At 57.7% G+C, this 110,971-nt stretch carries 114 protein-coding genes (2 of these 114 only partly in view); 61 read left to right on the top strand and 53 right to left on the bottom strand.

The window, feature by feature from the left end; genetic code table 11:
* Window positions 1–1,291, top strand: the 3' portion of a protein-coding gene (gene ettA, locus ACR0MJ_RS15840) for an energy-dependent translational throttle protein EttA (RefSeq protein WP_170514038.1). Its footprint begins 377 nt before the window's first position; the window shows 1,291 of its 1,668 coding nt (coding positions 378–1,668); its start codon lies beyond the left edge, outside the window; the stop codon is at window positions 1,289–1,291.
* A gap of 23 nt (window positions 1,292–1,314) precedes the next feature.
* Here ettA and ACR0MJ_RS15845 read toward each other — a convergent pair whose 3' ends face one another.
* Both ACR0MJ_RS15845 and ACR0MJ_RS15850 read right to left on the bottom strand, forming a co-directional pair.
* On the bottom strand, window positions 1,315–2,058 hold the full coding sequence (locus ACR0MJ_RS15845; RefSeq protein ID WP_480761708.1) for a hypothetical protein: 744 nt from the start codon (window positions 2,056–2,058) through the stop codon (window positions 1,315–1,317).
* Between the two features lie 163 nt (window positions 2,059–2,221).
* Window positions 2,222–2,749, bottom strand: a complete 528-nt coding sequence (locus ACR0MJ_RS15850) for an REP-associated tyrosine transposase (RefSeq protein WP_480761709.1) — start codon at window positions 2,747–2,749, stop codon at window positions 2,222–2,224.
* A 327-nt stretch (window positions 2,750–3,076) separates the two neighbouring features.
* Here ACR0MJ_RS15850 and ACR0MJ_RS15855 point away from each other — a divergent pair, with 327 nt between their 5' ends.
* Window positions 3,077–3,283: a cold-shock protein gene (locus ACR0MJ_RS15855; RefSeq protein ID WP_010442474.1), complete on the top strand. Its 207-nt coding sequence runs from the start codon at window positions 3,077–3,079 to the stop codon at window positions 3,281–3,283.
* 167 nt (window positions 3,284–3,450) lie between these two features.
* Window positions 3,451–4,005, top strand: coding sequence for a L,D-transpeptidase (locus tag ACR0MJ_RS15860; protein WP_170408281.1), 555 nt, complete (start codon window positions 3,451–3,453; stop codon window positions 4,003–4,005).
* Here the strand turns inward: ACR0MJ_RS15860 and ACR0MJ_RS15865 are convergent.
* Together ACR0MJ_RS15865 and ACR0MJ_RS15870 are read right to left on the bottom strand one after the other, a co-directional pair.
* Window positions 4,002–4,616 (bottom strand): SOS response-associated peptidase, encoded by a 615-nt coding sequence (locus ACR0MJ_RS15865; protein ID WP_480761711.1) that lies wholly within the window; start codon window positions 4,614–4,616, stop codon window positions 4,002–4,004. The genes ACR0MJ_RS15860 and ACR0MJ_RS15865 overlap by 4 nt on opposite strands.
* Before the next feature lie 9 nt (window positions 4,617–4,625).
* Window positions 4,626–5,246, bottom strand: coding sequence for an arylesterase (locus tag ACR0MJ_RS15870; protein WP_170408460.1), 621 nt, complete (start codon window positions 5,244–5,246; stop codon window positions 4,626–4,628).
* Between the two features lie 69 nt (window positions 5,247–5,315).
* On the opposite strand from ACR0MJ_RS15870, the gene ACR0MJ_RS15875 reads away from it, so the two are divergent.
* Together ACR0MJ_RS15875 and ACR0MJ_RS15880 are read left to right on the top strand one after the other, a co-directional pair.
* Window positions 5,316–6,011, top strand: a complete 696-nt coding sequence (locus ACR0MJ_RS15875) for an ATP-binding cassette domain-containing protein (RefSeq protein WP_170566394.1) — start codon at window positions 5,316–5,318, stop codon at window positions 6,009–6,011.
* Window positions 6,008–8,536 carry an ABC transporter permease gene (locus ACR0MJ_RS15880; protein WP_480761714.1) on the top strand — a complete coding sequence of 843 codons (2,529 nt, stop codon included), beginning with the start codon at window positions 6,008–6,010 and terminating at the stop codon, window positions 8,534–8,536. The genes ACR0MJ_RS15875 and ACR0MJ_RS15880 overlap by 4 nt, the downstream gene beginning before the upstream one ends.
* 2 nt (window positions 8,537–8,538) lie before the next feature.
* On the opposite strand, the gene ACR0MJ_RS15885 is transcribed toward ACR0MJ_RS15880, so the two are convergent.
* Window positions 8,539–8,985 (bottom strand): Rrf2 family transcriptional regulator, encoded by a 447-nt coding sequence (locus ACR0MJ_RS15885; protein WP_170423813.1) that lies wholly within the window; start codon window positions 8,983–8,985, stop codon window positions 8,539–8,541.
* Window positions 8,986–9,079: 94 nt separating this feature from the next.
* Here ACR0MJ_RS15885 and ACR0MJ_RS15890 point away from each other — a divergent pair, with 94 nt between their 5' ends.
* Window positions 9,080–9,691 (top strand): gamma-glutamylcyclotransferase family protein, encoded by a 612-nt coding sequence (locus ACR0MJ_RS15890; RefSeq protein ID WP_480761715.1) that lies wholly within the window; start codon window positions 9,080–9,082, stop codon window positions 9,689–9,691.
* A 15-nt stretch (window positions 9,692–9,706) separates the two neighbouring features.
* On the opposite strand, the gene gltX is transcribed toward ACR0MJ_RS15890, so the two are convergent.
* Together gltX and ACR0MJ_RS15900 are read right to left on the bottom strand one after the other, a co-directional pair.
* Window positions 9,707–11,032: a glutamate--tRNA ligase gene (gene gltX, locus ACR0MJ_RS15895; protein ID WP_480761716.1), complete on the bottom strand. Its 1,326-nt coding sequence runs from the start codon at window positions 11,030–11,032 to the stop codon at window positions 9,707–9,709.
* 60 nt (window positions 11,033–11,092) lie between these two features.
* A complete protein-coding gene (locus tag ACR0MJ_RS15900; RefSeq protein ID WP_480761717.1) occupies window positions 11,093–11,431 on the bottom strand; it encodes a DUF1801 domain-containing protein in 339 nt (112 codons plus the stop codon).
* Between the two features lie 212 nt (window positions 11,432–11,643).
* Here ACR0MJ_RS15900 and ACR0MJ_RS15905 point away from each other — a divergent pair, with 212 nt between their 5' ends.
* Window positions 11,644–12,576, top strand: coding sequence for an MBL fold metallo-hydrolase (locus ACR0MJ_RS15905; RefSeq protein WP_170395914.1), 933 nt, complete (start codon window positions 11,644–11,646; stop codon window positions 12,574–12,576).
* A 3-nt stretch (window positions 12,577–12,579) separates the two neighbouring features.
* Here the strand turns inward: ACR0MJ_RS15905 and ACR0MJ_RS15910 are convergent, their stop codons facing one another.
* The 3 genes from ACR0MJ_RS15910 to ACR0MJ_RS15920 form a co-directional block, all read right to left on the bottom strand.
* Window positions 12,580–13,911 (bottom strand): NAD(P)/FAD-dependent oxidoreductase, encoded by a 1,332-nt coding sequence (locus ACR0MJ_RS15910; RefSeq protein WP_480761718.1) that lies wholly within the window; start codon window positions 13,909–13,911, stop codon window positions 12,580–12,582.
* Window positions 13,912–14,060: 149 nt separating this feature from the next.
* Window positions 14,061–14,402 (bottom strand): hypothetical protein, encoded by a 342-nt coding sequence (locus ACR0MJ_RS15915; protein WP_170408289.1) that lies wholly within the window; start codon window positions 14,400–14,402, stop codon window positions 14,061–14,063.
* 218 nt (window positions 14,403–14,620) lie between these two features.
* The gene (locus ACR0MJ_RS15920; RefSeq protein ID WP_480761719.1) at window positions 14,621–16,279 is read right to left on the bottom strand and encodes an NAD+ synthase; all 1,659 of its coding nucleotides are present in this window, start codon (window positions 16,277–16,279) and stop codon (window positions 14,621–14,623) included.
* A 141-nt stretch (window positions 16,280–16,420) separates the two neighbouring features.
* Here ACR0MJ_RS15920 and ACR0MJ_RS15925 point away from each other — a divergent pair, with 141 nt between their 5' ends.
* Window positions 16,421–17,926: an MORN repeat-containing protein gene (locus tag ACR0MJ_RS15925; protein WP_480761721.1), complete on the top strand. Its 1,506-nt coding sequence runs from the start codon at window positions 16,421–16,423 to the stop codon at window positions 17,924–17,926.
* A gap of 7 nt (window positions 17,927–17,933) precedes the next feature.
* Here ACR0MJ_RS15925 and ACR0MJ_RS15930 read toward each other — a convergent pair whose 3' ends face one another.
* Window positions 17,934–18,599, bottom strand: coding sequence for an SDR family NAD(P)-dependent oxidoreductase (locus tag ACR0MJ_RS15930; protein WP_480761863.1), 666 nt, complete (start codon window positions 18,597–18,599; stop codon window positions 17,934–17,936).
* Window positions 18,600–18,875: 276 nt separating this feature from the next.
* Here ACR0MJ_RS15930 and ACR0MJ_RS15935 point away from each other — a divergent pair, with 276 nt between their 5' ends.
* Window positions 18,876–20,447, top strand: coding sequence for a 2-isopropylmalate synthase (locus ACR0MJ_RS15935; protein ID WP_170395900.1), 1,572 nt, complete (start codon window positions 18,876–18,878; stop codon window positions 20,445–20,447).
* 172 nt (window positions 20,448–20,619) lie between these two features.
* On the opposite strand, the gene ACR0MJ_RS15940 is transcribed toward ACR0MJ_RS15935, so the two are convergent.
* Window positions 20,620–21,405 (bottom strand): 23S rRNA (adenine(2030)-N(6))-methyltransferase RlmJ, encoded by a 786-nt coding sequence (locus tag ACR0MJ_RS15940; protein ID WP_480761723.1) that lies wholly within the window; start codon window positions 21,403–21,405, stop codon window positions 20,620–20,622.
* Window positions 21,406–21,559: 154 nt separating this feature from the next.
* Between ACR0MJ_RS15940 and ACR0MJ_RS15945 the strand changes: the two genes are divergently transcribed.
* Genes ACR0MJ_RS15945 through ACR0MJ_RS15970 form a run of 6 tightly spaced genes read left to right on the top strand, consistent with a single transcriptional unit; the run spans window position 21,560 to window position 28,119 of the window.
* Window positions 21,560–22,606, top strand: a complete 1,047-nt coding sequence (locus tag ACR0MJ_RS15945; RefSeq protein ID WP_039523195.1) for a rod shape-determining protein — start codon at window positions 21,560–21,562, stop codon at window positions 22,604–22,606.
* A gap of 56 nt (window positions 22,607–22,662) precedes the next feature.
* Window positions 22,663–23,565, top strand: a complete 903-nt coding sequence (mreC, locus tag ACR0MJ_RS15950) for a rod shape-determining protein MreC (RefSeq protein ID WP_480761724.1) — start codon at window positions 22,663–22,665, stop codon at window positions 23,563–23,565.
* Complete coding sequence (locus ACR0MJ_RS15955; protein WP_480761726.1) at window positions 23,555–24,094, top strand: rod shape-determining protein MreD; 540 nt, start codon at window positions 23,555–23,557, stop codon at window positions 24,092–24,094. Before mreC ends, ACR0MJ_RS15955 begins: the two co-directional genes overlap by 11 nt.
* A complete protein-coding gene (gene mrdA, locus ACR0MJ_RS15960; RefSeq protein WP_170512994.1) occupies window positions 24,091–26,040 on the top strand; it encodes a penicillin-binding protein 2 in 1,950 nt (649 codons plus the stop codon). The genes ACR0MJ_RS15955 and mrdA overlap by 4 nt, the downstream gene beginning before the upstream one ends.
* Window positions 26,037–27,176, top strand: a complete 1,140-nt coding sequence (gene rodA / locus ACR0MJ_RS15965) for a rod shape-determining protein RodA (RefSeq protein WP_170395892.1) — start codon at window positions 26,037–26,039, stop codon at window positions 27,174–27,176. The genes mrdA and rodA overlap by 4 nt, the downstream gene beginning before the upstream one ends.
* A 10-nt stretch (window positions 27,177–27,186) precedes the next feature.
* Complete coding sequence (locus ACR0MJ_RS15970; RefSeq protein WP_480736981.1) at window positions 27,187–28,119, top strand: 2-hydroxyacid dehydrogenase; 933 nt, start codon at window positions 27,187–27,189, stop codon at window positions 28,117–28,119.
* Here ACR0MJ_RS15970 and ACR0MJ_RS15975 read toward each other — a convergent pair.
* From ACR0MJ_RS15975 to ACR0MJ_RS16000, 6 genes are all read right to left on the bottom strand, one after another.
* Window positions 28,116–30,131, bottom strand: a complete 2,016-nt coding sequence (locus ACR0MJ_RS15975; RefSeq protein WP_480761728.1) for a M3 family metallopeptidase — start codon at window positions 30,129–30,131, stop codon at window positions 28,116–28,118. The genes ACR0MJ_RS15970 and ACR0MJ_RS15975 overlap by 4 nt on opposite strands.
* 75 nt (window positions 30,132–30,206) lie before the next feature.
* Window positions 30,207–31,253, bottom strand: a complete 1,047-nt coding sequence (locus tag ACR0MJ_RS15980; RefSeq protein ID WP_480761729.1) for a HesA/MoeB/ThiF family protein — start codon at window positions 31,251–31,253, stop codon at window positions 30,207–30,209.
* Window positions 31,253–31,708 (bottom strand): dUTP diphosphatase, encoded by a 456-nt coding sequence (gene dut / locus ACR0MJ_RS15985; RefSeq protein ID WP_480615444.1) that lies wholly within the window; start codon window positions 31,706–31,708, stop codon window positions 31,253–31,255. The genes ACR0MJ_RS15980 and dut overlap by 1 nt, the downstream gene beginning before the upstream one ends.
* 26 nt (window positions 31,709–31,734) lie before the next feature.
* Window positions 31,735–32,931, bottom strand: a complete 1,197-nt coding sequence (coaBC, locus tag ACR0MJ_RS15990; protein WP_480761731.1) for a bifunctional phosphopantothenoylcysteine decarboxylase/phosphopantothenate--cysteine ligase CoaBC — start codon at window positions 32,929–32,931, stop codon at window positions 31,735–31,737.
* Window positions 32,932–32,994: 63 nt separating this feature from the next.
* Window positions 32,995–33,816: a ChaN family lipoprotein gene (locus tag ACR0MJ_RS15995; RefSeq protein WP_170395880.1), complete on the bottom strand. Its 822-nt coding sequence runs from the start codon at window positions 33,814–33,816 to the stop codon at window positions 32,995–32,997.
* Window positions 33,813–34,691, bottom strand: a complete 879-nt coding sequence (locus ACR0MJ_RS16000; protein ID WP_170566354.1) for an RNA polymerase factor sigma-32 — start codon at window positions 34,689–34,691, stop codon at window positions 33,813–33,815. The genes ACR0MJ_RS15995 and ACR0MJ_RS16000 overlap by 4 nt, the downstream gene beginning before the upstream one ends.
* Before the next feature lie 103 nt (window positions 34,692–34,794).
* Between ACR0MJ_RS16000 and cobU the strand changes: the two genes are divergently transcribed.
* Genes cobU through ACR0MJ_RS16020 form a run of 4 tightly spaced genes read left to right on the top strand, consistent with a single transcriptional unit; the run spans window position 34,795 to window position 38,396 of the window.
* Complete coding sequence (gene cobU / locus ACR0MJ_RS16005; RefSeq protein WP_170408461.1) at window positions 34,795–35,316, top strand: bifunctional adenosylcobinamide kinase/adenosylcobinamide-phosphate guanylyltransferase; 522 nt, start codon at window positions 34,795–34,797, stop codon at window positions 35,314–35,316.
* On the top strand, window positions 35,313–35,891 hold the full coding sequence (locus ACR0MJ_RS16010) for a histidine phosphatase family protein (RefSeq protein WP_170408306.1): 579 nt from the start codon (window positions 35,313–35,315) through the stop codon (window positions 35,889–35,891). Before cobU ends, ACR0MJ_RS16010 begins: the two co-directional genes overlap by 4 nt.
* A gap of 58 nt (window positions 35,892–35,949) precedes the next feature.
* Window positions 35,950–36,834: a glutathione S-transferase gene (locus ACR0MJ_RS16015; RefSeq protein ID WP_170408307.1), complete on the top strand. Its 885-nt coding sequence runs from the start codon at window positions 35,950–35,952 to the stop codon at window positions 36,832–36,834.
* Between the two features lie 47 nt (window positions 36,835–36,881).
* Window positions 36,882–38,396, top strand: coding sequence for a YifB family Mg chelatase-like AAA ATPase (locus ACR0MJ_RS16020; protein ID WP_480761735.1), 1,515 nt, complete (start codon window positions 36,882–36,884; stop codon window positions 38,394–38,396).
* Here ACR0MJ_RS16020 and gshB read toward each other — a convergent pair.
* The 3 genes from gshB to rsmI form a co-directional block, all read right to left on the bottom strand.
* Window positions 38,393–39,325, bottom strand: coding sequence for a glutathione synthase (gene gshB, locus ACR0MJ_RS16025; protein ID WP_170513972.1), 933 nt, complete (start codon window positions 39,323–39,325; stop codon window positions 38,393–38,395). The genes ACR0MJ_RS16020 and gshB overlap by 4 nt on opposite strands.
* A 61-nt stretch (window positions 39,326–39,386) precedes the next feature.
* Window positions 39,387–39,758: a YraN family protein gene (locus tag ACR0MJ_RS16030; RefSeq protein ID WP_480761736.1), complete on the bottom strand. Its 372-nt coding sequence runs from the start codon at window positions 39,756–39,758 to the stop codon at window positions 39,387–39,389.
* A gap of 1 nt (window position 39,759) precedes the next feature.
* A complete protein-coding gene (gene rsmI, locus ACR0MJ_RS16035) occupies window positions 39,760–40,617 on the bottom strand; it encodes a 16S rRNA (cytidine(1402)-2'-O)-methyltransferase (RefSeq protein WP_480761738.1) in 858 nt (285 codons plus the stop codon).
* Between the two features lie 87 nt (window positions 40,618–40,704).
* Between rsmI and ACR0MJ_RS16040 the strand changes: the two genes are divergently transcribed.
* From ACR0MJ_RS16040 to murJ, 3 genes are read left to right on the top strand one after another with little or no spacing between them, the layout of a single operon-like run.
* Window positions 40,705–41,877, top strand: coding sequence for a penicillin-binding protein activator (locus ACR0MJ_RS16040; protein WP_170395865.1), 1,173 nt, complete (start codon window positions 40,705–40,707; stop codon window positions 41,875–41,877).
* A complete protein-coding gene (locus ACR0MJ_RS16045) occupies window positions 41,837–44,656 on the top strand; it encodes a [protein-PII] uridylyltransferase (protein WP_480761740.1) in 2,820 nt (939 codons plus the stop codon). The genes ACR0MJ_RS16040 and ACR0MJ_RS16045 overlap by 41 nt, the downstream gene beginning before the upstream one ends.
* Window positions 44,653–46,194: a murein biosynthesis integral membrane protein MurJ gene (murJ, locus tag ACR0MJ_RS16050; protein WP_480761742.1), complete on the top strand. Its 1,542-nt coding sequence runs from the start codon at window positions 44,653–44,655 to the stop codon at window positions 46,192–46,194. Before ACR0MJ_RS16045 ends, murJ begins: the two co-directional genes overlap by 4 nt.
* Before the next feature lie 6 nt (window positions 46,195–46,200).
* On the opposite strand, the gene ACR0MJ_RS16055 is transcribed toward murJ, so the two are convergent.
* The gene (locus ACR0MJ_RS16055) at window positions 46,201–46,887 is read right to left on the bottom strand and encodes a rhomboid family intramembrane serine protease (RefSeq protein ID WP_170395859.1); all 687 of its coding nucleotides are present in this window, start codon (window positions 46,885–46,887) and stop codon (window positions 46,201–46,203) included.
* Window positions 46,888–46,973: 86 nt separating this feature from the next.
* Here ACR0MJ_RS16055 and trpS point away from each other — a divergent pair, with 86 nt between their 5' ends.
* Window positions 46,974–48,002 carry a tryptophan--tRNA ligase gene (trpS, locus tag ACR0MJ_RS16060; protein WP_170626159.1) on the top strand — a complete coding sequence of 343 codons (1,029 nt, stop codon included), beginning with the start codon at window positions 46,974–46,976 and terminating at the stop codon, window positions 48,000–48,002.
* Between the two features lie 66 nt (window positions 48,003–48,068).
* Here the strand turns inward: trpS and ACR0MJ_RS16065 are convergent, their stop codons facing one another.
* On the bottom strand, window positions 48,069–49,118 hold the full coding sequence (locus ACR0MJ_RS16065; RefSeq protein ID WP_480761743.1) for a Glu/Leu/Phe/Val family dehydrogenase: 1,050 nt from the start codon (window positions 49,116–49,118) through the stop codon (window positions 48,069–48,071).
* Window positions 49,119–49,247: 129 nt separating this feature from the next.
* Here ACR0MJ_RS16065 and ACR0MJ_RS16070 point away from each other — a divergent pair, with 129 nt between their 5' ends.
* From ACR0MJ_RS16070 to ACR0MJ_RS16130, 13 genes are all read left to right on the top strand, one after another.
* Window positions 49,248–49,709: an Lrp/AsnC family transcriptional regulator gene (locus tag ACR0MJ_RS16070; protein WP_170423751.1), complete on the top strand. Its 462-nt coding sequence runs from the start codon at window positions 49,248–49,250 to the stop codon at window positions 49,707–49,709.
* 59 nt (window positions 49,710–49,768) lie between these two features.
* On the top strand, window positions 49,769–50,632 hold the full coding sequence (locus tag ACR0MJ_RS16075) for a branched-chain amino acid aminotransferase (protein ID WP_480761745.1): 864 nt from the start codon (window positions 49,769–49,771) through the stop codon (window positions 50,630–50,632).
* Between the two features lie 73 nt (window positions 50,633–50,705).
* Window positions 50,706–51,161: a universal stress protein gene (locus ACR0MJ_RS16080; RefSeq protein ID WP_074736907.1), complete on the top strand. Its 456-nt coding sequence runs from the start codon at window positions 50,706–50,708 to the stop codon at window positions 51,159–51,161.
* A gap of 9 nt (window positions 51,162–51,170) precedes the next feature.
* Complete coding sequence (locus tag ACR0MJ_RS16085) at window positions 51,171–51,764, top strand: 2-hydroxychromene-2-carboxylate isomerase (protein ID WP_170612905.1); 594 nt, start codon at window positions 51,171–51,173, stop codon at window positions 51,762–51,764.
* A 69-nt stretch (window positions 51,765–51,833) separates the two neighbouring features.
* A complete protein-coding gene (locus tag ACR0MJ_RS16090; protein ID WP_170733587.1) occupies window positions 51,834–52,397 on the top strand; it encodes a NifU family protein in 564 nt (187 codons plus the stop codon).
* Window positions 52,387–52,977 (top strand): tRNA (adenosine(37)-N6)-threonylcarbamoyltransferase complex dimerization subunit type 1 TsaB, encoded by a 591-nt coding sequence (gene tsaB, locus ACR0MJ_RS16095; RefSeq protein ID WP_480761748.1) that lies wholly within the window; start codon window positions 52,387–52,389, stop codon window positions 52,975–52,977. The genes ACR0MJ_RS16090 and tsaB overlap by 11 nt, the downstream gene beginning before the upstream one ends.
* Window positions 52,974–53,405 carry a GNAT family N-acetyltransferase gene (locus tag ACR0MJ_RS16100; protein WP_480761751.1) on the top strand — a complete coding sequence of 144 codons (432 nt, stop codon included), beginning with the start codon at window positions 52,974–52,976 and terminating at the stop codon, window positions 53,403–53,405. The genes tsaB and ACR0MJ_RS16100 overlap by 4 nt, the downstream gene beginning before the upstream one ends.
* Before the next feature lie 135 nt (window positions 53,406–53,540).
* Window positions 53,541–54,539: a BMP family lipoprotein gene (locus ACR0MJ_RS16105; protein ID WP_170395841.1), complete on the top strand. Its 999-nt coding sequence runs from the start codon at window positions 53,541–53,543 to the stop codon at window positions 54,537–54,539.
* Window positions 54,540–54,620: 81 nt separating this feature from the next.
* Window positions 54,621–56,150 carry an ABC transporter ATP-binding protein gene (locus ACR0MJ_RS16110; RefSeq protein WP_170395839.1) on the top strand — a complete coding sequence of 510 codons (1,530 nt, stop codon included), beginning with the start codon at window positions 54,621–54,623 and terminating at the stop codon, window positions 56,148–56,150.
* Window positions 56,151–56,153: 3 nt separating this feature from the next.
* Entirely contained in the window at window positions 56,154–57,248 is a 1,095-nt protein-coding gene (locus tag ACR0MJ_RS16115) for an ABC transporter permease (protein WP_170513031.1), read from the top strand.
* Entirely contained in the window at window positions 57,248–58,258 is a 1,011-nt protein-coding gene (locus ACR0MJ_RS16120; RefSeq protein ID WP_170408321.1) for an ABC transporter permease, read from the top strand. The genes ACR0MJ_RS16115 and ACR0MJ_RS16120 overlap by 1 nt, the downstream gene beginning before the upstream one ends.
* A 260-nt stretch (window positions 58,259–58,518) precedes the next feature.
* Window positions 58,519–59,439: a sulfite exporter TauE/SafE family protein gene (locus ACR0MJ_RS16125; protein ID WP_170395834.1), complete on the top strand. Its 921-nt coding sequence runs from the start codon at window positions 58,519–58,521 to the stop codon at window positions 59,437–59,439.
* A gap of 1 nt (window position 59,440) precedes the next feature.
* Window positions 59,441–60,205, top strand: coding sequence for a TIGR02186 family protein (locus ACR0MJ_RS16130; protein ID WP_170395832.1), 765 nt, complete (start codon window positions 59,441–59,443; stop codon window positions 60,203–60,205).
* A gap of 3 nt (window positions 60,206–60,208) precedes the next feature.
* Here the strand turns inward: ACR0MJ_RS16130 and ACR0MJ_RS16135 are convergent, their stop codons facing one another.
* The 6 genes from ACR0MJ_RS16135 to ACR0MJ_RS16160 form a co-directional block, all read right to left on the bottom strand.
* On the bottom strand, window positions 60,209–60,937 hold the full coding sequence (locus tag ACR0MJ_RS16135; protein WP_480761752.1) for an SDR family oxidoreductase: 729 nt from the start codon (window positions 60,935–60,937) through the stop codon (window positions 60,209–60,211).
* Complete coding sequence (locus tag ACR0MJ_RS16140; protein WP_480761753.1) at window positions 60,934–62,466, bottom strand: ATP-dependent DNA helicase; 1,533 nt, start codon at window positions 62,464–62,466, stop codon at window positions 60,934–60,936. Before ACR0MJ_RS16140 ends, ACR0MJ_RS16135 begins: the two co-directional genes overlap by 4 nt.
* Before the next feature lie 60 nt (window positions 62,467–62,526).
* Window positions 62,527–63,165: an acyl-homoserine-lactone synthase gene (locus ACR0MJ_RS16145; RefSeq protein ID WP_170513947.1), complete on the bottom strand. Its 639-nt coding sequence runs from the start codon at window positions 63,163–63,165 to the stop codon at window positions 62,527–62,529.
* A gap of 83 nt (window positions 63,166–63,248) precedes the next feature.
* Window positions 63,249–63,968, bottom strand: a complete 720-nt coding sequence (locus ACR0MJ_RS16150) for a helix-turn-helix transcriptional regulator (protein ID WP_170395826.1) — start codon at window positions 63,966–63,968, stop codon at window positions 63,249–63,251.
* A gap of 367 nt (window positions 63,969–64,335) precedes the next feature.
* Entirely contained in the window at window positions 64,336–65,622 is a 1,287-nt protein-coding gene (gene ccrA, locus ACR0MJ_RS16155) for a crotonyl-CoA carboxylase/reductase (RefSeq protein ID WP_480761755.1), read from the bottom strand.
* 111 nt (window positions 65,623–65,733) lie between these two features.
* The gene (locus ACR0MJ_RS16160; protein WP_480761756.1) at window positions 65,734–67,116 is read right to left on the bottom strand and encodes a 1-acyl-sn-glycerol-3-phosphate acyltransferase; all 1,383 of its coding nucleotides are present in this window, start codon (window positions 67,114–67,116) and stop codon (window positions 65,734–65,736) included.
* Between the two features lie 145 nt (window positions 67,117–67,261).
* Between ACR0MJ_RS16160 and ACR0MJ_RS16165 the strand changes: the two genes are divergently transcribed.
* From ACR0MJ_RS16165 to deoD, 3 genes are all read left to right on the top strand, one after another.
* Window positions 67,262–69,229, top strand: a complete 1,968-nt coding sequence (locus tag ACR0MJ_RS16165) for a protein meaA (protein WP_170626168.1) — start codon at window positions 67,262–67,264, stop codon at window positions 69,227–69,229.
* A gap of 115 nt (window positions 69,230–69,344) precedes the next feature.
* Window positions 69,345–69,656, top strand: coding sequence for an H-NS histone family protein (locus ACR0MJ_RS16170; protein WP_170736686.1), 312 nt, complete (start codon window positions 69,345–69,347; stop codon window positions 69,654–69,656).
* Window positions 69,657–69,674: 18 nt separating this feature from the next.
* Window positions 69,675–70,385 (top strand): purine-nucleoside phosphorylase, encoded by a 711-nt coding sequence (deoD, locus tag ACR0MJ_RS16175; protein WP_170395810.1) that lies wholly within the window; start codon window positions 69,675–69,677, stop codon window positions 70,383–70,385.
* A 12-nt stretch (window positions 70,386–70,397) separates the two neighbouring features.
* Here deoD and ACR0MJ_RS16180 read toward each other — a convergent pair whose 3' ends face one another.
* From ACR0MJ_RS16180 to ACR0MJ_RS16230, 11 genes are all read right to left on the bottom strand, one after another.
* The gene (locus ACR0MJ_RS16180; protein ID WP_480571522.1) at window positions 70,398–71,261 is read right to left on the bottom strand and encodes an urea carboxylase-associated family protein; all 864 of its coding nucleotides are present in this window, start codon (window positions 71,259–71,261) and stop codon (window positions 70,398–70,400) included.
* A gap of 286 nt (window positions 71,262–71,547) precedes the next feature.
* Window positions 71,548–71,688 carry a hypothetical protein gene (locus ACR0MJ_RS16185; protein ID WP_170395806.1) on the bottom strand — a complete coding sequence of 47 codons (141 nt, stop codon included), beginning with the start codon at window positions 71,686–71,688 and terminating at the stop codon, window positions 71,548–71,550.
* A gap of 137 nt (window positions 71,689–71,825) precedes the next feature.
* Window positions 71,826–72,605, bottom strand: a complete 780-nt coding sequence (locus ACR0MJ_RS16190; RefSeq protein WP_170408332.1) for a succinate dehydrogenase iron-sulfur subunit — start codon at window positions 72,603–72,605, stop codon at window positions 71,826–71,828.
* A 12-nt stretch (window positions 72,606–72,617) separates the two neighbouring features.
* The gene (gene sdhA, locus ACR0MJ_RS16195) at window positions 72,618–74,426 is read right to left on the bottom strand and encodes a succinate dehydrogenase flavoprotein subunit (RefSeq protein WP_170395802.1); all 1,809 of its coding nucleotides are present in this window, start codon (window positions 74,424–74,426) and stop codon (window positions 72,618–72,620) included.
* Between the two features lie 12 nt (window positions 74,427–74,438).
* Window positions 74,439–74,822 carry a succinate dehydrogenase, hydrophobic membrane anchor protein gene (locus ACR0MJ_RS16200; protein WP_170395800.1) on the bottom strand — a complete coding sequence of 128 codons (384 nt, stop codon included), beginning with the start codon at window positions 74,820–74,822 and terminating at the stop codon, window positions 74,439–74,441.
* 13 nt (window positions 74,823–74,835) lie between these two features.
* Window positions 74,836–75,219 (bottom strand): succinate dehydrogenase, cytochrome b556 subunit, encoded by a 384-nt coding sequence (gene sdhC, locus ACR0MJ_RS16205; protein WP_170395798.1) that lies wholly within the window; start codon window positions 75,217–75,219, stop codon window positions 74,836–74,838.
* 207 nt (window positions 75,220–75,426) lie between these two features.
* Window positions 75,427–76,098, bottom strand: coding sequence for a DUF1194 domain-containing protein (locus ACR0MJ_RS16210; protein ID WP_480454258.1), 672 nt, complete (start codon window positions 76,096–76,098; stop codon window positions 75,427–75,429).
* A 66-nt stretch (window positions 76,099–76,164) separates the two neighbouring features.
* Window positions 76,165–77,193: a MaoC family dehydratase gene (locus ACR0MJ_RS16215; protein WP_480761757.1), complete on the bottom strand. Its 1,029-nt coding sequence runs from the start codon at window positions 77,191–77,193 to the stop codon at window positions 76,165–76,167.
* Window positions 77,193–77,399: a DUF1737 domain-containing protein gene (locus ACR0MJ_RS16220; RefSeq protein WP_480587258.1), complete on the bottom strand. Its 207-nt coding sequence runs from the start codon at window positions 77,397–77,399 to the stop codon at window positions 77,193–77,195. Before ACR0MJ_RS16220 ends, ACR0MJ_RS16215 begins: the two co-directional genes overlap by 1 nt.
* A gap of 12 nt (window positions 77,400–77,411) precedes the next feature.
* Window positions 77,412–77,966, bottom strand: coding sequence for an NnrU family protein (locus ACR0MJ_RS16225; RefSeq protein ID WP_170395794.1), 555 nt, complete (start codon window positions 77,964–77,966; stop codon window positions 77,412–77,414).
* Between the two features lie 6 nt (window positions 77,967–77,972).
* Window positions 77,973–78,830, bottom strand: a complete 858-nt coding sequence (locus ACR0MJ_RS16230; protein ID WP_170408337.1) for an HpcH/HpaI aldolase/citrate lyase family protein — start codon at window positions 78,828–78,830, stop codon at window positions 77,973–77,975.
* Between the two features lie 175 nt (window positions 78,831–79,005).
* On the opposite strand from ACR0MJ_RS16230, the gene ACR0MJ_RS16235 reads away from it, so the two are divergent.
* Complete coding sequence (locus ACR0MJ_RS16235; protein WP_170408338.1) at window positions 79,006–79,305, top strand: hypothetical protein; 300 nt, start codon at window positions 79,006–79,008, stop codon at window positions 79,303–79,305.
* Here ACR0MJ_RS16235 and ACR0MJ_RS16240 read toward each other — a convergent pair.
* On the bottom strand, window positions 79,302–80,057 hold the full coding sequence (locus ACR0MJ_RS16240; protein ID WP_480707112.1) for a sulfite exporter TauE/SafE family protein: 756 nt from the start codon (window positions 80,055–80,057) through the stop codon (window positions 79,302–79,304). The genes ACR0MJ_RS16235 and ACR0MJ_RS16240 overlap by 4 nt on opposite strands.
* 161 nt (window positions 80,058–80,218) lie before the next feature.
* On the opposite strand from ACR0MJ_RS16240, the gene mdh reads away from it, so the two are divergent.
* From mdh to ACR0MJ_RS16285, 9 genes are all read left to right on the top strand, one after another.
* Entirely contained in the window at window positions 80,219–81,181 is a 963-nt protein-coding gene (gene mdh, locus ACR0MJ_RS16245) for a malate dehydrogenase (RefSeq protein WP_170353522.1), read from the top strand.
* A 309-nt stretch (window positions 81,182–81,490) separates the two neighbouring features.
* Complete coding sequence (sucC, locus tag ACR0MJ_RS16250) at window positions 81,491–82,684, top strand: ADP-forming succinate--CoA ligase subunit beta (RefSeq protein WP_170395786.1); 1,194 nt, start codon at window positions 81,491–81,493, stop codon at window positions 82,682–82,684.
* Between the two features lie 83 nt (window positions 82,685–82,767).
* Complete coding sequence (gene sucD, locus ACR0MJ_RS16255; RefSeq protein ID WP_010443702.1) at window positions 82,768–83,649, top strand: succinate--CoA ligase subunit alpha; 882 nt, start codon at window positions 82,768–82,770, stop codon at window positions 83,647–83,649.
* A 34-nt stretch (window positions 83,650–83,683) separates the two neighbouring features.
* Window positions 83,684–84,223 carry a DUF805 domain-containing protein gene (locus tag ACR0MJ_RS16260; protein ID WP_170408341.1) on the top strand — a complete coding sequence of 180 codons (540 nt, stop codon included), beginning with the start codon at window positions 83,684–83,686 and terminating at the stop codon, window positions 84,221–84,223.
* Entirely contained in the window at window positions 84,220–87,177 is a 2,958-nt protein-coding gene (locus ACR0MJ_RS16265; RefSeq protein WP_170513076.1) for a 2-oxoglutarate dehydrogenase E1 component, read from the top strand. Before ACR0MJ_RS16260 ends, ACR0MJ_RS16265 begins: the two co-directional genes overlap by 4 nt.
* Before the next feature lie 3 nt (window positions 87,178–87,180).
* Window positions 87,181–88,701 (top strand): 2-oxoglutarate dehydrogenase complex dihydrolipoyllysine-residue succinyltransferase, encoded by a 1,521-nt coding sequence (odhB, locus tag ACR0MJ_RS16270; RefSeq protein ID WP_170408343.1) that lies wholly within the window; start codon window positions 87,181–87,183, stop codon window positions 88,699–88,701.
* A gap of 1 nt (window position 88,702) precedes the next feature.
* Window positions 88,703–88,972 carry a hypothetical protein gene (locus ACR0MJ_RS16275; RefSeq protein WP_170395780.1) on the top strand — a complete coding sequence of 90 codons (270 nt, stop codon included), beginning with the start codon at window positions 88,703–88,705 and terminating at the stop codon, window positions 88,970–88,972.
* Window positions 88,973–89,043: 71 nt separating this feature from the next.
* The gene (gene lpdA, locus ACR0MJ_RS16280) at window positions 89,044–90,432 is read left to right on the top strand and encodes a dihydrolipoyl dehydrogenase (RefSeq protein ID WP_170626175.1); all 1,389 of its coding nucleotides are present in this window, start codon (window positions 89,044–89,046) and stop codon (window positions 90,430–90,432) included.
* A 121-nt stretch (window positions 90,433–90,553) separates the two neighbouring features.
* A complete protein-coding gene (locus ACR0MJ_RS16285; protein WP_170513910.1) occupies window positions 90,554–90,862 on the top strand; it encodes an EthD family reductase in 309 nt (102 codons plus the stop codon).
* A 17-nt stretch (window positions 90,863–90,879) separates the two neighbouring features.
* Here the strand turns inward: ACR0MJ_RS16285 and ACR0MJ_RS16290 are convergent, their stop codons facing one another.
* The 4 genes from ACR0MJ_RS16290 to ACR0MJ_RS16305 are packed head-to-tail and all read right to left on the bottom strand — an operon-like array spanning window position 90,880 to window position 93,785.
* Complete coding sequence (locus ACR0MJ_RS16290; protein ID WP_170612867.1) at window positions 90,880–91,485, bottom strand: pyridoxamine 5'-phosphate oxidase family protein; 606 nt, start codon at window positions 91,483–91,485, stop codon at window positions 90,880–90,882.
* Complete coding sequence (locus ACR0MJ_RS16295) at window positions 91,472–92,212, bottom strand: lysophospholipid acyltransferase family protein (protein WP_480571499.1); 741 nt, start codon at window positions 92,210–92,212, stop codon at window positions 91,472–91,474. The genes ACR0MJ_RS16290 and ACR0MJ_RS16295 overlap by 14 nt, the downstream gene beginning before the upstream one ends.
* Window positions 92,212–93,111, bottom strand: coding sequence for a cell division protein FtsX (locus ACR0MJ_RS16300; protein WP_480761758.1), 900 nt, complete (start codon window positions 93,109–93,111; stop codon window positions 92,212–92,214). Before ACR0MJ_RS16300 ends, ACR0MJ_RS16295 begins: the two co-directional genes overlap by 1 nt.
* Window positions 93,108–93,785: a cell division ATP-binding protein FtsE gene (locus ACR0MJ_RS16305; protein ID WP_170423929.1), complete on the bottom strand. Its 678-nt coding sequence runs from the start codon at window positions 93,783–93,785 to the stop codon at window positions 93,108–93,110. Before ACR0MJ_RS16305 ends, ACR0MJ_RS16300 begins: the two co-directional genes overlap by 4 nt.
* A 182-nt stretch (window positions 93,786–93,967) precedes the next feature.
* On the opposite strand from ACR0MJ_RS16305, the gene ACR0MJ_RS16310 reads away from it, so the two are divergent.
* A complete protein-coding gene (locus ACR0MJ_RS16310; RefSeq protein WP_480761759.1) occupies window positions 93,968–94,735 on the top strand; it encodes a zinc-ribbon domain-containing protein in 768 nt (255 codons plus the stop codon).
* Here the strand turns inward: ACR0MJ_RS16310 and ACR0MJ_RS16315 are convergent.
* From ACR0MJ_RS16315 to argH, 4 genes are all read right to left on the bottom strand, one after another.
* Window positions 94,732–97,278, bottom strand: a complete 2,547-nt coding sequence (locus tag ACR0MJ_RS16315; RefSeq protein WP_480761760.1) for a TIGR02302 family protein — start codon at window positions 97,276–97,278, stop codon at window positions 94,732–94,734. The genes ACR0MJ_RS16310 and ACR0MJ_RS16315 overlap by 4 nt on opposite strands.
* Window positions 97,279–97,314: 36 nt before the next feature.
* The gene (lysA, locus tag ACR0MJ_RS16320; protein ID WP_170408351.1) at window positions 97,315–98,580 is read right to left on the bottom strand and encodes a diaminopimelate decarboxylase; all 1,266 of its coding nucleotides are present in this window, start codon (window positions 98,578–98,580) and stop codon (window positions 97,315–97,317) included.
* A 294-nt stretch (window positions 98,581–98,874) separates the two neighbouring features.
* Window positions 98,875–99,057, bottom strand: a complete 183-nt coding sequence (locus ACR0MJ_RS16325; protein ID WP_480761762.1) for an argininosuccinate lyase — start codon at window positions 99,055–99,057, stop codon at window positions 98,875–98,877.
* Complete coding sequence (argH, locus tag ACR0MJ_RS16330) at window positions 99,057–100,445, bottom strand: argininosuccinate lyase (protein ID WP_170408352.1); 1,389 nt, start codon at window positions 100,443–100,445, stop codon at window positions 99,057–99,059. Before argH ends, ACR0MJ_RS16325 begins: the two co-directional genes overlap by 1 nt.
* Window positions 100,446–100,466: 21 nt before the next feature.
* Here argH and ACR0MJ_RS16335 point away from each other — a divergent pair, with 21 nt between their 5' ends.
* From ACR0MJ_RS16335 to yddG, 10 genes are all read left to right on the top strand, one after another.
* Window positions 100,467–101,033, top strand: coding sequence for a TlpA disulfide reductase family protein (locus ACR0MJ_RS16335; RefSeq protein ID WP_480761764.1), 567 nt, complete (start codon window positions 100,467–100,469; stop codon window positions 101,031–101,033).
* Between the two features lie 93 nt (window positions 101,034–101,126).
* On the top strand, window positions 101,127–101,456 hold the full coding sequence (locus ACR0MJ_RS16340; RefSeq protein WP_170395756.1) for a hypothetical protein: 330 nt from the start codon (window positions 101,127–101,129) through the stop codon (window positions 101,454–101,456).
* A 59-nt stretch (window positions 101,457–101,515) separates the two neighbouring features.
* Complete coding sequence (locus ACR0MJ_RS16345; RefSeq protein ID WP_170395754.1) at window positions 101,516–101,902, top strand: hypothetical protein; 387 nt, start codon at window positions 101,516–101,518, stop codon at window positions 101,900–101,902.
* Window positions 101,899–102,870 carry a sterol desaturase family protein gene (locus ACR0MJ_RS16350; RefSeq protein WP_170395752.1) on the top strand — a complete coding sequence of 324 codons (972 nt, stop codon included), beginning with the start codon at window positions 101,899–101,901 and terminating at the stop codon, window positions 102,868–102,870. Before ACR0MJ_RS16345 ends, ACR0MJ_RS16350 begins: the two co-directional genes overlap by 4 nt.
* A 90-nt stretch (window positions 102,871–102,960) precedes the next feature.
* Entirely contained in the window at window positions 102,961–103,149 is a 189-nt protein-coding gene (locus ACR0MJ_RS16355) for a hypothetical protein (RefSeq protein WP_480761765.1), read from the top strand.
* A 110-nt stretch (window positions 103,150–103,259) separates the two neighbouring features.
* Window positions 103,260–104,093, top strand: coding sequence for an EAL domain-containing protein (locus tag ACR0MJ_RS16360; RefSeq protein WP_480761766.1), 834 nt, complete (start codon window positions 103,260–103,262; stop codon window positions 104,091–104,093).
* 194 nt (window positions 104,094–104,287) lie between these two features.
* Entirely contained in the window at window positions 104,288–105,463 is a 1,176-nt protein-coding gene (locus ACR0MJ_RS16365; RefSeq protein WP_170395746.1) for an acetyl-CoA C-acetyltransferase, read from the top strand.
* Window positions 105,464–105,650: 187 nt separating this feature from the next.
* Window positions 105,651–106,373, top strand: a complete 723-nt coding sequence (gene phbB / locus ACR0MJ_RS16370) for an acetoacetyl-CoA reductase (RefSeq protein ID WP_170395744.1) — start codon at window positions 105,651–105,653, stop codon at window positions 106,371–106,373.
* 303 nt (window positions 106,374–106,676) lie between these two features.
* Window positions 106,677–107,624 (top strand): transcriptional regulator GcvA, encoded by a 948-nt coding sequence (locus ACR0MJ_RS16375; RefSeq protein ID WP_170408356.1) that lies wholly within the window; start codon window positions 106,677–106,679, stop codon window positions 107,622–107,624.
* Window positions 107,621–108,487, top strand: a complete 867-nt coding sequence (gene yddG / locus ACR0MJ_RS16380; RefSeq protein ID WP_480587280.1) for an aromatic amino acid exporter YddG — start codon at window positions 107,621–107,623, stop codon at window positions 108,485–108,487. The genes ACR0MJ_RS16375 and yddG overlap by 4 nt, the downstream gene beginning before the upstream one ends.
* A 4-nt stretch (window positions 108,488–108,491) precedes the next feature.
* Here yddG and ACR0MJ_RS16385 read toward each other — a convergent pair whose 3' ends face one another.
* The 3 genes from ACR0MJ_RS16385 to ACR0MJ_RS16395 all read right to left on the bottom strand — a co-directional run bounded on the left by ACR0MJ_RS16385 (window position 108,492) and on the right by ACR0MJ_RS16395 (window position 109,760).
* Window positions 108,492–108,656, bottom strand: a complete 165-nt coding sequence (locus ACR0MJ_RS16385) for a YdcH family protein (RefSeq protein ID WP_170395738.1) — start codon at window positions 108,654–108,656, stop codon at window positions 108,492–108,494.
* Window positions 108,657–108,780: 124 nt separating this feature from the next.
* Window positions 108,781–109,548: a methyltransferase gene (locus ACR0MJ_RS16390; protein ID WP_170395736.1), complete on the bottom strand. Its 768-nt coding sequence runs from the start codon at window positions 109,546–109,548 to the stop codon at window positions 108,781–108,783.
* Window positions 109,545–109,760, bottom strand: a complete 216-nt coding sequence (locus tag ACR0MJ_RS16395) for a putative signal transducing protein (RefSeq protein WP_008755664.1) — start codon at window positions 109,758–109,760, stop codon at window positions 109,545–109,547. The genes ACR0MJ_RS16390 and ACR0MJ_RS16395 overlap by 4 nt, the downstream gene beginning before the upstream one ends.
* 56 nt (window positions 109,761–109,816) lie before the next feature.
* Between ACR0MJ_RS16395 and ACR0MJ_RS16400 the strand changes: the two genes are divergently transcribed.
* Entirely contained in the window at window positions 109,817–110,815 is a 999-nt protein-coding gene (locus ACR0MJ_RS16400) for a polyprenyl synthetase family protein (RefSeq protein ID WP_480707102.1), read from the top strand.
* Here the strand turns inward: ACR0MJ_RS16400 and ACR0MJ_RS16405 are convergent.
* Window positions 110,808–110,971, bottom strand: partial view of a 4-(cytidine 5'-diphospho)-2-C-methyl-D-erythritol kinase gene (locus tag ACR0MJ_RS16405; RefSeq protein ID WP_480761768.1) — the 3' portion only. Its footprint extends 655 nt past the window's final position; 164 of the gene's 819 nt are visible here — the last part of the coding sequence; its start codon lies off the right edge, out of view; it ends in the stop codon at window positions 110,808–110,810. The two genes, ACR0MJ_RS16400 and ACR0MJ_RS16405, sit on opposite strands and share 8 nt — an antisense overlap.

Genomic DNA, 110,971 nt, shown 5'->3' on the forward strand with positions numbered 1-110,971 from the left:
CACCCTGCAGGACGCGATCGACGCGGAAAACCTGTGGGACCTCGACAGTCAGATCGATGTCTCGATGGAAGCGCTGCGCTGCCCGCCGGACGATGCCAACATCGCAAACCTATCGGGTGGTGAGAAACGCCGCGTGGCGCTCTGCAAGCTGCTGCTCGAAGCGCCCGATATGCTTCTGCTCGACGAACCAACCAACCACCTCGACGCCGAGACCATCGCCTGGTTGCAACAGCACCTGATCGACTACAAGGGCACCATCCTCATCGTCACCCACGACCGGTATTTCCTGGACGACATCACCGGCTGGATCCTCGAACTCGACCGCGGTCGCGGCATTCCGTACGAGGGGAACTATTCCGCATGGCTGGAACAAAAAGCCAAACGGCTGGAGCAGGAAGCCCGCGAAGACAAGTCCAAGCAGAAGACCCTGCAACGCGAGCTGGAATGGATGCGTCAGGGCCAAAAGGCCCGTCAGGCCAAATCCAAGGCCCGGATCAACGCCTATAACGAGCTGGCCGACCAGTCCGAACGCGAAAAGCTGACCCGCGCCCAGATCGTCATTCCCAACGGCCAGCGCCTTGGTGGCAAAGTGATCGAGGTTGAGGGCCTGTCGAAACACATGGGCGACAAGCAACTGATCGAAGGGTTGGACTTCGCCCTGCCCCCCGGCGGCATCGTTGGCGTCATCGGCCCCAACGGTGCAGGTAAATCAACCCTGTTTAAGATGCTCACCGGGCAGGAACAGCCCGACAGCGGCACCATCACGCTGGGCGACACGGTCGAGCTGTCCTATGTCGACCAATCCCGCGATGACCTCAAAGACAACGACACCGTGTGGGAGGCGATCACCGGCGGCGCCGAGATCATCCAACTGGGCGACGCGCAGGTCAATTCCCGCGCCTATTGCTCGTCCTTCAACTTCAAGGGCGGCGACCAGCAGAAAAAGGTCTCGTTGCTGTCAGGGGGTGAACGCAACCGCGTCCACATGGCCCGCCTGCTGAAAGAGGGCGGCAACGTCCTGCTGCTCGACGAACCGACCAACGATTTGGACGTGGAAACCCTCCGCGCGCTGGAAGACGCGCTGGTCGATTTCGCCGGCTGCGCCGTCGTCATCTCCCACGACCGCTTCTTCCTCGACCGGATTTGCACGCATATTCTGGCGTTCGAGGGCGATGCCCATGTGGAGTGGTTCGAGGGCAACTTCGAGGACTACGAAGAGGACAAAAAACGCCGTCTGGGACCGGACGCGCTGGAGCCCAAGCGGTTGAAGCATAAGAAGTTTGCGCGGTGAACTAGTGTTGAGTCTGATTACCCTCAACGCAAGTTTCGATATGTAATTTGTGTTGAGGGGCGTGAAAATACCACCGTAGCATCATAAGATCCACCAACATTACTTTCAAACTCAAATAGAAAACTAAACGATTCGAGCCCCCCTCCAACAACCCTCCTGCAATCCGGTCCAATACCTACTTCAGTTTTTTTACCTTCTTCTGAAATAGCGTACGCGTGAGGTGTGGATTGACAAACATCTAAAGTTTTGTCGGTCCTGTTGCGCAGTGTCAGACTCAAATCTGCAAACGCACCTCTAATTCTTGAACTATCAACACAAACCTCAAAATTCTGTGTTGATTTACAATCAAATAGCCCGGACGAATTCCCGTAATCTGAAGTAAGCTGAGCTTTTTCCGCTACATCAGTCTGGTCACTCGAATTAACGCCGGAAACAATATCGCTCCAAATTTTCAGACGGCAAGCTCTGTTATTCAGTATTTCTTCACCAAGTTCTTCCCTTAGTACCCCTACATATTCCTCGGCTGAAAAGTCACCATCGCCTTCCAGACCAAGATCTGCCAATATTCGAGCCAGATTTTTCAATTCGACTCCCGCAGCGCCACTTGCGTTTATTTCACTCGAAGAACCGCCTTGCGCGAATTCGCCACAAACGACTACAACTGCCTCTCTGACTCTCCTTAGATCTTCGTCTTCAAGCGATTGTGCCTGCATAGAGCTGGCAAGCAACAACACTATTCCGATAATCAATTTCAAAAGAACATCCATCAAACAAATTCCAAACTTTTTCGGACAACTATCAACCAAGTTTATTCAACAGGCTAACGACTGGAAACGTTTTTTTTAGCAAGTGTAGAATGTGTGCTCTCACCCATCACTCCTCAATTCTCCAATATCCCACCACATAAATTGATGGGTGAAATCACCCATCCTACGCTTCCCCAAACGCTCCTTCGGTGACAACGCCACTCCATACCGGATCAACCCGGCCTGCGCGGATATCACGATAAATCGACGAATACGGCCAATCGGTTGGATGCTCCACCAACCCATGTTTGACCGGATTGCCCCAACAATAAACCACATGATTGCGGTAATCTCGTTCGTCCCGAATGGTGTGCTCCCAAAACCGGCGTTGCCAAATCCCGCGTTCCTGTTTGACAACCTTGGACTCGCTTCGCGGACCGAATTCTCCGACGGCACGCACAAATCGGCTTTTGATTAACCGCCACCGCGTCGAATAATCCGCATCCCCCGGCGGCAAGGTCCAAACCGCGTGCAGGTGATCCGGCAATACAACAAACGCATCGCACCAGAACGGCCGCTCTATCTGCGTTGCTGCAAAGGCCGCCCGCAGATGCGCTACCTCACGCACCAGCAAATCCGACGACCGGTCGGCCAAAGACACGGTGAAAAAATACTTGGCTCCGGGAACGCGGACGTGTCGATAATCGCTCATGCTGTAACTTGATCATGACGAGGGTTAACGGATTCTGAATGCCACTCCGACGCGCCAGACAAATAACCGGGCCTTATCATTGGCACGCAAACCAATAACCAAAACCATCGGCGGATTCTTGTACAAGTCGGACGATTGCCCCTCAAACCCCTGTACAAACCGTACAATCCGCCCTTGCCACACCGCCTGACCGATGCCATATCCATGAGGCTTACGTTTTTCTATTTCGACCTGCAGTCTCCTTCTACGGCGCTCAGTCTATCGATACAGACAACGACGCCGGGCTGCCGCATCCACGTGGGCAGCACTAAACAGGAGACAACGGATATGCCCGCAGGCACCGTAAAATGGTTCAACACCACCAAAGGCTATGGCTTTATCGCACCCGAAGATGGCGGCAAAGACATCTTCGTACACATCTCGGCAGTCGAGCGTTCGGGCCTCACCGGTCTGGCCGACAACCAGAAAGTCACGTACGAGCTGCGCGCTGGTCGTGACGGCCGCGAAAGCGCCGACAATATCGAACTGGCCTAAGCCGTTCAAAGGGCGGGATTTTTCCCGCCCACTCCGCTATGCCCTTGTTGATTGTGTGGCATAGGGAATACATCACAATCGGGTTATTCCTCCCCGGTGATTGACCAAATCCGCTATCATTTCAAAACTAGCGTTATGATTTCTTTGGTCATTTGAGGGATGTCACCATGTTCACACGCCGCGTATTTCTGGCCGGTACTGCCGTCAGCCTGCTTCCGGGCGTTGTCAGCGCCAAGAAAGCGGTCGAATATGATCCCACGCCACAATTCGTGCGGGTCAAAAAGCAATTCCTACCCGGTCAGCTGCTGGTCGTTCCCCGTTCCTTCTACCTTTACTATATAACCGAACCCCGCAAAGCGATCCGTTATGGCTGCGGCGTCGGCAAGGCCGGACTGGAGTTCACAGGAACCGCAACTATCGACGTCAAGAAGGAATGGCCCACCTGGCGACCGACCGATGAGATGATCGAACGCGACCCGGTGGCCTATGGTCGGTTCAAGGACAACGACTATGTCCAACCCGGAGGGAGCGATAATCCACTGGGCGCGCGCGCTTTGTATCTGTTCCAAAACGGAGTCGACACCTATTTCCGCATCCATGGCACCACACAACCGCAAACCATCGGTCGCGCGGCCTCGAACGGCTGCATACGGATGCTGAATCAGCATGTAATCGATCTGTACAACCGGGTGCCGATTGGAACCGTGGTGACCGTGGTCTAAGCCGCCGACCAATCCACATCGTCGGCTTGTTCAATCCTCAGGCGACCTTCTGGCCATGGGCGCATCAGCTTCTGCGCCTCTTCTTCGGATCCATGTAACCAGCAATCCACATCCTGCGACCCCAGCAACACACCCATACGGTGGTGGATCGGCTTTACATCGGCATTTGGCTCGCAGGTGACTGCGGCGACCTGATCCACACGCTGCCCACCAGGGGCCTCCCAACTATCCGTAATTGCAGCAAATAACAGCGGTATGCCATCCTTCGCTGCGATACGCCATGCAGTTTTGCGCCGTTTCTCTCCGGTCCACTCGTACCAGCCATCAACTGGTATAACTGCGCGCCCAACACCTTCGAATGCGCTTTTGTCAAAAACCGTTTCAGAGCGAGCGTTGATAATGGTCTCCATCACCGGACGTCCGCGCGCATTGACCCTGCCGACCGGGATCACCCCCCAACGCATCATCTTCAAGCCTTCACCGGTCAATACCGTCACCTCCTGACCCGGTTGAATGTTCTTGCGCGGGGGTTGAGGCCCTACGTTATCTTTCACGTTCAGGAACTTAGCAATCTCGCCAATTGGTCGTGTGAGAAAAAACCGGCCTGGCATAGGACCCTCCTAATCGGCAGCGCGCTCCGCTAAAGCCAGTACAATAGGTCCTAGCGCGTCAACGATCAGCGCAACGCCTTGGGCATTTGGATGGATGCCATCAGATTGCATGAACTGGCGCGCGACTGCAGGATCGCCCTCGGTCGTGAGCCCGTCAAAGAAGCTTTCCGCATAGATCGCGCCATACTGCTGCGCCAGTTCCGGATACATGGCATCGAAACTTTGCTTGTAATCCGTCCCATAGTTCCCGGGGGCTTGCATGCCGATCAGCAGAACTTCGACATTCGCAGCTTCAGCGGTGTTCAGGATTGCCTCAAGATTGGCGCGCGACACATCCGGATCGATACCGCGTAACAGATCATTGCCGCCGAGGGCTACAATCATGCCATCGACCTCTGGCGTCAGAGTCCAATCAACGCGGGAGGCTCCTCCTGCGGTCGTATCCCCGGAAACACCGGCGTTGATAAGCTGAATATCCGCCCCCTCCTCCTGCAACCAGCGTTGCAGTTGCGGCACAAACCCGTCTTGTTGCGGAAGTCCATATCCTTGTGTCAGGGAATCTCCGAGCGCCGCAATCACCACCGGCTCAGCCGTCGCGGCAAATCCGCAACAGATGAACACGCCTGACATCAAACCCTTGCGCAGCTTCTGTATCGCGCCATATCCCAATGGACTGTACCCCTCTTGATGGCCTGATCGATGACGACACCCGTTCTCACCCTCCAAGATGCCGCATTATCGCTGGATAGCAATGCCGGAAGAGTGGATATCCTGCACGACATCACTTTGACTGTGAGCAAGGGTGAAACTCTGGGGCTGATCGGTCCCTCTGGTTCCGGAAAGTCTTCGCTACTGATGCTAATGGGCGGCTTAGAACAGGCAACTGGTGGACGCGTTACCGCATTGGGCCAAGATTTGACGAAAATGAGCGAGGATGCGCTGGCACGGTTCAGAAGAGATGCCATGGGCGTAGTGTTTCAGAATTTCCACTTGATTCCGACGATGACCGCGCTTGAGAACGTGGCGACCCCGTTAGAACTCGCGGGACACAAAGATGCATTCCAGCGCGCCGCGGCCGAGTTGGAGGCCGTTGGCCTTTCACATCGTATCGATCACTACCCGGCGCAGTTGTCAGGCGGCGAGCAACAGCGTGTGGCGCTGGCCCGCGCTTCGGCCCCGCGCCCGCATATATTACTGGCAGATGAACCAACGGGAAATCTGGATGAAACCAACGGTTCAGCAATCATTGATCTGTTATTCGGACTGCGGGACCGTCACGGGGCAACTCTGGTACTGGTCACGCACAGCCATACGCTGGCTCAGAAATGCGACCGCGTTGTGCGCTTGCGCGATGGGCGTATCGCCGAGGAATCCCAGCGTGAGGCCGCCGAATGAGCCTGCGTCTGGCCGGTCGCCTGGCCCGGCGCGAACTGCGCGGTGGGTTGCGCGGGTTTCGGGTGTTTCTGGCCTGCCTGGCTTTGGGTGTTGCAGCAATTGCTGCGGTTGGCATGGTGCGCCAAGCCATTCAGACCGGATTGCAACAAGAGGGCGCGTCGCTCTTAGGCGGCGATGCCCAGCTGGAGTTCACCTATCGCTTTGCAAACGATGAGGAACGTGACTGGATGGCGGACACCGCGCAAGCAGTGTCGGAGGTCGTCGATTTCAGGTCCATGGCCGTCACGGGTGATGGCGCAGGCGCGCAACGGGCGTTAACTCAGGTGAAGGCCGTGGACGGGGCCTATCCGCTGTTGGGATCGGTGGCTTTGGAACCCGCAGTTTCTTTGCCCGAGGCCTTGGCGGGCGCCGATGGGCTGCCCGGCGCCGTGATGGCTCCGTCACTGATTGACCGCCTGAACCTTGCGATTGGGGACCAATTTGATCTCGGCACGCAGAGGTTCGTTTTGATGGCCTCGCTGGAACACGAACCGGATGGTGCGGCAGATGGGTTCTCGCTAGGACCGCGCACGTTGGTTCGAACCGAGGATTTGCAATCATCGGGCCTGCTGGCTCCGGGTACTTTGTTTTCCACCAAATACAGGATGAACTTGCCGCAAACCGCCGAGTTGGAGGCGCTGTCGCAGCAAGCCAGGCAGGCCTTCGAGGGAACCGGCATGCGCTGGACTGATGCCCGCAATGGTGCACCGGGGATATCCGAGTTTGTAGGGCGCCTCAGCGCGTTTCTGGTGCTGGTTGGTCTATCCGGATTGGCGGTTGGGGGGATCGGCGTATCGGCTGCCGTGCGCGCCTATCTGTCCCAGAAAACGGAAACCATTGCGACATTGCGGACTTTGGGCGCTGATCGGGCCACAATCTTTCAGACATACATGATCCAGATCGCCGTTCTTTCAGGCGTTGGTATCGTCATGGGTTTGACCCTGGGCGCGGCGCTTCCAATGCTGCTGGCACCGGTTATCGAGACCCAATTGCCGATCCCTGCTGTATTCTCGCTATATCCGCAGCCCCTGTTCGAGGCCGCACTTTATGGTGTGCTAACCGCGTTCCTGTTTACGCTTTGGCCTCTGGCCAGAACCGAGGAGGTGCGTGCGGCAACATTGTTCCGGGATGCGCTGACTTCGGCAAGCAGCTTCCCGCGCCTGATCTATGTAATTGCGACTGCAATTGGCCTGGCCGTACTGATCGGAGCCGCCGCTTGGTTCAGCGGTTCAACCCGGTTGACCCTCTGGACAAGCGCAGGTCTGGCGGGGGCGCTCACTTTGCTGACCCTTTCTGCCATTGCCATTCGCAAATTGGCCCGCGTGGGCGCTCCTTGGGCCAGAGGGCGTCCAGCCCTGCGGTGGGCGTTGTCCGCCATCTCTGACCCACGCGAAGGCGCAGCATCGGTGGTCCTGTCCCTTGGGCTCGGCCTTTCGGTCCTTGCGGCGGTGGGGCAGATCGACGGCACGCTACGCAATGCGATTTCGGGCAACTTGCCGGAGGTCGCACCCTCGTATTTCTTCGTCGATATCCAGAAGGATCAGATGCCCGGGTTCAGCGAACGTCTCGACACCGACCCTGCCGTCAGTCGGGTAGAAAGCGCTCCGATGCTGCGTGGGATCATTACCAAAATCAATGGGCGACCCGCGCGCGAGATTGCAGGCGATCACTGGGTTCTGGACGGCGACCGGGGCGTAACCTACTCTGCCCGCCCCCCACGGAATGCCCGCGTGACTGACGGGGTTTGGTGGCCAGAGGACTACAGCGGCCCACCGCAAGTCAGCTTTGCCGCAGAAGAGGCCGACGAGATGGGCCTGAAACTGGGCGATGAGCTGACCGTTAATATCCTGGGCCGCGATATCACAGCTGAACTCACATCGCTGCGCGAAGTTGATTTCTCCACTGCAGGAATGGGTTTTGTCATGTCGATGAACCCCTCTGCCTTGGCTGGTGCCCCGCATAGCTTCATCGCTACCGTCTATGCCGAAGAACAGGCCGAGGCCGCCATTCTGCGTGATTTGGCCGGTCAATTCCCCAACATCACGGCAGTCCGGGTCAGAGACGCCATCGACCGGGTATCAGGCCTGCTGGCAGGGCTTGCGGCAGCCACGTCATATGGCGCAGGGGTTTCTCTGTTGACCGGGTTTTTAGTGTTGATCGGTGCGGCGGCAGCGGGCGAACCGGCGCGTAGGTACGAGGCAGCGATCCTCAAGACTCTGGGTGCCAACCGTGGGCGCATATTGCGCAGCTTTGCCCTGCGGGCAATCCTTTTGGGAGCAGCCGCAGGTTGCGTTGCTTTGCTGACCGGAATTCTGGGCGGTTGGGCCGTGGCTACTTATATATTCGACACAGAGTTCGCGGTCATCTGGCCATCCGCGCTTGGGATCGTCATCGCCGGGGTTGGCGTTACCTTAGGCGCGGGGATGGTCTTTGCCCTGCGCCCGCTTTCAGTACGCCCTGCGCGCATACTGCGCGCCAGCGACTGAGTTCAGCGCATACAAGCGACAGGCTGCAATATTTTCAGCAATTGGTCATTGTCGCACACCAACGCATCGAGCGTGATTTCGTCCAGCGACGCATAAAACACCTCAGCCGCATCCCGCAGCGCCAACCGGAGGCGGCAGGCATCGGTCAGTGGGCAGGTGTTGTCAGCATCCGCAAAACACTCGGCAATCGGCAATCCGCCTTCGACATGGCGAAACACGGACCCGACCCGGATCTGATCCGCCGGGCGCGCCAGCGTCATGCCGCCATTGCGGCCGCGTTGTGTGCTGAGATAGTCTAGCTGGCTCAGTTGGTTGATCACCTGTGCCAGATGGTTTTCTGAAATATTACAGACATCGGCGATCTCGGCCTTCGTGACCAGCCGTTCCTGATGTGCGGCGCAATACATCAAAACACGCACCGCGATATTCGTCCGTTTGGTAATCCGCATTAGGGCCTCCCGAATCTCAAGGTGAAGCTTTATTGCATGTCTCGTAAAAAGACTGTTTGACATACATCAATCGTCAAAGAAGGACGCGACCCGCATGGCAGACCCTTATTTCTTCGGCTATGGCAGCCTCGTGAACCTGTCGACGCATGATTTCCCCGACCCGCGCCCAGCGCGACTGAAAGGTTGGCGACGCGCATGGCGGCACACTGATCTGCGACCGGTGGCGTTTTTGACCGCTGTGCCGGATGCTGATTCCGAGATCGATGGTATGATCGCCCATGTTCCTAAAAACGACTGGGCCGCGTTGGACCAAAGAGAATGGGCCTATGACCGCGTTCCAGCCACACGGTCGATCACGCACACTCTGACGCAAGAGGTGGAAATCGCTGTCTACGCAGTCCCGCATGATCGACACACCGCGCCCAGCAATCACCATCCCCTATTGCTCAGCTATATTGATGTTGTCGTGCAAGGGTATCTGCGGGCTTTTGGACCAGAGGGCGCCGATCGCTTCTTTGCAACAACCGATGGTTGGGATGCTCCGATTTTGAACGACCGCGCCGAGCCCCGTTATCCCCGTCACCAACAATTGAAGCAGGCCGAGACCGAATTCGTGGATGATCGCCTGCAACGCGTTTCGGCGCAAGTTTTGCGACCCGGAGAACAAAGAAAGGCAGGTGATTTACCTGCCTCCTTCGTATTCTAAGTACTGACCCTGAAATCAGCCGCGAGCGCGGATCACCTGCAATAGCGGCAGCAAGGTCGCCATTTCGGGCCCGCGCTCCATCCCCGTCAGCGCTTTGCGCAGTGGCATGAACAGGCCTTTGCCCTTGCGACCAGTTGCTTCTTTAACTGCCTTGGTCCATGTGCCCCAAGTTTCCCCATCGAATGGGCCTTCGGGCAGCAACGAGACAGCCTGAGCGATGAACTCACGGTCCTCGTCAGCGATCAGGGGTTCGGCCCCATCACGACACAATTCCCACCATCCCTCGAGATCGCTCAGCGTGGTGATGTTTTCGCGCGCCATGGTCCAGAAAGGCTCAGCCAGTTCAGCAGGTACACCTGCTTCAGCAACGGCATCGGCCACATCGGTCAGCGGCAGCGATTGTAGATGCTTCGCAGTCAGCGGGAACAGGTCCTGCACGTCGAACTTGGTTGGGGCCGCACCGAAGCGTGTAACATCAAAGCCGTCGATCAACTCTGCCATATCCGAGCGCAGCTCAACCGGATCTGACGACCCCAGACGCGCCATCAGGCTCAGTAAGGCCATTGGCTGCACACCTTGCTCTCGCAGATCACGCAAGGCCAGTGTGCCCAAACGCTTAGACAGAGCCTCACCCTGCGGGCCAGTCAGCAACGAGTGGTGCGCAAAACGCGGACAGGTGCCGCCCAACGCCTCGATGATCTGAATCTGCGTTGCGGTGTTGGTGACATGGTCCGAGCCGCGCACGACATCGGTTACACCCATCTCGGTGTCATCGACCACAGAAGCAATCGTATAGAGAACCTGACCATCGCCCCGGATCAGCACCGGGTCGGATACTGAAGCTGCATCGATCGAGATGTCGCCCAAAATGCCATCGTTCCATTCGATACGCTCGTGGTTCAGTTTGAACCGCCAGACGCCATTGCCACGCTCAGCGCGCAGGGCTTTTTTCTCGGCATCGCTGAGGTTCAGCGCTGCACGGTCATAGACTGGCGGCTTGCCCATGTTCAGTTGCTTCTTGCGCTTGAGGTCCAGCTCGGTGGGCGTCTCGAACGCCTCGTAGAACCGGCCCATCTCGCGCAGCTTGTCGGCGGCCTCGGCGTAGCGGTCCAGACGATCCGACTGACGCTCAACCTTGTCCCAGTGCAGGCCCAACCACTCCATGTCTTGCTTGATCGCGTCGACATATTCTTCTTTCGACCGCTCAGGATCGGTGTCGTCGATACGCAGAATGAACGTGCCGCCAGCCTTGCGGGCGATCAAATAGTTCATCAGGGCGGTGCGCAGGTTGCCCACATGGATGTAACCGGTGGGTGATGGGGCAAAACGGGTGGTGGTCATAGGTGTCTCCTGTTGGCGCGGCTCATCTCACATGGGCGCGTTTTTGTCCAGCAGGGGCTTTCAGGTCGGTTCAACCGGCCAAATGCCATCTAAGCGTTCGAGCCCGGCTTTGATGAGTTCACGAAGCACGTCGAGATCGATATCCGGTAGCTTATTCATATAGAGGCAGGATTTACCCAGCTTGTGCTTGCCCAGTCTTGATAAGATATCTCCGAAGTCAGCATACCCGGGCATGATATAGATGGAATGCGCCGCCTTGCGCGGAGAGAACCCAGTTGCGAGAAAGTCGCCCTCGCGCCCTGACGCATAGCGATAGTGATATCGACCATAGCCAATGATCGACGGCCCCCACATTACTGGCGCATAACCTGTGGTTTCACGAAACAGCCTGTCCAGCACGTGCGCCTCCTCCGCCTTGCGGGTCGGCTGAATACTCGCCAGAAAATCAGCAACGTTTTGCTCGGTGGGTACGGTTTTATTCGCAGATCGCGGCATGAACAAAAATTAACACGTAATGTTCAACCACGCAGCCCATATAACAGTGCCATAGTATGGCCACAGGCCCAGACTGACCTAATTCAGTCAAACATGCTCTGACAGGGAGAACGACCATGACCATCAGATTGACTCGCCGGGCGGCGCTTGGAACGGTTGCGGCTCTGCCGCTTGCGGCAGCTACTTCGCCTGTTCTGGCCGCAGGTACCGAGACCAAAGCCAACTCTACAATAGCAAAATCGTTTCAACTGGGCGATTTCACCGTCACCACCTTGTTGGATGGCAGCCTGCCTCGTGATGGTGCGCAGGACATTTTCGGCGGCGGCGCCTCGGATGAAGATTTCGCCCGTGTATCGGCTGACAACTTCATCTCGCCAGATGTTGCGCAGTTCTTCTTCACACCAACGCTGGTTAATACGGGGTCCGAGATGATCTTGTTTGATACTGGGCTTGGCCAAGGTGGAATTCAGGCCGCGTTGGCCGACGCCGGCGTAACGCCTGATCAGATCGATGTAGTGGTCATTACCCACATGCATCCCGATCATATCGGTGGTATGACAACCAATGATGCCGCGACTTTTGCCAATGCGCGTTATGTAACAGCAGCACCCGAATACGACTTTTGGTCAGCGCAAGACGCGGGCAACCGAGTGGGTGATATGGTTGCAGCCAAAGTCACCCCGATGGCAGAGAAGATGACCTTTATCGGGGATGGTGGTGAAGTCGCATCCGGCGTCACCGGTATGGCAGCGTTTGGTCATACTCCGGGCCATATGGTCTATCACCTAGAAAGTAACGGTCAGCGTCTGGTCCTGACGGCGGATCTTGCAAATCACTATGTCTGGTCATTTGCACACCCTGAATGGGAAGTGCGATTCGACATGGACAAAGCCGCTGCAACGGAATCGCGCAGGAATGTGCTGGGCATGCTGGCTGCGGACAAAGTGCCTATGATCGGCTATCACATGCCTTTCCCGGCCGCTGGGTATGTCGAATCCCGTGGCGACGGGTTCCGGTTCGTGCCGGTCAGCTATCAAATGATGGGTTAGAGGCTAAAAACCAGCATCCGGCCGCACTTTTGCCCCATCGGTGAAACGGGACAGGCGAAAGGCGGTCGGATCAACGCAAGGCGTGCTTTCCGTAACAAGGTCCGCCACTAATCGACCGGCGGCAGGACCGATGCCAAAACCGTGGCCAGAGAAACCGGTCGCAATATGCAGGCCCTGCACCGCGTCCACTTTCGAGATGACCGGGATCGCATCCGGGGTCACATCGATCAGGCCGGCCCAGCTTTGCACGATCTCCGCACTATCAAGCGCAGGCAACGCCTTGCGGGCGTTGGCCCACGCCCTTCGCAACACTTTCTGGGAAGGTTCCGGGTCGAGCACTCGGCAATGTTCAAACGGTGTCACATCGGTCGGCAGCCAGCTTCGATCCTCATTCGCCTCGACCATCCAGCGTCTCGAAAAGCGAAACCTTAAGGACCGCCACTCTTGCCGGAATGCGGGTAGAAACTGCAACCCGAGTCGGAAACTGTCAGGAACGATATCCACCGTATTCTCGTGACCCGAAGCTATGGTGTATCCCCCGTCCGAGCGCTTTCGAATGGCAAAATCATCACTCCAAAGCGACACCTCTGGCCCTGCTGCAACCGGAGAGGTCCGCATGACCGTATTGAGCACTTTGAGCTGTGGCAGAGTGATTCCAGCGTTCCCCGCAAACAGCCGAGACCAGGCTCCGCCTGCAAGTACGACTTGACTACACCTTACGCGGCCGCGTTCGGTGAAAACACCTGCGATCCGGCCCGCAGCAACATCGACACTTCGCACCGCGCATTGCGTCATGATCGCGGCCCCACGGTCGCGCGCCGCCTCGGCGATTGCGGGGGCCGCCCATTGCGGCTCGGCCCGCCCGTCCTGCGGCATGTAAAGCGCTGAGCGCAGTTTCATACTGTTATCCGACAGCAACCCGTCCAGTTTAGGGCCGGATACCATGCGAGCACCTGTTTGCAGCCCTTCAACATGGTCCAGCCATCGCGTCAGGTTTTCATCGTCTCGTGCGCCAGACGCGCCAAACACGATTCCTGATTGAACATAGCCTGTGGCGCGTCCCAATCGCGCATCCAGCCCTTGCCAGATTCTAAGCGCCTCTTGCATCAGGGGGATCTCGCGCGGATCACGTGTCCCAAGGCGCACCCAGCCCCAATTGCGCGAGCTTTGCTCGCCCGCAATCCGGCCTTTCTCGCACAACAGAACGGAAACACCTCGCTCAGCAAGCTCGAAGGCAGCCGAAGCCCCGATGATTCCACCACCTATGACGACAACATCTACGTGTTTGGGAAGTGTGAGATCAGATTCGACGGGTGTCGGTGTGGGGCCTGGCATTAACCGCTCGGTGCTCGTTCATCGGAGCGTCATCCAGCCTGAAGGCGATTTCACTGGCAATGTAGAAAACGGTTGGTCCCGGGCAATTGCCGGAACCTGTGGCCAATTGGCCAATGCGCGGCGAATTACGCCGCGCAGATGCGTTCAGATTACGCCGCCCCGGAAAGTTGCGCCCATTTCTGGCGCAGTACCGTGCTGAGCTTGGGATCGGACTTTGATGCAAGCGATTCCTGTGGCTGCAACACCGGAAATTCCGATCGCAACGGAACCGGGCCTGCCACCGCGTCGGGCGTCGGCTCTTCCTGGCTCATAATGTCTGCAATCGCAGCATCCAGCGCCTGTTCATCCAACTTGCGCGGCGCTGATTCCATAGGCTTCAACTGCAACGGAGAATGAAGCGGCTTATCGTATCCATTCGTCATTTGACCACCAATACCTTTACTGACATCCCAAACACGGATGCCTTTTCCCAGTTCCACAATCCCGGTCATCGGCTCTGAAAATGGCAGGACAACCTACCGGATTGCGTCACATCCGCCCCATATGAGGCAGACCCCTGTCGTAAATGTGGCAAAAAAAGGACGCGCGTACAAGCGAAACATAGTCTTTTCACCGCACAACTGGCTGAAATGGATAAACAAACTGCCGCAGAAACCCGCATTACCATGCACTTTCGAAACAATGGTAAATTCTTCAACCAGAGCGGTGCTTACGTTCTATCCCGCCAGCGATTTACAATCGGATAGCGACGATCCAGCCAGAAGGCCCGTGGCGTCAACCGTGTGCCAGGCGCGGACTGGAAGCGCTTGTATTCACTAATGTAAATTAGGTGTTCGACCCGCCGGGCCTCGGCCTCGTCAAATCCGGCTGCAACGCAGTCGGCGATTGAGCCATCCTGATCTACCAAGATATCAAGAATCGCATCGAGAACAGGGTAGTCCGGCAGGCTGTCGCTATCTTTCTGATCTTCACGCAATTCAGCACTTGGCGGCTTGTCGATCACCGAAGGGCGTATGACTTCGTCTTCGGGTCCCATCATCCAGTCGCGATGATTGGCGTTGCGCCAGCGGCAGGTCTCGAACACGCGAGTTTTGTACAGATCCTTGATCGGGTTATAGCCGCCGTTCATGTCTCCATAAATGGTGGCATATCCCACTGCGACCTCGGACTTGTTGCCGGTGGTCAGCAGCATCTCGCCAAACTTGTTCGAAATCGCCATTAGCAGAAGACCGCGCAGGCGAGACTGGACGTTTTCTTCGGTCAGGTCCTCATTCCGCCCTGCAAAAAGCGGAGCCAAAGTGTTGGTTACCGCTGCGCGTCCCTCAGAGATCGGCACAAAGTCGTAGTGCACTCCCAGCGCCTTGGCGACGGCTTCGGCATCATCCAAAGAACTTTGGCTTGTATATTCCGAAGGCAGCATTACGCAGCGTACATTTTCCGCACCGATCGCATCCACGGCTATTGCGGCCACCAGCGCCGAGTCGACGCCGCCCGACAACCCCAGCACAGCTTTGCCAAACCCCGTCTTGCCCATGTAATCGCGCAGAGATTGCACCATCGCGCGATAATCCTGCTCCCATTCGTCGGGTTGCGGCACGACTTCACCAGCCACAATACGCCATCCGTCATCTTGGCGCGACAGATCGATATGGCTGACGGCCTCATCGAAGACGGGCATGCGGAACGCAAGCTCTCCACCCGGGTTCAATCCAAACGTAGCACCGTCGAAAACCTGATCATCCTGCCCGCCGACCATGTTCAGGTAGATTACCGGCAGGCCCGTTTCGACCGTGCGAGCCACCATGTGGTTCAACCGGATATCGTATTTGTTTCGAAAATAGGGCGAGCCGTTGGGGATCAGCAGAAACTCGGCCCCGGTTTCTTCCAGTGTCTCAGCGACATCCTCGTGCCAGCCATCCTCGCAAATCGGGCTACCGATACGAACATTTCCAACCGCATAAGGGCCGCCCATAGGACCCGCATCATAAAGGCGTACTTCATCAAAGACGGTCTCATTGGGCAAATGATGTTTAAGAACTTTGCTGACAATCCGCCCACCTTTGAGGATCAGGTAGGCGTTATAAAGCTTCCCATCTTCAACCCAAGGACCGCCGATGGCCAACGCCGGGCCGTCGGCACAGTCTTCAGCCAACGCCTGCACCGCATTCATCGCGGCCCGATGAAACGCGGGCTTCATCACCAGATCCTGGGTATTGTAGCCGGTTATGAACATCTCGGGCAGCGCCACAAGATCAGCCTGCGCCGCGCGCCCTTGCTGCCAGGCTGCAGCAGCCTTGGCGGCATTACCGTCGATATCCCCAACCGTTGGGTTCAATTGCGCCAGAGTGATGCGGAAACGATCGGCCATTTTTGCCCTCTTGCCCTCATGTCTTTCAGGGATTTAGCAGATCACACCGCGAGTGAAAGGCAAATGCGCCAAAAGCCGTTGCTCTGCCCTCGGCGGTATCTTAGTTTTGCGCCAACACAAACACCGCAGGCAGGTACAAAAATGAAAGCGATCCGCACATCCCTTACCGCTGCAACGCTTACAATGCTGGCGTCTTTTGCTATCGCCCAACAGGACGGTCAGATTGTCATCGCTGATGATGATGTCGGAGGTGTCTACGAGGGCACGTTCGAAAACGGGCTGCGCCATGGCACCGGCACTTACCGCCTGCCGAACGGTTTTGAATATTCCGGTCAATGGGTCGAGGGCGAGATTCAAGGACAAGGCACCGCGCGCTACGCCAATGGCTCTGTCTATGAAGGGACATTCACCAAGGGCCAACCAGAAGGGCGCGGCAAAATCGTCTATTCTGATGGCCAGTCCTATGAGGGCGAGTGGGCCAACGGCACGATAAACGGTACCGGTATCGCGACATATTCCAACGGCTCGCGATACGAGGGCGGCTTCAAGGACGCCAGATATCACGGTCACGGCGTGCTGACCGGCCCGGATGGCTCGGTTTATGAGGGCGACTGGGTAAACGGCCAGAAAACCGGCAGCGCCAAGATCACCTACGCCGATGGAAGTACCTATGAGGGCGACTTGAATGGCGGGCAACGGCATGGTCAGGGTAGTCAGGTCTGGGTCGACGGCATGACTTATGCTGGGTCCTGGGCCAACGACCAGATGGCCGGAACAGGCCGTTTGGTTCAACCAAACGGAGATGTCTACGAAGGCGAAATGGTCGAAAATCGCCGACAGGGCAAAGGCAAATCCATCTATGCCAACGGTGCGACCTATGAAGGCGACTATGCTGATGACCAGCGCCATGGTCAGGGCACCTATAGTGGTAGCGACGGATTTGCGTACACAGGCGCCTGGCAAAAGGGCCAGATTGAGGGCCTGGGTGAGATGCTCTATCCCGATGGTTCGGTCTATATCGGCGACTTTCTAGATGACCTGCCTCATGGCAAGGGGCAAACGACATACCCCGACGGATCAGTTTACGACGGCAACTGGATCGCCGGGATTTTTGAGGGCACCGGCACGGCAACCTATCCCAACGGAACGGCTTATACGGGCCAGTTCAAAAACGCCCGCTTCGACGGCAAAGGTATTCTGACCTTTGCAAATGGCTATCGCTATGATGGCGATTGGGTAGACGGCGTCCGACAGGGGAAGGGCAAGGCTACGTTTCCGGACGGGATCATTTACGAAGGCGATTTTCTGAATGGCAAGCGTCACGGCAAGGGAACACTGACCCGACCGGGCGGATATAGCTACACAGGCGACTGGGCCGACGGCAAGATCACTGGATTTGGAACCGCCACCTATGAGACCGGTGATGTCTATGAGGGCAATTTTCTGGAAAATAAACGCCACGGTGACGGCACGATGCGTTTCGCGGGCGGCGAGGTTGAGACCGGCGTCTGGGAAAATGACACGCTGGCGACCGAAACAGAGACTGCCCCCGAAACCCCCGCTGCGGGTGCTGAAACCACTGAGCCATACTCTACCCCCGACGCGCCCGCCCCTGACGCGACAGACCCGGATATAAACGACGGCTAAATCAGCCCTACCAAGGCACGCGCTTGCCAGCCCAATCGTAAAAACTGCCCGAGTCAGCGGGGGTGAGTCCATTGATGACGGACAGCAGATTGGCTGCGGCCTCATTGGGTTCAACAGCCGGGTGGCGGGCAAGGTACTTTTCGGTAAAGGCCGTTTTGACTGTTCCGGGGTGCAAAGCGACACAAACGGCTTGTTTGTGAGTGCGCGCCAATTCGATGGCAGCCGTATGCACTATCTGATTCACAGCCGCCTTGGCCGCACGATAACTGACCCACCCACCCAGCCGGTTGTCCCCGATTGAACCAACTCGGGCCGACAGCACGGCGATCACCGATCTGCGGTCGCGTGGCAGCAGGCGGTGCACGTGCTTCAACACCAAGGCCGGGCCAACTGCGTTCAGTGCGAACTGGTCCATCATCGCCTGCGCGGACAAGGTGCGCATAGATTTTTCCGGACCCATACCGTTAATCTCAAGCGCCCCTGAGGTCACCATGATCAGATCAAACGGATCAGAAAGGGACGCCAGCATACGCTCTGCGCCATCCGGGTCGGTCAGGTCAAACCCATCCGTTGATCTGGCCAGTCGGGTGACTTTGACACCATCCGTTGTCAGGTGGTCATTCAAAGCGCGCCCGATACCGCCAGAAGCTCCGATGATTAATGCAGTTTTCATGCACAAGAAGTTAGCCGAAAGCTTCATCGCTTCAACTCCACCGTCAATTTTGTTCCCCCGTAAATTTCCCGCTTTTCATTCGCCGCGCGCCCTGTATAAGCTGATCCCCATGATCAACCGCGCAGATATCGCTTTTGCAAACGCCGCACTCAGCGGCGCGTTGCTGCGTGGTCTACTGATCCTAATCCGCCTCTGAGCGTGCCATCCGGCGCGCCCGCTCAGAGGAGGACGCCCGCGCGCCAAGAGGCTTTAGGACAGAAGAAGAAAGAGAACCCCATGACAAACGTGACCGACCAAGACCGCGTCGTGATCTTCGACACCACCTTACGCGACGGCGAGCAGAGCCCCGGCGCGACCATGACCCACAACGAAAAGCTCGAAATTGCCGAGCTTCTGGATGAGATGGGCGTCGACATCATCGAAGCCGGATTCCCCATTGCATCGGAAGGCGACTTCAAAGCGGTGTCCGAGATTGCCGAGCGGTCGAAGAACAGCCGCATCTGTGGTCTGGCCCGCGCCAATTTCGCCGATATCGATCGGTGTTGGGAGGCGGTGAAACACGCCGAGAAGAACCGGATCCACACCTTTATCGGAACCTCTCCGCTGCACCGGGCGATACCAAATCTGACGCAAGACGAGATGGCCGACAAGATCCACGAAACGGTCAGCCACGCGCGCAACCTTTGCGAAAACGTGCAGTGGTCGCCGATGGATGCGACCCGGACCGAATGGGATTATCTGTGCCGCGTGATCGAGATTGCAATCAAGGCTGGCGCCACCACGATCAATATCCCCGATACTGTCGGTTATACTGCCCCGGTCGAGTCTGCAGATCTGATCAAGCGCCTGATTGAGACGGTTCCAGGCGCGGATGAGGTAATCTTTGCCACCCACTGCCACAACGACCTTGGCATGGCGACAGCGAACTCTCTGGCAGCTGTCGCAGGTGGTGCGCGTCAGATCGAATGCACCATAAACGGGTTGGGTGAACGCGCAGGCAACACCGCGCTGGAAGAAGTTGTGATGGCGTTGCGCACACGCAACGACATCATGCCGTGGCATACTGGCATCGACACCACCAAGATCATGCATATTTCGCGCCGGGTCGCGACCGTGGCCGGATTTCCGGTGCAGTTCAACAAGGCCATTGTCGGCAAGAACGCTTTTGCCCATGAAAGCGGCATCCATCAGGATGGCATGCTGAAGAACCGCGAAAACTTCGAGATCATGCGCCCTGAAGACATTGGGCTCTCTGGCACCTCTTTGCCGCTGGGCAAGCATTCGGGCCGCGCTGCACTGCGCGATAAGCTCGAAACGCTAGGGTATGAGGTTGGTGACAACCAGCTCAAAGACATTTTTGTGCGCTTCAAGGATCTGGCCGACCGCAAGAAAGAAGTCTTTGACGATGACCTCATCGCGTTAATGAGCGTCGACGACGAAGCGGACGATCATCTGCAACTGGTGTCGATGAAAGTGACCTGCGGTACCGGAGGTCAGGCCGAAGCGACGGTCGAACTGGAAGTAGAGGGTGCAGACAGGATCGCCACGGAAAACGGTGACGGCCCAGTCGACGCAACCTTCCGGGCGATCCGGGCGATCTATCCCAACACTGCGCGGCTGCAACTGTATCAGGTGCATGCGGTAACCGAAGGTACGGACGCGCAAGCCACGGTTTCGGTCCGTCTGGAAGAGGATGGTATGATCGCCACCGGTCAGTCTGCAAATACAGATACGGTGGTTGCGTCGGCCAAAGCCTATATCCACGCGCTGAACCGCCTGATCATGCGTCGTGAAAAGGCTGGTCCGGGGGCAGATACACGCGAGATCAGCTACAAAGACCTGACCTGATCGAAGGGTAAGGCGAATGGCTCCCGCACCCGCGGCGGCCCGGCTTCGCCGACCCTTCTTGGGTTTTGGGCCCGGCAGCGCGCCACTGGCGCGCTGCCGGGCCCAACGCGTTTGACGGCATCTTTGATGCAGGCAAACGGAGCGGGAGCTTTCCCTGTTTAATTCTTGCTTTTCAAAGCTGAGCGAACAGCTCCGACAAGCGGCGCGTTTCGTCTTCGATCCCGAAGGGCGCATTCAACATGAACATACCTGATCCGACCATGCGATGACCTTCCCGCGCCGGAGGGAACGTCACCTCATGGCAAATCGTTTTGGGATATCCAGCGGATTTCAGAGACGAAATCATAGCCTTGTGACGTGCATCCGTAAGGATTGGATACCAAAGTGCGATCACACCCACATTCCATTTGCGGTGCAGCTTCGCGATCACCCCAGGCAAACGGTCATACTCGGCTTTCACTTCATAACTGGGATCGATCAGCATCATGCCCCGCCTCGGGGTCGGAGGCAGCAACGATTGGGCCAACTCAAACCCATCCTGCCGATAGACCTTCGCCCCGAAAGGAGACAGCGCCAGTGAAAGTGCCGTATGTTCCTGCGGATGCAGCTCGGCGAAATGCAGGCTATCCTGTTTTCGCAGCAGGTTGGCCGCAATCACGGGTGAACCGGGATACGCTTGCACGCCGTGACTGGCCTGTATGGTATCCAGCACCCGTGCCATTGGATGATCGGAATCAAACCAACCTTCGCGCCTGACGCGCCCGATCCCGGCGACAGCTTCACCCGTTCGAACCGCCTCAGCCGCGTCAAGGTGATATAGTCCACGCCCGGAGTGCGTTTCGATATAGCTGAGGGGTTTGTCCTTTTGGGTCAAATAACGCAGCGTCCACGCCAATAAAGCGTGCTTTTGTACATCAGCCAGATTTCCTGCGTGGTAAATGTGTTGATATGAGAGCATCTTGCCTTCTAAAGTCCCCATCAATAAGGCGGAAAGGTGCTGACTGTCGCGGAATCAGCCCTTTAACCGGGCGAGTTGGCACCCTATAAGGCATCCGTCCCGGAACCGTCGAGTCGCGGGCAGTGGAAATTCTGACAAACGGGATCAGGGAAATATGGGCATCTTTGGCAATCTGGGCGGCCTGTTCACAGCGGACATGGCTATCGACCTTGGAACAGCGAACACGCTGGTTTATGTCAAAGGGCGCGGAGTGATCCTGTCTGAGCCCTCGGTCGTTGCCTACCACGTCAAGGATGGGGTCAAGAAAGTCCTTGCTGTTGGCGAGGACGCCAAGCTGATGTTGGGCCGGACCCCGGGCTCCATTGAAGCCATCCGTCCGATGCGCGAGGGTGTCATCGCGGACTTCGACACCGCCGAAGAGATGATCAAGCATTTTATCCGCAAGGTGCATAAACGCTCGACATTCTCGAAACCCAAGATTATCGTTTGCGTCCCTCATGGCGCAACCCCGGTTGAAAAACGCGCAATCCGCCAGTCGGTTCTGTCCGCAGGCGCGCGCCGCGCGGGCCTGATTGCCGAACCAATTGCGGCTGCGATTGGCGCGGGGATGCCGATAACCGATCCGACCGGCAACATGGTTGTCGATATCGGCGGCGGGACCACCGAGGTTGCGGTTCTGTCGCTGGGCGATATCGTCTATGCCCGCTCGGTCCGCGTTGGTGGCGACCGGATGGATGAAGCGATCATATCGTATCTGCGGCGTCAACAGAACCTGCTGGTGGGTGAATCAACTGCGGAACGGATCAAGACCACCATCGGTACCGCACGGATGCCGGACGATGGCCGTGGCCAGTCGATGCATATCCGGGGTCGCGACCTGCTGAACGGTGTGCCCAAGGAAATCGAGATCAGCCAGGCTCAGGTGGCCGAAGCGCTGTCTGAACCCGTGCAGCAGATTTGCGAGGCGGTGATGACCGCGCTGGAAACCACGCCGCCCGATCTGGCGGCGGACATCGTGGACCGGGGCGTGATGCTGACCGGTGGCGGTGCGCTGCTGGGTGATCTGGATCTGGCGCTGCGCGAGCAAACCGGTTTGGCAGTTTCTATTGCTGATGAAAGCCTGAATTGTGTGGCTTTGGGCACGGGCAAAGCACTCGAATACGAAAAACAACTGCGCCACGCGATTGACTACGAAAGCTAAGGCGCGCACCCTTATGGGGTGAAAACTCGGGCACGAGCAGCACGGGAAGGTAACCTGTGGCAAAGGACCGATCACAGCGCGATGAATACACGACACCTCTGCGTCGACTGTTGCTGGGGATTGTTGTACTGTGCCTGCTTGGTATCTTTCTGGTCTGGCGCATCGACAGCCCGCGCGTCGAAAGGTTCCGCGCACAGGTGGTGGACAAGGTTGTCCCCTCGATGGAGTGGGCAATGGTCCCGGTCACTGCGCTGGTGAACCTGTCTCGTGATTTCCAAAGCTATCAGCGGCTCAGCGAGCAGAACCAGGAATTGCGCAGCGAGCTGCGCCTGATGCGCGCCTGGAAAGAGGCCGCGCTGCAGCTGGAACAGGAAAACGCCCGCCTGCTGGATCTCAACAACGTACGGCTCGATCCGCGCCTGACCTATGTCACAGGAGTTGTGATGGCCGATAGCGGCTCACCCTTCAGGCAATCTGTGCTGTTGAACGTAGGCGAGCGTGACGGGATCGTGGATGGTTGGGCAACGATGGACGGGATCGGAGTGGTCGGGCGCATCTCGGGCGTGGGCCCGGATACCGCGCGCGTGATCCTGATGACCGATGCCTCAAGCGCGATCCCGGCGACGATCCAGCCTTCGGGGCAGACGGCGCTGATCGCAGGTGACAATACTTCGGCCCCTGCAGTGGAGTTTCTGGAAAACCGGGAACTCGTGCGACCGGGCGACCGGGTCGTTACATCAGGCGATGGTGGCGTGTTCCCCGGTGGCTTGCTGATCGGTCAAATCACGGTTGATCCCGGTGGCAGGTTGCGCGTGCGGCTGTCGGCAGATTTCGAGCGGCTCGAGTTTCTGCGCGTACTACGCTATCAGTCGGCCCCACCAATCACGGAATCCGGTGATATCGTCGGCCCCCGTCAACCCGAAGCATCCTTGACCCCATCCGATGTCAATGATGGATAGGTCGGTCTCAGATCTGTGGGCCAAGCGCGGTCTCTATGTCGCTCTGGCGGTATTTGTGGTGTTCCTGCACCTGTTGCCCCTGGATACAAAACCTGATCGCCTGCCCTTTCCTGACATACTGATCGCTCTTACTTACGCTTGGGTTTTGCGGCGGCCGGAATATATTCCGATCCTGATCATTGCCATCGTCATGTTCATGGCCGATCTGCTTTTGCAACGCCCACCCGGGTTGCTTGCTGCGTTGGTGGTTCTGGGTGCAGCCTATCTTCATTCCGCTGCGGCTGGCATGAAAGACAGTGGGTTTGTGGGCGAATGGGCAACCGTCGGGGCAGTGATCACGGTTGTGTTTGTGCTCAATCGACTCATTCTTGCTATCCTCTCGGTGCAACAGGCAACTCTGGGACCGGTAGTGGTGCAAGTTATTCTGACAATCGCAATCTATCCTGTGATGGTTTTGTTGAGCCAAACTGTGTTTGGCGTAAGGCGCAAATCTGTTGCCGACAGCACGATGCCACGGGTGCGGCCATGAAGCAGCGCAAACCAAAGCCCAAGGGCCTTGCTTACAAACGTTTGCCGCGCCGCGCCTTGATCCTCGGTGGGCTACAAGCGGCCTTTATCGGGGGGCTGGCAGCCCGGATGCGGTTCATGCAGGTGGATCAAGCGGATGAATACCGTCTGCTGGCCGAAGAAAACCGGATCAACATCCGTCTGATCCCACCAACCCGGGGCCGGATATATGACCGGAACGGGCAGATCATAGGATTAAACTCTCAGTCCTATCGCATCGTCATCGTGCGCGAGGATGCAGGCGATATCGACAAGGTCATCGCCAAGCTTTCGGAACTGATCCCGTTGACCGGGGATGAGATCGAGCGTGCCAAAACCGAAATGCGCCGATCGGCCCCGTTTCTGCCGGTCACGCTGGCCGATCAAGTAACGTGGGAGGATATCTCGAAAGTCGCGGTCAATGCCCCCGCACTGCCTGGTGTCACGCCCGAGGTCGGCATGACACGCCAGTATCCGCGCTATGAAGATTTCGCCCATGTAGTCGGCTATGTCGGCCCGGTCAGCGACTATGATCTGAGCCAGATTGAAGACCCCGAGCCGGTACTGCGCATCCCACGGTTCCAGATCGGCAAGGTCGGGCTGGAAGCCAAGCAAGAGATCACATTGCGCGGTAAGGCGGGCGCCAAGCGGGTTGAGGTCAACGCCACAGGCCGGGTGATGCGCGAGCTGGACCGCCAGGTCGGTGAAGCCGGGGCAGATTTGCAATTGTCAGTCGACGCCAATCTGCAGCAATACGCGCAGGCGCGATTGGCTGGGGAAAGCGCCGCTGCGGTCGTGATCGATTGCGAAACCGGCGACATTCGCGCCATCAGCTCGGCCCCCAGCTTCGATCCGAACCTGTTCGTGCGTGGGATCTCGGTGGCGGACTATCAGATGCTAACGCAGGACAAGTATCGCCCGCTTGCCAATAAAACGGTGCAGGGCACCTACCCTCCTGGATCGACTTTCAAAATGATTACCGCCATGGCTGCGCTCGAAGCCGGGGTGATCAGCCCTTCCAGCACGGTGTACTGTCCGGGTCACATGAAAGTGGGCAGCCGCCGCTTTCACTGCTGGAAACGCGGCGGGCACGGGACGGTTGACCTTGAAACTTCGCTGAAGCGCAGTTGCGACGTCTACTATTACGACGTGGCGATACGCGTCGGGATCGACAGGATTTCCGAGATGGCGCGCACCTTCGGACTGGGTATCAAACATGACATTCCGATGTCTGCCGTTGCTGCCGGGCTTGCCCCCAATCAGGAATGGAAGCAGCGGGTTCACGGACAGGACTGGCTGGTGGGTGACACTGCAAACGCTTCGATCGGTCAGGGGTTCATGCTTGCCTCACCGCTTCAATTGGCCGTGATGACGGCGCGTTTGGCGACAGGTCGCGCCGTGCAACCACGCCTTGTTCGATCAATCAATGGGGTTGAACAGCCCTCGGGCGCGGGTGAACCGCTGCAGGTGAACCGCAACAACCTTGAGCAAGTGCGCAAAGCCATGTTCACAGTCTCGAATAACAGGCGTGGCACCGCGTATCGCAGTCGCATCATCGCCGATGAGTTCCGCATGGCAGGCAAAACCGGCACCAGTCAGGTGCGCAATATTACCAAGGCAGAACGCGCCGCAGGTGTGATCCGAAACGAAGACCTGCCATGGGAGCGTCGAGACCATGCCCTGTTCGTCAGCTTCGCCCCCTATGACAATCCGAAATACGCTGTGGCTGTGGTGGTGGAACACGGCGGCGGCGGCTCCAAAGCCGCGGCGCCAGTGGCGCGCGATATCATGCTGCAGGCACTCTACGATGGCACGCCACCGCTCGAGGCGTATCCGGCCGGAGACCGAGAGCGCATCAAAGAACAACAGAAACGGCTGGAGGGTGACCGTCGCCCCAAAGCGCGTCCTGACGAGAAGGACCGCGCATGAGCTATCTTGAATATGCCGTCAAATCCACGCCGTCGGGGTTTCGCAAGTTCCTTTATATGAACTGGCCGCTCACCCTGTTGCTGATCAGCGTGGCAAGCGCGGGGTTCCTGATGCTCTACTCGGTCGCGGGTGGATCCTGGATGCCGTGGGCGGAACCACAAATGGAACGGTTCGGTCTGGGCTTGGCAGCCATGTTTATCATTGCGCTAGTGCCTATCTGGTTCTGGCGGAACATGTCGGTTGTGGCCTATCTGGGCGCGATCGGTCTACTGATCGTGGTCGAACTGTTTGGAACGATCGGCATGGGGGCGCAGCGCTGGATTGATCTGGGCTTCATGCGGCTGCAACCCTCAGAAGTAATGAAAGTGGCGTTGGTGATGGTGCTGGCCGCCTATTACGACTGGCTGCCGGCGCACAAAACCTCGCGCCCGCTCTGGGTGATTATCCCGGTCATTCTGATCCTGATCCCGACATTCATGGTGCTGCGCCAGCCCGACCTAGGCACATCGATCCTGTTATTGGCTGCTGGTGGTGGTCTGATGTTCCTTGCCGGGGTGCATTGGGCCTATTTCGCTGCCGTGATTGCAGCGGGGGTTGGCCTAATTGCTGCGGTGTTCAACAGCCGAGGGACTGAATGGCAGTTGCTCAAAGATTACCAGTTCCGACGCATCGATACGTTTCTGGATCCTTCAACCGATCCGTTGGGAGCGGGATATCACATCACGCAATCGAAGATCGCTCTGGGTTCGGGGGGCTGGAATGGGCGCGGTTTCATGCAGGGAACGCAATCACGTCTTAACTTCCTGCCCGAAAAACACACCGATTTCATCTTCACCACCTTGGCCGAAGAGTTCGGCTTTGTCGGCGGCATCACACTGTTGATCCTTTACGGTCTGATCCTGATCTTCTGCATGGTCACGGCGCTGTCGACCAAGGATCGTTTCTCGTCTCTGGTGACACTTGGGATCGCGCTGAATTTCTTCCTGTTCTTTGCCGTCAATATGTCGATGGTGATGGGGCTGGCCCCTGTGGTCGGAGTACCGCTGCCGATGGTCAGTTATGGCGGCTCGGCCATGCTGGTCCTGATGGCCGCCTTTGGCATCGTTCAAAGCGCCCATATACATCGTCCCCGCTGAAAGGTTTCCCATGCCCGTGAATGTCCTGTTTTCCGCGCGCCCTGAGTTGTGGCCTGAGTATGAAGCTCTGATGCATCAATACTTGTCGGACGCAGGGCTAGATTTTCATCTGGCCACGGACATCCCTGCCGATCAGGTCGACTACATCGTTTACGCCCCGAACGGAGGGGTACAGGATTTCACGCCCTTCACACGGCTCAAGGCGGTGCTGAGCCTCTGGGCGGGGGTTGAGAAAATCTCGGGTAATGAAACCTTGACCGTTCCGCTGGCGCGTATGGTTGACGGGGGGTTAACGCAAGGCATGACGGAATGGGTGGTGGGCCATGTGCTGCGCTATCACCTTGGGATGGACCAACACATTACGCTACAGGATGGGGTCTGGACACCTGATGCGCCACCACTGGCCCAGCAACGCACCGTCTGCATCTTGGGTTTGGGCGCATTGGGTGAAGCATCGGCCCACGCGTTGGCAGCGTTGAATTTCCATGTCATCGGTTGGAGCCGTACCGCCAAGACTATTCCCGGCGTGACCTGTCTGCATGGTAAGAACGGGCTGCGCGATGCACTGTCCCAGGCCGAGATAGTGGTTTTGCTGCTGCCAGATACTCCGGCGACCGAAAACACGCTCAACGCCGAGACACTGGCGCTGTTGCCGGAAGGGGCCAAGATCATCAATCCGGGTCGCGGGCCGCTTATCGATGATGAGGCCCTGCTGGCCGCGCTGAATTCAGGGCAGGTCGGGCACGCCACGCTGGATGTCTTCCGCACCGAACCTCTGCCGACCGAGCATCCCTATTGGGCACATCCCAATGTGACGGTGACGCCACATATAGCCTCGGAAACCAGACCTGTTACCGCAGCTCAGGTGATCTGCGAGAACATTCGCCGAGGTGAAGCGGGTGAACCCTTTCTCCACCTCGTTGACCGAAAGCTTGGGTACTAGGCCGCGATCAGCCCGCGGCCTTTCAGCAAGGCTTCGACGCCAGGCAGACGTCCACGGAAGGCCAGATACAGCTCTTCCGCCTCGCGGGATCCGCCAGTTGACAGGATGTGTTCCTCCAGTGCCTTGGCGCGTTCGGGATCAAACGCACCGCCCGCTTCTTCAAAGGCGGCAAAGGCGTCGGCATCCATGACTTCGGACCACATATAACTGTAATAGCCCGAGCTATAACCGTCGCCCGCAAAGACATGGGCGAAATGCGGGGTGGCGTGGCGCATTCCAATGGCCCGAGGCATGCCGATTTCGGCCAGCACCTCGGCCTGTTTCTCCATCGGATCAGCGGGGGCAGCCCCCTCATGAAACGCCAGATCGACCAGGGCCGAGGCAACATATTCCACCGTCTGGAACCCCTGATCGAAATTGGCGGCCTGTAGCACCTTCTGCAACATCTCCTGCGGCATCGATGCGCCCGTTTCGGCATGAGTGGCGAACTCAGCCAATATCTCGGGCACTTCCAGCCAATGTTCGTAAAGCTGGCTGGGCAGTTCAACGAAATCACGCGCCACCGAGGTGCCCGAGATACTCTCATAGATCACATTGGACAGCATCTGGTGCAGGGCATGGCCGAACTCGTGAAACAACGTTCGGGCGTCATCATAGGACAAAAGCGCTGGTTCACCTTTGGCAAAGTTACAGACGTTGATCACGACCGGAGCCTGTTCTTTCGGGTATTTCGCCTGCCCGCGCATTGCGCTGCACCATGCACCCGACCGTTTCGATCCGCGTGCAAAGTAGTCACCGATGAACACCGCAATATGCTGCCCGTCACGGGTCACCTCCCATGCACGGCAATCGGGATGATAGAGCGGCACATCAAGCGGCGCGAACTCCAGCCCGAACAGCCGTGTGGCGCAGGCGAAAGACGCCTCGATCATCCGGTCCAGTTGCAGGTACGGCTTCAGCGCCGCTTCATTGAGATCATGTTCGGCCTTGCGGCGTTTCTCGGCATAGTAGCGCCAATCCCACGCTTCCAGCGGGTCATTTACGCCCTCCTCTTGCATCATTGCCGTCAGCACCTCGGCATCTGCGTCGGCGCGGGATTTGGCGGGCTCCCACACATCCAGCAGCAACTCTCGCACGCGATCTGGTGTGCGGGCCATCTCGGTCTCAAGCTTGTAGGCGGCGAAGCTGGCATACCCCAGCAGCTTGGCGCGTTCTTCGCGCAGGCGCAGGATGTCCGCCGCAATCTCGCGGTTGTCGGTCTCACCTCCATTTGCCCCCCGTGCAGTCCACGCGCGATAAGCCTTTGCACGCAAATCCCGGCGGGGCGAGAATTGCAGAAAGGGCACGATAATCGACCGAGAGAGGGTCACCACCGGGCCATCCGCCCCCTTTTCCTGACCCGCTGCGCGCGCTGCATCGATAACAAAATCCGGCAAGCCTTGCAGGTCTTCTTCGGTCAAGTCCATGAACCAGTCGCGTTCATCCGCCAGCAAGTTCTGCGTGAAGGACGTGCCCAGAGACGCCAAACGGGCCTTGATCTCTTGCATTCTTGCATCGTCAGCGCCGGTCAACGCCGCCCCCGCCCGCACGAACCCGCGATGAGACAGCATCAAAACGCGCGCCTGTTCATCGGTCAGGTCCAGATTATCGCGCCGGTCCCATAAATCCGCCACGCGCTTAAACAGTGCTTTGTTTGATGAGATGCGCGAGTAGTGTGCCGCCAGCTTGGGCGAAAATTCGCGTTGCAGTTCCTCACGCTTGGGGTTGCTGTCCGCACCTGCAACGGTGAAAAAGACCGATAGAACCTTATCCATCTGCTCGCCTGCAGCCTCCAGCGCTTCGATCGTATTGGCGAATGTGGGCGTGTCCGGACTCGCTGCTATCGCCTCAATCTCGGCATCATGTGCGTGCATCGCCTGTTTCAGCGCGGGGGAAAAATCATCATCCGAGATTGTGTCAAACGGTGCGATTTCGAAGGGCGTGTTCCAGTCAGAAAGGATCGGGTTGGTCATTGAGGTCTCCTTTGACCTCATAGCTAAGACCGCCCGTCGAAATGATCCAGAGCTACCCGAAAATTTGAGCCCGCCTTAATGAGATGCCCCGCAGATCGGGCAATCGGTGCGACGCGCCAGGGTGATCTTGCGGCTTTCGCCGTATAGCGCATCGTAGATCAACATCTCACCTCGCAATGCCTGCCCGGCGCCGGTGATCACCTTGATCGCCTCAACCGCCATCATCGAGCCGACCACACCCGGCAGTGGGCCGATTACTCCAGCCTCGGCGCAAGAAGGCGCAAGGCCGGCGGCAGGCGCTTCGGGGAAAATGCACTGATAGCACGAGCCGGTTGTGGCGGGATCGAACACACTCAGCTGCCCTTCCCATTGCGAAAGCGCCCCCGAGATCAGCGGTTTGCCCAATGCAACGGCCGTTCGGTTGGCCAGGTAGCGGGTATCGAAATTGTCAGTGCCATCAAGGATCAAATCGAAATCAGCGAACAGATCTGTTGCAATCTCTTCGGTCAGACGGCGATGATAAGGCAAGACAATCACATTGGGATTCTGCGCCAACATAGACTGCTGGGCTGAAAACACCTTGGGCATACCGATATCAGCATCGCGGTGAATAACCTGCCGCTGCAGGTTCGCGTTCTCGACCTCGTCATCGTCGATTACGCCGATTGTTCCCACTCCGGCGGCAGCCAAATATTGCAGGGCGGGCGCGCCGAGCCCCCCCGCACCGATCACCAGCACGCGCGCCTGTTTCATTCGCTTTTGGCCGGGACCGCCCAGTTCACGCAGAACGATGTGGCGAGCATAGCGTTCAAGCTCGGTCTCGCTGAACTGTTCGGATGGCTTGGCGGGCTCCGACGTCTGGCCGGACGCGGCGCGATTTCGCAACGCCTTCAAACCCCGCCCATAAAGCAGCACCAGCACAGCCGCTCCAGCGAGGATCAGCCACATCGCTGCCGACCCACCGGTCGCCTGACGCAACGGGTTTCCCTCAGGCAGGAGAAGTTGAGCAATAATCACGCCTATCAGGAGCGCGCCAATGGAAACCAGACGCGCGCTGCGCGACACCCCGGCGATATAGCCGACACCCCAAAGCCCGGTGGCAAGGATCAGAACCAGCAGCATCAGCCGCGCCCGGTCGAGCCGAAGCCACCCGCGCCGCGATCAGTCTCGGTCAGAGCCTCAACGTCCTGGAACATGGCCTGCACCACCGGTGCGACGATCAGTTGCGCGATACGTTCGCCATGCGTAATCTCGAAGGGGTCCTGACCCGCATTCATCACGATCACGCCCAACGGCCCGCGATAGTCGCTGTCGATTGTACCCGGAGTGTTGGGCAAGGTGATCCCGTGTTTCAAGGCTAGGCCCGATCGTGGACGCACCTGAACCTCGAACCCCTGCGGAATTTCGATCCTAAGGCCTGTCGGTATCAGCGCACGACGGCCCGGTTCCAGAATAATAGACGTACCATCCGGCAGATTGGCGCGCACATCCGCCCCGGCAGCACCCGCGGTTTCGTAGGAAGGCAATGGCACCAACGGGTCAGCCCCTTCCTCTCGGATCACGCGAATTGCCACCATACCTGTACCTCTTGTCTTTATGGCTGCTATCTGGTCAACGCGCCGGCGATCTTGGCTGCTAACCGCTTTGCCACATCATCCTTGTCCATACGCGGCCATTCTTCGGCACCTTGCTCTGAGATCAGGATCACCGCATTCTCAGAACCGCCCATGATACCTGTCGCGGGGCTGACATCATTCGCAACGATCCAGTCACAGCCCTTGCGGGCACGTTTGGCCGTAGCATGTTCGATCACGTTGTCTGTTTCGGCGGCAAAACCCACCACCAAAACGGGCCTGCCACTTCCCATTCGCGCGATGCGCTTCAAAATGTCGGGATTCTCGGCAAACTCTAGCGCGGGCACCCCGTCGCGGCTTTTCTTCAGCTTCTGGTCCGAGGCACTGGATACCCGCCAATCGGCCACTGCAGCTGCAAATACCCCTGCATCCACCGGAAGCGCTGCGTCGACCGCATCCGACATTTGCAGCGCGGTCTCTACACGCACGACCTTCACGCCGTCTGGAGGAGGCACGTCAGCCGGACCCGTGATAAATGTAACATCGGCCCCCAGCGCAGATAGCGCGCGTGCGACAGCTGTCCCCTGCGCGCCCGACGATCGGTTGGCGATGTAACGTACCGGATCAATTGGTTCATGTGTCGGGCCCGAGGTCACCAGAATACGTTTGCCAGCCAAAGGCCCATCCCCGAACTGCGCCTCGATGGCAGCTACAATTTCAAGTGGCTCCGACATGCGGCCCGGACCGTATTCACCGCAAGCCATATCGCCTTCGTTGGGGCCGACAAAACGCACGCCGTCTGCTTCCAGTTGCGCATGGTTACGCCGGGTTGCGGGATGCTCCCACATGCGGACATTCATCGCAGGCGCACACAGAACCGGCGTATCGGTCGCCATCAAAAGGGTCGAGGCCAGATCATTAGCTAACCCGCCTGCCATCTTACCCATCAGATCGGCCGTTGCCGGAGCAACCACGATCAGATCAGCCGAACGGGAAAGCTGAATATGACCCATCTCAGCTTCATCGGTCAGATCAAAGATATCTCGATAGACCTTTTCACCGGCGAGGGCAGACACGGATAACGGAGTTACGAATTCTTCGGCAGCACGCGTCAAAACCGGCGTGACCGCCGCACCACGTTCCCGCAACCGCCGGATCAGGTCCAGCGACTTGTAGGCCGCAATCCCACCGCCGATAATCAGCAGAATACGTTTCGATGACAGCATGGCTCGCCCTTCCCGTCCCGGTCGGCCCTGACATTAGGCAACGCTGGCGGGCAGTTCCAGCAGTTAATTCTGCACCTCAAAGGCTTTGCAGGGGTCTTCTCGCTCGACTGTGGGGCTATCGATAACAGCATCAAAATCCCCGCTCACGACCCCATCTTCGGATTGTCCAAGTACAAAGACCTTCAAACCGGGGCGCAGTCGCGACAGAAAAGTCGGAATTCCGCGATCCTTACGGGCATGGCCATTGCCAGTGATGACCGCGACAGGCCCACCAGTTTCGTCGGTGGCGCGCAGAATGGCTCGGGTCAACACAGCGTCCCTCAGACGTTGAATGGCTACCATCTGCGGTAGAACTTCAGCGGGCAATGCGTCGCAATGTGCCGCCAGTTGATCAGCCTCGCGTGCGGCTTGATCTTCATCCGACAGGGGTACAGTCAATCCATATCTGGCCGCATCAGCCCCCAACGCTGTGGCCGCCCCGCGTTCCATAGCAGCGCGGGCCGCTTCACGCGGAACCATCGCGCCATACACCGGCACATCCGCGGCCTGAAAAATGGGGTAGTACATTCTGAGAGGCGGCCAGCCGGATTCTGCCCAGCGCAGAATTCGGGACAGCTCCTCGGGATTGGTTGCCGCTTTTTGAGCCAACCGCTGAGCACCTTCTTCGGTCACCATTTCCCAGACAACCGCCGTGGGCGTGATTGCCTCAACTGCTTCGGCTTGGACCAGATGATGCTGAGGGTTGTCATGTATCTCGCCCAGAATGACGACATCCGCGGCCCGCATGTCGGCCAACACGTCCTGAGGGATAAATTCAGCAGCTCGAACCGTTTGAGGCAAAGTGGCGAGCAACACAAAAGCTGTAAGAATCGCAAGAGGTTTCATGCGAAGAAGTGTTGCACCTCGCGCGATTGCGCTTCAAGGTTCTTGCGCATCTTTGTGAACGCTGCCGCCTCGAGCTGGCGCACACGCTCTTTCGACAGGCCAAGCTCTTTCCCAAGACTTTCCAGCGTCCGGGCAGGCTCACGCAGTTTTCTTTCGCGAACGATAAACCGCTCGCGATCGTTCAAAGCTTGCATCGCCGCCACCAGCCATTCGCGCAGTTGCTGGTTGTCGTGGCTGTTCTCTACTACCTCGGCGGCTTGTTCGCTGTCATCTTCCAGCGCATCAATCCACTCGCGCCCGTCCTCATCTGCAGACTGCACCGCATTCAGCGAGAAATCGGACCCTGCCAGACGGCCTTCCATCATCTCGACATCACGCAGCGGGACTCCGATTTCGGCGGCAATCTTCTGATGCAACTGATGGCGATCCAGCTCCAGCCCCTCAGTCGCGGCTTCGCGCTCCAGACGCGCCTGTACCCGACGCATGTTGAAGAACAGCGATTTCTGGGAAGAGGTCGAACCAGTGCGCACCATCGACCAATTGCGCATCACGTAATCCTGAATGCTGGCCTTGATCCACCACACTGCATACGTTGAAAACCGCACACCCCGATCCGGATCGAACTTGTCGGCGGCTTTCATCAAGCCCAGTCCCGCCTCCTGAATCAGATCATTCATCGGCGCGCCGTAGCGTTTGAATTTCGCCGCCATTGATATCGCCAGCCGCATGTAAGCCGTAATGAGGCGATGCAGCGCCTGTTCATCGCGTTCATCGCGCCAGGCATAGGCCAGTTTCAGTTCTGTCTCGGCATCCAGCAACTCGGCCTTCATTGCCTTACGGGACATCGAAAAATCATGTGCGTTGTCGAGTGCCATGCAATTCTCCCCTTTTATCACAGGCGATGGGCCGGGCTTGCCTTGCCGACTTGTGGTCGATACGCAGGACAAAACCGGGTGGATCACCAGAAAGGTAATAAAAGTGCATGCCGATTTAACCTTTATCCTAGGCGGCGCTGCATCCGGAAAATCTGCTTTTGCGGAGCAACTTGCTGTTTCAACTGGGAAAAGTCGCGTTTACCTTGCGACATCACAAGTGTTTGATGACGAGATGCGCCTAAAAATCAGGCAACATATTGCACAACGCGGCAGCGGGTGGACGACGATCGAAGCGCCATTTGATCTATCGCCGGAACTCGCCAAGCTGACAAATGATCAGATTTGCCTGATCGATTGTGCAACCATGTGGCTGACAAATCACCTGCTGGCAGAGAATAACCTAGAGGAAGCACAGGCCGGGCTGCTTGAGGCGATGAAGACCTGTGCCGCCCAGATCGTCGTGGTATCAAACGAAGTCGGCCACGGGATCGTCCCCGACAACGCCTTATCCCGTCGATTCCGCGAGGCGCAGGGACGGCTGAACATCGCTTTGGCTGCGCAGGCAGATCGGGTGGTGCAGGTTACGGCCGGGCTGCCGCTGGTTCTCAAAGGGCAACCCCTATGACGCGCCTGCATTTGGTACGGCACGGCCCCACCCATGCTAAAACTATGGTAGGCTGGTCCGACCTTCCTGCCGACTTGAGTGATAAGGCCGCGATTGCACGGCTTGATGCGCATCTGCCTTCCAATGCCGTCGTAATCTCATCAGACTTGTCACGCGCCAGCGATACGGCCAGCGCCATTCAAGGCACGCGACTCCGCCTTCCGCACCACCGCGATCTGCGCGAAATTAATTTCGGCAACTGGGAGATGCGCCCCTTCGCCGAGATCGAGGCGGAAGACCCCGAGCTTTGCTTTGCCTACTGGGATAATCCGGGCGAGGTCAGGCCTCCAAACGGGGAAAGCTGGAATGAGGTCCGCGCGCGTGTCGATAGGGTCGTCGACACCCTGATCGCGGCCCATACCGGATGTGACCTAGTCCTGGTCGCCCATTTCGGAGTGATCCTGACTCAGGTCCAACGCGCTCTGGACGTGGACGCCCAACACGCGTTTGGTCACCGCATCGACAACCTGTCCGTCACCGAGATCACGCGCCATAACGATGGTTGGACTGTAGGTCGGATTAATCACCGACCGTGATAAGGTTGCGCACAAATCTCTGATTTACCGACGCGTCTCTGTCCGACATCGTTGCCGCATGACATATGATCTCTTTATCGGTGACCGGTTGTTCTCGAGCTGGTCCATGCGCGGATGGCTGATGCTTGAGAAATTCGGCCTGCCATACCGCACCCACATGATTGGCCTTTATTCCGGCACAATGGCGGCGGATATGGAACCACTGGCCCCGGCGCGCCTTGTTCCTGCGCTGCGTCTACCAGATGGAACCGTGGTCGGCGAAAGCCTCGCGATGGCAGAGACATTGGCCGAACGCCACCCCGAAGCAGGGCTTTGGCCGTCAGACCCCGCCGCGCGCGCCACAGCCCGGTGGCTTTGTGCTGAAATGGTTGCCGGTTTCACAGCGCTGCGGGGGCAATGCCCCATGCAGTTGAAACGTTGCTGGGAAGGGTTCAAACCTTCACCTGAAACGATGACTGATTTGCAGCGGATCGAAACCCTCTGGGCCCATGCACGGAAGGTCTCTGGCGCCGCGTCGGGCCCGCTGTTTGGTGCCTATTCTCTGGCTGATATTTTCTACACGCCGGTCGCTGCGCGGATTGTCGGCTATGGCCTGCCCGTGTCCGAGGTCAATCGTGCATACTGCATGCACCTGCTCTCTGATATCGCAGTTCGGCAATGGCGCGCCATGGGCATGACGGTCGCGTATGAGCCCTTCCCGTATCCGCAAGACCTTCCCGCACACAGTTGGCCAATTGGCGGGGGTTCAGGGGCATTGGCAGTCAGCACAGGCCCCTCGGTCAACACAGCCTGCCCCTATTCCGGCAAGCCTGTACAAGACTATCTGGAACTCGATGGCAAGATTTGGGGCTTTTGTAATCCGTTTTGCCGAGACAAGACCATTGCCGACCCTGAGGCGTGGCCGAAATTTACGGCGATGGTTGCTGACGTTAACGATTCTTAAACTGCAGCCATGGCAGCAACGTCCTGTTAACCAAGAACAGGATTGCCATGGTCGCCCGCGCCCACACCGTTGCCTTTCAAGGGGTCGATGCCCGCCCGGTCGAGGTGCAATGCGCCGTCTCACCGGGCCTTCCGGCCTTTTCCATCGTGGGATTGCCGGACAAGGCAGTCTCCGAAGCACGGGACCGTGTTCGTAGTGCGCTAAGTTCGATGGCGATCGCGCTGCCGTCGAAACGGATCACGATTAACCTTTCGCCTGCAGATCTGCCCAAAGAGGGCAGCCATTTCGACCTGCCTATCGCCGTCGCTTTGTTGACTGCGTTGGAAATCATTCCAGCGGATGCTGCCGAGGGCGCTGTCGCGTTGGGCGAGTTGTCTTTGGATGGTTCTCTGGTACCCGTCGTCGGCGCGCTGCCCGCAGCCATGACAGCAGCCGCCGATGATCGCAGCTTGCTTTGTCCCAGCGCCTCTAGCGCCGAAGCCGCGTGGGTTGACGCCACTCAGGTGATCGGAGCGGGCTCGTTGGGGGATGTGGTGCGGCACTTTACCGGTCAGTCTGCGCTGCCCGCTGCGACACCGGGCGAAGTGAAACTATCACCCAACGCACGGGACCTGCGGGACGTGAAGGGGCAAGAGCGCGCCAAACGCGCCTTGGAAATCGCCGCAGCCGGGCGGCATCATTTGATCATGATCGGGACACCGGGTTCCGGCAAATCCATGCTGGCGGCGCGTCTGCCGGGTATTTTGCCGCCTCTGAGCCCGGTCGAAGCTTTAGAGACATCGATGATCCAGTCGCTTTGCGGCTTACTGGACGAAGGGGGCATCAGCCGCGCCAGACCGTTTCGCGAGCCGCACCATACCGCTTCGATGGCGGCGATCGTGGGCGGTGGCAAAGGTGCGAAACCCGGTGAGATATCACTGGCGCATAACGGCGTTCTGTTCATGGACGAGTTTCCCGAATTTCCGCGCACCGTGCAGGAAACCCTGCGACAGCCGATTGAAACCGGCGAAGTCATGGTCGCCCGCGCCAACGCCCATGTGAAATACCCATGCCGCTTTATGCTGGTAGCCGCCGCGAACCCGTGCAAATGCGGATACCTGACGGACCCGTCCCGCGCCTGTTCACGCGCACCGGTCTGTGGCGAGGATTACTTGGGGCGTATCTCAGGGCCGTTGATGGACCGGTTCGATTTGCGCATCGAAGTCCCTCCGGTCGGATTTACCGATCTCGACCTGCCGCCTACCGGCGACAGCTCTGCGGCCGTCGCAGAGCGGGTTGAAGCGGCGCGCGCCATACAAGCAGATCGCTTTCGCGACACGCCAAATATCCGTCAAAACGCAGATGTCGAAGGCAATGTGCTGGAAGAAATCGCCGCCCCTGATGCTCAGGGCAAAGAACTATTGCTAAAAGCCGCGGAACGCTTTGGCCTGTCGGCCCGCGCCTTTCACCGCATCCTACGCGTGGCCCGCACCATTGCCGACCTCGAAGGTGAGCCGGATGTGCGCCGCCCCCATGTCGCCGAGGCGCTGAGCTTTCGCATCAGCGCCAAAGCAGGAGCTTAAAGTTTCGCCTCAATCGCTTGCCAGATTTTCTCGGCGATGTTCACGCCATTGAACCGCTCAAGCTCCTGAATACCAGTGGGTGAGGTCACGTTGATCTCGGTCAGGTAGTCGCCAATTACATCGATCCCCACAAAGATCTGACCACGTTCCTTCAATAACGGTCCGATCGCAGCGCAGATTTCCATATCTCGCTCGGACAGGCCGATTTTCTCGGGGCGCCCGCCCACATGCATGTTCGAGCGGGTCTCGCCCTCAGCCGGAACCCGGTTGATGGCGCCCACTGGCTCTCCATCGACAAGTATGACCCGCTTGTCGCCATTGCGAACATCGGGCAGGAATTTCTGCGCGATCAGAGGCTCACGAGAAAAGCCGGTGAACAGCTCATGCAGCGACGTCAAGTTGCGGTCATTCGCATCAAGACGGAATACGCCAGCACCTCCGTTGCCGTAAAGCGGCTTGAGGATGATATCGCCATGCTTTTCCTTGAACGCCTTGATGGTTCGCAAATCCCGCGCAATCGTGGTGGGCGGAGTCAGTTCAGGGAAATCCAGAACCAGCAGCTTTTCGGGATAGTTTCGCACCCAAAACGGATCGTTAACCACCAGGGCCTGCCCCTTTAGCCGGTCAAGCAAATGGGTCGAGGTGATGTAGTGCATGTCAAACGGGGGGTCTTGCCGCAGCCAGACGACATCAAATTCAGCAAGGTCCACTTCACGCTCAGGGCCCAACACTGCCGGGTTGCCAGCGACTCGTTGCACCGTCATGTCATGGCCGCGCGCCGTGATCTTGCCTTCCTGGTAAGCCAGTTGATCCGGGCCATAAAAAAACAGCTGGTGGCCGCGCACCTGAGCCTCTTCTGCCAGACGGAAAGAGCTGTCGGCGTTGATATCCACGGCCCCGATTGGGTCCATCTGAAAGGCGATCTTCATGGTGTATCCCTCAATTCCACGCTCGATACATGGCGCAGAGGCTTGACGGGTTCAATGGGGGTCAGTCCAAACCAAAGGCGTTTTCGATGATTTGAACAGTTCCAGTGTCATCAACCAGTGCCGCATCAAACCGAGTATTCGTCAGCTGACCAGCAGGCTCCTGTTCAAGAAACTGGGCAGCGGATGCGCAAATTCGATCCATCTGTCGGCGACTAATCCGAGCGGCTGCACGGTCAAAACTATGGCTTTTCTTAACCTCAATGAAGACCAACCCATCTGCGTTGCGCGCGATCAGATCTATTTCACCGCCAGCACCGCGCCACCTGCGTCTTGCGATTGAATAACCCCGGCGCACGTATTCGGCGGCCACGCAAAGTTCGGCGGATTGTCCAGCGTGATAAGATACAGAACCCCGAACGGATCTCTGTGCCATATCATCCCTTTCCCAGCTTCAGAGCCATCTGATAGATCGGGCGGCGCGGCAGGCTGAACATCTCTGACACCAAATCTGCCGCATCACGCACCGAATGCGTTTGCAAAGCTTTTATCAATGCCTCTTCTACGTCAGAGTCCTTAACAGATTGCGAATGGGCGCGATCCACAAGCAGAACCACCTCGCCCTTTACCGATGCGCCCTCGTACTCTGTTGCCAGATCAGCGAGCGTCCCTCGGCGAGTTTCTTCAAACTTCTTCGTGAGTTCACGGCACAGGGCCGCCTGTCGGTCTCCACCCAAAATATCCGCGAGATCAGAGAGGCAGGTAGCCACGCGCTTCGGCGATTCATAGAAGACAAGCGTTCCGGGGACGCTGCGCAGGGATTCGATTCGTGAACGCCGTGCGCCAGAGGCATTGGGCAAGAACCCGGCAAAGAAAAATGCATCCGTGGGAAGCCCCGCCAACGTCAGCGCCGTCAAAACAGCAGACGGTCCCGGTGCACATGTCACGTTGTGCCCAGCCTCAGCCGCCTGGCGGCCTAAATCATAGCCGGGATCGGCGATCAGCGGCATTCCCGCCTCGGACGCGTAAGCCACCGATTGCCCTTGTTCCAGCGCCTCAAGTATTTTGCCCCGCGCGCCCGCGCCGCTGTGATCGTGGTAGGCCAATATGCGGCGCCCTTCGAGCGGCACGCCGTGGATTTCCATCAAACGTCGCAAGCTGCGCGTATCTTCGGCAGCAATCATGTCTGCCGAGGCCAAAACATCGAGCGCCCTGAGCGTAATATCGCGTGCCGTCCCGATTGGGGTGGCAATAAAGTACAGCCCAGTGGCCAATCTGATCTTTTGGAAATTCAAAGCTGGACCCTCACAGCGTGACGTTTATTATCGCGGTTCAATAGACCAAGGTGCCCTCAGACGCCGGATCAGGGAGTTTTCTTTTAGATGTTTACCGTTTGCAAGCCCGCACGCAAACTGGCGAAATCCGCCATTGTACTGGCCACGGCCGCTTTTCTGGCCGCCTGTGAAGTCGGCGGCATCAGCGGAGGCCCCTCGATCGACACCTCTGACCCGGTTCCGGTGGCCCTGTTGGTCCCAAGCGGATCACCTCAGTCTGGCGATGCGGCCCTTGCCCGTAGCCTTGAGAACGCAGCGCGGCTGGCTATAGCGGATTTGCCGAACGTCAAGATTGATCTGCGCGTCTACGACACGGCCGGCAATGCCGGAACGGCCTCGGCGGTTGCACAGCAAGCTGTAGCGGACGGGGCCAAGATCATTCTTGGGCCAGTGTACGCACAAGCCGCAAACGCGGCAGGACTTGCGGTGCTAAACAACAATGTGAACGTGCTGTCCTTCTCGAACAACACCAGTATTGCGGGCGGCAATGTCTATGTGCTTGGCCCCACTTTCCAGAACACGGCCAACAGGCTGGTGAACTACGCCGGACAGCAGGGTAAAAACAGTACTGTCATTGTGCACAGCAATGACTCAGCGGGCCAGCTAGGCCAGTCTGCCATCGCTGCCGCGCTCAGCAACAGCCGCGTCAACAATGCGGGCACAGTTGGATATGACCGGTCACAGCAGGGCGTGATCGATTCGGTTTCGGCGATCAAAGCAACGGTCGATTCGACCGGCGCGGATTCAATTTTCCTGACCGCGACAACCGCAGGCGCGCTGCCGCTTTACAGCCAGTTGTTGCCCGAGGCTGGTGTGTCGCCTGCGACAACTCAGTATATCGGCCTGACACGTTGGGACATTCCGGCCCAAACGCTGGAATTGCCTGGCGTACAAGGTGGCTGGTTCGCACTTCCCGATCCGGCAAAGGCACAGGCGTATCGCCAGCGTTACAACAACACCTACGGTGAGGCACCACACCCGATCAGCGGGCTTGCCTATGACGGAATCGCTGCGATCGGAGCCTTGGTAAGCCAGGGCAAATCGAACGCGTTGACAGGTGCAGCATTAACCCAGAACGCCGGTTTTCAGGGTGTCGGCGGTATTTTCCGCCTGCGACCGAACGGTACGAACGAACGCGGTCTGGCTGTTGCCACGATCCAGAACAAACAGGTGGTTGTGATTGACCCTGCCCCACAAAGCTTCTCTGGCGCCGGATTCTAATCGACCGGCGCAGGGCTCTGCGCCCGATGTCAATCTGATCTGCGCGGCTGACGAGATTTTTAACAACGCCGAGGTCAATGCCAACCTGTCCGCCGCTGTTGAAAACAGTTCGGATAACGCAGCCTTGCGCGCCGAGACGGTGCGCATTCTGCGAGAGGCGCAAAAGACAGGCCGCAAGGCGATTGCGGACGCCTTTGCCGAGCGCCCATTTGATGCACTGCCGCTGACGCATTCCTATACCTATCTGACGGACCAGATGGTCGGCACAGCAATGCGCATCGCCAGCGAGCATCTGCATCCGCTGGCAAATCCCACGCAAGGCGAGAAAATCGCCGTGCTGGCAGTGGGAGGTTATGGCCGGGGTGAGATGGCACCGTCATCCGATGTAGATCTGCTTTTTCTGACGCCGTACAAAATCACCGCCTGGGCCGAGAGCGTGATCGAATCCATGCTCTATATTCTCTGGGATCTGCGGCTGAAGGTCGGTCACTCTTCACGCACGATCAAAGATTGCCTGCGTCTGGGGGCCGATGACTTCACCATCCGTACCGCCATGCTGGAACAACGGTATCTCGTCGGGGATCAGCCCCTTGCGCAAGAACTTGAAGCGCGCCTGAAGACCGATCTTTTCAAAGGCACCGAGCGGGAATTTATCGAAGCCAAGCTGAAAGAGCGCGATGAGCGGCACCTGAAGCAGGGTGAACGCTATATGGTCGAACCCAATGTCAAAGAGGGCAAGGGCGGCTTGCGCGACCTGCAATCGCTCTACTGGATCGCAAAATATATCTATGGCGTAACGGATGTGGCCGAACTGGTCCCTATGGGCCTCTTTACGCCCGAAGAGTTTGACGAGTTCGCGCAAGCCGAAGAATTCCTTTGGGCCGTCAGGTCTCATTTGCATCTGGTGACAGGCCGCGCGACGGAACAACTGACCTTCGATCTGCAGGTCGAGGTGGCCGATCGTATGGGATATCAAGACCGCGCCGGTCGGCGCGCCGTCGAGGTGTTCATGCAACGCTATTTCCGCGAAGCCACCCGTGTGGGCGAATTGACACGGATTTTCCTGACCAAACTGGAAGCCTCGCACATGAAGGGCGCGGCCTTGCTGGAACGTATTTTCCGCCGTCGCCCCCGCGTCAAGGCCGGTTACCGCGTGGTCCATGGCCGTCTGGATATCGCGGACCCTGACACGTTCCTGTCAGACAAGGTCAACCTGTTACGGTTGTTCGAAGAGGGTTTGCGCACGGGTATGCTGATCCATCCCGACGCAATGCGGTTGGTGACGGCCAACCTGAACCTGATCGACGATGAGATGCGCAACGACAAAGAGGCGCGGCGCATCTTTCTTGATCTGATGCTGAAACACGGCAACCCCGAACGTGCCCTGCGACGAATGAACGAGTTGGGGGTTCTGTCAGCCTTTTTGCCCGAGTTTGAGCACATCGTGGCGATGATGCAGTTCAATATGTATCACAGCTATACGGTGGACGAGCATACGATCCAGTGCATCGTCAATTTGGCGCAGATCGAGCGAGGAGAGTTAATCGAGGAACTGCCCTTGGCGTCATCCATCCTGGAGGGTGGTGTTAGCCGAAAGGTTCTATACGTGGCTCTGTTGCTGCACGACATCGGCAAAGGACGCCCCGAAGATCATTCGATTCTGGGTGCGCAAATCGCGCGCAAAGTGGCACCACGATTAGGGCTGAGCAAGGCGGATTCGGAAACCGTCGAATGGCTTGTACGCTATCACTTGCTGATGTCCGATATGGCGCAAAAACGCGACATCTCAGACCCGCGCACAATCCGCGATTTCGCGAAAGCTGTTGCAACCGTCAAACGGCTGGACTTGCTGACGGTGCTGACAGTCTGTGACATCCGCGGTGTCGGACCAACGACCTGGAACAACTGGAAGGCTACATTGCTGCGCGCTTTGCATGCTGACACCAAACACGCACTGGAATCCGGGATGGAGGCGCTTAACCGAGCCAATCGTGGAGATGGTGCGAAAAAGCAGTTGCGGGCCGAATTGGAAAACTGGTCCAAATCTGACCTGAAAACCGAAACCGGGCGGCATTATGATCCATATTGGCAGGGATTGAACCTTTCGACACATGTCGAATTCGCGGAAATGTTGAAATCGCTGGAGGACAGCGGCGATCCTGGTGACGTAGAAATCCGTCTGCATCCGGATGAGGATCGCGACGCCACCCGCGCGTGTTTTGCCATGGGTGATCATCCGGGTATTTTTTCTCGCATTGCGGGGGCACTTGCCCTTGTCGGAGCCAATGTGGTTGATGCCCGCAGCTATACGACGAAAGACGGGTATGTAACTGATGCGTTCTGGGTTCAGGACGCCGAGGGCCATCCCTTCGAGGCCACGCGCCTGCCTCGGCTGACCCAGATGATTCACAAGACACTCAGGGGTGAGGTGGTCGCACGGGACGCATTGAAATCCCGCGACAAGATCAAGAAGCGCGAACGCGCCTTCAACGTCCCGACCCATATCACCTTCGACAACGAAGGTTCAGAGATTTACACGATCATCGAAGTCGACACCCGCGACCGGCCCGGACTGCTATATGATTTGACGCGCACGATGGCAGCCGCCAATGTCTATATCGCGAACGCAGTGATCGCCACCTATGGCGAACAGGTGGTCGACACGTTCTATGTCAAGGATATGTTCGGCCTGAAATACCACTCTGAGGCCAAGCAACGCGGGTTGGAAGCCAAGCTGCGCGCGGCCATCACCGAAGGTGCCGAGCGGGCCGCATCATGAAGCCGATCCGCCTGATTTCGGGCTTTTTCACCGTTGGGTTCTGGACCTTGGCAAGCCGCATTCTGGGCTTCTTGCGGGAAATCCTGCTGACCGCTTATATCGGGCCCGGACCGGTGATGGACGCTTTCGTCGCAGCCTTCCGACTACCCAATATGTTCCGCCGCTTCTTTGCCGAGGGCGCATTCAACGCAGCCTTTGTTCCAATGTTTTCAAAACGCCTTGAAGGCGGTGAAGACGCCGAAGGTTTCGCACAGGATGCGTTTAACCTGTTGGCAGTGGCGGTGCTCGCGCTAGTCGGTCTGGCGATGGTCTTCATGCCCGCGTTGGTTTGGATAACCGCCGAAGGATTCTATGGTGATGAACGCTTCGATCTGGCGGTGGATTATGGTTACGTCGTGTTCCCCTACATCCTGTTTATGTCCCTCGCTGCGCTGTTTTCCGGAGTATTGAACGCTACCGGGCGCTTCGCCGCTGCAGCCGCCGCTCCTGTGCTGCTGAACATATTCGCCTGCTCCGCGTTAATCTTTGGCGCGATATCTGGTGGAGAAATCATACGCTTGCTCATCGCGGTCATCCCAGTCGCAGGCATCGCGCAATTAGCGCTTGTCTGGATTGCGACTGAACGCGCGGGAATTCGCATTCGGCCCGGTTGGCCAAAGCTCAGCCCGGAAATGCGCCGCATGGTGCGGATCGCGGTTCCTGCGGCGTTGGCCATGGGCGTAACGCAAGTCAATCTTGTGGTCGGACAGCTTGTGGCATCAAAAACCGAAAAGGCAGTCAGTTGGCTGTTTGCCGCAGATCGTTTGTATCAACTGCCGCTCGGAGTGGTTGGCATCGCCGTCGGCATCGTGCTGTTACCCGACCTGTCACGCCGCCTGCGTGCAGACGACAAAGATGGAGCACGCAATGCCTTTTCACGGGCCGGAGAGTTTACTCTGCTGCTGACCTTGCCTTCAACGGTTGCCTTTATGATCATCCCCGGCCCGTTGGTCTCGGTCCTGTTCCAACGTGGCCAGTTCAGCGCCGAAGATACAGCGGCGACCGCCTTGGCCGTGGCCATCTATGGTATCGGGCTGCCCGCATTCATGCTGCAGAAGCTACTGCAACCTTTGTTCTTCGCCCGCGAAGATACCAAATCACCGTTTCGATACGCAGTGGTTGCGATGGTGGTGAATGCCGGACTTGCCTTTGGGCTTTATCCCATTGTCGGGTGGATTGCGCCCGCAATCGCAGCGTCGACTGCTGGCTGGGCCATGGTTGTGCTGCTTGCAATCGGCGCGCGCAGAATGGGCGACGAAGCCCGATTTGATGACCGGTTCAAACAGCGGATCTGGCGGGTCGTGGCGGCATCGGCTGGCATGGGGGTGGTGTTGTTTGCGGCCATTAACCTCTTCGGCTGGACGTTCGAAGTACCAGGCTGGCGTTACCTTGCGCTGCTCGTGCTCATTGTAACTGCGGCGGTGGCCTACTTCCTGTTGGGGCACATCTTTGGCGCCTTCCGGATTTCGGAGTTCCGCACAGCGCTGCGCCGAAGCTAATGCGCATCAATCGCGTCGCGTTTTGCTGAGGATGCGTGCCCAGCCACCCGGAGCCAGAAAGAAAGACAAACCAAAACCGGTGGCAAAACCGCCCAGATCGGCGACCCAATCCGAGGTCCCACCGAAGATCAGACCGAACAGCAACTGAATGCCCATAAGAACCGCGATCAGGCTGAATGCGCGCGATTGGTTTTCACCCACCAGAGAAAGCTTGCGCCACAGCAGCCAAGTGAACGCGCCGATCAGCCCGTAAACCGGAGGAAACCCGCCAACCAGAGGATAAGGCGGGTTCAGCAGCACCGCGTAGGCCAGCGCTCCGCCTACGCCAGACAGCACGAAAATGATCAGCATGGCGACACTGCCAAAGACCTCGGCAACCATCTTACCCATCGCCAGCACAAACACGCAGACAAACACTGCTTGCGTGAAATTGGCCTGAACAAAGGGATAGGTGACAAAGCGGATCGCATGTTCGAACGGCCAGCGCCCGTTCTGAACCATCCAATCGAAGATATCGGGCGAAAACGTATATTGCTGCAGCGCATCCAGCCGCCAACCAACGGCGGTTGGCCCACCGACCAAGCCCCTGCTGCCAAGCAAGAAGATCAGTTCAATCCCGATGATGAACAGAACCAGCGCCACCACGACCGGCGGCAGAGGGTTCACGGGCGGTGTATAATGCTCACTGCTCATTGGGCTGGCCTTTCGCGGCTGTTGACGTCCCTTGGCCTCATGGGTAAGCGACGGGGGCTGATTTTTCCAGACAGGAGTTTCCTTCGATGACCGAGACCCAATTCACGCCGCGCGTGTTTTCCGGCATCCAGCCTTCAGGAAACCTGCACTTGGGTAATTACCTGGGTGCACTTAAACGTTTCGTGGATATGCAGGGGCCGGAATACGAGACCGTCTACTGCATGGTCGACCTCCACGCGATTACTGTCTGGCAAGATCCGGATCGTCTGCGTGAAAAGACCCGCGAAGTTTGCGCGGGGTTCATTGCCGCTGGTCTGGATCCCGAGAAATCCATCCTGTTCAATCAAAGCCAGGTGCCCGAGCATACTCAGCTGGCATGGATCTTCAACTGCATCGCCCGTATCGGCTGGATGCAGCGAATGACACAGTTCAAGGACAAGGCCGGTAAGAATGCGCAGAACGCCTCTTTGGGTCTGTTCGCCTATCCTGCCCTGATGGCGGCAGACATTCTGGTCTATCACGCGACCCATGTGCCTGTTGGTGAAGACCAGAAGCAACATCTGGAACTGACGCGCGACATCGCAATCAAGTTCAACCATGACTATGGCGTCGATTTCTTTCCGGTGACCGAACCGGTCATCGGTGGGCCTGCGCCCCGTGTGATGAACCTGCGTGACGGGTCCCGGAAGATGTCGTCGTCAGACCCGTCTGATATGACGCGGATCAACATGACCGATGATGCCGATGCCATCGCCAAGAAGATCCGTAAAGCCAAGACCGATCCGGACGCTTTGCCGTCGGAGATCGATGGCCTTGAAGACCGTCCCGAGGCGCGCAATCTGGTGAATATCTATGCCGCGCTTAGCGACCAGACGGCCGCACAAGTGCTGGCTGAGGTTGGCGGGAAGCAATTCGGTGAGTTCAAGCCAATGTTGGCAGAGCTTGCGGTCTCGAAACTCTCGCCCATTTCAACCGAAATGGCGCGCCTGATGGGCGAAGAGGCCGAGATTGATCAGATTCTCGCCCGAGGTGCTGAACGGGCACGTGCAATCGCGGCCCCGATTCTGCAGCAGACCTACGAGATTGTAGGGATGGTCGGCGCGGGCAAGTCCTGACCACGCGATCGCAATCCAAAAAGAACGCCGCCCTATCTCGGGCGGCGTTTTTAGTTCCGTCGGCTCTTATGCCGCCTGCAGGCTCAGCATCTCGTGCACGATGGATTCCGCAACTTCGTGCGGGCTGACCGCTTCGGCTTTGGCCCGTGTCAGGATGCGATCCATCGTCTGCTCCAGCGCCTGCAACCTACCGGCGACCCAAGCTTCACGCTCTGCGACACGGAGGATTTCCGTCGCCACATTCACGATACCACCGCCATTGGCGACGAAGTCAGGGGCGTAAAGAATGCCACGCTCGTGGAGCAACTGCGCGTCCCGATCGCTGGACAACTGATTATTTGCCCCTCCGGCCACAGCGCCGACTTTCAGTAATGGAATACTCGTTTCGTTCAGGATGCCGCCGATCGCACAAGGCGCAAAGATATCCGCTTCAACGCCGTAGATCGCATCGGGTGCAACGACCCGTGCCGCAAACCGTTCGGCCACGCGGGCCGCTTGCCGGGTGTCGATGTCAGTTACGATTAACTGCGCACCAGAATCGTGCAACAACTGGCACAAATGCTCGCCTACATGGCCAAGACCCTGAACCGATACCGTCAGGCCTTTAAGGCCAGAAAGCCTGAACCGGTGCTGCGCTGTCACCCGGATAGCATTGAATATCCCGCGCGCCGTTATCGGAGACGGATCACCGCTGGCGAACTCACCTTCCGCCAGCCCAGCCACAAATTCGGTTTCAGACCCGATATGCGCCATATCTGCAGGCGTCATACCCATATCTTCTGCCGTCCAGTACAGACCGTTCAAACCTTGAATCACGCGCCCAAAGGCCTGCAAAAGTTCAGGTGATTTATCCTCATGAGGATCCCCGATAATGACAGCCTTGCCTCCCCCGAGCGGCAGATCAGCCGCGGCGTTCTTGAACGTCATGCCCCTTGCCAGTCGCAAAGCATCGTCCAGGGCCTCGGCTGGGTGGCCGTAAGGGCGCATACGCACACCGCCCGCAGCGGGGCCACATTGCGTTGAGTGGATCGCGATGTAGCCCAATAGACCAAGTGAGTTATCTTTGAATTCGACCACGCGCTCGTGCTCTGGCGCGTCTACGATGGTGATGTCCATTCTTCTCCTCCGGAGTGCTTCCGAGAGTTTGCCACCTATCGTCGAGTGATTTTCACCCTTTTGTCACTATATCAGGGAAATTTTTGGTGCTAACATCTAAAATTGAAAACTTTTGTGGAGTTTTTCGCCATGGATGATATCGATTCCAAGATAATCCGCGCCCTTCAAAACGATGGCCGTATGACTGTCATCGATTTGGCGGAGCATGTCGGGCTGTCCCCGACACCCTGCGCACGGCGTTTGGATCGACTACAGCGGGACGGGATTATCACCGGCTACGCCGCACAAGTCGACCCCGAGCGGCTTGGATTCGGCGTCACAATCTTTGTGTCTGTCGAGTTGGAGAAACAGGATCGCAACGCCATCGATTCCTTCGAAAAGGCCATTCGTCGCTGCGACGAGGTGATGGAATGCTACCTCATGACCGGATCACGCGACATTCTGCTGCGCGTGGTTGCCAAAGACCTCAATGCGTTTGATGCATTTCTGGAAAACCGGCTTATGAAAATTTCGGGCATTCGAAACCTACGATCAAACTTCGCTTTGCGCACCATGGTCAAACGCGAAGCGCTGCCTCAGCACCACGGATAATCTGCTGGACCTTGCGTCAGCCCCAACCTAGGTTTCCCCGAAGCTTGAGGGAGGGCGCAATGGCAGTCGGCAAAAACATCCGCACCTATTTCAACGGCCAATGGCATGACGGGGACGCACCGATCATGCGCGCTGCTGACCATGGCGCATGGCTGGGCTCATCGGTGTTTGACGGTGCCCGGTACTTTGATGGAATGACCCCGGATCTGGATGCCCATTGTGCCCGCGTGAACCGTTCAGCCGAGGCGCTGATGCTGACACCTTCTGTAACAACCGAACAGATGGTCGATCTGGTTCACGAAGGGTTACAGAGTTACGCACCTGACACCGCCGTTTACATTCGCCCCATGTATTGGGGCATCGACGGGGATCACACCGCCATCGTCCCTCAGGAAAACAGCACTGGCTTTGCCATCTGTCTTGAAGAAATCCCAATGGCACCCAAAACCGCCTCGGCGACGCTGACAACCACTCGGTTCCGCCGCCCTGTTCTGGAATCCGCTGTGGTCAACGCAAAGGCAGGGTGCCTGTATCCGAACAATGCCCGGATGTTGCAGGAGGCACGCAGCAAAGGCTTTTCAAACGCCCTTGTGGCCGACGCGATGGGGCATGTGGCCGAGACTGCGACCGCAAATATCTTCATGGCGCGCGATGGTGAGGTTTTTACTCCAATCCCCAATGGGACATTCTTGGCCGGGATTACACGCGCGCGGCATATTAAAAACCTGCGCGCCGACGGGGTAACCGTGCATGAAACCGTGCTGGGTTTCGATGACTTTCACGACGCGGACGAAGTGTTCATGAGCGGTAACATGAGCAAAGTGACGCCAATCACCGCGCTGGATGACACCCAGTATCAGGTGGGCCCAATCGCCCGTCGCACACGCGAGATGTACTGGGATTGGGCTGCAAGCAATTGCTGATCTGCTCCTTTTCTGTTTCAGTTGCCACTGCTTACCCTGTGAGGCATGATCCCGAAAACAAACGAGGACAAACATGCGCAAGTTCCTAGTCGTTCTGGACGACAGCCGTGAATGCCTGAACGCCATGCGCTTTGCCGCTATGCGTGCGGCACATACTGGCGGCGGGGTTACGGTTCTTTCGGTAATTCCACCGGACGAATTCAACCACTGGATCGGTGTTGCCGAGGTGATGCGCGAAGAAGCGCGTGAACGTATTCACGCCCATTTCGAGGTGTTCGCCAAATGGATGCGCGACAAACAGGGTGTCGAGCCCGAATTGGCAATCCGTGAAGGCGATCCGGTGGCCGAAATCATTGAACATGTCCAATCCGATCCCGAGATCGGCGTATTGGTTCTGGGTGCAGGTACTGACAAAAAAGGCCCCGGACCGTTGGTGACACAACTGACCCGGAACTCTGGAAGTTTGCCCATTCCTATTACTATCGTGCCCGGCGATCTGAGCAAAGAGAAGCTGGAAGCCATCACCTGAGGTGAATTTATGTCCGCGAAGCTGCAGTTCTGGTTCGACTTCGCATCGACCTATTCTTATCTCAGCGCGATGCGTATCCAGCAGGCGGCTTCGGAATATGGAGTTGCCGTAGAATGGCACCCATTCCTTCTGGGGCCGATCTTTGCTGAACAGGGATGGAAAAACTCGCCGTTCAACCTCTACCCTGCAAAAGGTCGGTACATGTGGCGGGACATGGAACGGCTTTGCGCCGCGCGCGATTTACCTTTTCGGCGGCCCGAGCCATTTCCGCAAAACAGCCTGAAAGCAGCAAGGCTAGCGCTGGCGATCGAACCAGCTGATCAACGGGCAGCCTTTGTACGCATTGTCTATTCTGCACAGTTTGGTTCCAGTCGTGATATATCGAATCCGGCGGTTCTGGCTGAGTGCCTTACCAAATCTGGCGTTTCGACTGATCTGATGGATCGGATAAGCGACCCCGCGATCAAGGCTGCCTTGTTCGAGCAAGTTACTCAGGCCAAGGCTAAACACATCTTTGGTGCGCCGAGTTTCGTTATTGGGGACGAGCTGTTCTGGGGTGATGATCGTCTGGATGATGCGATTTCTTACGCCGCCGCAATTTAGAACGGTTCCAAATCTTGACTTCCCCCGCACGGACGCGCATATCAGGTGCATCTTAGACGGAGCCGCGCCATGTTCATTCAAACCGAATCCACACCCAACCCGGCCACACTAAAATTCCTACCCGGCCAGACGGTTCTGGAAGCAGGCACCGCTGATTTTCCAAGCGTCGACGCTGCAGAAAAATCACCGCTCGCCAAACGCATATTCGGTGTAAACGGCGTAACAGGCGTGTTCTTCGGCAACGATTTTGTCACGGTAACCAAATCTGATGACGTGCAGTGGGATCACATCAAGCCCGCAATTCTCGGCGCTGTGATGGAGCATTACCAGTCCGGCCAACCGGTTATGGGCGCAGGCGCAGAGACCGCCTCGGGCCACGCTGAACACACCGGCGAAGATGCAGAGATTGTCAACCAGATCAAAGATCTGCTGGATAGCCGCGTGCGTCCTGCTGTGGCTCAGGACGGCGGTGACATCACCTTCCACGGCTTCGACCGCGGCGTTGTTTATCTGCACATGCAGGGAGCCTGCGCGGGCTGTCCGTCCTCGACCCTAACGCTGAAAATGGGGATCGAGAACCTGTTGCGTCACTACATCCCCGAAGTGACCGAGGTTCGCCCTGTTGCCGTCTGATCCGACGATTTTGGCATTCGATACATCGGCCGCGCATTGCGCGGCCGCTTTGCTGCGAGGGGGCAAGATTATCGCATCGCACGCCGAGGCGATGACTCGTGGGCAGGCGGAACGGTTGATGCCCTTGCTTGAAGAAATCCTGACCCGGAACAATTGCACATGGCGGCACCTTGACGCGATCGGCGTCGGAATCGGCCCCGGGAATTTCACCGGCATCCGAATCTCGGTATCCGCAGCGCGCGGGTTGGCGCTTGGGCTTGGTGTGCCGGCGGTTGGGGTGTCGGGGTTTGATGCAGTTGCGAAAATTGCGCCCGACGGGCATCTCCCGGCGATAGCTGCACCGCGCGATCAGGTTTATGTGCAGCCTAAGGGGCGCGCGCCTTACCTAACCTTACGTCATGCCGCTGACGATATTGGTCCCTTGTATTTCTGCGAGGACCCAGAACAGCAGGCCCGTGCGATCGCCCAGGTGGCTGCTGGTCGTTGGACGACAGTTCAAGCGCCACCTGCTCCGCTTTATGTCCGCTCTGCAGATGCGGCCCCTTCCAGCGATGTACCACCGGTGCTTTTGGACGAATGACACCACAGGACATGGCAGAAACCCACGCCGCAGCCTTCACACAGTCACGTCCGTGGAGCGCTGAAGAATTCAGCAATCTGATCGCCAATCGCTTTACCCATGTTGTTGGCGACAAACGGTCTTTCGCCCTCATTCAAGTGATCGGCGAAGAGGCCGAGCTGCTGACCATCGCGACACACCCAAACTATCAAAGACGCGGGCTGGCGCGGCGCATCATGGCAGACTGGCACGCCAAGGCACGAGAACTCGGTGCAATCCGTGCATTTCTGGACGTTGCCTCAGATAACCATTCGGCGATCTCTCTGTACCAAACCTGCGGATACACGCCATGCGGCAATCGCGCAGCCTATTATCATCGCAAAAGTGGCCCAAACGCCGATGCGATCGTCATGGAACGCCCCCTGAGCGAAAAATATTCGCTTTTTTAGACCATATGGTCAAAAATGTGTTGACCGAAGCTGTTGCAAACAGCTTCAATTCCCGCCATCACAACAGGTATGCTCGCTCTGAGTGGGTACCGGGGGATTAAGCCCCGGACCGATAACAGCCAACGGGAGTAACAAATGACATTTATGAAATCCTTGATGGGCGCAGCCGCTGCGGTTGCACTAACAGCAGGTGCTGCTATGGCAGAACCGGCCCTTATCTTTGATCTGGGTGGCAAGTTCGACAAATCGTTCAACGAAGCCGCGCATAATGGCGCTCAGCGTTGGGCGGAACAGACCGGCAAAAGCTATCGCGAGATCGAGCTTCAGTCGGAAGCGCAGCGCGAACAAGCGCTTCGCCGCTTTGCCGAAGCGGGCGCAAACCCGATTATCACAATGGGCTTCGCCATGGCCGATCCATTGGCTGCAGTGGCAGGTGACTATCCGGATACCAAATTCGTTGCGGTCGACGTGACCTGGCTGGAAGCCCCGAACATTCGCCAGATAGGATTTGCCGAACATGAAGGATCATACCTGGTCGGCATGATGGCGGCGATGGCGTCCCAATCCGGCACAGTGGGCTTTATCGGTGGTATGGATATCCCTCTGATCCGTCACTTTGGTTGTGGTTATGCACAAGGCGCGAAGTCCGTGAACCCGGACATCAACGTTGTTGCTAATATGACAGGCACCACCCCTGCAGCATGGAACGACCCGGTGAAGGGCTCGGAGTTGACCAAAGCACAGATCAGCCAGGGTGCTGACGTGATTTACGCCGCTGCGGGCGGTACCGGTGTTGGCGTTCTGCAAACCGCAGCCGACGAAGGCATCCTGTCAATCGGTGTCGATAGCAACCAGAACCACCTGCACCCGGGCAAGGTCCTGACCTCGATGCTCAAGCGTGTGGACGTTGCTGTATATGACGCCATGAAAGCTGGCGAAGACGTCCAGACCGGTGTTTACACTATGGGTCTTGCACAAGATGGCGTTGGCGTTGCGATGGATGAAAACAACGCGGAACTGGTGAGCGAAGAAATGAGCTCGGCCATTGAAAGTGCCCGTCGCGACATCATCGATGGCAACGTAAGCGTTGTCAGCTACTACGAGAACGACAGCTGCCCTGCACTGCAGTTCTGATGTAACTGGGGGCGGGGGCCATGGCCTCCGCCCTGCACCACTCTGCCGCATGCGGCCCTTTCGGCAACCCAAGGACAAGATATGACCGTCCCCGCCATTGAACTCAAAGGGATTTCCAAAGCCTTTGGGCCGGTTCAGGCTAATAAAGATATTTCCATCAGCGTCGCCCGCGGAGCGATCCACGGGATCATCGGTGAAAACGGAGCGGGCAAATCCACGCTGATGAGCATCCTCTACGGATTTTACAAAGCCGACAAAGGCGAAATCTGGATCAACGGCACCAAGACCGACATCCCTGACAGCCAGGCGGCGATCGCCTCGGGCATCGGGATGGTGTTTCAGCATTTCAAACTGGTCGAGAATTTCACCGTTCTGGAAAACATCGTTCTGGGTGCGGAAGACGGTGGGCTGTTGGCTCCGTCGCTGGCGAAAGCCCGGAAAGAGCTGAAAGATCTAGAGGAAGAATACGAACTGTTCGTCGACCCTGACAAACGCATCGATGAGATCGGTGTGGGCATGCAGCAGCGGGTTGAGATTCTCAAGGCGCTCTACCGCAAGGCCGAAATTCTGATTCTGGACGAACCCACGGGCGTTCTTACCCCTGCCGAGGCGGACCAGCTGTTTCGCATTCTCGACCGGCTGCGGTCCGAGGGTAAAACAATCATCGTGATCACGCACAAGCTGCGCGAAATCATGGAGAACACCGATACGGTTTCGGTTATGCGCCGTGGTGAGATGACCGCCACCGTAAAAACAGCTGACACCAATCCGCAGGCCCTGGCCGAATTGATGGTTGGTCGCAAGGTCTTGCTACAGGTTGATAAGGTGCCTGCACAGCCGGGCAAACCGGTTCTGGAAATCGAAAACCTCAGTGTCACCGATTCGGCCGGTGTCGAGCGTGTCAAAGGCATCGACCTAACCGTTCGCGCAGGTGAGATCGTTGGCATCGCGGGCGTTGCTGGCAACGGGCAGTCCGAGCTGCTTGAAGTTTTGGGTGGTATGCGACCCGGGGTAGGCTCGATCAAACTGAACGGCGAACCTCTGGCGTTGCACGGCCCCGGATCGGACGGGCAAGCGCGGCGCGCCCGACATATCGCTCATGTCCCCGAGGATCGGCAGCGCGAAGGTCTGATCATGGATTTTCACGCGTGGGAGAACGTGGCGTTCGGCTACCACCGCGACCCTGCTTACAAACGCGGGCTGTTCATGGACAACGCTGCCCTGCGTGCCGACACCGAAGCCAAGATCGAGAAGTTCGATGTGCGCCCGCCCAATGGCTGGCTGACGGCAAAAAGCTTCTCGGGCGGCAATCAACAGAAAATCGTCGTTGCACGAGAAATCGAACGCAATCCCGATCTGCTGCTGGTGGGTCAGCCCACACGCGGCGTGGATATCGGTGCCATCGAGTTCATTCACAAACAGATCGTCGCCTTGAGGGATCAGGGCAAAGCAATCTTGCTGGTCTCGGTCGAGCTGGAAGAGATCTTCTCACTCTCGGACCGGATCGCGGTCATGTTTGACGGACATATCATGGGCGAGCGTCTGCCCGCCGAGACGGATGAAAAAGAACTAGGCCTGCTGATGGCCGGTGTTGCAGGAGAGGCCGCCTGAACCATGGAAAAAATGCCCAAATGGGCCGATGTGGTACTGATCCCGCTAATCAGTCTGCTTCTAGCCACAATCCTTTCGGCAATCGTGATCCTGGCCATCGGGGAAGATCCGCTTGAGGCGGTAAATCTGATGGTCACTGGGGCCCTAGGGTCAACCTACGGCTGGGGCTATACACTTTATTACGCAACGAACTTCATCTTCACCGGGCTCGCGGTTGCAGTTGCCTTTCACGCGCGCTTGTTCAACATCGGCGGCGAGGGTCAGGCCATGCTGGGCGGACTGGGCGTTGCCATCGTCTGCCTATCGGTTCCTTGGCCGCATTGGACAATAGCTTTGCTGGCCGCCTGTGCTGCTTCGATGATCTTCGGTGCAGCCTGGGCCGCGATCCCGGCCTATCTGCAGGCGAAGCGGGGCAGCCATATCGTGATCACCACGATCATGTTCAATTTCATCGCTGCCGCTTTCCTGAATTACATGCTGGTCAACGTCATGCGCCCGCAAGGGTCGCAAGACCCAGCAACGGCTCGTTTCCCCGAGGCAGTGCATCTCCCGACTTTCCAGTCGATGTTCTCGAGCGCCGAAAACATCGTTTTCCGAGGTGCGCCTGCCAACATCTCGTTCTTCGTCGCAATCCTTGCGTGTTTTGTTGTCTGGGCGCTGATCTGGCGAACTCGGTTGGGCTATGAAATCCGCGCCTACGGCCATTCGGAAACCGGTGCCGTCTACGCCGGTATCTCGCCTGTACGCATCACGATTATTGCCATGCTGATCTCGGGCGCTCTGGCGGGCCTGATGGCAGTCAACAACGTGATGGGCGAAGCCGAGCGGTTGGTGCTGAACGCAACCGAAGGCGCGGGTTTCATTGGAATTGCCGTGGCACTGATGGGTCGGTCGCATCCATTCGGGGTATTTCTAGCCGCTATTCTGTTTGGGTTTCTGTATCAGGGCGGGGCCGAACTGGCGCTTTGGACATCGATTCCGCGCGAACTGATCGTGGTCATCCAAGCGCTGGTCATTCTGTTTACCGGAGCACTGGACAACATGGTGCGCATGCCGCTTGAAAAGCTGTTCATGGCGCTTCGGAAGGGGTCGGCCTGATGGATTTCTTCCTGACACTCATCCAGGTTCTGGATTCGACCATCCGACTGGCTACGCCTCTGCTGCTTGCCTGTCTGGCCGGATTGTACTCTGAGCGCGCGGGCATCTTCGACATCGGCCTTGAAGGCAAGATGCTGATGTCAGCATTCTTCTCGGCTGCCGTCGCCGCCGTAACCGGTTCGGTGTGGCTGGGATTGCTGGCCGGGATCGCGGCATCTCTGGTCCTTTCGGCGCTACACGGGTTTGCGTCGATCACGTTTCGGGGCAATCAGCTGATCTCGGGGGTTGCGATCAACTTTCTCGCCTCAGGTATGACCGTTCTTGTCGCCCAAAGCTGGTTCAAGCAGGGTGGTCGTACGCCATCATTGTTCGGTGAAGGGCGGTTTGAATCTGCAGAATTCCCTTATGCGATCGGACCAGCTGACGCCGAACTGACAGGCCGTCCGGTTTCCGAGCTGATGTCTGAAACCAATCCCCTGCATATGGCCTATTCCGAGCTTCTGTCTGGCCATTCCATTCTGGTCTATGTGGCTTTCCTTATGGTGCCACTGACCTGGTGGATTCTGTTCCGCACCCGGTTCGGGCTGCGTCTGCGCGCGGTCGGAGAGAATCCTGCGGCGGTGGATACTGCTGGAGTTTCGGTTGTAGGTCTCCGCTACGCAGCGGTTGCGATTTGCGGCGTACTTTGCGGCATCGCAGGTGCTTACCTGGCCACCGCGCTGCAAGCAGGCTTTGTGAAAGAGATGACCGCTGGGCGCGGATTTATCGCACTGGCTGCTTTGATCTTTGCAAAATGGCGTCCGTGGCACGCGATGTGGGCATGCCTCTTGTTCGGGCTGTTGCAGGCCATTGCCTTGCGGTTCCAGAACATCGATTTGGGCGGGGTCGTGATCCCGGTGCAGGTCATGGACGCCCTGCCCTATATCCTGACCGTGGTGATTCTTGCCGGGTTCGTCGGCAAGGCCATACCGCCACGTGCAGGCGGCGAACCATATGTAAAGGAACGCTGATAGAGCCAGTTCAGGACTGCCCCTCAGTCCTGTTTGCTGCAAAGCGGCATACAGAGTTGATTTTGTATGCCGCAACCGCTCTAAGGGGGTATGGACGTGTCCCGCATCAGTTCCGCAGCCATGCTATCGACTATTTTCAGGTTGAGCCACGGAAACAACTAGATGGCCCCACCTGGCACGCGCGCTTCGTCTGTTGAGATTTATGTTACCAATGGCTTTGCCACACCGCGTGGTACGGCCTCTCCTGTCTAGAAGAAGCCATGCAGATTTACCTCCCGATTGCCGAAGTATCCGTAAACGCGTTTCTACTGTTTGGACTGGGTGGAATGGTGGGCATTCTGTCTGGAATGTTTGGCGTTGGCGGTGGGTTTTTGATGACTCCACTGCTGTTCTTCATCGGCATTCCGCCTGCGGTTGCGGTCGCAACCGAGGCAAACCAGATTGTTGCTTCATCATTTTCTGGGGTACTGGCGCATTTCAGGCGCCGAACCGTGGACCTTAAAATGGGCACAGTCCTTTTGGTCGGAGGGCTGACAGGCGCTGCGTTGGGTGTTGTTGTCTTCAACTATCTCAAGAGCCTCGGACAGGTCGATCTGCTGGTCAAACTTTGCTATGTCGTATTTCTGGGCATCATCGGCAGTCTGATGTTTGTCGAAAGCCTGAACGCGATTAGAAAAACGCGGAAAGGCGGCACGCCGCCTCCGAAACGACGCCAGCGCGGTTGGGTGCACGCCATGCCGTTCAAGATGCGGTTTCGGACGTCGGGCCTGTACATCTCGGTCATTCCACCGCTTGTCGTAGGCCTGTTTGTCGGTGTCCTGTCTGCTATCATGGGTGTCGGCGGCGGTTTTATCATGGTGCCCGCGATGATCTACCTATTGGGCATGCCGACCAAGGTTGTTGTCGGAACTTCGCTGTTTCAGATCATCTTTGTAACCGCCTTTACCACTATGCTGCACGCCACCACCAACTATACAGTTGATGTCGTGTTGGCGGTTCTTCTACTCGTCGGTGGCGTAGTTGGTGCCCAAATCGGAACAGTCATCGGTGCCCGAATGCCGGCTGAACAACTGCGCGTTTTGTTGGCGGCTCTGGTGCTTGTCGTCTGCGGCAAGCTGGCGCTTGATCTTCTGCTTCAACCCGCCGAGTTGTATTCGCTTGGCGATGCGGGAGGGCACTAAGATGCTGCGTCTGATTGCTCTTCTTTGTCTGATCTGTCTGCCAGCCTACGCAGCCGAAGAACAGGTTGTTCTGGGCCTAAGTCAGGATCGGGTGTCGATTACCGCCAATTTTGACGGGTCCGAAATACTGGTTTTCGGCGCGGTAAAGCGCGAAGCTCCAATCCCGGACGGTCCACCGCTTGAGGTCATCGTATCGGTGGTCGGCCCATCCGAACCTGTCACCGTACGCCGCAAAGAGAAACGGTTCGGGATCTGGGTGAATACCGACAGCCTTGTTGTTGATCTGGCTCCAAGCTTTTACGCCGTTGCCACCAGCGCCCCGTTTTCCGAGGTTCTGACCCAGACCGAAGACCTACGCTATAAGGTTTCGATCGAGCGTGCCATCCGGTCGGTCGGTGCGGACATGAGCATTCAGGGCGCACAGGATTTTTCCGAGGCGGTCATCCGCATCCGCGAAGATGAAGGGCTGTATTCGATCCGGGAAAACACAGTGGCTGTGGACGAACAGACGTTGTTCCGCACATCAATCGATATGCCATCGGACCTGACCGAAGGCGACTACAGCGCCCGAATCTTCCTGACGCGAGACGGAAAGGTGGTCTCAACCTTTGAAACCTCGATCGGAGTACGCAAAGTCGGGCTTGAGCGTTTCTTGTACGCGATGTCGCGTGAACAACCCATTTGGTACGGGCTTATGTCACTGGCCATCGCGATTGCCGCCGGTTGGGGCGCTTCGACAGCCTTCCGCCTACTGCGCGAGAACTGATCGTCACCCGCGACCGATATAGGGCATGGTCGTGGCCATAACGGTCATGAACTGCACATTCGCCTCAAGCGGCAGTTCGGCCATATGCAGTACCGAGCGGGCGGCATCCCCGACATCCATGGTGGGATCAGGGTCGCGGCCTTCGGCAAGCGCCTCATCGACCAACCCTTGCACCATCGGGGTGCGCGCATTTCCGATGTCGATCTGACCACAGGCAATTCCAAAACTCCGCCCGTCCAGAGACAGGCTGCGCGTCAGACCGGTAATCGCGTGTTTCGTCGCAGAATAATGCACCGAGTTCGGGCGCGGCACATGAGCAGCGATTGAACCGTTGTTTATGATACGCCCCCCTTGCGGCGCCTGAGCCCGCATCGCAGCAAATGCAGCCCGTGCACACAGGAACATGCCGTTCAGGTTCACATTGACCGAGCTGTACCAATCCTCAAGCGCGATCTGGTCGATGGTGCCACCAGGGGCAAAAATCCCGGCATTGTTGAACAGCACGTCCAATCGCCCGGTCTGTCGGGTGAATGCAGTGAAGGCGTTTGCAACGGCATCCGGGTCAGTCACATCGGCAACCAGCGGGATCGCCGAGGCGTTATGCTGTGCCATAGCATGAAGTTTGTCAGCGCTGCGGGCCAGAAGCCCGACAGTCCATCCTTCTGACAGAAACAGCTCGGCGGTGGCGCGGCCTATGCCCGAGCTTGCACCGGTCACTATGATCGTCTTCATGTCTCTTCCGCCTCCAATGTCAGGGATGGTGCCGCAACCGCACGCAGGTCATCCACACGCAATGGGTGGGTCGGTTTCGACAAGCGGTTCCGCACTACCCAGATTAGCCTCTCCTGTGCGCGGGTTATGGCGACATAAGCTAAGCGCTTCCACAACGGTTGCCCGGCCTCAGTACGGCCCATGCGGGCGGCTGCGTAGATGTCTGGCGCAAAGACCTGAACCGTGTCCCATTGCGACCCTTGCGCCTTATGGATCGTCACAGCGGCACCATGCAGGAACGTTGCCCCCATACGGGCAGCATAGGGAATGAACGGCTCCTCCTCATCGGGCTTTTCAATCTGCACGATCGACGCCGCCGAGACCTGAGGGTCTTCGGCCCCCATCACATGCAACCGCGAAAAACCCGGCTTGCGACCAGGGCCAAGATAGATGACCTGTGCGCCTTTGATCAGCCCGCGCGCCTCAAGGTCCAGCCGCTTTTTGCGGTGCTTCAACGGCAGCTCAATGCCGTCACAAATCAACGGTTCCCCTTCCAGTAGTTCAGTTTCCGGCGCGCCATGTACGGTGCGGAACGCCTGAATCAGCCGGATTCGGGTCGCATTGCGCCAGACAAGAACCGGGCTGCGCGCCATCAGATCAACCTCGACCCGCTGTCCCCAGACAACGCGGCCATCCTTTCGGGCAGTGTCCTCGATCAGACGTTCGAAATCCTCAAACCCCATGGCCGGATCGGACAGAGCATGGGCGAGGTCTAGGATCGGGTTATCCGCAGTTTGCCGATGCACGCGATGCAGGATTTGCTTGCGCGGCTCTGGCAACCCGTCAAACACCATCGAGCCCGATTGGTTGACCGGCGCCAACTGCGCCGGATCACCAAATAGCAACAATGTTGGGAAGATTTCCTTTAGATCCTCGAATTGTCGGTCGTCTAGCATCGAGGCTTCATCCACAAAACCGATATCCAGCGGCTCTTCCCGACGTTTCCAGCCGGTGATGAAATCCGAACCGCGCAACCCAGCAGCGGCCAGCGCACCAGGGATGGATTTGTTGTTGGCATAGAACGCGGCTGCGCGGTCCAGCGCTTCGTCTGTCAGCCCTTCGATCTCGGGCCGTTCGTCAGTGCCCGCGAGCCATTCGGCGATCCGCTCGTATTCAGGGTCGTAAACAGGCGTATAAAGGATGCGATGGATCGTCGTCGCGGGCACCCCACGCAGCCGCAATACGCTGGCGGCCTTGTTCGTCGGCGCGAGGATCGCAAGGCTGCGCTTGTCGCGGGATTTGCGGCTTTCGAAATCGCCCGAGATCAGGTTGACCCCCGTCTCGGCCAAAGCTTTGTAAAGCTCTGCCAGCAACAGGGTTTTGCCCGATCCAGCCTTGCCAATAACAGCCATCACACCAGACTTTCCGCTGCCGGGCTGTTTCAGCAGAGCGTCGTCTTCAAGGTCTACTCCGGCACCTCGCAACATCTCGGCAATGTTGTCAAAAGCGGCAGCCTGATCTTCGGAAAATGTGACTTGGGGCAAGGACATGGCGCGACCCTACAGGGACGCGCCGCGCGCTGCCAGATGCCGATTGGTTTTTCCGTATGCTTATGCCGACAAAGCGAACCGGTGCTGTGCGCCATGGCCAAATGCTGTCTTGAACCACAGGCGCGACAACTCTCGCGGGATGCCTGCGCGGGCTGCTACACGGTTGCAATCATCCGCTGAATAAGGCCACAGGCCGACCGAGATCTGATCGCGCCCTTTCCCTTCGGTGCCCAAAACCACCGGAGACGATCCGATCATACGGTAGATCCGGATCATGCGGGCATCAAAAACGCCCGCTATGTGGGTCAGGCCAAACCCTTCCATCACCTCACCGCCGCTCAGCATGATGGCCCCGGCGGTATGAGCGCTGGCGTTGCGCGAGAGGCAAAAGCGAGTGACCTCCCAGATTAGTGGGCTTCGGATCGGACTGCCCCCGGTGAGATGTCCGAATATGTCGTTCACCATGACCGGACCGGTCGTCGGTAGGATCCGCATGGACCCGCCATGGCTGCCATCTGCCTCTTCCCAAATCACATAGAGCGGGTTCAGGTCATCGTACTGATCCCGCTCTTCCTCCTTTTCGTTAACCTTAACATCCCAGCCAAGGCGGGTTTTGAACTGATCCGCGCGATCCCTGAACATCCCCCTGGCCAATTCCGGAAAGTTATGCAGCTCATCGGCATACAAATAACGCAACATGACGTGTTCCCCTTATCGTCCATAGTTGGAACAAAGGGGGTACGAACACGTGGTTAATTTAAGGTGAGACCACCGTACGGTCGTTAAACGACTATTAATCCTCTACTGAGTGCAGTGGCGATTGCATGAGTCGTATTTTGCGCACCGAGTTTTGATCGTGCGCTTTCGATATAGGCCCTGAGCGTATGCTCAGAAATGGAAAGCGAGTGCGCCACCTGCGCTCGGCTATACCCCAGCGCCAGCAATGTCATTGCATCGATTTCGCGGGGCGAGAGCCCCCGCATGTTGTCCGGCTGCCGTTCTTTTGCAAATTCCAGCGCTTTTCGATTGAGGAAATGCGCCACCAATATGAGATCGCGGCCATACGTTTCGACAAATGCCTGCCATGCGATGTCATCACAGCTGTTGTTGACCGTAAACAGTGCGAATTGCCCGCCTGGCCCCCGCAGCGGGATCGAATAGCCCTGATTGCCGACGCCATGTTCCTGCGCGTCCTGCAGGAAGGCCTTTACTGCTTTGCCCGACCAATTCAGCTGTTTCCAGTCCACAGCGTGAAATCGCTGAAAACAACCCAGAATAACCGGATCAATACGATGATAGTTCCTGTCTCGATACCGTTCATCCCAGGCATCCGAATAAGTCGTGAACCCGTATTGATCCCCGGCCCCATCAACCCAATGATATGTCATGTGGTCAATTTGCAGCTTGTCCCGCAACTGGACTGCTACGCTGGTCAGCTCGTCAAGCGTGCTGGTGCTTTCCAAATCCCCTAGGATCTGGCTCAAATCGAATTTTCTTCCCATTCGCGGGCGCGCAAGCCTCATCCTTTGAGGACGCAATCTCGGCCGCGGCGATCAGTCTTGTGTCGTCAAGCTGCTCGGCCAGCGCGCTCAACCCATTCGCCACAGCAAAGGCGTTGAGGTCCGACAGAACGTCCAAAATCCACTCATTTTGCGCCATCAGGGTGTCCCCGAAATAGTTAACGAAGGGTTAACACAACCATAACATGTGCAGACCAATTCGGCCTACTCGCTGCTTTCTACTCCCCAGAAATAGCGGGGGGCGATTTCTTAAAGCATTGAAAATGCATAATCATCGATAGAAACGATGAACACCCGCAAGGCGTGTGTGCGCCCTGCGGGTGTTGCAGCTGCTGTTCGCCTGAGACCGTTAGTCGCGGGCAGCCAATACTTCTTCAAGGGTGCGCATGCCTGTATGCGGAGCCTGAACCAGCACCGACATGTTGCCCGGCTTGTGTTCGTTACGCATCATCTTCATGTGCGCCTCAGGCAGATCCTGCCAAGTGAACACTTCGGACATGCACGGATCCAAGCGGCGCTCGACCATTAGCTGGTTTGCAGCCGAAGCCTGTTTGAGATGCGCAAAATGCGAGCCCTGCAAGCGTTTTTGGTGCATCCACATGTAACGCACGTCGAAGGTCAGGTTGTAGCCAGTGGTCCCGGCGCAGATCACAACCATACCTCCCTTTTTTACGACAAAAGTGGACACCGGGAATGTGCTTTCGCCGGGGTGCTCGAACACCATGTCGACGTTCACACCTTTGCCGGTAATATCCCAGATGGCCTTGCCAAACTTGCGGGCTTCTTTGAACCATTCAGCATATTCCGTAGTATTCACCGTGGGCAGCTGACCCCAGCAGTTGAAATCCTTGCGGTTGATGACGCCTTTGGCGCCAAGGTCCATCACAAACTCACGCTTGCTTTCATCCGATATCACGCCGATCGCATTGGCACCCGCAGTGTTGATCAACTGTATCGCGTAAGAGCCCAGACCGCCCGATGCGCCCCAAACCAGGACGTTCTGGCCCGGCTTCAGATCGTGCGGCTCGTGCCCAAAAAGCATCCGATAGGCTGTTGCCAAGGTCAGCGTGTAGCAGGCGCTTTCTTCCCAGGTCAGGTGCTTGGGACGCGGCATCAGCTGCTGTGCCTGAACATTTGTAAACTGCGCGAACGAGCCATCAGGTGTCTCATATCCCCAGATGCGCTGGCTGGGCGAATACATGGGATCACCACCGTTGCAGTGTTCGTCATCGCCATCGTCCTGGTTGCAGTGAATCACGACTTCATCGCCGACTTTCCAGCGCTTCACTTTGTCACCAACCGCCCAGACGATGCCCGACGCATCTGAACCTGCGATGTGAAAGGGTTGGCCGTGGCCATCAAACGGGCTGATCGGCTTGCCAAGCGATGCCCAGACGCCGTTGTAGTTCACACCCGCCGCCATAACGAGAACCAGCACTTCGTGGCTGTCCAGCTTCGGGACATCAACGACTTCCAGCTGCATCGCTGTGTCTGGCTCACCGTGGCGCTCTTTCCGGATGGCCCAGGCATACATTTGCTTGGGAACGTACCCCATCGGGGGGATTTCACCCATCTCGTAGAGGTCCTTTTCCGGCGCCTCATACGACGCGATACCGCTGTCGACATCCAAAGCCATGCTGGCCTCCTTTTTCCAACTGTTGCCGCGCCGCAGAATCGCGGCTTTCCAAAGACGAGATATTAGCCTCTGAGTAATATTGCAACCGTTACTGGTATCTATTTTGTAATTTTATGACCCAGCAGTTGCAGAAATATTTTCTGCACTTGCATCATTCTCAGCCCGAACAACGGGTTCTGATGCTGCCGCGTAATAAGCAAGCAGCTCTGATCGCTCGCCTGATGGGCGCAACACTCCAGCCTCGCGACGCAGAATCCGTCGCTCGACCAACTGATTGATGGCATCGTCAACAGCCTCTCCATCATCCTGGGCAACCGCGTCGCCGCCCAACGTCAGCAAACGCGCCTTCAACTCCTGCTCTGACATTTCACCTTCTTCCTGAACCAGCCGACACGCTGCAGGCACTGGAACAAAGGGAATTGCGGCACCGATCCTGCGCATCAACTCGCGGGCCAGATCGGTCGTTAGGTCCCGTTCGTGCGCGACTCGAAATTCTTTCAGAGAAATCGGTGTCGCATACCGCACCGAGGCAATCCCGAATCTCTTGTAGCGCCCGACGAGCTTGCGCCAAATCTGCTTGAGCGACCAGCGGGTGATAACCCCGATCCGCGCGCGGAAGCGGCGTTCACTATCCTTCGCTGCCGCTGTTAATACGGTATCTTCAAGCACCCGATCATAGTTCAAAGCAACCGGAACAAACACCACATCCCGCCCCTGCGGTTCGACTCCGTCAAGGATATACTTCAACAATCCCAGCTTGGGGCGCCCCAGTTTGCCAGTCAGACTCAGCCCGCCCTCAGGGAACATGGCCTGCGTCACGCCCGCTTCGGTCGCGTGTCTTACATAGCTTGCAAGGACCTGTCGATATAGGTCGCTACCCGACTTGCGGCGAATGAAATAAGCCCCCATCGCGCGAATCAATCGACTTAGTGGCCAGACACGGGCCCATTCGCCCACAGCATAGGATAAGGTCGAATGGTCTGCCGCCAGATAGGTGACCAGTACGTAATCCATATTGCTGCGGTGGTTCATGACATAAACGACCGTCGCATCGGGATCGATATTGTCCAGCGCGGCTTTGTCCTCGTAACCCAACTGCACCTTGTAAAAGGCGTTGCTCAGCATGCGGGCAAAACGGATCGCGATGCTGAAATAGGCCACTGTCGAGAATGAGGGCGCAATCTCGCGCGCATAACGCCGTGCCAATTCTGAGGCAACAGCGTCAGGCACACCTTCTTCTTTGGCATGCTGCTGCACCGCCCGGCTAACCTGCGGGTCATAGATAAGCCGTTGAATCATGTCATGCCGCCCCGCCAATTTGAACGGTTGGATCGGGCGCTGAAGGCGCTTGTTCAACCGTGCGACGGCGCGCTCAAGGCGGCGGCGGAAAAACCAGCGCACCGACGGAAACAAAAAATGCGAGGCAAATGTGACCGCGGCAAACAGCACGATCAGCACAAACAGCCAAAGCGGGATTTCCACAGTCTGCATCATTCGGGCACAGTGCCATCAAACGCGACCACCCACAATCTGCAGAAACCGTCGATGCCGCAACGCAGCGAATTGACATGTACTGAAAATTACTATTTACCACCATAGAACGTAATTTTGTTACCCACCGATCCGCGAGGCACGACCCATGACGCAGTTGCAGAAAGATCGCCCCTGGCTCATCCGTACATATGCCGGTCACTCAACGGCCAAAGCGTCAAATGCGCTTTATCGTGCGAACCTGGCCAAAGGTCAGACCGGCCTGTCCGTGGCCTTCGATCTGCCAACCCAAACAGGGTATGACAGCGATCACACTTTGGCGCGCGGCGAAGTTGGAAAAGTTGGGGTTCCGATCTGCCATCTGGGGGACATGCGGGTTCTGTTCGATCAAATTCCGCTGGAACAGATGAATACCTCGATGACGATCAATGCGACTGCTCCTTGGCTTTTGGCGCTTTATATCGCAGTTGCCGAGGAACAGGGCGCGGATGTCTCGAAATTGCAGGGGACCGTCCAGAACGACCTGATCAAGGAATACCTGAGCCGCGGCACTTATGTGTGCCCACCAAAGCCATCGCTGAAGATGATCGCGGACGTGGCCGAATATTGCTACGATAACGTGCCCAAATGGAACCCGATGAATGTGTGTTCGTACCACCTGCAAGAAGCAGGCGCGACGCCTGAGCAAGAGCTGGCCTATGCTCTGGCGACTGCCATTGCAGTGCTGGACGAACTTCGCCCGCGCGTTCCAGCTGAAGACTTCCCGGCACTCTGCGGGCGGATTTCGTTTTTTGTGAATGCGGGCATCCGGTTTGTCACCGAAATGTGCAAAATGCGCGCCTTTGTGGATCTTTGGGACGAAATTCTGCAGCAGCGCTATGGCATTGAAGACCCCAAGTTCCGCCGATTCCGTTATGGCGTTCAGGTAAACTCGCTGGGGCTGACCGAACAGCAGCCGGAAAACAACGTTTATCGCATACTGATTGAAATGCTTGCGGTGACGCTATCCAAACGTGCCCGCGCACGTGCGGTGCAGTTGCCTGCATGGAACGAAGCGCTCGGCCTGCCTCGTCCCTGGGATCAGCAATGGTCGATGCGGATGCAACAAATCCTCGCCTATGAAACCGATCTGCTGGAATATGGCGATTTGTTCGACGGCAATCCGGTTGTCGACGCCAAAGTCGAAGAACTTAAAAATGGCGCACGAGCCGAATTGGCTAATCTCGAATCGATGGGCGGCGCGGTAGCCTCGATCGAATACATGAAATCGCGGCTGGTCGAGTCCAATGCCGAGCGCCTGAACCGTATTGAACGCAATGAAACCGTCGTCGTTGGCGTAAACAAATGGACCGAGGGCGAAGCCTCGCCTTTGCAGACCGAGGATGGCGGCATCATGGTCGTCGACCCGGCGGTTGAACAGGAACAAATCGGGCGCTTGAACGACTGGCGTGCGGATCGGGATGACGCAGCAGTGGCCGCGGCGCTGCAAGCATTGCGCGAAGCAGCGCGATCCGGTGCCAACGTGATGGCACCTTCAATCGCTGCGGCCAAGGCCGGTGTCACAACTGGCGAATGGGCCGAGGAAATGCGCAAGGCCTACGGTACATATCGTGGACCAACCGGCGTCTCGGGATCTGTTTCGAACAAAACCGAAGGTCTGGAAGACTTGCGCGCAGCCGTAGATGCGGTAAGCGACCGTCTGGGGCGCAGGCTGAAGTTTCTTGTTGGCAAACCTGGTCTGGACGGACACTCGAACGGAGCCGAACAGATCGCCTTCCGCGCACGCGACTGTGGCATGGACATCAGTTACGAAGGTATTCGTCTTACGCCCGAAGAAATCGTAACTGCGGCACAAGAAGACAAAGCGCATGTGATTGGTCTATCGATCCTCTCTGGCAGCCACCTGCCTTTGGTGAAGGACGTGATGACGCGGCTGAAAGCAGCAGGGCTAAGCGATATTCCCGTCATTGTAGGTGGGATCATCCCCGATGAGGACGCGGATCAATTGCGTTCCATGGGTGTATCGAAAATCTATACGCCGAAAAATTTCGAATTGAATGCAATCATGGGCGATATCGTCACATTGGTTGACCCAACGGAAATTGCGGCTGAATAGAAAATCATATTACAGAAATCTCCATTTCTATTTCCGGTAAAATGGGAATAGATAGGTTCGGGTTTATTCAATTTCCCCTGCAATAAGTAGGGGAATAGCCGAAATGGAGAAGATTATGGCAATCGATCTTGAAAAAATGTCGCGCAAAGAACTGCTCGAATTGCGCAATCGGGTCGAAAAGGCGCTAAAAACCGCCGAAGTGCGTGAGCGAAAAGAAGCGTTGAAAGCCGCCGAAAAGGCGGCGGCGGAATATGGGTTTTCGTTGTCTGAATTGTCAGGAGACAGCACTAAGTCGGTAAAATCATCTAAAGCGAAATATCAGAATCCGAACAATCCGTCGCAAACCTGGACCGGGCGGGGCCGCAAACCGCAGTGGGTTCATGACGCCATAAAAGCCGGTGCCGATATTACTGATCTGGAAATCTGATCGGGGGCAAGTGGCAAAATGACTATCCATATTGGAGCCCAAAAAGGCGAGATTGCCGAAACCGTTCTTTTGCCCGGCGACCCGTATCGCGCAAAATGGGCGGCCGAAACGTTTCTTGAAGACGTGAAGCTGGTAAACGAAGTGCGTGGCATGCTGGGGTTCACCGGCACCTGGAAAGGAAATCGTGTTACCATTCAGGGTAGTGGCATGGGGATGCCGTCTCTGTCGATCTACGTGAACGAATTGATCCGTGACTACGGCGCCAAAACTCTGATCCGGATCGGGTCATGTGGCGGGATGCAAGACAGTGTGAATGTGCGTGATGTTATTCTGGCGATGACGTCGACCACACTCAGCACCCCTTCGCGCGGGATCATGAGAGAAATGAACTTCGCCCCTTGCGCGGATTGGGGTCTTTTGCAGTCTGCAGCATTGGCTGCACAAGCCAAAGGTACGCCAACCCATGTTGGCGGCATCTATTCATCCGATGTCTTTTATGACGAACGCCCGGACCTGAACGAACAAATGGTTCGGCACGGTATTTTGGGTGTCGAGATGGAAGCGGCAGAGCTTTACATCCTTGCCGCGCGTCACAAATGCCGCGCATTGGCGGTACTGACAGTCTCGGACCACCTGTTGACCGGCGAAGCCCTGCCCTCCTCGGACCGAGAAAGCAGTTTTGGCGACATGGTCGAAATCGCGCTGCAGGCGGCGTTCCCGGACAGCTGAATTGCGCGATATCTAGCGCCCGTGCGTGCGGTCATATCCGTTGCGCGCGGGGCTGCGCCATCCCTCAAGCGCACCTTCAGCCGGGGCAAAGGTTTCTACCAGCAGGGGATAACACGATGCTGTATCCGATGAATGCTCGGACGAGCAATCACCGCCCGGGCACGCGCTTAGATTTCCCAGCAGGTCAATCTCGGCGAAAAACTCAAGATAGTCTCCCGGACGGACAGGTGAGGCTTTCATGAAATACTGCCCGGTATCACGCGTGAAACCGGTGCACATGAACACGTTCAATACATCATGTACCGCAGGCTCGGCTTCGGCCAAAGAGACGCCCAAATGATCCGCCAGCGCGCGTGTCAGATTCGAATGGCAACAGTGATGGTACTGGGATCCAGCTAGCAGATTACCGGTATAGGGATCACATCGGGTCCCGATCACATCGTGCACCGACCCGCCGAAATCATCGATTCCGTACCACCCCAGCGTATCTGCAATGATTGTCGCCATCGGTCGCATATGTGGAAAGCTCGACCACATGCGCTCACCCACGGTGATATGTGTGCCATGCAACGCGCGCGTCTTGCCGGAATAGAACCGCTCGGAAAGGTCGTTGAGGTTCCACAGGTTTAGATCGCCAACTTGCGATCCTTCAACAGAAGTGATCCTAAAGAAATGCCCTGCAGGCACCTCAAAGCATCGCGCATCTCGCGGTGGCACCAACACCTCACCCGTTTTGTGCGCTGTATCACGCGCAGTTTGATAGAGCCCTAGATCGGGTTTTGGTAGCCCTTCATTCGGGTAGCAAATAACGGGCGCAATCGCGCGGCGCGCATCTGCATCCATGGGTGGGCGGGGAGTATTCCGAGATTCTGACATGGGCCGAGAGTGGCGCAGTTCGGCCCGGTGGGAAACCCCCAACAGCAGCTATTGTCCCTTCAGACACTGTGTGGGCTCAACATCAGATTTTGACACCGCGCCACAGTAAGCACAGCGCCACTGGCCCTCGCTTCGATGTTGCCGCCACCTGCAGTCGCGCGTCAGAGACGACGTGCGGGACCGCCAGAAAAAATAGGCAAAAACGCCAGCGGCGAGCAGAAGCAATAGAACGGGCATAGCTCTGCATTGCCTATTGTGTCGTAATTTTCAAGCCCGCGCGACACGGTTAAGCCGCGTTCGCATATTCAAACAATTCTGGTGTTTCGTCTTTGGCCGGAACTTTCGGCTCGGGCGTATAATAGGCCCAAGCTTGCTCCAGAAATTCCAACGCTTTGGCCGCGTCGTGTTTTTGGTTTTGCATGTTCATCGGAGTGACCTTTTTTCGAACTCATCACTCCTCCCTGCGCGGACTTTAAATCCGCGCTCGTACAAGCGCATCGCATAGTTTTGCAGAGGCGGCATGCACTTGCCGCAACCCGGCAAGTGCTTTGTTTTGGTGCGTGATCAGACCGCGCGGTCCACCATCATCTTCTTGATTTCTGCAATCGCTTTGGCCGGGTTCAGACCCTTGGGACAGGTCTTGGCGCAGTTCATGATGGTGTGGCAGCGATACAGCTTGAACGGATCTTCCAGCTCATCCAAGCGCTCACCGGTGGCCTCATCCCGACTGTCGATGATCCAGCGGTAAGCATGCAACAGCGCGGCAGGGCCGAGATAGCGGTCGCCGTTCCACCAGTAGCTGGGGCACGAGGTCGAGCAACTGGCACACATCACACATTCATAGAGACCATCCAATTTCTTGCGGTCTTCGATGGATTGCTTCCACTCTTTTGCCGGACGATTGGTCTTAGTCTCCAACCACGGCATGATCGAGGCGTGTTGGGCGTAGAAATGAGTCAGATCAGGGATCAGGTCCTTGACCACCGGCATATGGGGCAGCGGGTAGATCTTCACGTCGCCCTTGATCTCATCCATCCCATAGATACAGGCCAGCGTGTTAATGCCGTCGATGTTCATCGCGCAGGACCCGCAGATGCCTTCGCGGCACGAACGGCGGAAGGTCAGAGTCGGATCGATCTCATTCTTGATCTTGATCAGAGCGTCCAGAACCATCGGGCCGCAAGTATCCATATCGACGAAATAAGTATCGACGCGCGGGTTCTGGCCATCATCCGGGTTCCAGCGATAGATCTGGAATTTGCGCACATTGGTCGCGCCGTCGGGCTTGGGCCAGGTTTTACCGGTGGTGATCCGGGAATTCTTGGGGAGGGTCAGTTGTACCATAAGTTCCTCTCCTTAGAACGTCCGCGCCTTGGGCGCGATTCTTTTCATGCTTATGCCGCCCTCGTCTTCGGTCGTCAGCGGATCAACGATAACCGGACGGTAGCTAAGCTCTACTTTATTGCCATCGACACGGCTGACCGTGTGGACGCGCCAGTTCTCATCGTCGCGCTCGGTGAAATCTTCATGGGCGTGCGCACCGCGGGATTCCTTACGCGCCTCAGCACCAACGATGGTGGCGAGCGCGCTTGGCATCAGGTTGGTAAGCTCGAGCGTCTCCATCAGATCGCTGTTCCAAACCAACGATCTGTCAGAAACCTTCAGATCATCCATCTTGGCGGCGATCGCGGTCATCTTCTCGACGCCCTCAGCCATGGTCTTCGAGGTGCGGAAAACCGCCGCGTCCTCTTGCATGGTGCGCTGCATCTCAAGCCGCAGATCTGCGGTTGGAATTGCGCCGCTGGCGTTGCGCGCCGCATCGAACCTGTCAAACGCCTTATCGACAGAGGCCTGGTTCAGAACCGGGTTCGACGCGTCGGCATCCACAACTTTGCCCGCTCGGATCGCCGCCGCGCGGCCAAAGACCACGAGGTCGATCAGCGAGTTTGAACCAAGACGGTTTGCCCCGTGAACCGAGGCACACCCGGCCTCGCCCACAGCCATCAGGCCAGGGACCACGGCGGTCGGGTTGTCGGCTGTCGGGTTCAGAACTTCACCCCAATAGTTCGTCGGGATACCGCCCATGTTGTAGTGCACGGTCGGCAGAACCGGGATCGGTTCTTTGGTAACATCAACCCCTGCAAAAACGCGCGCAGATTCTGAAATGCCCGGTAGGCGTTCCGCCAAAGCTTCGGCTGGCAAATGGCTGAGGTTCAGGTGGATGTGGTCGCCGTTGTCACCATGTCCGCGCCCTTCGCGAATTTCCATGGTCATTGAACGGCTAACGTAGTCGCGCGGCGCGAGGTCTTTGTACTGAGGCGCGTAGCGCTCCATGAACCGCTCGCCCTCCGAGTTGGTCAGGTATCCGCCTTCACCACGTGCACCTTCGGTGATCAGGCAGCCCGATCCGTAGATGCCGGTTGGGTGGAACTGAACAAATTCCATATCCTGCAGCGCAAGACCCGCGCGGGCCACCATACCGCCACCGTCGCCGGTGCAGGTATGTGCCGAGGTTGCACTGAAATAGGCGCGGCCATAGCCGCCGGTCGCCAGAACAACCATCTTGGCGTTAAAGACGTGCATTGTGCCGTCGTCCAACTTCCAGCACACGACACCCTGACACTGTCCGTCCTCAGACATTATCAGATCAATGGCGAAATACTCGATGTAGAACTCGGCGTTGTTCTTCAGCGACTGACCATACAGCGTGTGCAGGATCGCATGACCGGTCCGGTCGGCGGCGGCACAGGTCCGCTGCACAGCGGGGCCTTCGCCAAATTCGGTGGTGTGGCCACCAAATGGGCGCTGATAGATCTTGCCTTCTTCGGTCCGGCTGAATGGCACTCCGTAATGTTCTAGCTCATATACGGCTTTGGGTGCTTCACGCGCCAGGTATTCCATCGCATCGGTGTCACCCAGCCAGTCCGAGCCCTTGACGGTGTCATACATGTGCCACTGCCAATGGTCTGGCCCCATATTCGACAAGGACGCCGCAATGCCGCCTTGGGCGGCCACTGTGTGTGACCGGGTCGGGAATACCTTCGTCACGCAAGCGGTGCGCAAACCCTGCTCGGCCATGCCCAATGTTGCACGCAGACCCGCGCCACCGGCACCGACAACCACCACGTCATATTCGTGGGTTTCGTATTCATATGCTGCTGTCATTGTTCTTGTTCCTTACTGCGCATATCCGAGAGCCAGACGCGCGAGCGCAAACAGACCCGCAGCAATCAGTGTGTATGCAAAAGCCTGCGCTGCCATCAGCGCCAGCTTTTCCGCGACGCCATGCACGTAGTCCTCAATCGCTTCCTGGGCTTCGCGCAACAAATGCGGGACGACAACAACCAGTGTCAGACCCATGATAATCGCCGGGAACGGGCGGCTGTAATAGGCCAGAGCCTCTTCGTAGGTTCCACCTAGGGCGTGCCCGAAGGTAAATACAAACAGCGGAACAAGGATGACCAATGCCGCCGAGCTGAGCATCATTTGCCAGTGGTGATGTGTACCTGCACGTCCGGCCCCCATGCCCTGTGCGCGTTTACGGTCTGTGAGAAACTGCATCGCGAACCTCCCCTTAAAGCGCTACGGCTGTGATCAGAGCCAGAACAGTTGCCAGCACGAACATGCCAATGCCCATCTTCTCGGACACTTCAACATTCACGCAATATCCCAGATCCCAGATGACGTGCCGCAAACGGCCCAGCATGTGATAGAAAATGGCCCAAGCCGCGCCGAACATGATCAGATCCCCCAGGAAACTGGTCATCAATCCATTGATCAGCTCAAAGGCGCTTTCCGATGTGGCCGCAGCAAGTAACCACCAGACGACCAACAAAGCCAAACCAAAAGACGCAAGACCCGTGATGCGCACCATAATCGAAGATATGGACGTCATCTGTGGACGATAGATCGTCAAATGTGGAGAAAGCGGGCGGTTGCCTCGATTTACATCGGCCATGTTGGCTCCTTTTCGGTTGGCTACCGAACGTTTTACTGTTTTTTACGACTCTGTCACGCGCTGCAGGTGCAAAATCCAGTAAATTTAACGCAAAATCGCTGATAAGCCGTGTTTGTGATCACACAAAATATTCTCGTGATCACAAATCACATTCGATACCGCCAATGTTAGCGTTTTCAATGAAAAAGCAATGTGATCACGAATCTATTATTGGAGCGGCGTCAGCCCTGCAGTCTGCTGTGTCACCTCGCGTAAAAGCTTCTTGCGAATACGTTCGGGATAATCCGCGAAGCCTGCTGCAGAGACAACGAAGGCCCCCTCGCCAACGATGACGTTCTCAAAGAAATAGGCTGTCAGATCGGGTTCACTTTCTTCAATCGCGATCGCGTTCACGGTGATGCCGCGATCCCGCAGTTTGGCGTGGATGGTCGACGGCTCGATTCCTTCATTCGAAATTCCGTCGCCCGAAAGATCAATAAGATGCCTTTCGCATTCGGGCACGTCGTCAAAGCTGGCAACCGTCATATCGAGCGCCTCACCTATCGCAGTTGAGAAGTTACGCCAGACACGAGGGTCAGCTGCGACCTGATCAGCAAAACGGTCCAGGGTGTTAAAACTATCGATCCGGGTCCAGGGGATCGTGATCCTCTGGCGAGAACTGCCTGTCCATTGCACAAGCATCAGCCGAGCCTGTCCGCGCACCAAGGCCTCGGATACGATAGGGTCCCGCAGACCTGCGGCAAGACCGTCCATTTGGATACGATATTCCTCGGAATCAACCGAGCCTGAAACGTCTACGGCCAAGGCCAGAGCCAAATCACAAGCATAGGCCTGAGATGCCAGATACAGGCTGGCGGCGAGCGCACGAAACATCATCATGCGCCAAGCGTAGCATGGATTTCGCGGACCGTGATCACTTGAATGTCAGCCGCCAGAAGGCATTGGCTACATCGGCATAAGAGCCCAATAATCCAAATCTAGCAGAACGTTAGGAAGATATCTCCCCTCGTCATTGCGCAAAGTGAAAGGCTCGCCGCCTTTGGTCGCAACAAGGCGCAAGCGGATGGCACCGATTCCGGGAGTTCCGGTCTCGGCCTTGTCCAAAACCTCGGACCAGGCTTTGATCGTATCGCTCGAGAAACAAGGGTTGGCGTGGGCACCTCCGTTCAGACCAACGATCATCTGCGCATTCGCCAGGCCATTAAACGACAAGGCACGCGCCATTGAGATAACGTGGCCGCCATAGATCAACCGCCCCTCTGGTCGGAAGGTGAGGTCGAAATGCACTTTGGCGGTGTTCTGCCACAGGCGGGTGGCCAGCATGTGCTCGGCCTCTTCGACGGTCACGCCATCGACGTGATCAATCGTTTCTTCCGTGTTGTACGCATCCCAGCGGTGGTTTTCGCCGGATTGTACAAAATTGTATTTCGAGAAATCGAGCCCCTGCGGTACCACCAGATCGCTGACATCAAGCGCCTTTTTCAGATTGGGCACCACCGTCTCTGGTGCAGGCGCATCGAGGTTTGATTTGCGCACCATGACCCAGCGAACATACTCGATCACCACTTCGTCGCGCTGGTTCAGCCCGCGGGTGCGGACCCAGACGACACCTGTTTTGCCGTTCGAGTTCTGCTTGAGGCCGATCACCTCAGATTCAGCGCGCAGCGTATCACCGGGGTAGACCGGTTGCAGCCAGCGCCCTTCGGCATAACCCAGATTGGCGACTGCATTCAGCGAGATATCGGGAACCGTTTTACCGAACACCACATGGAAGGCCGCCAGATCGTCAATCGGACTTTGCGGCAGGCCACAATTCCGGGCGAACTCATCCGAGGAATAGAGTGCGTGTCGCGCGGGATAGAGCGCGTGATAAAGCGCGCGCTCGCCATCCGTCACCGTGCGCGGCACGGCGTGATGCAGGATCTGCCCGACTGAATAATCCTCGAAAAAGTTACCCGGATTGGTTTTTGCCATTATTGCTGTCCCAGTTTCATGTCGGGGGTGTAATCAGCGGCGACCTCTTTGGTCACAGCCTGCGCGCAACGCATCACGTTATTTGCGGCGTCAAAGGCATAGGACGGGTCGCCATAAAGCTCCCATCCCATTGCCAACGCGTCCGAGACCTTGTGGCAGAAGGCTGATGTGTCTTCCTCGGTCAACAAACGATAAAGTTTCGCCATTGATTAGGCCCCTTATCCACCAAACGGAGACGGACCAACCAGCCCGTGAATATAGCCCACAACGCCCAGCAGCACGATGGAGCCCACAAAGAACATGGCATCTTTGCCGTATGTGCCGGGTTCGCCCGGCGCCCAGTCTGGTTCGGATTTGTTGATCACGATCACTTCGACAATTGCCCAGGCCAGCAAGCCACCAAACAGGATGATCGAGGCCAGATCACCGTTCACCAACAGGTGCGCAAATGCCCAGAGTTTAAAGCCACCCAGCATGGGGTGACGGACCTTGTTCAACAGGCGACCTTTGGTTCCCGCAGGGCTGGCCAGATAGAACGCGATCAACACCAGCAGGTTGTTGACGTGAATCAGAAAGGTTGGCGGCGCCCAGACATATATGAAATCGGTCATGCGATAACCGAAGATCATCAACAATACCGAGGCCACCAAGGCGAGCGCCACGACGCCCTTGCCCGCGTCGCCCATGGCGGCACGTCGTTCCGGCATCGCGCGCTTAAAAAGATGTGCGGCCCACCAAAGTGCCACACCAAGGATCAGAAGAACAAAGCCCATACTGGCTTACCCCGCTTGCAAAGCTACTATCGCCTCTGCTTTTGCCAGAGTTTCGCGGGCAGTTACAACGTGTAGGTTTTCAACAATCTTGCCATCGACAACGGCGACCCCCTGCCCCTGCGACTCGGTTTCCTCGAAAGCGGCAATCTGACGGCGAGCCAGATCAATCTCATCCTCGGAAGGGGCAAAGGCGGAGTTTGCGATGTCGACCTGGGCCGGGTGGATCAGGGTTTTGCCATCAAAGCCCATGTCGCGGCCCTGGGCACACTCGGCGGCCAGACCGTCGGTGTCCTTGAAGGCATTGTAGACGCCATCGACGATGATCAGCCCCTCTGCCTTGGCCGCCAACAGGCACAGGCCAAGCGAGGTCATCATCGGCAAACGGTCGGGGCGGAAGCGCGTCTGAAGCTCTTTCGCAAGATCGTTGGTCCCCATGACAAAGCCTGCCATCAGCGGATGTGCGGCAATTTCGGCTGCGTTCAGCATCCCGCGCGGCGTCTCCATCATCGCCCAGATCGGCAGGTCTCCGGTGATTGAGGTCAGCGCATCCACATGCGCAGCAGAACTCACCTTTGGCAACAGAACGGCATCTGCATCCATCTCGCGCACGGCTTCGGCATCCGCGCGCCCCCATTCGGTATCAAGCCCGTTGATCCGCACGATCTTGACCCGAGCGCCATAGCCTCCGGCGGCCAAAGCCGCCTTGAGGGTCTCGCGCGCGTTCTCTTTCTCATCAGCCGCAACCGCGTCTTCAAGATCAAAGATGATGGCGTCCACCGGCAATGTGCGGGCCTTATCAAGCGCGCGTTCACGCGAGCCGGGGATGTATAGTACCGAGCGATAGGGGCGTTGGCGCGGGTCCACTGGACTCTCCCATTGAAATAATGTTGCGCGGAATGGGGCATTTTTTGACGGAAAGTTCAAGAACAAAATCGCCGCAGCGCAGCATTTCCTGCGCTGCGCAACGTGCGTTGCCTTAACGCGATGTCCTTTTGCCTACGGCACGCTGCTTTGAGGAAGAGCTTGAAAGGGGTGACCAATGAAAACGATTATGCTGAAAATGACGATTGGCTTGGGCATCATGGTACTGGCAGCGCAACAAGTCAGCGCACAGAATTGTGCGCCACGCGAAGACGTGATCAAGCGATTGACAAAGTCATATGGCGAAACCCGACGAGGCATCGGTATTGCGCGTCGGGGAGCGGTGATGGAGGTTTTTGCCTCGGACCAAACCGGCAGCTGGACCATTGTTGTGACCTTGCCGGAAGGTGTGACCTGCCTGATCGCCTCAGGCCAGTCTTATGAAACACTGGCCGAAGCATTGCCGCCCAACGCCTAAACCAGCGCATCCCAAATAAGTTTGCTTCCCGTCAGGGTCAGCAAGACGTAGGCAATGTTGAAAAACAATCGTTCGGAGAGCATGAAATGCGCCCGGACGCCCAGCCAGGCCCCGAGGATCGCAAACGGGGTCAGCAAGAGGTCTGCCAAGGCTGTGTGCCAGGTGAAGAGGCCCAGATAGGCGAAGGGCACGAATTTGACGGCGTTGATTACCCAGAAGACCAGCACGGTCGAGGCTTGAAATTCGGTTTTCGTCAGGCGTTGTGACAGCAGGTACACGGCGGCGGGTGGGCCGCCCGCATGGCTGACAAAGCTGGTGAATCCGGCGATAAGCCCGGCAAACAGGCCCGCCGATGGAGGCAACCGGTTGGCAAAACCCCGCACCCAGCCTCTGGTCTGGGCAACGTGCCAGATCACGAAACCGACCGATATTCCGCCAATCAACAGACGTAGCAGATCGTCATCCGTCGCACGATAAAGCCACGCGCCCAGCGCGATACCGGGTACTGCGCCCAACATCAGAAGGCGCGAATCCGGCCAGCTCCAGCGTTTCCAATACGGCTTTAACGTCGCCAGATCGATCACCATCAGTATCGGCAGCATTAGCGCTAGCGCCTGTCCTGGCGTCAGTATCAGAGCCAGAATCGACGAAGATGCAAACGCCACTCCCGAGCCGAACCCACCTTTCGAGATGCCCGCGAAGATCACCGCCGGGATCGCCACTGCAAAAAACATCAGGTTCATGTCGAACATCAGGCACCCCGGAAATATGCATGATTCACAGGCGGTTTAGCGCAATCGGCGGGGTGGGTGCAAACGGTATGCGGTGGCATGCCGCGCCGCAGAAGGCTTGCGTGACGCCGCTTTTGCGACTAGCACAACCGCGATTTCAAAACCGACCGGAGATATTCCAAATGGCCAGACCCAAGATCGCGCTGATCGGCGCAGGTCAGATCGGCGGCACGCTCGCCCACCTCGCTGCAATGAAAGAACTTGGTGACGTCGTGCTGTTCGACATCGCCGAAGGCACCCCGGAAGGAAAGGCGCTGGACATCGCCGAATCCGGCCCCTCGGAAGGCTTCGACGCCAAACTGAAGGGCACCCAGTCCTATGAGGACATCGCCGGTGCCGACGTCTGCATCGTCACCGCTGGCGTGCCGCGCAAGCCGGGCATGAGCCGCGACGACTTGCTGGGCATCAACCTGAAGGTCATGAAATCGGTCGGTGAAGGCATCGCCGCAAACGCTCCGGATGCGTTCGTCATCTGCATCACCAACCCGCTGGACGCGATGGTTTGGGCGCTGCGTGAATTCTCGGGCCTGCCGCACAACAAAGTCTGCGGCATGGCGGGCGTTCTGGACTCGGGCCGTTTCGCACACTTCTTGTCGGAAGAGTTCAATGTGTCCATGCGCGACGTCACCGCTTTTGTTCTGGGCGGCCATGGCGACACGATGGTGCCTTCGGTGCGCTACTCGACCGTTGCCGGTATCCCGCTGCCCGATCTGGTAGAGATGGGCTGGACCACGCAGGAAAAACTGGACGCCATCGTTCAGCGCACCCGTGACGGCGGCGCAGAAATCGTTGGCCTGCTGAAGACCGGCTCGGCTTTCTATGCACCGGCGACTTCGGCGATCGAAATGGCCGAAGCCTACCTGAAAGACCAGAAACGCGTTCTGCCCTGTGCTGCCTATTGCAACGGCGAACTGGGTGTCGACGGCATGTATGTCGGCGTGCCTACCGTAATCGGTGCAGGTGGCATCGAGCGCGTCGTCGACATCAAGCTGAACGAAGAAGAACAGGCCGGTTTCGACAATTCGGTCAATGCCGTTAAGGGCCTGATCGAAGCATGCAAGGGTATCGACAGCTCGCTGGCCTAAGTCACGAACCCTAGAACCAATGAACCGGCCCTCTTCACGGGCCGGTTTTCTTTTACACGGTGCCAAGCTGGCTAAAAGATGTTCGCGCAAACGTCGCAAAACTCATCTATGAATGTGTTTTGTGGGCATGATCCCGGATCATCGAATCAATTTCCACGCCCCGCAATTTTTGTGATCACACCCCAAAAACCTGTGATCACAAATACTGAAAATCTTCGACAATTTCCCGTGACCCGTCAAAAAACTCTTTAATTTTGGCGCTTAGACACCCCTATAACGGTGTAATCGTAGTCAGACGGGACAATTTCGATGAACATTCACGAATATCAAGCCAAAGCGCTTCTTCGCAGCTATGGCGCTCCGGTCTCCGATGGTCGCGCAGTTCTGCGCGCCGAGGAAGCCAAAACCGCAGCCGGTGAATTGGACGGGCCGCTTTGGGTCGTCAAGGCGCAAATCCACGCGGGTGGTCGCGGCAAGGGTTCCTTTAAAGAGGCCGACGCCGGTGAAAAAGGCGGTGTCCGTCTGACCAAATCGGTGGAAGAAGCCGCCGAAGAAGCCAAAAAGATGCTGGGCCGCACGCTGGTCACCCATCAGACCGGCCCCGCAGGCAAGCAAGTGAACCGCATCTACATCGAAGCCGGTTCGGGCATCGAACGTGAACTTTACCTGGCCCTGCTGGTGGACCGCCAGACCAGCCGTATCTCATTCGTATGCTCGACCGAAGGCGGCATGGACATCGAGGAGGTGGCCGCTGCGACGCCTGAGAAAATCCTGTCCTTCTCGGTTGATCCCGCCACTGGTTATCAGCCCTATCACGGCCGCCGCATCGCGTTCTCGTTGGGACTGGAAGGCGCGCAGGTCAAACAATGCGTCAAGCTGATGAACCAGCTCTACAATGCCTTCGTCGAGAAGGACATGGAGATGCTGGAGATCAACCCGCTGATCGTCTCGGACAAGGGCGACCTGAAAGTACTGGACGCAAAAGTCGGCTTTGATGGTAACGCGGTATACCGCCACCCGGATATTGCCGAGTTGCGCGACACGACCGAGGAAGACCCCAAGGAACTGGAAGCGTCCAAATACGACCTGAACTACATCGCGCTGGACGGTGAGATCGGCTGCATGGTCAACGGTGCCGGTCTGGCGATGGCCACGATGGACATCATCAAGCTTTACGGTGCCGAGCCTGCCAACTTCCTGGATGTGGGCGGTGGCGCGACCAAAGAGAAAGTAACCGAGGCGTTCAAGATCATCACCTCGGATCCGAACGTCAAAGGCATTCTGGTCAACATCTTCGGCGGCATCATGCGCTGTGATGTGATTGCCGAGGGCGTCGTTGCCGCGGTGAAAGAGGTGGGCCTGCAGGTCCCGCTGGTCGTGCGTCTGGAAGGCACGAATGTCGAGAAAGGCAAAGAGATCATCAACACCTCGGGCCTCGATGTGATCGCGGCGGACAACCTGAAAGACGGTGCCGAGAAGATCGTGAAGGCCGTCAAAGGCTGAGTGTCATCCCGTAGGGTGGGCGTCAGCCCGCCTTTCCCAAGATTTTGGCGGGCAGAAGCCTGCCGTATAAAGGAGAACGCCAGATGGCAGTCCTCATCGACGAAAATACCAAAGTGATCTGTCAGGGCTTTACCGGCTCGCAGGGCACATTCCACAGCGAACAGGCCATCGCCTATGGCACCAAGATGGTCGGCGGCGTGACCCCCGGCAAAGGCGGGATGACACATCTTGACCTGCCCGTGTTCAACTCGGTCCACGAGGCCAAGCATGTGACCGAAGCCAATGCCAGCGTGATCTACGTGCCGCCGCCGTTTGCAGCGGATTCGATCCTCGAGGCGATTGATGCCGAGATGGAAGTGATCGTCTGCATCACTGAAGGCATCCCCGTTCTGGACATGATGAAGGTGAAGCGTGCGCTGGAAGGGTCGAACTCGCGCCTGATCGGCCCGAACTGCCCCGGTGTCATCACGCCCGACGCCTGCAAGATCGGCATCATGCCCGGCCACATCCACAAGCGCGGCTCGGTCGGCGTTGTGTCGCGTTCGGGCACCCTGACCTATGAGGCCGTCAAGCAGACCACCGATGTAGGTCTGGGCCAGTCCACCTGCGTCGGCATCGGCGGCGACCCGATCAAAGGGACCGAGCATATCGACGTGCTGGAATGGTTCCTGGCGGATGACGAAACCGAGTCGATCATCATGATCGGTGAAATCGGTGGCTCGGCCGAGGAAGAAGCTGCACAGTTCCTGGCGGATGAGGCCAAGAAAGGCCGCAAGAAGCCCACGGCAGGGTTCATCGCGGGCCGCACGGCCCCTCCTGGCCGCCGCATGGGCCACGCGGGCGCCATCGTCGCCGGCGGCAAAGGCGGCGCCGAGGACAAGATCGAAGCCATGCGCTCGGCTGGTATCGTCGTGGCCGAAAGCCCGGCGCAGCTGGGTGAAGCTGTGCTGGAAGCCATCGGTTGACCAGAATTTGACTGCTTTGGGAGGAGCGGTAAACATGACTTTCGGCGAAGCCATTAAAACCTGTTTCTCCAAGTTTTTCACCTTTTCGGGCCGTGCCTCGCGGCCCGAATATTGGTTTTTTTTCCTGTTCATCGTGATCTGGAGCATCATTGCCGGGATCATCGACTGGCAGTTCTTCACTCAGGTCGCAGTGACTGAAACCGAAACATCCAAATCCGTCACGGCCACCTCAACAGGCCCGGTCCAAAGCATCGTCAGCCTGATTGTCTTCTTCCCGCATCTGGCCGTTGCATGGCGGCGGATGCATGATACCGGGCGCAGCGGGCTTTATGCTCTGCTGCCGATCCTGCTGATACTTGGTGCGCTTGCCGTCCTGATCTTTGGCATCGGCCTTGCCAGCCAGTTCCATGGCGGCACGTTGGATATCCTGTTCACCCGCGCAACTCTTCTTATTGTCATTCCGACACTTCTTGTCCTGTTTGTGTCGCCCCTCCTGGTTCTGTGGTGGCTGACCCGCCCCAGCGAACCAGGCACCAACCAATACGGTCCCAACCCATATGAGGTAGCCCAATGACCGAACACTCGCCCAACACCGCCTTTCATGCCTCAAGCTTCATGCAGGGGCATAATGCCGAATATCTGGAGCAGCTTTATGCCCAGTACACCAAGAACCCCGGTGCGGTCGACGCAGCCTGGGTCGAGTTCTTCAAGGCCATGGGCGATGACGCGCCGGATGTGCAGCGCGAGGCCGAGGGCCCTTCGTGGGCGCGCAGCGATTGGCCTCCGATGCCTGCCGATGATCTGACGGGTGCGTTGACTGGCGAGTGGGCCGAGATCGACGCCAAAGCAGCGGGCAACAAAATCAAGGATAAGGCGGCGGCCAAGGGTGTTGAGGTCAGTGATGACCAGATCAAGCGCGCGGTGCTGGACAGCCTGCGGGCGCTGATGCTGATCAGGGCCTATCGTATCCGGGGCCATCTGGCAGCTGATCTGGACCCGCTGGGCATGCGCGCCGCCAGTACGCATCCCGAGCTGGACCCGAAGACTTACGGGTTCACCGATGCTGACATGGATCGACCGATCTTTATTGACAACGTGCTGGGCCTGCAGATGGCCAGCATGCGCCAAATCGTCGAGATCGTGAAGAGGACCTATTGCGGCACCTTCGCGCTGCAATACATGCATATCTCGAACCCGGAAGAGGCCGCGTGGCTGAAGGAACGCATCGAGGGGTTCGGTAAGGAAATCGCCTTCACCAAGGAAGGCCGCAAGGCGATCCTGAACAAGATGGTCGAGGCCGAGGGTTTCGAGAAATTCCTGCATGTGAAATACATGGGCACCAAGCGGTTTGGTCTGGATGGTGGCGAGGCGCTGATCCCTGCGATGGAACAGATCATCAAGCGCGGCGGCGCCTTGGGCCTCAGCGATATCGTCATCGGTATGCCACACCGGGGTCGTCTGAACATTCTGGCCAATGTGATGGGCAAGCCCTATCGCGCGATCTTCAACGAGTTTCAGGGCGGCAGCTTCAAGCCTGAGGACGTAGATGGGTCAGGTGACGTGAAATATCACCTCGGCGCCTCCAGCGACCGCGAGTTTGATGGCAACAGCGTGCACCTGTCGCTGACGGCGAACCCCTCACACCTTGAGGCGGTAAACCCTGTCGTTCTGGGCAAGGTCCGCGCCAAGCAGGACCAGTTGAACGACGAGGACCGTACCAAGGTCATGGGCATCCTCCTGCACGGTGATGCGGCCTTTGCCGGTCAGGGCGTTGTCGCCGAAGGCTTTGGCCTGTCGGGCCTGAAGGGGCACAAGACCGGCGGCACCATGCATATCGTGGTAAACAACCAGATCGGCTTTACCACCGCGCCGCATTTCAGCCGTTCCAGCCCTTATCCCACGGATATCGCGCTGATGGTTGAGGCTCCGATCTTCCACGTGAATGGCGACGACCCCGAGGCGGTGGTGCATGCCGCCAAGGTGGCGACCGAGTTCCGCCAGAAGTTCCACAAGGACGTGGTGCTGGATATCTTCTGCTACCGCCGGTTTGGTCATAACGAGGGTGACGAACCCATGTTCACCAACCCGATCATGTACAAGAAGATCAAGACGCATAAAACCACGTTGTCGTTGTATACCGAGCGCCTTGTCAGGGACGGGCTTATCCCCGAAGGCGAGATTGAAGACATGAAGGCGGCCTTTCAGGCACATCTGAATGAAGAGTTCGATGCCGGGAAAGACTACAAGCCAAACAAAGCCGACTGGCTGGATGGGCGCTGGTCGCATCTGGACAAGCATAAAGACGAATACATGCGCGGTGAAACCGCAATTACACCAGAGACGCTGGCCGAGATCGGCACCGCTCTGACCAGCGCCCCCGAAGGTTTTGCGATGCACAAAACCGTGGGCCGGTTGCTGGACCACAAGAAACAGATGTTCGAAAACGGAACCGGCTTTGACTGGGCAACGGGCGAGGCTCTGGCGTTTGGCTCTCTGCTGACCGAAGGCTACCCTGTACGTTTGGCCGGACAGGACGCGACGCGTGGCACGTTCAGCCAACGCCATTCCGGATTTGTCCATCAGGAAACCGAGGAACGGTATTACCCGCTGAACAATATCCGCAAGGGCCAATCACATTATGACGTGATTGACTCGATGCTGTCCGAATACGCGGTGCTTGGGTTCGAGTATGGCTATTCACTGGCCGAGCCCAACGCGCTTGTTCTCTGGGAGGCACAGTTTGGCGATTTCGCCAACGGGGCACAGATCATGTTCGATCAGTTCATCAGTTCGGGTGAATCGAAGTGGCTGCGGATGTCTGGTCTGGTCACGCTGCTGCCGCATGGGTTCGAAGGGCAAGGCCCAGAACACTCATCTGCACGGCTTGAGCGGTTTCTGCAAATGTGCGGTCAGGACAACTGGATCGTGGCGAACTGCACAACGCCTGCGAACTATTTCCACATCCTGCGCCGTCAATTGCACCGGACCTTCCGCAAGCCGCTTATCCTGGTGACGCCGAAGTCGCTGCTGCGCCATAAGCTGGCGGTCAGCAAGGCCGAGGAATTCACCACAGGCTCGAGCTTCCATAGGGTGCTGTGGGATGATGCTCAACAGGGCAACTCGGACACTAAACTGGTGGCAGATGACAAGATCAAGCGGGTCGTCATGTGCTCGGGCAAGGTCTATTTTGATCTGCTTGAGGAACGCGACGCGCGTGGCATCGACGACATCTACCTGATGCGGATCGAACAGTATTATCCTTTCCCTGCGCATTCGCTAATCAACGAGCTTGAGCGCTTCAAGGGGGCTGAGATGGTCTGGTGTCAGGAAGAACCCAAGAACCAGGGGGCCTGGACCTTTATTGAGCCCAATATCGAATGGGTTCTGACCCGCATTGGCGCAAAACACACCCGTCCGGTCTATGCCGGTCGCGCAACTTCGGCCTCGCCCGCGACGGGTCTGGCCAGCCAACACAAAGCCCAACAAGAAGCGCTGGTGAACGAAGCGCTGAGCATTGAAGGAAAGTAAACGATGACGATTGAAGTTCGTGTTCCCACGCTGGGCGAGTCTGTCACCGAAGCCACCGTTGCGACATGGTTCAAAAAACCCGGCGATGCAGTCGCCGTAGATGAGATGCTATGTGAACTTGAGACCGACAAGGTCACGGTCGAGGTGCCCTCACCCGCTGCTGGCGTGATGGGCGAGATCGTTGCAGCCGAAGGTGAGACCGTGGGCGTCGATGCCCTGCTTGCCACGATAGCGGCGGGCGAAGGGGCTGCGCCTGCTCCAGCAGCGGCGGCCCCGGCCCCGGCCCCGGCGGCAGCGGCACCCGCAGCATCAGGCGGCAGTGTAGATGTGATGGTGCCGACATTGGGTGAATCCGTCACCGAGGCTACAGTCTCGACATGGTTCAAACAAGTCGGCGACAGCGTTGCACAGGATGAAATGCTGTGCGAATTGGAAACCGACAAGGTCTCGGTCGAGGTCCCTGCCCCGGCGGCAGGCGTTCTGGCTGAAATCGTTGCGCCTGAAGGCAGCACGGTCGATGCTTCTGCCAAATTGGCGGTGATCTCGGGCGCAGCCGCAGGTGCAGCAGCGGCTCCGGTGGCGGCCGTCGCCGCTCCGGCTGCAGCCAGCACAGGTAAAGACGTGTCCAACGCTCCATCGGCTGAGAAAGCGATGGCCGAAGCTGGTCTGTCTGCGGATCAGGTCACTGGCACCGGACGCGATGGTCGTATCATGAAAGAAGACGTGGCAAAGGCAGTTGCAGCAGCTACGGCCCCAGCGCCTGCGGCGGCTGTGCCCGCCCCCGCTGCCCAAACTCCGCGCGCGCCTGTGGCTGCCGAGGATGCGAGCCGCGAAGAGCGCGTGCGCATGACCCGTCTGCGCCAGACCATCGCCAAGCGCCTGAAGGACGCGCAGAACACCGCCGCGATCCTGACCACCTATAACGAGGTGGACATGACCGAGGTGATGGCCCTGCGCAACCAGTACAAGGACCAGTTCGAGAAGAAGCATGGCGTACGTCTGGGCTTTATGTCCTTTTTCACCAAGGCCTGCTGTCATGCGCTGAAAGAAGTGCCCGAAGTGAATGCCGAGATCGACGGCAATGACATCGTCTACAAGAACTTCGTGCATATGGGTGTGGCCGCAGGTACGCCGCAAGGGCTGGTGGTTCCAGTCATCCGGGATGCGGACTCGATGTCTTTCGCAGCGATCGAGAAAGCCATCGCCGAAAAGGGCAAGCGCGCCCGTGATGGTAAACTCTCGATGGCGGAAATGCAGGGCGGCACTTTCACGATCTCGAACGGAGGCGTCTACGGCTCGCTGATGTCTTCACCGATCCTGAACCCGCCGCAATCGGGCATTCTGGGCATGCACAAGATCCAGGATCGTCCCATGGTCATCAATGGTGAGATCAAAATCCGCCCGATGATGTATCTGGCGCTGTCCTATGATCACCGTATTGTGGACGGCAAGGGTGCTGTGACATTCCTTGTCCGCGTAAAAGAGGCGCTGGAAGACCCGCGTCGCCTGCTGATGGATCTGTAAGATGGCGACTCATGTACTGTGGCAAGCCGATGTGGCCGATTTCGATGCCTGGCTGAAGGTGTTCCGCGAGGATCAACCGATGCGCAAGGCCGCGGGTATCCGCGACCTGCATGTCTGGCGCGATCCAGATCAGCGGGATCATGCGATAGCGATGTTCGAGGTTATGAATCTGGATAAGGCCAAAGCCTTTTTTGGGTCCGAAGAACTGGCGATGCACCATGAACGCGGCGGCATTGCGCATATATCAATCAAGCTGCTGGAACCCGTTTGAAATATAGGTACCCGACCCGCCATACCGGATCGGGACGCTGCCGGATCAGCCGGTCGATTTAGGAGAATGTAATGGCAAATTATGACGTCATCGTAATCGGCGCCGGACCAGGCGGCTATGTCTGCGCCATCCGTTGCGCCCAACTGGGCCTTAAAACCGCAGTTGTCGAGGGGCGCGAGACGCTGGGTGGGACTTGCCTGAACGTGGGCTGCATCCCCTCGAAAGCATTGTTGCATGCCAGCCATCAGTTGCACGAAGCCGAACACAACTTTGCAAAGATGGGTCTGAAGGGGAAGTCACCTTCGGTCGATTGGAAGCAGATGCAGGCCTACAAGGACGAGGTCATCGATGGCAACACCAAGGGCATCGAGTTTCTGTTCAAGAAGAACAAGATCGATTGGCTGAAAGGCTGGGGCTCAATCCCTGCTGCAGGCAAGGTCAAGGTTGGTGATGAGGTCCATGAGACCAAGAACATCATTATCGCTTCGGGCTCTGAGCCATCGGCACTGTCTGGCGTCGAGGTTGACGAAAAGGTCGTGGTGACTTCGACTGGCGCGTTGTCTCTGGGCAAAGTTCCCAAGAAAATGATTGTGATCGGTGCCGGTGTGATCGGGCTTGAATTGGGCTCGGTCTACAGCCGTTTGGGCGCAGAGGTGACGGTGATCGAATTCCTCAAGGAAATCACGCCGGGTATGGACCCCGAGGTTCAGAAGACTTTCCAGCGTATCCTGAAGAAACAGGGTTTGAAGTTCGTCATGGGCGCTGCGGTGCAAAAGACCGAAGCCACCAAGACCAAAGCCAAGGTAACGTACAAGCTGCTCAAGGATGACAGCGAGCATGTCATCGATGCCGATACTGTGCTGGTGGCCACCGGGCGCAAGCCATATTCGGATGGGCTGGGGCTGGACGCTTTGGGCGTCGAGATGACCCCGCGCGGCCAGATCAAGGTCGGCAGTGATTGGCAGACCAACGTGCCGGGCATCTACGCCATCGGCGACGTGACCGAAGGCCCGATGCTGGCCCACAAGGCTGAAGACGAGGGCATGGCCGCAGCCGAGCAGGTTGCAGGCAAGCATGGTCATGTGAACTATGGTGTCATTCCGGGGGTCATCTACACTTGGCCCGAGGTGGCCAATGTGGGTGAGACCGAAGCGACACTCAAAGAACAGGGCCGCGCCTACAAGGTCGGCAAGTTCATGTTCATGGGCAATGGCCGGGCCAAGGCGAATTTCGCAGCCGACGGGTTCGTCAAGATTCTGGCAGACAAAGAAACCGATCGCATTCTGGGCGCGCATATCATCGGCCCCGCGGCCGGAGACCTGATCCACGAGGTTTGCGTCGCCATGGAATTCGGCGCATCAGCCGAAGATCTGGCCCTGACCTGTCACGCTCACCCGACCTATTCCGAAGCAGTGCGCGAGGCAGCGCTCGCCTGTGGTGACGGGCCAATTCATAGCTGACCAAACCTGAGCAGGTCCTCTACCTAGTCTCCTTGAGCGGCACCCCGTGTCGCTCAAAACCATTTGCGGCAGGTGATCAGACGCGGTTTACTGACTCCATTGCTTTTGGAAAGGAAGTCAGATGAGCGTCAGTTTACAGGTGATCTATCCCATAGGTACAGAAACACATTTCGATTTCGACTATTATGTCGACACACATCTTCCGCTTGTCGGCGAGCACATGGGGTCACATATCGAACGTACGGTCGTAACCAAAGGCATTGCGGGAGGCCCTGAAGCGCCAGCAGGTCATTACGCGATCGCAACGATCATGTTTGAAGATCAGGACGCCATGAACGACGCTATGTCAAAGGCAGGCCCTGTCCTGGCCGATCTGCCAAACTTCACCAATGTCAAACCGCAGATGCTGATCGGTGAGGTGATCGGCTGAATCAGAGCCATCCTTGCCTACCACATGGTTTTAGCGGCGCGGGCACCCCATTCCTGATCATATTGCGCGCCGCCTTCCTCTCCTGACGTCATTTCCGACAATATCTCGCCAGCCGTCGGCAGGCCCTCGCTTTCATCGTGGCCACTCCAGGTTCTGGCCCGGATCAGGGCGCGCGCGCATTGTGTGTAAATCTCGGATATCTCGATTACGATGACGGTTGCGGGGCGTTTTCCGTGTTTTTCGAACCGGGCGCGCAGGGCTTCATCAGCAGTCAGTTGAGCGTTCCCATTTACCCGAACCACATTGTTCGAACCGGGCACCATGAACAACAATGAGACGCGTGGATCGAGTACGATATTTCGCAGGGAATCCAAGCGGTTGTTTCCCCGCCAATCCGGCAGTGCCAGGGTGCCTTGGTCCAGTTCCAACACAACTGGCCCTTCATCTCCACGCGGGCTGCCATCGACACCTTCGGAGCCGACGGTGCTGAGGATACACAAGCGTGAGGCCATAATCCATTTGCGGTAGAGCGGTGTTAGCCGCCGCGCCACTTTGCGTATGGAGGCTGCGCCGGGCGTGCCATACAGAGCCTCAAGGGCAGTGATATCCTTAACGAATTCCATCCGGATCAAACCCCACTTCTCTCATCAATTCGTTCGAGCGTGTCTCAATCACGTTTTCCAGCCGTTCCAGAAAGGCATTCCGCGCAACGCCGGGTTCGATTGGATTTAGGAAATCGACAATCGCCGTGCCGGGCTTGCGCATGACACCGGTTCTGGGCCAGAAGACGCCCGCATTTGTGGCAACGGGTACGCACGGGAACCCGAGCCCTTCATACAGAACCGCCGTTCCAACCTTGTAAGGCTTGTGTACCCCTGGCGCGACGCGCGTACCTTGCGGGTAGATCACCAACTGACCGGGTTCGCTGAACTCGCGCGCAACATCCTTGACCATTTTGGCAACCGCCGCCCCTCGTTTTCCGCGATTGACCGGGATACATCCCAGACGGCGCGCATACATGCCAATGACCGGCGTCCACAGAAGCTCTCGCTTCATGATGAATTTGCCGTGTGGGATGGCGTCGAAGATTATAATGATGTCCAGAAACGACTGGTGCTTGGCGCCGATCACAACCTCGCCATGTGGGACTTCCCCGCGCACTTCGCAGCGAATACCGACCATCCAGCGGGCCAACCACTTGGTTGTGCGCGCATAGGTTTTGCATGCTCGCAATGCGCCACGCTTGGCGAACAGCGCATAGGGGGCAAAGACAAGCCCCAGCACCAGCATCCAGGCATAGATGGTGATCATAAAGATCAGCGACCGGACCCATTGAATAGCCATGAACATCACGAAAGCTCCTTCAACTTGCGCTGCGCGGCTGACCATGTGGCCAGAAACGCAACGGCCGCGCCCAATACCGGGATCAGCACGGGCAGGATCCAACCGATACCCTGAAACCCAAGGCCAGTGAGAAAACCACCCGCATCCGAGGCTTCGGGGAGCAACAATACACCCGACATACCCAGCAAAGTGCCAACCGCTGCCCCAAACAGCGCCCGGAACGTAAAGCGGCGCACGAACGCTCCGGCGATGAACCGGTCCCGCGCGCCGACCTGACGCAGAACCTCGATTATCTGCGCGTTGGCGGCAAGCGAGGCGTTGGCGGCAAGCGTGATCATGGCGGCAGTGGCGCCACCGATCAGCAGGATCGAAATCCAGCCCAGACGCCGCAGTGAATTGGCCGCATCAACCAATGGCTCGCGCCAGCGAGTGTGATCATCCAGCACTGCGCCCGGCACCTCAGCCCCTAGCCGCAGCCGCAGGCCAGCCGCATCAAGACCCGGCTCACCTTCGATAATCTCTATCAGCTGCGGGATTGGTAAAGTGTCCAGAGGCAAGTCCGGTCCGAACCAGGGTGACAGCAGTGTGGCCTGCTCTTCGCTCGTCAACGCGCGAGCCGAAGCCACACCCGGCGTTTGCTGGAGGACATTCAAAGCAGCCTCGGTTTGCGCCGCACGTTGATCTGCAGGGGCATTGATCCGCAAGGTCGCTGCCCCCGCCAGCTCGGAAGCCCAACGATCCGCCACACGGCCCGAGGCTAAAGAAAGAGCCAGCGCAAAAACCGCCAGAAAGGCCATTGCACCAGACACGAACAGGGTCAATTGCGCGGTAAAGCCCGTGGGTGGCACCACCCGGTCGGCGCGGCTGTCACGGCGCAGCAAATTGCGGATCGTGCCCTTGCTCATAGATCCGCCCCCGCAAGCTGCACCCGGCGCTGCGCGATACGCAGAACGCGAGCCTGAACCTGGCTTTTGGCGGCGCGGATCAGGCTTAGGTCATGGGTGGCGATCAGCACGGTTTTTCCCATCCTGTTCAATTCAACCAGCAGGCGCAGAAGTCGTTGCGACATCTCCCAGTCCACATTGCCGGTGGGTTCATCCGCAAGCACCACATCGGGCGATAGAATGACTGCGCGGGCCAATGCGGCACGCTGGCGTTCGCCCCCCGATAGTTCAGGCGGGTGCGCCTCAAGCCTGCTGCCAAGCCCGACCCAGCCCAGCAGTTCAGTCAGATCGTCCTGCTGCCCATTTTCAGAGCGCCCCGAGACCATCAGCGGCAACGCGACATTCTCGGCCAGCGTCATGTGATCCAAAAATCGGCAATCCTGATGCACCACGCCAATTCGGCGGCGCAGCAGCGCCATCTGATCACGGTCCATGCGGGCGATATCCTCACCAAAGGCCATCAACCTGCCCGAGGTTGGCAACAACGCGCCATAACAGAGTTTCAGCAATGTGGTCTTGCCCGCACCCGAAGGCCCGGTCAGAAAGTGGAACGATCCGGGCTGTAATTGCAGCGAAACATCGCTTAGCAACTCACCACCGCCGTAGGTATAGCTGATATTCTCCAGCTCGATCACGCCTGCCCCCTTTGTTCTGCTCACCTCTTGCCCGAGCGCAGCGGTGGATTCAATGCCTCGGGCGGGGCCAATTGGCGACACTTGGCCCGCGAAACCGAAAACACGCTTTGCTGTTGGGTCTTAACGGAATATCATCCCTGAAAAAACTATTATCAGGCCAGCCTTGAAGGCCAGGAGGCAGAATGCGTTTAACGTGTCCGAATTGCAGCGCCCAGTACGAAGTCCCGGACGAAGTGATCCCCGAGGACGGGCGCGAAGTTCAATGCTCGGCTTGCGAAGAGACCTGGTTTCAGGAAAAGTATCCAGTCGCCAGCAAAGCAGAGCCGGAAGCGAAATCTGCGACTGCAATCCAGGCAGCCTTTGCCGAACCGGAAGATGTTAAGTCAGAGGATGCGCCAGAACCCGATGCGGCCAAGGCCGAGCCAGAAAAGGTTAAGGTAGAAGACACACCAGAACCCGATGCGCCCGAGGAATTGAGTGTTGGAAACGTAGACCCGGCGGTATCCAGCATCCTCAAGGAAGAGGCTGCACGCGAGGCAGAACTGCGCGAGCGTGAAGGCAGCAATCTGGAAAGCCAACCTGATCTGGCATTGGATCCGCCTGAAGAGCCCAAGGTCAAACCGAAACGGCCCTCGGCCACTGAAACCGCCGCTGACGCAGGTCAGAAAGATGAGCTGCCGGATGTTGAGGCGATCAACTCGGGTCTGCGCAGCGACTTGACATCGGACGAAGCTGAAGCCGTTGCTCCGGCCCGCAAATCCGGTGGGTTTCTGCGTGGCTTTGCCTTGATCATTATCATCGGCGTCATTCTGTTTCTGATATATGGCAATGCCAATCAGATCAGCGAGGCGGTTCCTCAGGCTGATCCGATGTTGAAATCATATGTCTCACTGGTCGATCAAGCGCGCCTTTGGCTTGAGACACAGACCGGGGGCGCAGGGCAGAACTAGAACCTTTCGAGCAATCGCTTGAGGTATTCCAACTCGATCTGAGGCCGATCCTGTTCACCGGTCCTACGGCGGATTTCATCCAGCAACTCGCGCGCACGGCGATATACATCTTCGCCTTGCAGCAGGTTGTCGTCGGTCGAGATTGATCCCGCGGAACCTGGCGTACGACCCAATGGATCGCGGTTATTGGCCTGCATGTCGCCGGCCTCGGTCCCTTGACCCGGCTGGTTCTGCTGGTTCTGCGCCAGGGCTTCGCCCAGTGAACGCATGCCTTCGCGCAAGGCTTCCATCGCCTCGGATTGACGGTCAATCGCCTCGGCCAGATCATCGCTGCGCAAGGCTTCTTCGGCGTCGTCCATGGCCCGGCCCGCACGGCCCAATGCTTCGCGCGCAGCGTCGCCTTCGGGTGTACCACCGCCGGGCAGACCCTGTTGCTGCCGATTCAACTCATCCCGCAGCGCCTGCTGCCGATCCGCCAGTGACCCCTGACCTTGCTGGCCTTCACCAGCCTCATCCTGACCCTGGCCCTGGCCGCCCTGGCCTTCATGGCTCTGGCCGCGTCCCAGACCACCGTTGCGACCCTCATTGCCCTGACTTTCGCCCGCTCGCGCACCGGGGTTGAACTGTTCCTGCAGGTCGCGGAATGCCTGATCGCTGAGGCCCTGTTGTTCGCGCAGGGTTTCTGCCAGCCCTTCCATGGCCTGCTGTCCTTCGGACTGGCCACCTTGGCCCTGCCCTTGTGTGACGCGCATGTTTTCCATCATTTGCTGGAACTCTTCCAATGCCTGCTGCGCTTCGGCCATGCGGCCTTGTTCCATGAGCTCCTGAATGCGGTCCATCATTCGCTGCAGGTCATCCTGCGTCATCTGCAGGGTTTCGCCGTTCTGGCCCTGCTGTCCTTGCTGCGTCTCACCGTTTTCCTGCGCCAGACGCTGGAGTTGCCGCATGTAATCCTGTGTCGCTTCGCGCAGCTCCTGCATCAGTTCGGCAATCTCTTCGTCGCTGGCACCGTTCTGCATCGCTTCGGTCAGACGCTCCTGCGCACGGCGCATCCGTTCCAGTGCGTCGGCCAGCGTGCCATCCTCGATCAGAACCGCCAGATCCCACAGTGCTTGCGCAATTTCTTCCTGCTGTTTGACGTTCAGTGCGCTGTATTTGTCGAAGGTCTCCAGCCGCCGCAGGATCACACGCAGACGCAGATACGCTGTATCTGAGCGGAACAGGTCCTCGGGTAGGTGCGAAACCGCGCGCAGCAATTGCGATACACGCAGCGCGTTTTCGCGCGACCAGAGCAGATCGCGCCGCTGTTCGATCACCGCAGCAGCCAATGGGTCAAAGAACCTACGGGCGGGCAGTTCTGTCAGATAAGGTTCTGCCACCGTCTCTTGATCCGCCGCATCGATGGCCATGAGGGTTATTTTCACCGGCAAATGTGCCCAAGGGTGCTGCGAGAAATCCTCGATCAAGTCTTCGGTGAAATCGGTCCGATCGCCTGTAATCGGCATTGGCAACTCGACCGTAATGATCTCGCGCGGTTCTGGCTCGGTCGCAAGACCGAATTGACGGTTGACCGCAGGCAGGTCCAATTCGATCCGGGCGGTGCCGGAGACGATTCCATAGTCATCCGCAGCAGCGAAGGGTAGCTTCATCTGTCCGCCAGCCTCTGATTGCGCCACTCCTGCCGTCGCGATCCTGGGGGCAGTGTCCGGAAGGATCTCAAGCGCCCAATCGCGCCCGGCCGGGCCATCGATCCGCATCTGACCCGAGCGTTCCGCAACAAATTCCTGTTCCGGTTCTGTCGCGGCTTCGGTGCCCAGAGGTGTCGAAGATTCTGTCAGGCTGTGCGCGCCGATCTCGCCGTAGAACCGAAGTGTGATGCGGCTGCCTTTAGGCACCGTCAACGTCGGATCGGTCTGATCTGCAAGGTAGAGCGTTGGCAGCCCGGTGTAGCGCGGCGGTTCAATCCAACCCTCCCAAGTCGGGCCCTGCCCCGCCTGAGCGGTCCCCGGCGTCATGTCAGCGACTGAGCCTATCCGCCAGAACGAGCCGAACAGAGCCGCAACGACGAGTGCCAATAAGGCAGCATAGCGAAGCGCATAGGGATCGCGAGACGCCAGCCGCAAGTCGGGTTTCACCGGATCGGCCTTTGATGCACGATCTGCCATGCGCGTCTGGTGCGCATGCCACAGTGCCACCGAATCCGCATCCATCGCACCGATTGCCTGATCGTCCATCAGTGCTTGTATCGGGCGTCCGGGCAGGGTTTCATCCAGCCGAACCAGCGCCTCGGCCCGGGTTGGCAGGTGGAACCGTCTGATTCCCAAAACCGCTGTCGCAATCAAAGCAATCAATCCGATCGCTGCAGAAATCCAAACGGCTTCAATGCGCACAAGATCGTGCAGACCCAGCATCAGGGCGGCCAGCAGCGCCATAAGAATAGAAAAGAACGGCCAGAAGGCGCGCATCACCTGCTCAGCCAGCATACCCCCGTGCGTCAGCCACAGGGACAGTCTTGGAATTGGCAAGGTCTGGTTGTCGCGCAAGGCAGGCCTCCTGATCGGCCCGACGCGCCTATCGCGTCAAAGCCACTCAGGTATGGTATCGCGGTTTATGATTTCGTCAAAGCTTGGGCGTTCACGAATTACGGCAAATTGATCCCCGTTCACCAGAACCTCAGGGATCAGGGGCCGCGTATTGTATTCGCTAGACATGACTGCACCGTAGGCACCTGCACTGCGGAATGCGATAAGATCGCCCGATTTCAAAGCCGGCATGTTGCGTTGTTTTGCAAAGGTATCCCCGGATTCACAGACCGGACCAACGATATCATACGGGCGCTGTTCGACCCCTGCGGCAGGTTCTTCGACCGCCACTATATCATGATACGCCTCATACATCGCGGGGCGGATGAGGTCGTTCATTGCGCCATCGAGGATCAGGAAATCGCGGTCTTCGCCGGATTTAACATAGATGACCTTGGACACCATCAGACCCGCATTGCCAGCGATCAGCCGACCGGGCTCAATCTCGATCTCACAGCCCAGATGGCCCAGTGTTTTCTTGACCATCGCACCATATTCAACCGGCAGCGGAGGCGCGTCGTTGGAACGGGCATAAGGAATACCCAAACCACCGCCCAGATCGAGGCGGCGGATGTTATGCCCCTCTGCGCGTAGGCGCTCTGTCAGTTCCGCAACCTTCATATAAGCCAGTTCAAACGGCTCAAGCTCGGTTAGTTGTGAGCCGATATGGACATCGATCCCAATCACCTCCAGTCCCGGAAGGCTTGCGGCCAGTGCATAAACCTCGGACGCACGCGAGATTGGGATACCGAACTTGTTCTCGGACTTGCCGGTGGCGATCTTGGCGTGGGTTTTTGCATCCACGTCCGGATTCACCCGAACAGTGATCGGCGCAACCTTGCCCAATTCCAGTGCAACCGCATTGATCACCTGCATTTCGGGCTCGGATTCGACGTTGAACTGACGAATGCCACCGGTCAGAGCGGTACGAATCTCATCCGCTGTCTTGCCGACGCCCGAAAAGACAATCTTGTCTCCGGGCACGCCCGCGGCTTTGGCGCGCAGATATTCCCCGCCCGAAACCACATCCATTCCCGCACCTGCCTGCGCCAGCGTCTTCAGGATGGCTTGATTGCTGGCCGCTTTCATCGCATAGCAGACTAGGTGATCAGTGCCCTCAAGCGCGTCATCGAACAGCTTGAAATGCCGCTGCAGCGTCGCCGTCGAATAGACATAGAACGGGGTTCCGACCGCGGCTGCGATTTCGGAGATTGGCACATCCTCGGCGAAAAGCGCGCCGTCGCGGTAGAGAAAATGATCCATGCCTGCGCGCTTAGACCAAAAGAGGTATGTGGATCAAATGATTCCGGTAGGGTTGTGGTCACCGTCGCGGTTCAGAACGTCTTTGACGCGCCAACCCTCGCATATCCTGAAACCGAGACCCCGGACCCGCTAGGTGCGGCCGTTGGTTCCGTTCGGGGTGCGCCTGACGGGTCGCAAGCTGCAAGTACGGCGAGGCAGAGGATCAGGCCGACAGGTCTCATGCATTTTCTCTTTGTCATTCAGGACGTGTCAGATGCAGATGGGTGTGCGATCAGTAAATTGCAATTTTGGAGTTCAGAGCCCCAGATAAACGCCCAGCCCACCGCGTCTGAGACCAACGCCAACACCGCCATAGGTGCCGCTGCTGCCTACGCCGACGCTTGCGCTCATGGTGGGCTGTATGGGTTCGCCATCGGCACCACACCCGGCCAAGGCCACTGCGACCGCAATCAATAGCACCACCCGTCGTATCTGCATTACACCAGCGCCTTCCATCGCTTGATCTGGGCCCGCACCTGATCCGGTGCGGTGCCGCCATAGGATTGGCGAGAGTTTACCGAATTTTCGACGGTAAGAACAGAATAGACGTCGTCGGTGATGTCCGCGTGGACCGATTGCATGTCCTCCAGCGTCAGATCCGGTAGGTCGCAGCCCTTGCTTTCAGCCATGGCCACCAGCGATCCAGTGACATGGTGCGCGTCGCGGAAGGGCAGGCCCAGCACGCGGACCAACCAGTCGGCCAGGTCGGTCGCAGTTGAAAAGCCAGACCCGGCAGCGGCAGCCAGGCTTTCGCGATTGGCGGTCATGTCCTTGACCATGCCTTCCATCGCGGCAAGTGCCAGCATCCAGTTATCTGCCGCATCAAATACCTGTTCTTTGTCTTCCTGCATGTCCTTGGAATAGGTCAGAGGCAGCCCCTTCATCACCATCATCAGGCCAGTATTCGCACCAAATATGCGGCCAACCTTGGCACGGATGAGCTCAGCTGCATCGGGGTTCTTCTTTTGCGGCATGATTGATGAACCAGTCGAGAAGCGATCAGACAGTGATACAAACCGGAATTGGGCCGAGGACCAGATTACCAATTCCTCGGCAAAGCGCGACAAGTGCATGGCGCAAATCGAGGCGGTCGACAGGAACTCCAACGCGAAGTCGCGGTCGCTGACAGCGTCCAATGAGTTGGCTGCGGGGCGGTCGAAGCCCAGCGCCTCAGCTGTCATCTGGCGGTCGATTGGGAAAGAGGTCCCGGCCAACGCGGCTGCGCCCAAGGGGGATTCGTTCATCCGGGCACGGGCGTCGCGCACGCGGGACAGATCGCGGCCAAACATCTCGACATAGGCCATCATGTGGTGACCCCAGGTTACTGGCTGCGCGGTTTGCAGGTGGGTGAAACCGGGCATGACCCAGTCTGCCCCGGCCTCGGCCTGCGCCAAAAGCGCGCGGATCAGAGCCAGAAGACCGGATTCTGCGGCATCTAGCTGGTCGCGAACCCAGAGTTTGAAATCGGTCGCCACCTGGTCGTTTCGCGACCGGCCCGTGTGCAGACGGCCTGCGGGTTCTCCGATCACCTCTTTCAGTCGCGCCTCGACATTCATGTGAATGTCTTCCAGCGCAGTCGAGAACTGAAATTCTCCGTTCTGAATTTCTGACAAAACGGTGAGCAGGCCTTCCCGAATGGCGTGCGCATCACTATCAGTAATAACGCCTGTGGCAGCCAACATGGCGGCATGGGCGCGCGAGCCTGCGATGTCCTGGGCTGCCATCCGCTGATCGAACCCGATCGAGGCATTTATCGCCTCCATGATCGCGTCTGGACCAGCGGCAAAGCGGCCGCCCCACATCTGGTTCGAAGATTGATCGGTCATGAAAGAAAACCCGGAGTTGATATGCGCCTGTTACGTCTGATCCCCCTTTATATGGCCCTAGCGCTGGGTGCAAACGCCGCTTTGGCAACAGATGCGGCAACGCTTAGCCCATTGCGTGAGGGCAGCCTGAAGCGGCTGATACTGCATAGTGAGCCCAAGCCGGTCAAAGTGGTCGATTTTGAACTAGAAGATGATGGTGGCACCGGATCGCTGGCCGACTACAAAGGCAAGTATGTGCTGCTGAACTTCTGGGCCACATGGTGTGCGCCGTGCCGCAAAGAAATGCCTCAGATCGCTGAACTGCAACAGGAGTTTGGCGGTGACAAATTCGAGGTTCTGACCCTGGCGACCGGTCGCAACACACCTGCCGGGATCAAGAAGTTCTTTGACGAAAACGGCATCGACAACTTGCCGCGCCATCAGGATCCGAAACAGGCGGTTGCACGCGAAATGGGAGTGATTGGCCTGCCGATCACTGTGATCATCGACCCCGATGGCAATGAGATCGCACGCCTGATCGGTGATGCAGAATGGAACTCGGACAGTGCCAAGGCGATAATTTCAGCGCTTGTCGAAGGCAATAGCTGAGGTCCCGCGCGCTCTTGCAGAAAATCTGTGTTAGAATGAGACCGGCCCCAACGGGCCGGTTTTCGTTTGCGACCGGAAGAAAGGGAGACTCCGATGAAACCGGTAGTTCTGTTGATTGGGCGGTTGCCGAATGTAATCGGCAACGTGGCACAACAACTGGATCACCTGCCGATTCAGTGGCTGGGCGCGCATGATCAGGATGAGGTGCGGCGGCAGCTGGACGCGGAACCGCGCATCGCCTGTGCGATCATGGGCGCGGGTCTTGATGACAAGATACGCGGAGAAATGGTTGGCATCATCGCCGCGCGAAGGCCCGATATCTGCATCCATCTCAAAGATCGGGCCTCTGGCCCTGACGGGTTAATGCCGTTTGTCGCACGCATCGTCCAGCATGAGATTCTGGAAAGCCTGGAAAGCGGCTGACGCCACGCCACCTTTGACAGACAAATCGCCCGCTTGCAGGTTATCTGCAGGAGGATGGAATGCCGCTGGAAATACTATTGATCCTCGTCGTCGGCGGCATTGCCGGGGTCGCCTTGCTGCTGCATCTGACGGGCAAATCACGCTTGCAAGTGCTGACGCCCAAGACAGCACAGGAACAGTGGCTGCGTCACTTTCCAGATGATTCAATCATTGACGTAACCGTTGCCCATGATAGTCACGCCGCCCTTATCCGAACCGAAACCGGAGCCGGTCTGCTGTGGTCCTTTGGTGCCGATACCGTGGCCCGCCATTTACGGGATTTCGATTGGCTGGATCATCCCGAAGGCTTTGAAGTCCTGTTCCACGATTTCAGCACTCCTCGGGTCATCGTCCACCTTGATGAGACCGAACGCCAGCACTGGCAATATCTGATGGATCCCGCATGACCGATCACGTGAGCTTTCCCGACGCGGTGCAATGGGCCGTGCCCTTCTTCATCGCGGCCATTCTGGCCGAATTCCTTTGGATCGCGATCAAAGGCCGGGGCGGTAGGTACGAAACCCGCGATGCCTTGACCTCGCTGATCATGGGGGCAGGCAATATCGCCTCGGGCTTTTTGCTGGGCTTCATCGCATATGCGTTTTTCATGTGGCTGTGGCAGATAACACCGCTCAACCTAGGGACCTCGATCCCGGTCATCATCTTGTGCTTTGTACTGGACGATCTGCGGTATTACTGGGTGCACCGCTTTGGGCACCGCATTCGCTGGGTCTGGGCCAGTCATGTGAACCACCACAGCTCACAGCATTACAACCTGACAACGGCGCTGCGGCAGACCTGGACCTATACATTCACCTTTATGATGGTGGTACGTGCGCCGCTAATCTTACTAGGCTTTCACCCGGCGATGGTGCTGTTCGTCGGAGGTCTGAACCTGATCTACCAATTCTGGATCCATACCGAAGCGATCGGCAAAATGCCGCGCTGGTTCGAAGCCGTCATGAATACGCCCAGTCACCACCGCGCCCATCATGGGCGAAATGCGCGATATCTTGATTGCAACTATGCGGGTGTCTTTATCATCTGGGACAAGATGTTCGGCACATTTGTCCCCGAGCAAGAAGATGACAAGGTCGACTATGGGCTTGTCCACAATATCGGCACGTTCAATCCGCTGCGCGTGGCGTTTCATGAATGGGTTGGAATCTGGCGGGACGCCACCCAACCGGGCCTGACCTTGCGCCAACGTCTGGCTTATTGTTTTGCCCCTCCGGGCTATAGCCACGATGGCAGCCGCGACAATTCCCAACAGATCAAGGCCAAGCACCTTGTCCGCCATCCGCAAGATCACGGCACACCGGGATTCGAGCAGTTCGGCACCAAATCACCTGCTTCCACAGCCAAGCGGGCCTAGGTCTCAAAAAGACCTTTTCTTTGCTTGAAATTTGGCACAAGCGCTCCATATCCCCTGAGATGTTTTAAGAGTGCATTTCCGGAGGTCCGCATGTCAAAGCTGATGAGAATTTCTACGATCACAGGTTTGCTGGGCCTCGTCATCGCAATGACCGCCGCACTCAACGGAGCAATGCCCGCGCTATTGGGGCTGGGATATGTCATGGCCGCGCTGGGACTTTTAGGAGCGCTTATCGGTGCGGCTGCTTCGCTGCGTCATGCTTGGCAATCAACACACTGATCTTCCACCCCGCCACCTGCGATAAAATTTTGAGTGTTAACCCCGGTTTTACCTGTCTTCCCTGAAACTGGCCCCGGCCAAAATCATCGGGATCAGGGGAACGGTACGTCATGGGAAACAGGAAACGCGCAGACCTGCCCGAGGGATCGGACGACCCTTTGAGCGCCGCCGTCACTTCACGGGATCGATCGGTGGTACAGATGGCGACCGAAGCCGTGAAGCATAGACAATGCAGGCTGGCGTTCCAGCCTGTCGTTCAAGCACATCCTCCTCAGTGCATCGCGTTCTACGAAGGGTTCATCCGTGTATTGGATGAAACCGGCCGCGTCATCCCCGCGCGCGAGTTCATGCCACAGGTTGAAAACACGCCAATTGGCCGGGACCTTGATTGCGTCGCGCTTGAAATGGGGCTGCGCACTCTGATCCGCAACCCTAGCATCCGCCTGTCGATCAACATGTCCGCGCGGTCCATCGGTTATTCCAACTGGTCGAGTGTGCTGGATAGGTTTCTGAAAAAAGACGCAAGCTTGGGCGAAAGGTTGATTCTGGAAATCTCAGAATCTTCGGCGATGCAGGTGCCCGAACTGGTGGTAGATTTCATGGATCGCCAACAAGCCCGCGGTATCGCCTTTGCGCTGGATGATTTTGGGGCCAGTAACTTTGGCTTTCGCCACTTTCGTGAATTTCTGTTCGATGCCGCCAAGATCGATGGGCAGTTTATCAGGGGCATCAGCAGCAATCCCGACAATCAATCGCTGGTGCGCGCACTGATTGCAGTTGCGCGGGAATTCGAAATTCTTGTCACTGCCGAATCGGTCGAAAGTGACGAAGATGCTCATTTCCTGATCGCAAACGGTGTCGATTGTCTGCAGGGCTTCCTATATGGGGCGCCTTCAGTCACTCCGCCCTGGAGCTCGGAAAAAGCTGCAAAAACGGGCAGTTGATAGCTGCTGGTCGCGCGGAACACCGCCAAGGCTCACTCTGAGACAAGCTGTCCGTTGCTGCAGATGCAGCATTGCGTTATTGCAGAAGATGCTTGAGCGGGGGATCACGAGGCGCTCTTGCACCCGGAGAAGACTTCTCCTTACACCGCGCCGTCAGATTTCCCACAGGACCATGACGGTAAAGGATTGACTTTATGACCAACGTAGTAATCGCATCCGCCGCACGTACGGGCGTCGGTAGCTTTAGCGGTTCGTTTGCGAACACCCCCGCACATGATCTGGGCGCTGCCGTCCTTGAAGCAGTTGTCGAACGTGCCGGGATCGACAAGGGCGAAGTAAGCGAAACCATCATGGGCCAGGTCCTGACTGCCGCCCAAGGTCAGAACCCAGCGCGCCAGGCGCATATAAATGCGGGCCTGCCGCAGGAAAGCGCGGCTTGGGGCATCAACCAGGTCTGCGGTTCGGGTCTGCGTGCTGTTGCTCTGGGTGCACAGCATATCCAGTTGGGCGATGCCGACATCGTTGCCGCTGGTGGACAAGAAAACATGACCCTGTCGCCCCATGCCGCCGCCCTGCGCGCCGGTCATAAGATGGGTGACATGAAATACATCGACACGATGATCCGCGATGGTCTGTGGGATGCCTTCAACGGCTATCACATGGGTCAAACGGCTGAGAACGTCGCCGAGAAATGGCAGATCAGCCGCGATATGCAGGATGAATTTGCGGTCGCCTCGCAAAACAAAGCCGAAGCGGCCCAGAATGCTGGCAAGTTCGCCGATGAAATCGTGCCCTTCACCATCAAGACCCGCAAGGGCGACATCGTGATGGACAAGGACGAATACATCCGCCACGGCGCGACAATCGAAGCCATGGGCAAACTGCGCCCCGCCTTCGCCAAGGACGGTTCTGTCACGGCCGCAAACGCTTCGGGCCTGAATGACGGTGCCGCAGCCACCCTGCTGATGTCGGCTGAGAATGCCGAAAAGCGTGGGATTGAGCCCTTGGCCCGAATTGCATCCTACGCGACCGCCGGACTTGACCCGTCGATCATGGGCGTTGGCCCGATCTACGCTTCGCGCAAGGCTCTGGAGAAAGCTGGATGGTCGGTCGATGATCTGGATCTGGTCGAAGCCAACGAAGCCTTCGCAGCGCAAGCCTGCGCTGTAAACAAAGACATGGGTTGGGATCCGTCGATCGTAAACGTCAACGGTGGTGCAATTGCCATCGGACACCCAATCGGCGCGTCCGGCTGCCGGGTTCTGAACACCCTGCTGTTCGAAATGAAGCGCCGGGATGCCAAGAAAGGTCTCGCGACCCTCTGCATCGGCGGCGGCATGGGTGTCGCCCTGTGTGTGGAGCGTGACTAAGTGCGCTGAAAACTAAATACAAAAGGGCGTCCACTGGGCGCCCTTTTTTGTTACAATCGGATCATACCCCTTAGATGCGACAATATCGCCGGACAGAAAGACAAGATCGATCACGAAACGATATTGCGCACCCTTAACTCTCAGAGTAACAGAATTACCAAGACGACTAAATTTGGAGGAGTCCTAAATGGCACGTACAGCACTCGTAACCGGCGGTTCCCGCGGCATCGGCGCAGCAATTTCCAAGGCGCTGAAGGCCGAAGGATACAATGTTGCCGCCACTTATGCAGGCAATGACGAAGCCGCCGCAAAGTTCACCGACGAAACCGGTATCAAAACCTATAAATGGAATGTTGCGGATTACGACGAATCCAAAGCGGGTATCGAAAAAGTCGAGGCCGAGGTCGGCCCGATCGACATCGTGGTCGCCAACGCAGGCATCACCCGCGACGCACCGTTCCACAAGATGACACCTGAACAGTGGCATCAGGTCATCGACACCAATCTGACTGGTGTTTTCAACACCGTGCACCCGGTATGGCCGGGTATGCGCGAGCGTAAATTTGGTCGTATCATCGTGATCAGCTCGATCAACGGTCAGAAAGGCCAGTTTGCGCAGGTCAACTATGCCGCAACCAAAGCGGGCGATCTGGGCATCGTGAAATCTCTGGCGCAGGAAGGTGCGCGGGCCGGTATCACGGCCAACGCGATCTGCCCCGGCTACATCGCGACCGAAATGGTCATGGCCGTGCCGGAAAAAGTGCGCGAATCGATCATCGGTCAAATCCCGGCTGGTCGTCTGGGTGAACCGGAAGAAATCGCGCGTTGCGTCGCCTTCCTGGCATCGGACGATTCGCAGTTCATCAACGGCTCGACCATTTCCGCAAACGGTGCACAGTTCTTCGTCTAAACCGGCGACCTGAGAATGAAAACGGGCCGGTCCATCAAGGACCGGCCCTTCTTTTATCCCGTAAGATCACGCGCGCTGCGATCAGCGGGAACCGAATAGCCAGGACCAGAATCCTACAACCGCCTTGCCGCGCTCTTCATGAGCGCGGTGAATGGCGTTCTGAATGGCTGGGTTTGTTGTCATCTCGATCATGCTGAACCCCTCTCAATCAAGTTGGATTTGTCTTGCCATCAACATGGCCTTTGATTTTAAATTGCACAAACGAGAGTTTTCGATCCTTCAGTTCAGAAAAACTTAACCGACATGACCGACCGCCTGCCTCCGCTGACTGCTTTGCGCGCCTTCGATGCCGCCGCACGAAATATGTCGTTTGCCAAGGCGGCGGAGGAGCTGAACGTGACCCCGGCTGCCCTGTCCTTTCAAATCAAGTCGTTAGAAGAGCATCTGGGCCACCCCGTGTTTCGCCGGCTCAATCGCGCCGTCGAACTGACCGAAGCCGGGCGCACATTGGCACCCGGAACCGCAGATGGCTTTGCCGCCCTGCAAGCCGCGTGGCAAGCGACGCGGAGGCTGCAGGATGAAACCAGCCTAACGGTTACAGCAGGCCCTGCCCTGACAGCGAAATGGCTGGCACCGCGCCTTTATGAGTTTGCCCGTGCAAATCCGGGGATTGACCTGAAATTCTCGGCCACTCTGCGCAACATGGACCTTGAACGGGATGACGTGGACGTGGCGATCCGCTTTGGTTATGGGCCGGATGAGGGGCTCTATTCGGTTCCCGTCCGCAAGGAGTGGCTGACACCGGTTATGACCCCGGAGCTGGCCGAACAATTCCCCACGCCTGCGTCGTTGCGCGACGCCCCCCTGATCCACGACGATTCGATCAGTTTCCTCAAGCCGCGTTGCGACTGGCCTGCATGGTTCCGCGCGGTGGGATTGGACTTCACACCGACCCATGGGGCGCATTTTTCAAACGCCGATCACGCCATCGATGCTGCCGTGGCCGGGGTGGGCGTGGTTCTGGGGCGGCGCGCCATGATCCTGAAAGACCTGACCGAAGGGCGACTGGTCGCGCCGTTCAAAGTGGCACTGGAGACCGCCGGGCGATTTCGTTTCCTCTGCCTGCAAGGGGCAGAGAAGCGACCGCAGATCGCAGCGTTCCGCGACTGGTTCATATCCGAGATTGAAAAGACCGCGCATATATCGGATGAGTTTGAAATCATCCCTGTTGAGAAGGTAGCTGGTGAATGAGCAGAATGGGCGCGACCGCGATTGGTTTTGTCGCCGTTTTGCTATGGTCTCTGCTGGCGCTGTTCACTGTGGGTTCGGCCCCGACGCCGCCTTTGTTGTTGAACGCGATCTGTTTTACCATCGGCGGTACGCTGGGTCTGATTTGGACATTCGCCAGCGGCGGGCTGGGTCAACTGCGCCAGGTCGCGTGGACGACATACCTGCTTGGATCAATTGGCCTTTTTGGCTACCACGCGCTGTACTTTTCAGCCCTTCGCATGGCCCCTGCAGCCGAGGCTGGGCTTATCGCTTATCTCTGGCCTTTGCTGATCGTTCTTCTGTCAGGTCTGCTGCCCGGAGAACATCTGAAACCTGGTCACCTTATCGGAGCCTGCCTTGGCTTTGCTGGAGCCGCCGTCATCATCACGGGTGGTGGCAGCGCAGGGTTTCAGGTCCAGCATCTGCCCGGCTACGGGCTGGCCTTGCTGTGCGCGCTTACATGGTCCAGCTACTCGGTTCTATCGCGACGGCTGGGTGATGTGCCGACAAGTTCGGTCGCGGTGTTCTGCATTTTGACGGCGATCGCCTCATGGGCCTTGCATTTCACGGTGGAAGAAACGATCTGGCCGCAAGGCACATTTGGCTGGGCCTCGACCTTTGCACTTGGCCTGGGACCGGTTGGGCTGGCGTTCTATGTCTGGGATATCGGCGTCAAGCGCGGGGACATTCAAATACTGGGCACCGCCTCATACGCGGCACCTTTGCTATCGACGCTTGTGTTGGTTCTGGCCGGGATCGCCGCCCCGTCCTGGGGCCTGGCGATCGCGGCCTTGTTTGTCACCGGTGGCGCTGCCATCGCGGCCCGCGCCAGCCTGAAGGCCTAGAACCTTAGGTCGACAGGCGCTCGATCTCTTCTTTTAGCTTCAGCTTTTGCTTCTTCAGCTGTGCGATATGGAGATCGTCAATACCAGGTGAGCGTTGCGCTTCTTCCACTTCAAGACCGAGAATTTCGTGTTTTTTCTTCAACTCCGTCAGATGTGCGCTCACGCTCATGGCGGTCCTCCTTCTCTGGTTTGTAAGTGTCACGTAAGAAGTTGATCACATCATTTCCAGCCTGTCACGCTGCAGACGCACGAAATCTATAATAAATCCGACAAATTCGGCTGGTCATTGCCGATCAGGCAAAGTGCCCGGTCAAATCCGCCGCATCGCGCAACACCGCCGAAACCACAGGAGTATAGCTTTCACCGTCTTCTACGTGCTGTTCACCGAGGTGCAGAATCAGCGGAGCGTGCAGCCGAAATGCGGCGCGTCCGCCCTTTCTGGCGCGCAAAACCACTAGCTCAGCCCCGCGATCCACACGGGGGGCCAGAGGTAGCACCTGAATCGAGCCCAAGCGGCCCGCGCACCCCGCAAGCATATCGGGCAGCCGGTCTGCCCTCTGGATCATGTGAAGATAACCGCGCGGCGCCAGACGTCGGGCGGCGACATTGATCCAGTCCTCAAGCGGCGTGTCTTCACCCAGTGCGATCTGCCGACCCGCGTCGGTGGCAGGGCTATGCGCGCCTGCCCGGTAGTAGGGCGGATTGGCGATCACATGATCGAACTGTTCTTGTCGCAGATCATTCGGTAGTGCGTTCAAATCCGCCTCAACCACGGTGATCGCTGCGTTTTGTTCCGAATTGCGGCGGGCCAGATCTGCATAGCCAGCCTGCAGTTCAACCCCAGTTGCCTTCAGGTGCGGCACTCGCGCCATTAGGCACTGAATAGCAGCCCCTGCCCCGCAGCCCAATTCCAGCACCGACTGGCCAGCTTGTGCCGGGACCGATGCCGCCAGTAAGACCGGATCGACCCCTGCACGATATCCTGAGCGCGGCTGCCACAGACGCACACGCCCGCCCAGAAAATCATTGCAGGTCAGATCACTGTCGGAAAAGCTGCTCATCGCCCCAGCGGGATCTCGTTATCGCGCATGACCCGTTCGGCGCGGGTCAGATCATCTGCCCGCACCATCAGGCGACGGGGAAAGATTCCGATGCCGCCTTCTAGGATGCTCATATTTACGTCCATCTGAAAGCAGTCTATATCCTCGCCCTCAAGGAGAGCCGTTGCAAAGGCTAGGATTGTCGGATCGGTGCTGCGCAATAGTTCTTTCATGGGGATGGATGTAAGGGCAAGGTGACAGGGATGTCGAGCCTTGTATCAGGAGAGTGATGAACGTCAGCACGATCTCGAAACCGCATGAGCGTCTGGCAGAGATGCTTGCGGGCGAAATGGCAGCAGTAAACACGCTGATTCGGACGCGTATGGCGTCGGAACATGCCCCGCGCATTCCCGAAGTGACCGCGCACCTGGTCGAGGCGGGCGGTAAGCGTCTGCGCCCGATGCTGACCCTGGCGGCGGCGCAGCTGTTCGGCTATTCAGGCGACCATCACGTCAAGCTGGCTGCAACGGTCGAGTTCATTCATACCGCAACCCTGCTGCATGACGATGTCGTCGATGAAAGCGGGCAGCGGCGCGGGCGACCCACGGCAAACCTGCTATGGGACAATAAATCCAGTGTTCTGGTTGGAGATTACCTGTTTTCCCGCAGCTTTCAGTTGATGGTCGAAACCGGTTCGTTGCGGGTTCTGGATATCCTTGCAAATGCGTCGGCCACAATTGCCGAAGGCGAGGTGCTGCAGATGACAGCGGCCACCGATCTGGGCACGGATGAAAGTGTCTACCTGCAGGTTGTGCGCGGCAAGACAGCGGCGCTGTTTTCTGCCGCAACCGAAGTGGGTGGTGTGATCGCAGGCGCGACCGAGGCGCAGGTCAAGGCGCTGTATCACTATGGCGATGCGCTTGGAATCGCGTTCCAGATCGCTGATGATCTTCTGGATTATCAAGGCGATAGTGCGGCCACAGGCAAAAACGTCGGCGACGACTTCCGTGAACGAAAATTGACCCTGCCAGTGATCAAAGCCGTGGCTCAGGCAACTGCCGAGGAACACGCGTTTTGGGAACGGACGATCGGTCGCGGACGGCAGGAAGAGGGCGATCTGGATCACGCTTTGTCGCTGATGGCCAAATACCGCACACTGGATGCAACCCGCGCGGATGCGTTTGGTTGGGCGGCCAAGGCCAAGGCTGCGCTGGCGCCTCTTCCGGATCACGAAATCCGCACCCTGTTAGGCGATCTGGCCGATTACGTCGTATCGCGCCTTAACTGAGCGTCGTTGCGCGGCACCACCAGCCGGGTTGGGCCGCGCCGATCTCATAGGCAGCAAAATGGGCTGCTTTGAGCGTTGGATAAAGTGCGAAACAGGTTGAGCCTGAACCCGACATACGAACCATCAACGCGTCTCGGGTGCCTTCCAACGCCGCTA

Source organism: Ruegeria sp. C6 (assembly GCF_056537625.1).

Excerpts from the sequence above, each read along its gene's own strand:
- ACR0MJ_RS15845 (WP_480761708.1), bottom strand. The coding sequence starts at position 2,058 with ATGGATGTTCTTTTGAAATTGATTATCGGAATAGTGTTGTTGCTTGCC.
- ACR0MJ_RS15850 (WP_480761709.1), bottom strand. The coding sequence starts at position 2,749 with ATGAGCGATTATCGACACGTCCGCGTTCCCGGAGCCAAGTATTTTTTC.
- ACR0MJ_RS15855 (WP_010442474.1), top strand. The coding sequence starts at position 3,077 with ATGCCCGCAGGCACCGTAAAATGGTTCAACACCACCAAAGGCTATGGC.
- ACR0MJ_RS15860 (WP_170408281.1), top strand. The coding sequence starts at position 3,451 with ATGTTCACACGCCGCGTATTTCTGGCCGGTACTGCCGTCAGCCTGCTT.
- ACR0MJ_RS15865 (WP_480761711.1), bottom strand. The coding sequence starts at position 4,616 with ATGCCAGGCCGGTTTTTTCTCACACGACCAATTGGCGAGATTGCTAAG.
- ACR0MJ_RS15870 (WP_170408460.1), bottom strand. The coding sequence starts at position 5,246 with ATGTCAGGCGTGTTCATCTGTTGCGGATTTGCCGCGACGGCTGAGCCG.
- ACR0MJ_RS15875 (WP_170566394.1), top strand. The coding sequence starts at position 5,316 with ATGACGACACCCGTTCTCACCCTCCAAGATGCCGCATTATCGCTGGAT.
- ACR0MJ_RS15880 (WP_480761714.1), top strand. The coding sequence starts at position 6,008 with ATGAGCCTGCGTCTGGCCGGTCGCCTGGCCCGGCGCGAACTGCGCGGT.
- ACR0MJ_RS15885 (WP_170423813.1), bottom strand. The coding sequence starts at position 8,985 with ATGCGGATTACCAAACGGACGAATATCGCGGTGCGTGTTTTGATGTAT.
- ACR0MJ_RS15890 (WP_480761715.1), top strand. The coding sequence starts at position 9,080 with ATGGCAGACCCTTATTTCTTCGGCTATGGCAGCCTCGTGAACCTGTCG.
- gltX (WP_480761716.1), bottom strand. The coding sequence starts at position 11,032 with ATGACCACCACCCGTTTTGCCCCATCACCCACCGGTTACATCCATGTG.
- ACR0MJ_RS15905 (WP_170395914.1), top strand. The coding sequence starts at position 11,644 with ATGACCATCAGATTGACTCGCCGGGCGGCGCTTGGAACGGTTGCGGCT.
- ACR0MJ_RS15910 (WP_480761718.1), bottom strand. The coding sequence starts at position 13,911 with ATGCCAGGCCCCACACCGACACCCGTCGAATCTGATCTCACACTTCCC.
- ACR0MJ_RS15915 (WP_170408289.1), bottom strand. The coding sequence starts at position 14,402 with ATGACCGGGATTGTGGAACTGGGAAAAGGCATCCGTGTTTGGGATGTC.
- ACR0MJ_RS15920 (WP_480761719.1), bottom strand. The coding sequence starts at position 16,279 with ATGGCCGATCGTTTCCGCATCACTCTGGCGCAATTGAACCCAACGGTT.
- ACR0MJ_RS15925 (WP_480761721.1), top strand. The coding sequence starts at position 16,421 with ATGAAAGCGATCCGCACATCCCTTACCGCTGCAACGCTTACAATGCTG.
- ACR0MJ_RS15930 (WP_480761863.1), bottom strand. The coding sequence starts at position 18,599 with ATGAAAACTGCATTAATCATCGGAGCTTCTGGCGGTATCGGGCGCGCT.
- ACR0MJ_RS15935 (WP_170395900.1), top strand. The coding sequence starts at position 18,876 with ATGACAAACGTGACCGACCAAGACCGCGTCGTGATCTTCGACACCACC.
- ACR0MJ_RS15940 (WP_480761723.1), bottom strand. The coding sequence starts at position 21,405 with ATGCTCTCATATCAACACATTTACCACGCAGGAAATCTGGCTGATGTA.
- ACR0MJ_RS15945 (WP_039523195.1), top strand. The coding sequence starts at position 21,560 with ATGGGCATCTTTGGCAATCTGGGCGGCCTGTTCACAGCGGACATGGCT.
- ACR0MJ_RS15955 (WP_480761726.1), top strand. The coding sequence starts at position 23,555 with ATGATGGATAGGTCGGTCTCAGATCTGTGGGCCAAGCGCGGTCTCTAT.
- mrdA (WP_170512994.1), top strand. The coding sequence starts at position 24,091 with ATGAAGCAGCGCAAACCAAAGCCCAAGGGCCTTGCTTACAAACGTTTG.
- rodA (WP_170395892.1), top strand. The coding sequence starts at position 26,037 with ATGAGCTATCTTGAATATGCCGTCAAATCCACGCCGTCGGGGTTTCGC.
- ACR0MJ_RS15970 (WP_480736981.1), top strand. The coding sequence starts at position 27,187 with ATGCCCGTGAATGTCCTGTTTTCCGCGCGCCCTGAGTTGTGGCCTGAG.
- ACR0MJ_RS15975 (WP_480761728.1), bottom strand. The coding sequence starts at position 30,131 with ATGACCAACCCGATCCTTTCTGACTGGAACACGCCCTTCGAAATCGCA.
- ACR0MJ_RS15980 (WP_480761729.1), bottom strand. The coding sequence starts at position 31,253 with ATGCTGCTGGTTCTGATCCTTGCCACCGGGCTTTGGGGTGTCGGCTAT.
- dut (WP_480615444.1), bottom strand. The coding sequence starts at position 31,708 with ATGGTGGCAATTCGCGTGATCCGAGAGGAAGGGGCTGACCCGTTGGTG.
- coaBC (WP_480761731.1), bottom strand. The coding sequence starts at position 32,931 with ATGCTGTCATCGAAACGTATTCTGCTGATTATCGGCGGTGGGATTGCG.
- ACR0MJ_RS15995 (WP_170395880.1), bottom strand. The coding sequence starts at position 33,816 with ATGAAACCTCTTGCGATTCTTACAGCTTTTGTGTTGCTCGCCACTTTG.
- ACR0MJ_RS16000 (WP_170566354.1), bottom strand. The coding sequence starts at position 34,691 with ATGGCACTCGACAACGCACATGATTTTTCGATGTCCCGTAAGGCAATG.
- ACR0MJ_RS16010 (WP_170408306.1), top strand. The coding sequence starts at position 35,313 with ATGACGCGCCTGCATTTGGTACGGCACGGCCCCACCCATGCTAAAACT.
- ACR0MJ_RS16015 (WP_170408307.1), top strand. The coding sequence starts at position 35,950 with ATGACATATGATCTCTTTATCGGTGACCGGTTGTTCTCGAGCTGGTCC.
- ACR0MJ_RS16020 (WP_480761735.1), top strand. The coding sequence starts at position 36,882 with ATGGTCGCCCGCGCCCACACCGTTGCCTTTCAAGGGGTCGATGCCCGC.
- gshB (WP_170513972.1), bottom strand. The coding sequence starts at position 39,325 with ATGAAGATCGCCTTTCAGATGGACCCAATCGGGGCCGTGGATATCAAC.
- ACR0MJ_RS16030 (WP_480761736.1), bottom strand. The coding sequence starts at position 39,758 with ATGGCACAGAGATCCGTTCGGGGTTCTGTATCTTATCACGCTGGACAA.
- ACR0MJ_RS16040 (WP_170395865.1), top strand. The coding sequence starts at position 40,705 with ATGTTTACCGTTTGCAAGCCCGCACGCAAACTGGCGAAATCCGCCATT.
- murJ (WP_480761742.1), top strand. The coding sequence starts at position 44,653 with ATGAAGCCGATCCGCCTGATTTCGGGCTTTTTCACCGTTGGGTTCTGG.
- ACR0MJ_RS16055 (WP_170395859.1), bottom strand. The coding sequence starts at position 46,887 with ATGAGCAGTGAGCATTATACACCGCCCGTGAACCCTCTGCCGCCGGTC.
- trpS (WP_170626159.1), top strand. The coding sequence starts at position 46,974 with ATGACCGAGACCCAATTCACGCCGCGCGTGTTTTCCGGCATCCAGCCT.
- ACR0MJ_RS16065 (WP_480761743.1), bottom strand. The coding sequence starts at position 49,118 with ATGGACATCACCATCGTAGACGCGCCAGAGCACGAGCGCGTGGTCGAA.
- ACR0MJ_RS16070 (WP_170423751.1), top strand. The coding sequence starts at position 49,248 with ATGGATGATATCGATTCCAAGATAATCCGCGCCCTTCAAAACGATGGC.
- ACR0MJ_RS16075 (WP_480761745.1), top strand. The coding sequence starts at position 49,769 with ATGGCAGTCGGCAAAAACATCCGCACCTATTTCAACGGCCAATGGCAT.
- ACR0MJ_RS16080 (WP_074736907.1), top strand. The coding sequence starts at position 50,706 with ATGCGCAAGTTCCTAGTCGTTCTGGACGACAGCCGTGAATGCCTGAAC.
- ACR0MJ_RS16085 (WP_170612905.1), top strand. The coding sequence starts at position 51,171 with ATGTCCGCGAAGCTGCAGTTCTGGTTCGACTTCGCATCGACCTATTCT.
- ACR0MJ_RS16090 (WP_170733587.1), top strand. The coding sequence starts at position 51,834 with ATGTTCATTCAAACCGAATCCACACCCAACCCGGCCACACTAAAATTC.
- ACR0MJ_RS16100 (WP_480761751.1), top strand. The coding sequence starts at position 52,974 with ATGACACCACAGGACATGGCAGAAACCCACGCCGCAGCCTTCACACAG.
- ACR0MJ_RS16105 (WP_170395841.1), top strand. The coding sequence starts at position 53,541 with ATGACATTTATGAAATCCTTGATGGGCGCAGCCGCTGCGGTTGCACTA.
- ACR0MJ_RS16110 (WP_170395839.1), top strand. The coding sequence starts at position 54,621 with ATGACCGTCCCCGCCATTGAACTCAAAGGGATTTCCAAAGCCTTTGGG.
- ACR0MJ_RS16115 (WP_170513031.1), top strand. The coding sequence starts at position 56,154 with ATGGAAAAAATGCCCAAATGGGCCGATGTGGTACTGATCCCGCTAATC.
- ACR0MJ_RS16120 (WP_170408321.1), top strand. The coding sequence starts at position 57,248 with ATGGATTTCTTCCTGACACTCATCCAGGTTCTGGATTCGACCATCCGA.
- ACR0MJ_RS16125 (WP_170395834.1), top strand. The coding sequence starts at position 58,519 with ATGCAGATTTACCTCCCGATTGCCGAAGTATCCGTAAACGCGTTTCTA.
- ACR0MJ_RS16130 (WP_170395832.1), top strand. The coding sequence starts at position 59,441 with ATGCTGCGTCTGATTGCTCTTCTTTGTCTGATCTGTCTGCCAGCCTAC.
- ACR0MJ_RS16135 (WP_480761752.1), bottom strand. The coding sequence starts at position 60,937 with ATGAAGACGATCATAGTGACCGGTGCAAGCTCGGGCATAGGCCGCGCC.
- ACR0MJ_RS16140 (WP_480761753.1), bottom strand. The coding sequence starts at position 62,466 with ATGTCCTTGCCCCAAGTCACATTTTCCGAAGATCAGGCTGCCGCTTTT.
- ACR0MJ_RS16145 (WP_170513947.1), bottom strand. The coding sequence starts at position 63,165 with ATGTTGCGTTATTTGTATGCCGATGAGCTGCATAACTTTCCGGAATTG.
- ACR0MJ_RS16150 (WP_170395826.1), bottom strand. The coding sequence starts at position 63,968 with ATGGGAAGAAAATTCGATTTGAGCCAGATCCTAGGGGATTTGGAAAGC.
- ccrA (WP_480761755.1), bottom strand. The coding sequence starts at position 65,622 with ATGGCTTTGGATGTCGACAGCGGTATCGCGTCGTATGAGGCGCCGGAA.
- ACR0MJ_RS16160 (WP_480761756.1), bottom strand. The coding sequence starts at position 67,116 with ATGATGCAGACTGTGGAAATCCCGCTTTGGCTGTTTGTGCTGATCGTG.
- ACR0MJ_RS16165 (WP_170626168.1), top strand. The coding sequence starts at position 67,262 with ATGACGCAGTTGCAGAAAGATCGCCCCTGGCTCATCCGTACATATGCC.
- ACR0MJ_RS16170 (WP_170736686.1), top strand. The coding sequence starts at position 69,345 with ATGGCAATCGATCTTGAAAAAATGTCGCGCAAAGAACTGCTCGAATTG.
- deoD (WP_170395810.1), top strand. The coding sequence starts at position 69,675 with ATGACTATCCATATTGGAGCCCAAAAAGGCGAGATTGCCGAAACCGTT.
- ACR0MJ_RS16180 (WP_480571522.1), bottom strand. The coding sequence starts at position 71,261 with ATGTCAGAATCTCGGAATACTCCCCGCCCACCCATGGATGCAGATGCG.
- ACR0MJ_RS16185 (WP_170395806.1), bottom strand. The coding sequence starts at position 71,688 with ATGAACATGCAAAACCAAAAACACGACGCGGCCAAAGCGTTGGAATTT.
- ACR0MJ_RS16190 (WP_170408332.1), bottom strand. The coding sequence starts at position 72,605 with ATGGTACAACTGACCCTCCCCAAGAATTCCCGGATCACCACCGGTAAA.
- sdhA (WP_170395802.1), bottom strand. The coding sequence starts at position 74,426 with ATGACAGCAGCATATGAATACGAAACCCACGAATATGACGTGGTGGTT.
- ACR0MJ_RS16200 (WP_170395800.1), bottom strand. The coding sequence starts at position 74,822 with ATGCAGTTTCTCACAGACCGTAAACGCGCACAGGGCATGGGGGCCGGA.
- sdhC (WP_170395798.1), bottom strand. The coding sequence starts at position 75,219 with ATGGCCGATGTAAATCGAGGCAACCGCCCGCTTTCTCCACATTTGACG.
- ACR0MJ_RS16210 (WP_480454258.1), bottom strand. The coding sequence starts at position 76,098 with ATGATGATGTTTCGTGCGCTCGCCGCCAGCCTGTATCTGGCATCTCAG.
- ACR0MJ_RS16215 (WP_480761757.1), bottom strand. The coding sequence starts at position 77,193 with ATGGCAAAAACCAATCCGGGTAACTTTTTCGAGGATTATTCAGTCGGG.
- ACR0MJ_RS16220 (WP_480587258.1), bottom strand. The coding sequence starts at position 77,399 with ATGGCGAAACTTTATCGTTTGTTGACCGAGGAAGACACATCAGCCTTC.
- ACR0MJ_RS16225 (WP_170395794.1), bottom strand. The coding sequence starts at position 77,966 with ATGGGCTTTGTTCTTCTGATCCTTGGTGTGGCACTTTGGTGGGCCGCA.
- ACR0MJ_RS16235 (WP_170408338.1), top strand. The coding sequence starts at position 79,006 with ATGAAAACGATTATGCTGAAAATGACGATTGGCTTGGGCATCATGGTA.
- ACR0MJ_RS16240 (WP_480707112.1), bottom strand. The coding sequence starts at position 80,057 with ATGTTCGACATGAACCTGATGTTTTTTGCAGTGGCGATCCCGGCGGTG.
- mdh (WP_170353522.1), top strand. The coding sequence starts at position 80,219 with ATGGCCAGACCCAAGATCGCGCTGATCGGCGCAGGTCAGATCGGCGGC.
- sucC (WP_170395786.1), top strand. The coding sequence starts at position 81,491 with ATGAACATTCACGAATATCAAGCCAAAGCGCTTCTTCGCAGCTATGGC.
- sucD (WP_010443702.1), top strand. The coding sequence starts at position 82,768 with ATGGCAGTCCTCATCGACGAAAATACCAAAGTGATCTGTCAGGGCTTT.
- ACR0MJ_RS16260 (WP_170408341.1), top strand. The coding sequence starts at position 83,684 with ATGACTTTCGGCGAAGCCATTAAAACCTGTTTCTCCAAGTTTTTCACC.
- ACR0MJ_RS16265 (WP_170513076.1), top strand. The coding sequence starts at position 84,220 with ATGACCGAACACTCGCCCAACACCGCCTTTCATGCCTCAAGCTTCATG.
- odhB (WP_170408343.1), top strand. The coding sequence starts at position 87,181 with ATGACGATTGAAGTTCGTGTTCCCACGCTGGGCGAGTCTGTCACCGAA.
- ACR0MJ_RS16275 (WP_170395780.1), top strand. The coding sequence starts at position 88,703 with ATGGCGACTCATGTACTGTGGCAAGCCGATGTGGCCGATTTCGATGCC.
- lpdA (WP_170626175.1), top strand. The coding sequence starts at position 89,044 with ATGGCAAATTATGACGTCATCGTAATCGGCGCCGGACCAGGCGGCTAT.
- ACR0MJ_RS16285 (WP_170513910.1), top strand. The coding sequence starts at position 90,554 with ATGAGCGTCAGTTTACAGGTGATCTATCCCATAGGTACAGAAACACAT.
- ACR0MJ_RS16290 (WP_170612867.1), bottom strand. The coding sequence starts at position 91,485 with ATGGAATTCGTTAAGGATATCACTGCCCTTGAGGCTCTGTATGGCACG.
- ACR0MJ_RS16295 (WP_480571499.1), bottom strand. The coding sequence starts at position 92,212 with ATGTTCATGGCTATTCAATGGGTCCGGTCGCTGATCTTTATGATCACC.
- ACR0MJ_RS16300 (WP_480761758.1), bottom strand. The coding sequence starts at position 93,111 with ATGAGCAAGGGCACGATCCGCAATTTGCTGCGCCGTGACAGCCGCGCC.
- ACR0MJ_RS16310 (WP_480761759.1), top strand. The coding sequence starts at position 93,968 with ATGCGTTTAACGTGTCCGAATTGCAGCGCCCAGTACGAAGTCCCGGAC.
- lysA (WP_170408351.1), bottom strand. The coding sequence starts at position 98,580 with ATGGATCATTTTCTCTACCGCGACGGCGCGCTTTTCGCCGAGGATGTG.
- ACR0MJ_RS16325 (WP_480761762.1), bottom strand. The coding sequence starts at position 99,057 with ATGCAGATACGACGGGTGGTGCTATTGATTGCGGTCGCAGTGGCCTTG.
- argH (WP_170408352.1), bottom strand. The coding sequence starts at position 100,445 with ATGACCGATCAATCTTCGAACCAGATGTGGGGCGGCCGCTTTGCCGCT.
- ACR0MJ_RS16335 (WP_480761764.1), top strand. The coding sequence starts at position 100,467 with ATGCGCCTGTTACGTCTGATCCCCCTTTATATGGCCCTAGCGCTGGGT.
- ACR0MJ_RS16340 (WP_170395756.1), top strand. The coding sequence starts at position 101,127 with ATGAAACCGGTAGTTCTGTTGATTGGGCGGTTGCCGAATGTAATCGGC.
- ACR0MJ_RS16345 (WP_170395754.1), top strand. The coding sequence starts at position 101,516 with ATGCCGCTGGAAATACTATTGATCCTCGTCGTCGGCGGCATTGCCGGG.
- ACR0MJ_RS16350 (WP_170395752.1), top strand. The coding sequence starts at position 101,899 with ATGACCGATCACGTGAGCTTTCCCGACGCGGTGCAATGGGCCGTGCCC.
- ACR0MJ_RS16355 (WP_480761765.1), top strand. The coding sequence starts at position 102,961 with ATGTCAAAGCTGATGAGAATTTCTACGATCACAGGTTTGCTGGGCCTC.
- ACR0MJ_RS16360 (WP_480761766.1), top strand. The coding sequence starts at position 103,260 with ATGGGAAACAGGAAACGCGCAGACCTGCCCGAGGGATCGGACGACCCT.
- ACR0MJ_RS16365 (WP_170395746.1), top strand. The coding sequence starts at position 104,288 with ATGACCAACGTAGTAATCGCATCCGCCGCACGTACGGGCGTCGGTAGC.
- phbB (WP_170395744.1), top strand. The coding sequence starts at position 105,651 with ATGGCACGTACAGCACTCGTAACCGGCGGTTCCCGCGGCATCGGCGCA.
- ACR0MJ_RS16375 (WP_170408356.1), top strand. The coding sequence starts at position 106,677 with ATGACCGACCGCCTGCCTCCGCTGACTGCTTTGCGCGCCTTCGATGCC.
- yddG (WP_480587280.1), top strand. The coding sequence starts at position 107,621 with ATGAGCAGAATGGGCGCGACCGCGATTGGTTTTGTCGCCGTTTTGCTA.
- ACR0MJ_RS16385 (WP_170395738.1), bottom strand. The coding sequence starts at position 108,656 with ATGAGCGTGAGCGCACATCTGACGGAGTTGAAGAAAAAACACGAAATT.
- ACR0MJ_RS16390 (WP_170395736.1), bottom strand. The coding sequence starts at position 109,548 with ATGAGCAGCTTTTCCGACAGTGATCTGACCTGCAATGATTTTCTGGGC.
- ACR0MJ_RS16395 (WP_008755664.1), bottom strand. The coding sequence starts at position 109,760 with ATGAAAGAACTATTGCGCAGCACCGATCCGACAATCCTAGCCTTTGCA.
- ACR0MJ_RS16400 (WP_480707102.1), top strand. The coding sequence starts at position 109,817 with ATGAACGTCAGCACGATCTCGAAACCGCATGAGCGTCTGGCAGAGATG.